At 43.4% G+C, this 115,343-nt stretch carries 113 protein-coding genes (1 of these 113 running past the window's edge); 62 read left to right on the forward strand and 51 right to left on the reverse strand.

Annotated elements, in window-relative coordinates:
• The first annotated feature begins 358 nt into the window (after positions 1 to 358).
• Both VHA01S_RS05450 and rlmM read left to right on the forward strand, forming a co-directional pair.
• A complete protein-coding gene (locus tag VHA01S_RS05450; RefSeq protein ID WP_023403352.1) occupies positions 359 to 1,270 on the forward strand; it encodes a transcriptional regulator GcvA in 912 nt (303 codons plus the stop codon).
• A gap of 62 nt (positions 1,271 to 1,332) precedes the next feature.
• Positions 1,333 to 2,421, forward strand: coding sequence for a 23S rRNA (cytidine(2498)-2'-O)-methyltransferase RlmM (gene rlmM, locus VHA01S_RS05455; RefSeq protein ID WP_023403353.1), 1,089 nt, complete (start codon positions 1,333 to 1,335; stop codon positions 2,419 to 2,421).
• Between the two features lie 52 nt (positions 2,422 to 2,473).
• Here rlmM and xni read toward each other — a convergent pair whose 3' ends face one another.
• The 4 genes from xni to queF all read right to left on the reverse strand — a co-directional run bounded on the left by xni (position 2,474) and on the right by queF (position 8,083).
• Complete coding sequence (gene xni, locus VHA01S_RS05460; RefSeq protein ID WP_023403354.1) at positions 2,474 to 3,244, reverse strand: flap endonuclease Xni; 771 nt, start codon at positions 3,242 to 3,244, stop codon at positions 2,474 to 2,476.
• 82 nt (positions 3,245 to 3,326) lie between these two features.
• Complete coding sequence (gene ppnN, locus VHA01S_RS05465) at positions 3,327 to 4,688, reverse strand: nucleotide 5'-monophosphate nucleosidase PpnN (protein ID WP_023403355.1); 1,362 nt, start codon at positions 4,686 to 4,688, stop codon at positions 3,327 to 3,329.
• 230 nt (positions 4,689 to 4,918) lie between these two features.
• Entirely contained in the window at positions 4,919 to 7,225 is a 2,307-nt protein-coding gene (locus VHA01S_RS05470; RefSeq protein ID WP_023403356.1) for a tetratricopeptide repeat protein, read from the reverse strand.
• Positions 7,226 to 7,228: 3 nt separating this feature from the next.
• The gene (gene queF, locus VHA01S_RS05475) at positions 7,229 to 8,083 is read right to left on the reverse strand and encodes an NADPH-dependent 7-cyano-7-deazaguanine reductase QueF (protein WP_023403357.1); all 855 of its coding nucleotides are present in this window, start codon (positions 8,081 to 8,083) and stop codon (positions 7,229 to 7,231) included.
• 86 nt (positions 8,084 to 8,169) lie between these two features.
• Between queF and syd the strand changes: the two genes are divergently transcribed.
• From syd to VHA01S_RS05490, 3 genes are read left to right on the forward strand one after another with little or no spacing between them, the layout of a single operon-like run.
• Positions 8,170 to 8,718, forward strand: a complete 549-nt coding sequence (gene syd / locus VHA01S_RS05480; RefSeq protein ID WP_039970255.1) for a SecY-interacting protein — start codon at positions 8,170 to 8,172, stop codon at positions 8,716 to 8,718.
• Between the two features lies 1 nt (position 8,719).
• Positions 8,720 to 9,496 carry a Zn-ribbon-containing protein gene (locus VHA01S_RS05485; RefSeq protein WP_023403359.1) on the forward strand — a complete coding sequence of 259 codons (777 nt, stop codon included), beginning with the start codon at positions 8,720 to 8,722 and terminating at the stop codon, positions 9,494 to 9,496.
• Positions 9,497 to 9,554: 58 nt separating this feature from the next.
• Positions 9,555 to 10,292: an RNA methyltransferase gene (locus VHA01S_RS05490; protein WP_023403360.1), complete on the forward strand. Its 738-nt coding sequence runs from the start codon at positions 9,555 to 9,557 to the stop codon at positions 10,290 to 10,292.
• Between the two features lie 67 nt (positions 10,293 to 10,359).
• Here VHA01S_RS05490 and fdxA read toward each other — a convergent pair whose 3' ends face one another.
• The gene (gene fdxA, locus VHA01S_RS05495; RefSeq protein WP_023403361.1) at positions 10,360 to 10,683 is read right to left on the reverse strand and encodes a ferredoxin FdxA; all 324 of its coding nucleotides are present in this window, start codon (positions 10,681 to 10,683) and stop codon (positions 10,360 to 10,362) included.
• Positions 10,684 to 10,984: 301 nt separating this feature from the next.
• On the opposite strand from fdxA, the gene VHA01S_RS05500 reads away from it, so the two are divergent.
• Positions 10,985 to 12,598 carry an NAD(P)/FAD-dependent oxidoreductase gene (locus VHA01S_RS05500; protein ID WP_023403362.1) on the forward strand — a complete coding sequence of 538 codons (1,614 nt, stop codon included), beginning with the start codon at positions 10,985 to 10,987 and terminating at the stop codon, positions 12,596 to 12,598.
• Between the two features lie 77 nt (positions 12,599 to 12,675).
• Here the strand turns inward: VHA01S_RS05500 and VHA01S_RS05505 are convergent, their stop codons facing one another.
• The 4 genes from VHA01S_RS05505 to VHA01S_RS05520 form a co-directional block, all read right to left on the reverse strand.
• Entirely contained in the window at positions 12,676 to 13,125 is a 450-nt protein-coding gene (locus VHA01S_RS05505) for a YaiI/YqxD family protein (RefSeq protein ID WP_023403363.1), read from the reverse strand.
• Positions 13,125 to 13,406 carry a hypothetical protein gene (locus tag VHA01S_RS05510; RefSeq protein WP_023403364.1) on the reverse strand — a complete coding sequence of 94 codons (282 nt, stop codon included), beginning with the start codon at positions 13,404 to 13,406 and terminating at the stop codon, positions 13,125 to 13,127. The genes VHA01S_RS05505 and VHA01S_RS05510 overlap by 1 nt, the downstream gene beginning before the upstream one ends.
• A 167-nt stretch (positions 13,407 to 13,573) precedes the next feature.
• Positions 13,574 to 13,870: a DUF3301 domain-containing protein gene (locus VHA01S_RS05515; RefSeq protein ID WP_023403365.1), complete on the reverse strand. Its 297-nt coding sequence runs from the start codon at positions 13,868 to 13,870 to the stop codon at positions 13,574 to 13,576.
• Positions 13,871 to 14,914, reverse strand: coding sequence for a DUF3549 family protein (locus tag VHA01S_RS05520; protein ID WP_023403366.1), 1,044 nt, complete (start codon positions 14,912 to 14,914; stop codon positions 13,871 to 13,873).
• 101 nt (positions 14,915 to 15,015) lie between these two features.
• Between VHA01S_RS05520 and VHA01S_RS05525 the strand changes: the two genes are divergently transcribed.
• Positions 15,016 to 15,312, forward strand: a complete 297-nt coding sequence (locus tag VHA01S_RS05525; RefSeq protein WP_119006061.1) for a YqcC family protein — start codon at positions 15,016 to 15,018, stop codon at positions 15,310 to 15,312.
• Positions 15,312 to 16,043 carry a tRNA pseudouridine(65) synthase TruC gene (gene truC / locus VHA01S_RS05530; protein WP_023403368.1) on the forward strand — a complete coding sequence of 244 codons (732 nt, stop codon included), beginning with the start codon at positions 15,312 to 15,314 and terminating at the stop codon, positions 16,041 to 16,043. The genes VHA01S_RS05525 and truC overlap by 1 nt, the downstream gene beginning before the upstream one ends.
• Before the next feature lie 93 nt (positions 16,044 to 16,136).
• Here truC and VHA01S_RS05535 read toward each other — a convergent pair whose 3' ends face one another.
• Together VHA01S_RS05535 and glnD are read right to left on the reverse strand one after the other, a co-directional pair.
• Positions 16,137 to 16,520 (reverse strand): DUF3461 family protein, encoded by a 384-nt coding sequence (locus tag VHA01S_RS05535; RefSeq protein ID WP_023403369.1) that lies wholly within the window; start codon positions 16,518 to 16,520, stop codon positions 16,137 to 16,139.
• Between the two features lie 233 nt (positions 16,521 to 16,753).
• A complete protein-coding gene (gene glnD, locus VHA01S_RS05540) occupies positions 16,754 to 19,378 on the reverse strand; it encodes a bifunctional uridylyltransferase/uridylyl-removing protein GlnD (RefSeq protein ID WP_039970258.1) in 2,625 nt (874 codons plus the stop codon).
• 201 nt (positions 19,379 to 19,579) lie between these two features.
• On the opposite strand from glnD, the gene VHA01S_RS05545 reads away from it, so the two are divergent.
• Entirely contained in the window at positions 19,580 to 22,729 is a 3,150-nt protein-coding gene (locus VHA01S_RS05545; protein ID WP_023403371.1) for an HD domain-containing phosphohydrolase, read from the forward strand.
• A gap of 62 nt (positions 22,730 to 22,791) precedes the next feature.
• On the opposite strand, the gene map is transcribed toward VHA01S_RS05545, so the two are convergent.
• The gene (gene map / locus VHA01S_RS05550) at positions 22,792 to 23,667 is read right to left on the reverse strand and encodes a type I methionyl aminopeptidase (protein ID WP_023403372.1); all 876 of its coding nucleotides are present in this window, start codon (positions 23,665 to 23,667) and stop codon (positions 22,792 to 22,794) included.
• 343 nt (positions 23,668 to 24,010) lie between these two features.
• On the opposite strand from map, the gene rpsB reads away from it, so the two are divergent.
• From rpsB to VHA01S_RS05655, 21 genes are all read left to right on the forward strand, one after another.
• Positions 24,011 to 24,742, forward strand: coding sequence for a 30S ribosomal protein S2 (gene rpsB, locus VHA01S_RS05555; RefSeq protein ID WP_021712066.1), 732 nt, complete (start codon positions 24,011 to 24,013; stop codon positions 24,740 to 24,742).
• A gap of 129 nt (positions 24,743 to 24,871) precedes the next feature.
• Entirely contained in the window at positions 24,872 to 25,714 is an 843-nt protein-coding gene (gene tsf / locus VHA01S_RS05560; RefSeq protein WP_023403373.1) for a translation elongation factor Ts, read from the forward strand.
• Between the two features lie 170 nt (positions 25,715 to 25,884).
• The gene (gene pyrH, locus VHA01S_RS05565) at positions 25,885 to 26,616 is read left to right on the forward strand and encodes a UMP kinase (protein WP_023403374.1); all 732 of its coding nucleotides are present in this window, start codon (positions 25,885 to 25,887) and stop codon (positions 26,614 to 26,616) included.
• Positions 26,617 to 26,677: 61 nt separating this feature from the next.
• Positions 26,678 to 27,235: a ribosome recycling factor gene (gene frr, locus VHA01S_RS05570; RefSeq protein ID WP_023403375.1), complete on the forward strand. Its 558-nt coding sequence runs from the start codon at positions 26,678 to 26,680 to the stop codon at positions 27,233 to 27,235.
• A gap of 102 nt (positions 27,236 to 27,337) precedes the next feature.
• On the forward strand, positions 27,338 to 28,093 hold the full coding sequence (uppS, locus tag VHA01S_RS05575; RefSeq protein ID WP_023403376.1) for an undecaprenyl pyrophosphate synthase: 756 nt from the start codon (positions 27,338 to 27,340) through the stop codon (positions 28,091 to 28,093).
• A 10-nt stretch (positions 28,094 to 28,103) separates the two neighbouring features.
• On the forward strand, positions 28,104 to 28,949 hold the full coding sequence (locus tag VHA01S_RS05580; RefSeq protein WP_023403377.1) for a phosphatidate cytidylyltransferase: 846 nt from the start codon (positions 28,104 to 28,106) through the stop codon (positions 28,947 to 28,949).
• Positions 28,950 to 28,973: 24 nt separating this feature from the next.
• Positions 28,974 to 30,170 carry a 1-deoxy-D-xylulose-5-phosphate reductoisomerase gene (gene ispC, locus VHA01S_RS05585; protein ID WP_023403378.1) on the forward strand — a complete coding sequence of 399 codons (1,197 nt, stop codon included), beginning with the start codon at positions 28,974 to 28,976 and terminating at the stop codon, positions 30,168 to 30,170.
• A gap of 11 nt (positions 30,171 to 30,181) precedes the next feature.
• On the forward strand, positions 30,182 to 31,537 hold the full coding sequence (rseP, locus tag VHA01S_RS05590) for a sigma E protease regulator RseP (RefSeq protein ID WP_023403379.1): 1,356 nt from the start codon (positions 30,182 to 30,184) through the stop codon (positions 31,535 to 31,537).
• A 46-nt stretch (positions 31,538 to 31,583) separates the two neighbouring features.
• Positions 31,584 to 34,022: an outer membrane protein assembly factor BamA gene (gene bamA, locus VHA01S_RS05595; RefSeq protein WP_023403380.1), complete on the forward strand. Its 2,439-nt coding sequence runs from the start codon at positions 31,584 to 31,586 to the stop codon at positions 34,020 to 34,022.
• Between the two features lie 18 nt (positions 34,023 to 34,040).
• A complete protein-coding gene (locus tag VHA01S_RS05600) occupies positions 34,041 to 34,553 on the forward strand; it encodes an OmpH/Skp family outer membrane protein (RefSeq protein WP_023403381.1) in 513 nt (170 codons plus the stop codon).
• Between the two features lie 6 nt (positions 34,554 to 34,559).
• Positions 34,560 to 35,579, forward strand: coding sequence for a UDP-3-O-(3-hydroxymyristoyl)glucosamine N-acyltransferase (gene lpxD / locus VHA01S_RS05605; RefSeq protein ID WP_023403382.1), 1,020 nt, complete (start codon positions 34,560 to 34,562; stop codon positions 35,577 to 35,579).
• 107 nt (positions 35,580 to 35,686) lie between these two features.
• The gene (gene fabZ / locus VHA01S_RS05610; protein WP_052029581.1) at positions 35,687 to 36,118 is read left to right on the forward strand and encodes a 3-hydroxyacyl-ACP dehydratase FabZ; all 432 of its coding nucleotides are present in this window, start codon (positions 35,687 to 35,689) and stop codon (positions 36,116 to 36,118) included.
• A 1-nt stretch (position 36,119) separates the two neighbouring features.
• Positions 36,120 to 36,911, forward strand: coding sequence for an acyl-ACP--UDP-N-acetylglucosamine O-acyltransferase (lpxA, locus tag VHA01S_RS05615; protein WP_023403384.1), 792 nt, complete (start codon positions 36,120 to 36,122; stop codon positions 36,909 to 36,911).
• A gap of 99 nt (positions 36,912 to 37,010) precedes the next feature.
• Positions 37,011 to 38,153 (forward strand): lipid-A-disaccharide synthase, encoded by a 1,143-nt coding sequence (gene lpxB / locus VHA01S_RS05620; RefSeq protein ID WP_023403385.1) that lies wholly within the window; start codon positions 37,011 to 37,013, stop codon positions 38,151 to 38,153.
• Positions 38,154 to 38,774, forward strand: coding sequence for a ribonuclease HII (gene rnhB / locus VHA01S_RS05625; RefSeq protein ID WP_023403386.1), 621 nt, complete (start codon positions 38,154 to 38,156; stop codon positions 38,772 to 38,774).
• 18 nt (positions 38,775 to 38,792) lie between these two features.
• The gene (dnaE, locus tag VHA01S_RS05630) at positions 38,793 to 42,272 is read left to right on the forward strand and encodes a DNA polymerase III subunit alpha (RefSeq protein ID WP_023403387.1); all 3,480 of its coding nucleotides are present in this window, start codon (positions 38,793 to 38,795) and stop codon (positions 42,270 to 42,272) included.
• Between the two features lie 46 nt (positions 42,273 to 42,318).
• Entirely contained in the window at positions 42,319 to 43,278 is a 960-nt protein-coding gene (accA, locus tag VHA01S_RS05635; RefSeq protein WP_023403388.1) for an acetyl-CoA carboxylase carboxyl transferase subunit alpha, read from the forward strand.
• 99 nt (positions 43,279 to 43,377) lie between these two features.
• Positions 43,378 to 44,715 (forward strand): tRNA lysidine(34) synthetase TilS, encoded by a 1,338-nt coding sequence (gene tilS, locus VHA01S_RS05640; protein WP_023403389.1) that lies wholly within the window; start codon positions 43,378 to 43,380, stop codon positions 44,713 to 44,715.
• Positions 44,716 to 44,731: 16 nt separating this feature from the next.
• Positions 44,732 to 45,043 carry a c-type cytochrome gene (locus VHA01S_RS05645; RefSeq protein ID WP_023403390.1) on the forward strand — a complete coding sequence of 104 codons (312 nt, stop codon included), beginning with the start codon at positions 44,732 to 44,734 and terminating at the stop codon, positions 45,041 to 45,043.
• A 114-nt stretch (positions 45,044 to 45,157) separates the two neighbouring features.
• Positions 45,158 to 45,496, forward strand: a complete 339-nt coding sequence (glnB, locus tag VHA01S_RS05650; RefSeq protein WP_023403391.1) for a nitrogen regulatory protein P-II — start codon at positions 45,158 to 45,160, stop codon at positions 45,494 to 45,496.
• Between the two features lie 143 nt (positions 45,497 to 45,639).
• Positions 45,640 to 46,527 (forward strand): endonuclease/exonuclease/phosphatase family protein, encoded by an 888-nt coding sequence (locus tag VHA01S_RS05655; protein WP_023403392.1) that lies wholly within the window; start codon positions 45,640 to 45,642, stop codon positions 46,525 to 46,527.
• Here the strand turns inward: VHA01S_RS05655 and VHA01S_RS05660 are convergent.
• Positions 46,511 to 48,100 (reverse strand): LysM peptidoglycan-binding domain-containing protein, encoded by a 1,590-nt coding sequence (locus tag VHA01S_RS05660; RefSeq protein ID WP_023403393.1) that lies wholly within the window; start codon positions 48,098 to 48,100, stop codon positions 46,511 to 46,513. The genes VHA01S_RS05655 and VHA01S_RS05660 overlap by 17 nt on opposite strands.
• A 147-nt stretch (positions 48,101 to 48,247) precedes the next feature.
• Entirely contained in the window at positions 48,248 to 49,006 is a 759-nt protein-coding gene (gene gloB / locus VHA01S_RS05665) for a hydroxyacylglutathione hydrolase (protein ID WP_023403394.1), read from the reverse strand.
• Between the two features lie 38 nt (positions 49,007 to 49,044).
• Here gloB and VHA01S_RS05670 point away from each other — a divergent pair, with 38 nt between their 5' ends.
• The gene (locus VHA01S_RS05670; protein WP_023403395.1) at positions 49,045 to 49,770 is read left to right on the forward strand and encodes a class I SAM-dependent methyltransferase; all 726 of its coding nucleotides are present in this window, start codon (positions 49,045 to 49,047) and stop codon (positions 49,768 to 49,770) included.
• Between the two features lie 18 nt (positions 49,771 to 49,788).
• On the opposite strand, the gene rnhA is transcribed toward VHA01S_RS05670, so the two are convergent.
• Positions 49,789 to 50,253: a ribonuclease HI gene (rnhA, locus tag VHA01S_RS05675; protein WP_023403396.1), complete on the reverse strand. Its 465-nt coding sequence runs from the start codon at positions 50,251 to 50,253 to the stop codon at positions 49,789 to 49,791.
• A 58-nt stretch (positions 50,254 to 50,311) separates the two neighbouring features.
• Between rnhA and dnaQ the strand changes: the two genes are divergently transcribed.
• Positions 50,312 to 51,034 carry a DNA polymerase III subunit epsilon gene (gene dnaQ, locus VHA01S_RS05680; RefSeq protein WP_023403397.1) on the forward strand — a complete coding sequence of 241 codons (723 nt, stop codon included), beginning with the start codon at positions 50,312 to 50,314 and terminating at the stop codon, positions 51,032 to 51,034.
• A 105-nt stretch (positions 51,035 to 51,139) separates the two neighbouring features.
• Here the strand turns inward: dnaQ and fadE are convergent, their stop codons facing one another.
• Positions 51,140 to 53,590 carry an acyl-CoA dehydrogenase FadE gene (gene fadE, locus VHA01S_RS05685; RefSeq protein ID WP_023403398.1) on the reverse strand — a complete coding sequence of 817 codons (2,451 nt, stop codon included), beginning with the start codon at positions 53,588 to 53,590 and terminating at the stop codon, positions 51,140 to 51,142.
• Positions 53,591 to 53,894: 304 nt separating this feature from the next.
• On the opposite strand from fadE, the gene lpcA reads away from it, so the two are divergent.
• Both lpcA and VHA01S_RS05695 read left to right on the forward strand, forming a co-directional pair.
• Entirely contained in the window at positions 53,895 to 54,473 is a 579-nt protein-coding gene (lpcA, locus tag VHA01S_RS05690) for a D-sedoheptulose 7-phosphate isomerase (RefSeq protein WP_023403399.1), read from the forward strand.
• A 35-nt stretch (positions 54,474 to 54,508) separates the two neighbouring features.
• Positions 54,509 to 55,351, forward strand: coding sequence for a class II glutamine amidotransferase (locus VHA01S_RS05695; RefSeq protein WP_023403400.1), 843 nt, complete (start codon positions 54,509 to 54,511; stop codon positions 55,349 to 55,351).
• On the opposite strand, the gene VHA01S_RS05700 is transcribed toward VHA01S_RS05695, so the two are convergent.
• The 3 genes from VHA01S_RS05700 to purM form a co-directional block, all read right to left on the reverse strand.
• Complete coding sequence (locus VHA01S_RS05700; protein ID WP_023403401.1) at positions 55,335 to 56,453, reverse strand: S1 family peptidase; 1,119 nt, start codon at positions 56,451 to 56,453, stop codon at positions 55,335 to 55,337. The genes VHA01S_RS05695 and VHA01S_RS05700 overlap by 17 nt on opposite strands.
• 166 nt (positions 56,454 to 56,619) lie before the next feature.
• A complete protein-coding gene (gene purN / locus VHA01S_RS05705; protein WP_023403402.1) occupies positions 56,620 to 57,204 on the reverse strand; it encodes a phosphoribosylglycinamide formyltransferase in 585 nt (194 codons plus the stop codon).
• Positions 57,205 to 57,206: 2 nt separating this feature from the next.
• Entirely contained in the window at positions 57,207 to 58,247 is a 1,041-nt protein-coding gene (purM, locus tag VHA01S_RS05710) for a phosphoribosylformylglycinamidine cyclo-ligase (protein WP_023403403.1), read from the reverse strand.
• A gap of 291 nt (positions 58,248 to 58,538) precedes the next feature.
• Here purM and upp point away from each other — a divergent pair, with 291 nt between their 5' ends.
• Positions 58,539 to 59,165: a uracil phosphoribosyltransferase gene (gene upp / locus VHA01S_RS05715; protein ID WP_023403404.1), complete on the forward strand. Its 627-nt coding sequence runs from the start codon at positions 58,539 to 58,541 to the stop codon at positions 59,163 to 59,165.
• Between the two features lie 105 nt (positions 59,166 to 59,270).
• Positions 59,271 to 60,494, forward strand: a complete 1,224-nt coding sequence (locus VHA01S_RS05720) for a DUF2066 domain-containing protein (protein ID WP_023403405.1) — start codon at positions 59,271 to 59,273, stop codon at positions 60,492 to 60,494.
• A 112-nt stretch (positions 60,495 to 60,606) separates the two neighbouring features.
• On the opposite strand, the gene VHA01S_RS05725 is transcribed toward VHA01S_RS05720, so the two are convergent.
• From VHA01S_RS05725 to bepA, 3 genes are read right to left on the reverse strand one after another with little or no spacing between them, the layout of a single operon-like run.
• Positions 60,607 to 61,044 (reverse strand): DUF2069 domain-containing protein, encoded by a 438-nt coding sequence (locus VHA01S_RS05725; RefSeq protein ID WP_023403406.1) that lies wholly within the window; start codon positions 61,042 to 61,044, stop codon positions 60,607 to 60,609.
• The gene (arsC, locus tag VHA01S_RS05730; protein ID WP_023403407.1) at positions 61,044 to 61,394 is read right to left on the reverse strand and encodes an arsenate reductase (glutaredoxin); all 351 of its coding nucleotides are present in this window, start codon (positions 61,392 to 61,394) and stop codon (positions 61,044 to 61,046) included. Before arsC ends, VHA01S_RS05725 begins: the two co-directional genes overlap by 1 nt.
• A gap of 12 nt (positions 61,395 to 61,406) precedes the next feature.
• Positions 61,407 to 62,876: a beta-barrel assembly-enhancing protease gene (bepA, locus tag VHA01S_RS05735; protein WP_023403408.1), complete on the reverse strand. Its 1,470-nt coding sequence runs from the start codon at positions 62,874 to 62,876 to the stop codon at positions 61,407 to 61,409.
• 203 nt (positions 62,877 to 63,079) lie between these two features.
• On the opposite strand from bepA, the gene VHA01S_RS05740 reads away from it, so the two are divergent.
• Positions 63,080 to 63,301, forward strand: a complete 222-nt coding sequence (locus tag VHA01S_RS05740; RefSeq protein ID WP_023403409.1) for a sulfurtransferase TusA family protein — start codon at positions 63,080 to 63,082, stop codon at positions 63,299 to 63,301.
• A gap of 8 nt (positions 63,302 to 63,309) precedes the next feature.
• Positions 63,310 to 64,404: an AI-2E family transporter gene (locus VHA01S_RS05745; RefSeq protein WP_023403410.1), complete on the forward strand. Its 1,095-nt coding sequence runs from the start codon at positions 63,310 to 63,312 to the stop codon at positions 64,402 to 64,404.
• A 94-nt stretch (positions 64,405 to 64,498) separates the two neighbouring features.
• Here VHA01S_RS05745 and bcp read toward each other — a convergent pair whose 3' ends face one another.
• Together bcp and VHA01S_RS05755 are read right to left on the reverse strand one after the other, a co-directional pair.
• Entirely contained in the window at positions 64,499 to 64,966 is a 468-nt protein-coding gene (gene bcp / locus VHA01S_RS05750) for a thioredoxin-dependent thiol peroxidase (RefSeq protein WP_023403411.1), read from the reverse strand.
• 16 nt (positions 64,967 to 64,982) lie between these two features.
• Positions 64,983 to 65,510, reverse strand: a complete 528-nt coding sequence (locus VHA01S_RS05755) for a glycine cleavage system transcriptional repressor (RefSeq protein WP_023403412.1) — start codon at positions 65,508 to 65,510, stop codon at positions 64,983 to 64,985.
• Between the two features lie 232 nt (positions 65,511 to 65,742).
• Between VHA01S_RS05755 and dapA the strand changes: the two genes are divergently transcribed.
• The 5 genes from dapA (at position 65,743) to VHA01S_RS05780 (ending at position 70,664) form a co-directional block, all read left to right on the forward strand.
• Entirely contained in the window at positions 65,743 to 66,621 is an 879-nt protein-coding gene (dapA, locus tag VHA01S_RS05760; protein WP_023403413.1) for a 4-hydroxy-tetrahydrodipicolinate synthase, read from the forward strand.
• A 54-nt stretch (positions 66,622 to 66,675) separates the two neighbouring features.
• On the forward strand, positions 66,676 to 67,728 hold the full coding sequence (gene bamC, locus VHA01S_RS05765; RefSeq protein WP_023403414.1) for an outer membrane protein assembly factor BamC: 1,053 nt from the start codon (positions 66,676 to 66,678) through the stop codon (positions 67,726 to 67,728).
• A 151-nt stretch (positions 67,729 to 67,879) separates the two neighbouring features.
• Positions 67,880 to 68,311 carry a GNAT family N-acetyltransferase gene (locus VHA01S_RS05770; RefSeq protein ID WP_023403415.1) on the forward strand — a complete coding sequence of 144 codons (432 nt, stop codon included), beginning with the start codon at positions 67,880 to 67,882 and terminating at the stop codon, positions 68,309 to 68,311.
• A 424-nt stretch (positions 68,312 to 68,735) separates the two neighbouring features.
• Complete coding sequence (locus tag VHA01S_RS17785; protein ID WP_023403416.1) at positions 68,736 to 69,263, forward strand: hypothetical protein; 528 nt, start codon at positions 68,736 to 68,738, stop codon at positions 69,261 to 69,263.
• A gap of 114 nt (positions 69,264 to 69,377) precedes the next feature.
• Positions 69,378 to 70,664 carry a KAP family P-loop NTPase fold protein gene (locus tag VHA01S_RS05780; protein WP_023403417.1) on the forward strand — a complete coding sequence of 429 codons (1,287 nt, stop codon included), beginning with the start codon at positions 69,378 to 69,380 and terminating at the stop codon, positions 70,662 to 70,664.
• Positions 70,665 to 70,819: 155 nt separating this feature from the next.
• On the opposite strand, the gene VHA01S_RS05785 is transcribed toward VHA01S_RS05780, so the two are convergent.
• From VHA01S_RS05785 to VHA01S_RS05800, 4 genes are read right to left on the reverse strand one after another with little or no spacing between them, the layout of a single operon-like run.
• Complete coding sequence (locus VHA01S_RS05785; protein ID WP_023403418.1) at positions 70,820 to 71,059, reverse strand: DUF2897 family protein; 240 nt, start codon at positions 71,057 to 71,059, stop codon at positions 70,820 to 70,822.
• A gap of 11 nt (positions 71,060 to 71,070) precedes the next feature.
• Positions 71,071 to 71,766: a M15 family metallopeptidase gene (locus tag VHA01S_RS05790; RefSeq protein ID WP_023403419.1), complete on the reverse strand. Its 696-nt coding sequence runs from the start codon at positions 71,764 to 71,766 to the stop codon at positions 71,071 to 71,073.
• 1 nt (position 71,767) lies between these two features.
• A complete protein-coding gene (gene dapE / locus VHA01S_RS05795) occupies positions 71,768 to 72,904 on the reverse strand; it encodes a succinyl-diaminopimelate desuccinylase (RefSeq protein WP_023403420.1) in 1,137 nt (378 codons plus the stop codon).
• A 21-nt stretch (positions 72,905 to 72,925) separates the two neighbouring features.
• Positions 72,926 to 73,276 carry an ArsC family reductase gene (locus VHA01S_RS05800; protein ID WP_023403421.1) on the reverse strand — a complete coding sequence of 117 codons (351 nt, stop codon included), beginning with the start codon at positions 73,274 to 73,276 and terminating at the stop codon, positions 72,926 to 72,928.
• A 207-nt stretch (positions 73,277 to 73,483) separates the two neighbouring features.
• Between VHA01S_RS05800 and VHA01S_RS05805 the strand changes: the two genes are divergently transcribed.
• A complete protein-coding gene (locus VHA01S_RS05805) occupies positions 73,484 to 73,762 on the forward strand; it encodes a winged helix-turn-helix domain-containing protein (protein WP_023403422.1) in 279 nt (92 codons plus the stop codon).
• 5 nt (positions 73,763 to 73,767) lie between these two features.
• Here VHA01S_RS05805 and VHA01S_RS05810 read toward each other — a convergent pair whose 3' ends face one another.
• A complete protein-coding gene (locus VHA01S_RS05810) occupies positions 73,768 to 74,115 on the reverse strand; it encodes a DUF2956 domain-containing protein (protein ID WP_039970251.1) in 348 nt (115 codons plus the stop codon).
• Positions 74,116 to 74,192: 77 nt separating this feature from the next.
• On the opposite strand from VHA01S_RS05810, the gene VHA01S_RS05815 reads away from it, so the two are divergent.
• Entirely contained in the window at positions 74,193 to 74,651 is a 459-nt protein-coding gene (locus VHA01S_RS05815) for a DUF2919 domain-containing protein (RefSeq protein ID WP_039970268.1), read from the forward strand.
• Positions 74,652 to 74,667: 16 nt separating this feature from the next.
• Positions 74,668 to 75,573, forward strand: coding sequence for a Dyp-type peroxidase (locus tag VHA01S_RS05820; RefSeq protein ID WP_023403425.1), 906 nt, complete (start codon positions 74,668 to 74,670; stop codon positions 75,571 to 75,573).
• 100 nt (positions 75,574 to 75,673) lie between these two features.
• On the opposite strand, the gene crr is transcribed toward VHA01S_RS05820, so the two are convergent.
• The 5 genes from crr to cysZ form a co-directional block, all read right to left on the reverse strand.
• Entirely contained in the window at positions 75,674 to 76,183 is a 510-nt protein-coding gene (gene crr / locus VHA01S_RS05825) for a PTS glucose transporter subunit IIA (RefSeq protein ID WP_017029253.1), read from the reverse strand.
• A gap of 39 nt (positions 76,184 to 76,222) precedes the next feature.
• Complete coding sequence (ptsI, locus tag VHA01S_RS05830) at positions 76,223 to 77,947, reverse strand: phosphoenolpyruvate-protein phosphotransferase PtsI (RefSeq protein WP_023403426.1); 1,725 nt, start codon at positions 77,945 to 77,947, stop codon at positions 76,223 to 76,225.
• Between the two features lie 125 nt (positions 77,948 to 78,072).
• On the reverse strand, positions 78,073 to 78,330 hold the full coding sequence (locus tag VHA01S_RS05835; protein ID WP_017029255.1) for an HPr family phosphocarrier protein: 258 nt from the start codon (positions 78,328 to 78,330) through the stop codon (positions 78,073 to 78,075).
• Positions 78,331 to 78,579: 249 nt separating this feature from the next.
• A complete protein-coding gene (gene cysK / locus VHA01S_RS05840; protein ID WP_023403427.1) occupies positions 78,580 to 79,548 on the reverse strand; it encodes a cysteine synthase A in 969 nt (322 codons plus the stop codon).
• Positions 79,549 to 79,679: 131 nt separating this feature from the next.
• Positions 79,680 to 80,435 (reverse strand): sulfate transporter CysZ, encoded by a 756-nt coding sequence (gene cysZ, locus VHA01S_RS05845; protein ID WP_023403428.1) that lies wholly within the window; start codon positions 80,433 to 80,435, stop codon positions 79,680 to 79,682.
• A gap of 182 nt (positions 80,436 to 80,617) precedes the next feature.
• On the opposite strand from cysZ, the gene zipA reads away from it, so the two are divergent.
• Positions 80,618 to 81,667 (forward strand): cell division protein ZipA, encoded by a 1,050-nt coding sequence (zipA, locus tag VHA01S_RS05850; RefSeq protein ID WP_023403429.1) that lies wholly within the window; start codon positions 80,618 to 80,620, stop codon positions 81,665 to 81,667.
• Positions 81,668 to 81,745: 78 nt separating this feature from the next.
• Entirely contained in the window at positions 81,746 to 83,773 is a 2,028-nt protein-coding gene (gene ligA / locus VHA01S_RS05855) for an NAD-dependent DNA ligase LigA (protein WP_023403430.1), read from the forward strand.
• Positions 83,774 to 83,842: 69 nt separating this feature from the next.
• Here ligA and VHA01S_RS05860 read toward each other — a convergent pair whose 3' ends face one another.
• The 4 genes from VHA01S_RS05860 to VHA01S_RS05875 form a co-directional block, all read right to left on the reverse strand.
• Positions 83,843 to 84,295, reverse strand: a complete 453-nt coding sequence (locus VHA01S_RS05860) for an NfeD family protein (protein ID WP_023403431.1) — start codon at positions 84,293 to 84,295, stop codon at positions 83,843 to 83,845.
• Positions 84,292 to 85,215, reverse strand: coding sequence for an SPFH domain-containing protein (locus VHA01S_RS05865; protein ID WP_023403432.1), 924 nt, complete (start codon positions 85,213 to 85,215; stop codon positions 84,292 to 84,294). Before VHA01S_RS05865 ends, VHA01S_RS05860 begins: the two co-directional genes overlap by 4 nt.
• A 137-nt stretch (positions 85,216 to 85,352) precedes the next feature.
• Complete coding sequence (locus tag VHA01S_RS05870) at positions 85,353 to 86,207, reverse strand: co-chaperone YbbN (RefSeq protein ID WP_023403433.1); 855 nt, start codon at positions 86,205 to 86,207, stop codon at positions 85,353 to 85,355.
• 550 nt (positions 86,208 to 86,757) lie between these two features.
• Positions 86,758 to 87,666: a TIGR01777 family oxidoreductase gene (locus VHA01S_RS05875; RefSeq protein WP_023403434.1), complete on the reverse strand. Its 909-nt coding sequence runs from the start codon at positions 87,664 to 87,666 to the stop codon at positions 86,758 to 86,760.
• Positions 87,667 to 88,002: 336 nt separating this feature from the next.
• Here VHA01S_RS05875 and VHA01S_RS05880 point away from each other — a divergent pair, with 336 nt between their 5' ends.
• From VHA01S_RS05880 to yfcE, 5 genes are all read left to right on the forward strand, one after another.
• Entirely contained in the window at positions 88,003 to 88,728 is a 726-nt protein-coding gene (locus tag VHA01S_RS05880) for a DUF1538 domain-containing protein (RefSeq protein ID WP_023403435.1), read from the forward strand.
• Positions 88,725 to 89,522 (forward strand): DUF1538 domain-containing protein, encoded by a 798-nt coding sequence (locus tag VHA01S_RS05885; RefSeq protein ID WP_023403436.1) that lies wholly within the window; start codon positions 88,725 to 88,727, stop codon positions 89,520 to 89,522. Before VHA01S_RS05880 ends, VHA01S_RS05885 begins: the two co-directional genes overlap by 4 nt.
• A complete protein-coding gene (locus VHA01S_RS05890) occupies positions 89,512 to 89,862 on the forward strand; it encodes a P-II family nitrogen regulator (RefSeq protein WP_023403437.1) in 351 nt (116 codons plus the stop codon). The genes VHA01S_RS05885 and VHA01S_RS05890 overlap by 11 nt, the downstream gene beginning before the upstream one ends.
• Positions 89,859 to 90,269 carry a CBS domain-containing protein gene (locus VHA01S_RS05895; protein WP_023403438.1) on the forward strand — a complete coding sequence of 137 codons (411 nt, stop codon included), beginning with the start codon at positions 89,859 to 89,861 and terminating at the stop codon, positions 90,267 to 90,269. The genes VHA01S_RS05890 and VHA01S_RS05895 overlap by 4 nt, the downstream gene beginning before the upstream one ends.
• A gap of 82 nt (positions 90,270 to 90,351) precedes the next feature.
• Positions 90,352 to 90,897 (forward strand): phosphodiesterase, encoded by a 546-nt coding sequence (gene yfcE / locus VHA01S_RS05900; protein WP_023403439.1) that lies wholly within the window; start codon positions 90,352 to 90,354, stop codon positions 90,895 to 90,897.
• A 72-nt stretch (positions 90,898 to 90,969) separates the two neighbouring features.
• Here yfcE and VHA01S_RS05905 read toward each other — a convergent pair whose 3' ends face one another.
• Positions 90,970 to 91,497 (reverse strand): regulatory protein ToxS, encoded by a 528-nt coding sequence (locus VHA01S_RS05905; RefSeq protein WP_023403440.1) that lies wholly within the window; start codon positions 91,495 to 91,497, stop codon positions 90,970 to 90,972.
• Positions 91,497 to 92,339, reverse strand: a complete 843-nt coding sequence (locus VHA01S_RS05910; RefSeq protein WP_023403441.1) for a winged helix-turn-helix domain-containing protein — start codon at positions 92,337 to 92,339, stop codon at positions 91,497 to 91,499. Before VHA01S_RS05910 ends, VHA01S_RS05905 begins: the two co-directional genes overlap by 1 nt.
• A 253-nt stretch (positions 92,340 to 92,592) precedes the next feature.
• Here VHA01S_RS05910 and htpG point away from each other — a divergent pair, with 253 nt between their 5' ends.
• From htpG to rfaH, 4 genes are all read left to right on the forward strand, one after another.
• On the forward strand, positions 92,593 to 94,494 hold the full coding sequence (htpG, locus tag VHA01S_RS05915; protein ID WP_023403442.1) for a molecular chaperone HtpG: 1,902 nt from the start codon (positions 92,593 to 92,595) through the stop codon (positions 94,492 to 94,494).
• Between the two features lie 177 nt (positions 94,495 to 94,671).
• The gene (gene adk, locus VHA01S_RS05920; protein WP_023403443.1) at positions 94,672 to 95,316 is read left to right on the forward strand and encodes an adenylate kinase; all 645 of its coding nucleotides are present in this window, start codon (positions 94,672 to 94,674) and stop codon (positions 95,314 to 95,316) included.
• An 82-nt stretch (positions 95,317 to 95,398) separates the two neighbouring features.
• A complete protein-coding gene (gene hemH, locus VHA01S_RS05925; protein ID WP_023403444.1) occupies positions 95,399 to 96,370 on the forward strand; it encodes a ferrochelatase in 972 nt (323 codons plus the stop codon).
• Between the two features lie 117 nt (positions 96,371 to 96,487).
• Positions 96,488 to 96,979, forward strand: a complete 492-nt coding sequence (gene rfaH / locus VHA01S_RS05930; protein WP_023403445.1) for a transcription/translation regulatory transformer protein RfaH — start codon at positions 96,488 to 96,490, stop codon at positions 96,977 to 96,979.
• Between the two features lie 99 nt (positions 96,980 to 97,078).
• Here the strand turns inward: rfaH and asnB are convergent, their stop codons facing one another.
• The 5 genes from asnB to nagA form a co-directional block, all read right to left on the reverse strand.
• Positions 97,079 to 98,743, reverse strand: coding sequence for an asparagine synthase B (gene asnB, locus VHA01S_RS05935; protein WP_023403446.1), 1,665 nt, complete (start codon positions 98,741 to 98,743; stop codon positions 97,079 to 97,081).
• Between the two features lie 171 nt (positions 98,744 to 98,914).
• Complete coding sequence (locus VHA01S_RS05940; protein ID WP_023403447.1) at positions 98,915 to 100,087, reverse strand: GGDEF domain-containing protein; 1,173 nt, start codon at positions 100,085 to 100,087, stop codon at positions 98,915 to 98,917.
• Between the two features lie 247 nt (positions 100,088 to 100,334).
• Positions 100,335 to 101,936 (reverse strand): cation:proton antiporter domain-containing protein, encoded by a 1,602-nt coding sequence (locus VHA01S_RS05945; protein ID WP_023403448.1) that lies wholly within the window; start codon positions 101,934 to 101,936, stop codon positions 100,335 to 100,337.
• Position 101,937: 1 nt separating this feature from the next.
• Positions 101,938 to 103,206 carry a DNA-binding transcriptional regulator NagC gene (nagC, locus tag VHA01S_RS05950; RefSeq protein WP_023403449.1) on the reverse strand — a complete coding sequence of 423 codons (1,269 nt, stop codon included), beginning with the start codon at positions 103,204 to 103,206 and terminating at the stop codon, positions 101,938 to 101,940.
• Between the two features lie 2 nt (positions 103,207 to 103,208).
• Positions 103,209 to 104,345, reverse strand: coding sequence for an N-acetylglucosamine-6-phosphate deacetylase (gene nagA / locus VHA01S_RS05955; RefSeq protein WP_023403450.1), 1,137 nt, complete (start codon positions 104,343 to 104,345; stop codon positions 103,209 to 103,211).
• 464 nt (positions 104,346 to 104,809) lie between these two features.
• Here nagA and nagE point away from each other — a divergent pair, with 464 nt between their 5' ends.
• The 3 genes from nagE to VHA01S_RS05970 all read left to right on the forward strand — a co-directional run bounded on the left by nagE (position 104,810) and on the right by VHA01S_RS05970 (position 109,266).
• On the forward strand, positions 104,810 to 106,303 hold the full coding sequence (gene nagE / locus VHA01S_RS05960) for an N-acetylglucosamine-specific PTS transporter subunit IIBC (RefSeq protein WP_023403451.1): 1,494 nt from the start codon (positions 104,810 to 104,812) through the stop codon (positions 106,301 to 106,303).
• Between the two features lie 150 nt (positions 106,304 to 106,453).
• Positions 106,454 to 108,118, forward strand: a complete 1,665-nt coding sequence (glnS, locus tag VHA01S_RS05965; protein ID WP_023403452.1) for a glutamine--tRNA ligase — start codon at positions 106,454 to 106,456, stop codon at positions 108,116 to 108,118.
• A gap of 86 nt (positions 108,119 to 108,204) precedes the next feature.
• Positions 108,205 to 109,266 carry an AbrB family transcriptional regulator gene (locus VHA01S_RS05970; protein WP_023403453.1) on the forward strand — a complete coding sequence of 354 codons (1,062 nt, stop codon included), beginning with the start codon at positions 108,205 to 108,207 and terminating at the stop codon, positions 109,264 to 109,266.
• 27 nt (positions 109,267 to 109,293) lie between these two features.
• Here VHA01S_RS05970 and VHA01S_RS18745 read toward each other — a convergent pair whose 3' ends face one another.
• The 5 genes from VHA01S_RS18745 to VHA01S_RS05995 form a co-directional block, all read right to left on the reverse strand.
• A complete protein-coding gene (locus VHA01S_RS18745) occupies positions 109,294 to 109,878 on the reverse strand; it encodes a type II secretion system protein (protein WP_023403454.1) in 585 nt (194 codons plus the stop codon).
• Positions 109,879 to 109,899: 21 nt separating this feature from the next.
• On the reverse strand, positions 109,900 to 110,340 hold the full coding sequence (gene fur, locus VHA01S_RS05980; RefSeq protein WP_023403455.1) for a ferric iron uptake transcriptional regulator: 441 nt from the start codon (positions 110,338 to 110,340) through the stop codon (positions 109,900 to 109,902).
• 215 nt (positions 110,341 to 110,555) lie between these two features.
• Entirely contained in the window at positions 110,556 to 111,083 is a 528-nt protein-coding gene (fldA, locus tag VHA01S_RS05985) for a flavodoxin FldA (RefSeq protein WP_023403456.1), read from the reverse strand.
• 54 nt (positions 111,084 to 111,137) lie between these two features.
• Positions 111,138 to 111,356 (reverse strand): DUF2788 domain-containing protein, encoded by a 219-nt coding sequence (locus VHA01S_RS05990; RefSeq protein ID WP_023403457.1) that lies wholly within the window; start codon positions 111,354 to 111,356, stop codon positions 111,138 to 111,140.
• Between the two features lie 70 nt (positions 111,357 to 111,426).
• Positions 111,427 to 112,197: an alpha/beta fold hydrolase gene (locus VHA01S_RS05995; RefSeq protein WP_023403458.1), complete on the reverse strand. Its 771-nt coding sequence runs from the start codon at positions 112,195 to 112,197 to the stop codon at positions 111,427 to 111,429.
• A 92-nt stretch (positions 112,198 to 112,289) separates the two neighbouring features.
• On the opposite strand from VHA01S_RS05995, the gene seqA reads away from it, so the two are divergent.
• Together seqA and pgm are read left to right on the forward strand one after the other, a co-directional pair.
• Positions 112,290 to 112,844 (forward strand): replication initiation negative regulator SeqA, encoded by a 555-nt coding sequence (gene seqA / locus VHA01S_RS06000; protein WP_023403459.1) that lies wholly within the window; start codon positions 112,290 to 112,292, stop codon positions 112,842 to 112,844.
• Between the two features lie 79 nt (positions 112,845 to 112,923).
• Positions 112,924 to 114,570, forward strand: coding sequence for a phosphoglucomutase (alpha-D-glucose-1,6-bisphosphate-dependent) (gene pgm, locus VHA01S_RS06005; protein ID WP_023403460.1), 1,647 nt, complete (start codon positions 112,924 to 112,926; stop codon positions 114,568 to 114,570).
• A 452-nt stretch (positions 114,571 to 115,022) separates the two neighbouring features.
• Here the strand turns inward: pgm and VHA01S_RS06010 are convergent, their stop codons facing one another.
• Positions 115,023 to 115,343 carry the 3' end of a DUF1853 family protein gene (locus VHA01S_RS06010; protein WP_023403461.1) on the reverse strand. 456 nt of this gene lie beyond the right edge of the window, so 321 of the gene's 777 nt are visible here — the last part of the coding sequence; its start codon lies off the right edge, out of view; its stop codon occupies positions 115,023 to 115,025.

Below are 115,343 nucleotides of genomic sequence, written 5' to 3' on the forward strand. Positions count from 1 at the left end.
TGCCTTGTTGTCGAGCATTTTTCTTGCGCTAGTTCTGAACACTTACTTAGTGTGATTGGTATGAGTTGACTCCGGCCTTCTTTTTTATGCACATAAAAAAACACCGCTCAAAAGAGCGGTGTTAAAATGACAGACAAGTTCATTAAATAGGATGTGCTTTGGGGTATATCCAAAGCAGTGGTAGAGACTACCGTGCTCAAAGTGAGCTCACAAACACAACATTGCGAGTCGGATCCATGCCAAAGGCATGCCGTTTAGACCCTATCGCTTGGGACGCAATATAGATTTTCTCTGGCTGTTGAGCAACGGACAATTTATAATGTTTCACATAAGAAAAACTAATGCTAGATAAGAGTGAATGGCAAGACGATTACCCCCATTAAAATCATTGAAGGTTTTTGAAGCAGCCGCAAGGCATTTAAGCTTTACTCGCGCGGCTGAAGAACTGTTTGTTACGCAAGCTGCGGTGAGCCATCAGGTCAAAGCACTGGAAGAGTTTTTAGGCTTAAAACTGTTTAGAAGACGCAATCGCTCCTTGTTACTCACAGAGGAAGGACAGAGCTACTTCTTAGATATTAAAGATATCTTCACTTCATTATCTGAGGCGACCGATAAAGTATTGGAGCGCAGTGAGAAAGGTTCTTTGACTATTAGCTTGCAACCGAGTTTTGCGATTCAATGGTTGGTGCCTAGATTAGCGGATTTTAATGCTCAAGAGCCCGATATTGATGTGCGTATCAAAGCGGTAGATATGGACGAAGGTTCATTAACTGACGATGTTGATGTAGCTATCTATTATGGCCGGGGTAACTGGCCTGGCTTGCGTGCCGATAAGCTTTATCAAGAGTATTTGGTTCCTGTGTGTGCGCCTAGTTTATTGGATGGCAATAAGCCATTGAATTCATTGAGCGATCTTAGCTCGCATATTCTGTTGCATGATACGTCACGTAAAGATTGGAAGCAGTTTGTCAAAGAGCATCAGTTAAATACGATTAACGTTAACTACGGGCCTATTTTTAGTCATTCAACTATGGTGCTGCAAGCCGCTGTACATGGGCAAGGCATTGCTCTAGGAAATAACGTATTAGCGCAACCAGATATTGAAGCAGGACGATTAGTCAGCCCGTTTGATGAGGTCTTAGTCAGTAAAAATGCGTTTTACGTTGTTTGCCACGAGAAGCAAGCTGACGTGGGACGTATTGCGACATTTAGAGATTGGATGCTAAGTATTGCGGCCAGTGAAGGCGATCCTTCTATTGGTCAACACTAATTTATTTTGACGCAATTGCGTCGCGCGCTGAAGAAATTCAGCGCATGAAAACGAGGTTTAACTTGAAACAGGTTATTTTGTATTGTCGCGCTGGCTTTGAAAAAGATTGTGCTGGTGAGATTCAAGATAAGGCAAACAACATCGAAGTGTTTGGCTTTCCACGTGTAAAACGTAACAGTGGTTATGTTTTATTTGAATGTTATACAGAAGGCGATGCCAACCGTCTGGTTCGTGAAATTGATTTTAAAACATTAATTTTTGCTCGCCAAATGTTTGCTGTGGCAGCAAGTCTAGAAGATTTGCCGGTATCTGATCGTATTACGCCAATTTTAGAGGCACTGTCTGAGCAAGAAGCCGTTCCTACTTGTGGTGATTTGCGTATCGAAACACCTGATACCAATGAAGCAAAAGAGCTATTGAAGTTCTGTCGTAAGTTTACTGTGCCATTGCGTCAAGCGATGCGCGGTAAAGGGCTTCTGTATAAAAAAGACAATTTGAATAAGCCTGTCATGCACTTGTGCTTTGTTGAACCGGGTAAGTGTTATGTTGGATACTCTTACCCAAGTAACAACTCTCAGTTCTTCATGGGTATTCCTCGCTTGAAGTTCCCTGCAGATGCGCCAAGTCGCTCTACTTTGAAACTTGAAGAAGCCTTTCATGTCTTTATTCCTCGTAATGAATGGGATGAAAGATTGGCTTCAGGCATGTGGGCTGTCGATTTGGGTGCTTGTCCTGGCGGTTGGACCTATCAGCTTGTGAAGCGCTCTATGTTTGTCCACGCCATTGATAATGGCATGATGGCGCAAAGCTTAATGGATACCGGTCAGGTGAAACACCATCAAGCGGATGGCTTCAAGTTTGAACCACCACGTAAGAATGTCACTTGGCTGGTGTGTGACATGATTGAAAAACCGTCTCGCGTCGCACAATTAATGGGTGAGTGGATCATTCAAGGTTGGTGTAAAGAAGCAATCTTCAACTTAAAACTGCCAATGAAAGGCCGTTATGATGAAGTATTGGGTGATATTGAAAACTTGAAAGTGTTCTTAAAAGAAAATGGCATCAAGTTTACCCTACAAGCTAAGCATCTTTACCATGACCGTGAAGAGATCACGGTACATGTGCAATCGCATACCAATTTAGGTTGGTAATCGATTTAGCGCTATAAACGATAAAATCGTAGACCTGCTGTATGGGCAGTGTCTACGGTTTAGTCCAGCGTAAATCTTGTAAGTTAAAGCCTAGCTCTAGGTCTGTTTTCAACGATGCCAATTCTCGGCATAACAGCGCATGCTGTTCATTTCCTGCTATTTTCTTTTTGTACTTTTCTGGCAGTTCGTCATCCGCAAAGGCTTGCTCTAAGGTCTCGTGATTGGCCAAAATTTCCCGCGCTGCTTTAGGTCCAACGCCAGCAATACCACTTAAACCTGTACCACTTATCCCAGTCAGTCCCCAATAATCACTTAACTGTGCCACCTTAACCGCAAACTCTTTTTCGACAAAAGCTTGATCAAGCCAGCGGTGCTGGAAGTAATCGCGGATGCGTAGTGAAGGGGATAGCAGTTGGCAATAGCCTTTATCGGTAGAAATAATGGTGACTTGATGTTGTTGGTTTTCCACTTTAACCGCTAGGGTTGCGACTAAGTCGTCAGCTTCATCACCATCGGAGAGCAAAGAGTCAATTCCCAACTCCCACCACGCTTGTTGAATAGCATCTAAGCCTAAAGCCAGTGGCTCTGGCATAGGTTTGCGATTTTGTTTATATTCAGGAAAGCGCTCTTCTCGCCAGCCACGCACCTGCTGGTGGTGATCAAATACTGCGATGATATGCGTTGGCTCTGTTTCACTTAGGATGCGTTTGAGCGTGCGAGAGGTGGTGTCTATTGTCCGTTGGATATCCGTTTCATCAGGCTGGGCTGAGTGTACTCTGCGAATGAGGTTCAGTGCATCAATGATAACCAGGTGTATAGACATAAAATCAGTAAAAAAATAGGGCCGTAGCCCTATTGTATCGAAAACTGCCTTAACTGTTTAATGTTAAATAACAGATAAGGGGTTAGTCTGAGGTTTGCACTTTATAACAAGGCGTATACGTTGACCCCGGCAATTTCATGCGCTGCTGTTTGACAAAATCACCAAGCAAAGTATCCATTTTCTTCATGAGCTCTTTATCGCCATCGATAATGAACGGTCCTTTTTTCTCAATCTCTAGGATGCCTTCTGCTTTAACGTTGCCCGCAACAATGCCAGAAAAGGCTTTGCGTAGATTAGCCGCTAGCTTTTCTGGCGCTTGCTCCATATGCAGATCGAGGTTGTGCATGTTTTCATGAGTCGGATCAAAAGGCATTTGAAACTCAGGCTCAATGTATAAAGACCAGTTGTAGCTGTAAGCGTCTTCGTTTTCTTTACGATGCTGTTTTACTTTTGGCATGGCACTTTTCACGATGCGCGCTGCTTTTGCCGGATCATCAATGACAATCTCGTAATATTTTTGCGCTTCTTCACCTAAAGTATCGTGGATAAACTGATCAATAGAGCGGAAGTAGTCTTCACTCTCTTTAGGGCCCGTTAATACGATAGGCAGTGGCTGATCTCTGTTTTTAGGATGCATCATAATCCCTAACGCATACAGCAACTCTTCGGCTGTGCCCGGGCCTCCGGGGAAAATCACTATGCCGTGCGCAATACGCACAAAGGCTTCCAGACGCTTTTCAATATCTGGCATAATGATCAGCTGGTTTACGATTGGGTTTGGCGGCTCTGCGGCAATAATGGATGGCTCGGTTAAGCCAATATAACGAGTTTGTTTGTGTCTTTGCTTCGCATGACCAATGGCGGCGCCTTTCATTGGTCCTTCCATTGCCCCCGGCCCGCAACCGGTACAAATATCCAGCTCTCTTAAACCAAGCTCATGTCCGACAAGGCGAGTGTATTGATACTCAATTTCGTTGATCGAGTGCCCACCCCAGCACACAATTAGGTTGGGTTCGATACCGGGAATCAACACTTTGGCATTACGTAAGATGCCGAATACCAAGTTGGTAACATGTACGGGGTTGGCAAGGTCTAAGCTGGTGTTTTGCGCCATATTCATGTGCACAAATACAATGTCACGTAGTACCGAAAATAAGTGCTCTTGAATCCCTTTGATGATGGTGCCATCGACAAAAGCTTCTTCTGGGGCATTGTTGAGCTCTAATTTAATGCCGCGCTCACGGCGCAATACATTGACGTCAAATGATTGATATTGTTCTAGTAATTTTTTACTGTCGTCGGTGTGACTGCCAGAATTAAGCACCGCTAGAGTACAGTTTCGATACAGGGTATACAGTTCACTCGAGGCAGTTTTTTTGAGACGCTCAACTTCGAGTTGAGAAAGAAGATCCATACTTCCGACAGGGTTAATCGTTGTTATCATAACGGCTCCTTATTCATGGTACTGACCTCTACCACATGACATTGTTTTATGTCGCATGATTCAGCAATGTCGTTTAGGTCAGTGATGAGCTTGCAAAAAAGCTCCCAATTAATACGCAGTAACATGGCCATTGGTTTCAAATGTTGACACGCAACCTAATCTTTATACTAGATACCTTACGCACAATAGCAATGATAAAAACTAATAGAATTAATAATTTAAGTTAATTCTTATTGGTCTTCACTTTGTTCATGCTTGGGTAATTCACTCAATACAGTGGCAAGATTTTCTTCTGAGCCTGACGTGTGCACCTTAATCATGCCCTTTTGAATAGCGTTAAGACTAGAGCGGCGCATGTCATCTTGGGCAAAGCAGGCCGCTGGCGCTAAAGGTATTGCCACAAAAGAGACCCATTGGCTTTGCTGCTCGTATCGCACTAAGGTGTTGCTGATGTCTGAGGCGAGTAGCAACAGATCAATGAGATCTTCATCATTGATAGCGGTATAGGCGCGCGGTAAAAACGGGTAGTCGGCAAGACTAAGACTAAATAGTCGATTGACCGCAAAGTCTGTTTCAAAGCTATCAATAATATTTTTAAATTGCTCAAACAGTCGTTTAGGTTGGTGCAGTTTTTCGGGGTTCGGTTCAATATATAAAAATGAACGATCAGATAGGTGATACAGACGCGCTTCATCTGGAATCAAACTTGCAATGTGCTCACCAAAGGCTTTTTCTTCGCTACGTCCCGCTTTATAACCATGCTTAGTGTAGATATCCGACAGCATAGGAATATCAATTAACGAGAACTTTAACCGATCATTTAATGGTTCATCAATTAATTGTCCAAAACGCCATTGTTCGTAATTAGTGGTAGAGCGGTTTAAAGAATCAGGCAGTTTTCTACTTAACATTCGCATGTTTCTTAAACCCGAACGAGGGTGAGTATATAGCTCTTTGTTGAGTTCAGTGATCAACTTATGTTTACGATTTAATCGACGTGAATTGAATACAAACAAGAAGAACAATACGATACAAGATACGGACAATGCCAGAGTCAGGGTCTTGGTTTGGCTGTAATCTGTGTTTAAGTTATTGAATTTGTTTACTTGATCTTGGTAGTGTAGCGATTGCTCGATAGAGGTAATTTGGTTCAGAAAACTCAGACTTAATTGCTCTTCCTTATCTTGAAGATTAAGCGCAGTAAGTCGATTGTATTCTTCGAGGTAATTTAACGAGTCTTTGGTGTTATTGGTAGACTTGGTGATCAAATGAAGCAGTGACAGCGTTTGCAACTGAATGTCACTGTTGTTGAGTGCTTTTGCTTGTTGCAAGGCATATTTAGCTTGATGTTCCGCTTCTTTGGGATGTTTTTGCAGAAAATCCAGTTTAGCGGTCAATAGTATCGCTTTAACCTTTGGTACTTTGATATCTGTATATTCAAGAAGATCGGTGGCGCGATTGAGATAGCGTTTTGCTAAAGTGAAATTGTATAAATTTAGGTAAGTTTCAGTCAGTTTTAGTCGCAGATCGATGATTTTGCTGATGTCTTTCTCTGCCAGTTCTAGGTCCAATACGTTGAAGTAATGCACGAGCGCAAGGTTATAACGTCCTTGAATAAAATACACATCGGCCAGTTTTTGTAACACGGTGGCGAACATCGGAGATTGTTCATAGTGACCATAATAACTGGCTGCCTGAGAAAGATGCTCTTGGGCTTTATCATAAATTTGGCATTGTAAATACAGATCGGCCAACAGGTGGTTAGCGCGTGCGATATATTGTGCATCATCTTTGCCAATAGCGACCCAGTAGCTTTCTATTAGCTCTTTTAACGCCAAGTTAAAATGGTGTGCTTTCAGATAGTGTTTGCCTAAGCGCAAGCTTGCTTCTAGGCCGTCTTCATAAGTGCCATAGTTTTGCGCATAGTCCTTAGCAAAAAGATAGCTGGCCTCTGCTTGTTCGTTTTTCCCGGAATCTGAGTATATTTTTGCATGAGCAAGGCTTAGCCAATACTCCAGTCGCAGTTTGTCTTCATGCTTAATATGTAAAGTATTTAGCTTTTCCTCAATCTTGTTTAATGGCGCTTCAACTTTGCGAAAATCTCTCGTCATTTTCCATAATAGGCTGACACGCAATATTTTCGACTCAATTTCAGGAACGAATAAATGCTTGGTCATTGCAATAGAGATGCTTTTATCCAAACTGGCCAAAGAAGAGCGGTAATTACCTAGAATATAATCCGCCATACCGATGGTTTGATAGGCATGAATTTGATTACTGGCTTTGGCCAACGGGGTGACTTTTCGTTGCACGCCATTGGTGGAGTAGTTTTCTTCATAGTTAGGACTATTTTGATCACTCAGGAACCTCATTGCTTTATTTTTTGATTGCAAAGGGGTGACTTTCACCAGTCGTCGAGCATCGAGTAGAGTCTTTGGTGTATAAACGCTGGATTCATGTGCTGTGACAGGGATCGAAAACGAAAATAACGCAAAAACAACTAATGCAAACGGAACGAACCTGAGTGAACGAAGCATGTGTTATTGCCTCGCCAAGCGTAAAGTGCTGTCAGGTAAAGAATCTGGATTATGCAAACTGGTACGGAAAGGATTGATATCTAAGCCTCCACGACGGGTATAGCGAGCATAAACAGACAGTTCTTCAGGCTGGCACAACAGCATAATGTCCGTGAAAATACGTTCAACACACTGTTCGTGAAATTCGTTATGTTCTCTGAAAGAAACAATGTAACGCAGCAGCGCTTCGCGGTTGATTTTTTTACCGGTATAGCGAATTTCAACGCTACCCCAATCTGGTTGGTTAGTAATCAGGCAGTTAGATTTAAGAAGGTTGCTGTGTAAAGTTTCAGTGACTAACTCGTCGCTTACGCTGTCTTTTAAATAATCGGCATTAAATTCATAAGCTGTGATAGTAATGTCTTGCTCATCAATACAAGAGCCTTGCATATCGACAATGGGTTGTTGATTAAAATCTTGTACTTTACTCAGCGAGACAGAAACTTCCCCACCGGCACATGCAGACAGGTCTTTGACAAGTAAGGCTTGTACTTTATCCCAATCGGAAAATTGGGTTTGGTTGTAGCTATTGAGATAGAGCTTAAAAGATTTGGATTCAATGAGGTTTGGCGTGTTTGCCGGAATCACCACATGTCCAACAGCTACTTGCGGTAAGCCATTGTTATTTAACCAAGACAGTTCGTAAAGAGTCCAAATATCTTGCCCTTTGAACGGCAGTGTATCGCCAAGCTTCAGGTCATCTCGGTTCAAACTTCTTGGTACGGCTTGCAATAGTTTAGGGTCATAGGACGACGAATATTGCGTTTTTTGTCCAAGCGTTAGGCCGGCGAGTTCTTTTGCGTCTGAATATTTGCTCATTTTACACTGCGTTATAGAGTAGAATGTTGGGAATTTTACTGAATAGATACTTAGATGTCATCAACGGAACGCTTGTAGGGTTACTTATGTCAAATTCAATCGCTAGTGCACTTAGCTCAATTCATCAACAATATCTAAAAACGTTTGAGCAAGAGCACGGTACTTTGCCCGCTAGTGCTGAGTTAGTCGGGGTAGCTTCTCCTTGTATTGAAGAAACAAAATCAGGGGAAGTGGTGTACTGGAAACCCGTACTGCGAGACCCGCAAGCCGACCTTAGTAATGTAGAGCAGGGCATTGAGTTGCTGCTTCATCCAAGTATTGCTGAATTTTATGGCAGTTACTACAGCGCCGATCTTGAAATGAGTTGGCAAGGTAAACCTTTGACGCTGCTGCAAGTGTGGAGTGATGAAGATTATGTGCGTCTGCAAGAAAATATTTTGGGGCATTTAGTCACTCAGCGCCGCTTGAAAATTAAGCCGACGGTCTTTATTGCCGCTATTGATTCCGATCTGGATGTTATCTCTATCTGTAACCTGAGCGGGAATGTGGTTTTGGAAACGTTAGGTACTAGCAAACGAGAAGTGCTGGCTGACAATCTTGTAGAGTTTTTGTCAGCATTGGACGTAGAGGTTTAGTATGTTCGTGTGTGAAATGCAGTTCGAGTGCTTTGAAAACACCACGATCACCGCAGTAGAAAAATCCATAAATGGCTTAATGGAAGCGTTGCGCTTTAATGGACAAGTGCTAGGTCGAGAATTTCCATTAGCTATGGATGACGCCAGTTTTAGCCTGCGTTGTGTCTGCCCTGAAGAGGACAGTTTACACCCTAGAAATCATTCAGATTTTGTGCGTTTTTCATTGGCTAAACTTTCTGAAGCGGGGGTATTAACACCAAAGATCCGCGTGCTAGGGCAAGATCTTAATTCAGAGCAAACTGCGCCAGATGAACAGCCAAGCTGGCAAATATTGTACACCACTTATGTACATACCTGCTCTCCGCTGCGTAGTGGCGATTCTTTTATGCCGATTCCGCTGTATCGTAACCCCCCGACGCTAAATGGCGACCATAAATCCATAGTAAAATGGCAAACAGAATGGCAAGCCTGCGATGAGTTGCAAATGGCGGGTGGCTGTAAGGCCGAATTTGCCGCTTTGCGTGAGCTTACCTCTATCGACAGTGATATTTATCGTCGTGGTTGGGATTTGCGCGGCCGCATTGAATACATTACCAAGATCCCAACCTACTACTATCTATATCGAGTAGGTGGAGAAAACTTACAGCAAGAGCAGCAACGAAAATGCCCTAAATGTGGTGGTGAATGGCGCTTAGATGAGCCTTTGCATGACATGTTTCATTTTAAATGCGACCAATGCCGTTTGCTGTCCAATATTTCATGGGATCACCTAAAGTAGCTAGCTTTATTCAGCAGTACTTTAGGTGGACTTTCTGAACAAATTTTGTGGAAAAATAATGATCTCGAAAAACCAAATTAAACTTCTTCGCGCGTTAGGGCAAAAGAAACAACGTAAAGCTCATGGCTTGTTTTTAGTGCAAGGTGAGAAAAACGTGTTAGAGCTGTGTAATAGCCAGTTAGTCGTTAAAACCGTATTTGCAACCTCAGAGTTTTTACAGGCAAACGGTCAAGCTCTGCAAAACTTTGACTGCGTAGAAGCCTCTCTTGATGATTTAACTAAAGCCAGCACTTTAGTCAGCAACAATGCGGCCATTGCGGTGGTGGAGATCCCAACCGTTGCCACGCCAGTTGCACAAGGTTTGATGATCGCTTTAGATGGTGTTTCCGATCCGGGTAACTTAGGCACGATTATTCGTGTTGCGGATTGGTATGGCATTAAGCACATTATTGCCAGCACCGATTGCGCAGACCCATACAACCCTAAAACCATCAGTGCCACTATGGGCAGTTTTGGGCGCGTATTCGTCAGTCAGTTAGATTTACCAAGCTATTTAGAGCAAGCACAAATTCCTGTGTATGGCGCGTTTTTGGAAGGGGAAAGTACCCATCAAAAAGCGTTCAGCAGTGAAGGGATTTTACTGATGGGCAGTGAGTCGCACGGCGTGCGTGAGGCTGCAGCAAAGTTTGTCACTGATAAAGTGACCATTCCTGCGTTTGGTCAGGCAGAGTCGCTGAATGTTGCCATGGCAACGGGTATTATTTTGGATAATATTCGCCGTCAGCACAGTAACTAGTCGCTATGCAGCAAGCCGCTAACCTAAATAAATAGAGCCGTCAGTGGCTCTATTTTTGCTATAGGCTCTATTTTTCGAGCATATCCAATTTATCGGGTACGCCATTCCATTTTTCAGCTTCAGGCAGTGCCGGCTTTACTTCAGTGATGTTAGGCCAAACTTCGGCAAGTTCTTCGTTTAACGCAATGAACACTTCTTGGTCTGGCGTTAATTCATCTTCTTGAAAGATAGCTTGCGCGTCACACTCAGGTACGCACAATCCACAGTCGATGCATTCAATAGGACTTATCACCATAAAGTTAGGCCCTTCATAAAATGCGTCCGCAGGGCATACCGCCACGCAGTCAGTATATTTACACTGTATACAGTTATCGGTTACGACAAACGCCATGATGAGCTCTCTATGTTCTGTTTTTCTGAGGGGCGATGATACGGATACCGTTACAAAAAACAATATTTGTCGCTGAAAATATCCATATCTCACCTTTGGCTATATTGCTTAGCTGTACTGCTTAGTTTAGCACTGATAAGGGAAGTGAAATTATGGCAAGGGACGGGGAATAAATATGACAGCACCTTCAAGTTGGCGTAAAATTCCTGCCATTGTGAGCTAGGCGTACAATTATTCACCGTTTATTGCAGCAAAAGAATAAATCAAAACCTAGCTAAGACACCGACTACGAGACATCACTATGATACGTTTAACCGAAATTAAACTTCCTTTAGATCATGAGGAAGAGGCGATTCAGGCAGCCATTACTAAAAAGCTTGGCATTACCGCAGCAGAAGTTCTTTCTTTTAATGTATTTAAACGTGGCTACGATGCTCGTAAAAAATCTAAGATTTTATTGATTTACACACTGGATGTAGAAGTGGCAAACGAGGCTGAGCTATTAGAAGCCTTTATTAGCGATCCGCACGTAAAAGTCACTCCTGATATGGAGTACAAGTTTGTTGCGCAAGCGCCGCAGAATCTGACCGAGCGTCCAGTAGTAATTGGCTTTGGTCCTTGTGGTTTGTTTGCTGGACTGGTATTGGCACAAATGGGCTTTAAGCCAATTATTGTTGAGCGTGGTAAAGAAGTGCGTGAACGCACCAAAGATACTTTCGGTTTTTGGCGTAAGCGTAATCTAAACCCTGAATCTAACGTACAGTTTGGTGAAGGCGGCGCAGGTACATTCTCTGACGGTAAGTTATACAGCCAAATCAAAGACCCTAAGTTTTATAGTCGCAAAGTGATTAATGAATTTGTCGATGCAGGCGCTCCTGCCGAAATCAAATTCGTTAGCAAGCCACACATTGGCACCTTTAAGTTGGTGACTATGATTGAAAAAATGCGCGCTAAAATTATCGAACTGGGCGGCGATATCCGCTTTAGTACGCGCGTGGATGATTTGCACATCGAAGATGGCCAACTGACGGGCGTTACCTTGTCTAATGGTGAAGAGATCAAATCTCGTCATGTGGTATTAGCGGTCGGGCACAGTGCGCGTGATACGTTTGAAATGCTGCATGAGCGCGGCGTATACATGGAAGCTAAACCGTTTTCCGTGGGTTTTCGGATCGAACATAAACAATCTATGATTGATGAAGCTCGCTTTGGTAAAAATGCAGGCAACCCAATTTTGGGCGCGGCGGATTATAAACTAGTGCATCACTGCAAAAATGGTCGCACGGTATACAGCTTCTGTATGTGCCCAGGTGGCACTGTGGTTGCAGCAACCTCAGAAGAGGGACGTGTAGTCACCAATGGTATGAGTCAATACTCTCGCGCTGAGCGTAACGCAAACAGCGCCATTGTGGTGGGCATTTCACCTGAGCAAGATTACCCAGGTGATGCATTGGCCGGTATTCGTTTGCAACGTGAGTTGGAGTCAGGCGCCTTTAAACTGGGCGGCGAAACTTACGATGCGCCCGCGCAGAAAATCGGCGACTTCTTAAAAGGCTCAGATCCAACAGCGATTGGCAATGTTGAACCGTCATTCACACCGGGCATCAAGCTAACGGACATTTCCAAAGCACTGCCTGATTACGCTATCGAAGCGATTCGTGAAGCGATCCCAGCTTTTGATAAGAAAATTAAAGGCTTTGCTAGCGCCGATGGTTTATTGACTGGCGTAGAAACGCGCACATCTTCACCGCTTAGCATTAAGCGTGATAAAGACTATCAAAGCGTTAATCTAAAAGGCTTCTATCCTGCGGGTGAAGGGGCTGGTTATGCGGGCGGTATTTTGTCTGCAGGCATCGACGGTATTAAAGTCGCAGAAGCGTTAGCACTGTCTATGGTTGAGAAAGCGCAAGGTTAATCTCGATTTACATCGAATAGCACTAAGGGCTCAACAGAGCCCTTTTCTATATCTGTAACAATGACGGTAACTCAAGTTTACTTCGGAGCACGTGCAAGAATTTTATCTAACGCATTGGCAAAGTCGCGTCTATCTGTTTGTGATAATGCGCTAGGACCACCGGTTTGTACGCCTGATGAGCGCATGGTATCCATAAAGTCACGCACGTTAAGGCGTGCTTTAATATTGTCTTTGGTAAATAGCTCACCGCGACTGCTCAGGGCTTGTCCGCCTTTGCTAATGACTTCATCAGCTAAGGGAATGTCAGAGGTGATTACTAGATCATTAGCTTCAATGCGCAGAGCAATTTCGTCATCGGCGATATCAAAGCCTTGGCTTACCTGAACAAAACGAATAGTGTTTCGTTGCGGAAGCGGGATCGGGTGGTTGGCAACGAAAATACACTCAATACCGGTGCGCTCTGAGGCGCGAATTAAGGTTTCTCGAATCACTTTTGGACAGGCATCGGCATCAACCCAAATCTTCATTACTGCTGTCCTTTTTCTAGGGCTTCTATGCGACGAGTTAGCGCCACTATTTGCTGTTCAAGGGCTTCGATTTTGCAGTCGGCGCTGCGACTGTCATCAGCCACTTCAATTTTAGGTACGCGTTTGCTGCTCTTCCAATTTTTAATCGCGCTAATCAGAGCGGGCATAGGAATTTTGCTTGCTAGGCGCGCTTTAACGAGCGCTAAAGTCGGCTCTTTGCCTTCGGCTTCTAGGGATAGGAACACTTGGTTGAGTTCGTCTGTCACTTCTTTGGTTGGCATAGTCTGTTTTTTCGTTGAAGGTTTAGGTTCATCCTATCGAAATCGGTATCACGAGTACACTGTCTCGATACGTAATATCTCAATGAGCACTATACAGATGAGAAATATAAATCTAAGAGACTGGATGCCAGTCTCTTAGATTTTGTTGTGAGGGTTAAGCTGCAAAATTAAATGCGATAAGGCTGGGTATAGAAGTGCGCCAATCGCATGCCATGCATGGTCAGTTCACCGTGATAGCAGTCGTCGCCCAAAGCTGAAAACTCAAAGCAAAACACAGTATGCCAACCTAGTTTGCCATCGGGATAACGAATTCGATGGCTACCGGAAGAGATACTGACAATTTGCAATTCGAGTTGCTTACAGTGACGTGAAATCGCGACTTTTGCCAGTTCGGCTTGTCGTCTATGTTGCCAGAACAGGGTCAGTAATATGGCGCATCCAAGTATTGCCAGCAGGTGCTCCATTTAGCTTCGCCCTTTTGCACTTTTTTGTAAGTGAATAAGCGCATCGGCTAATTTTTTAGATGGTGCTTGATGTAGCATCGGCAAAATGACCATGCGCAGTTTTGGCTGCATTACCAAATCAGCGAACAACTGGTTGAACAGCTCTTGATTATTGGTTTCTGCCAAGCGTATTAAAAACTGCTCCGCCAGCGCGCTGTCTTGCAGTGGGCTCCAACAGCGACCGGCTATTGCAATCAAGACTTCTTGGTGACTGAACTTACTTTCCGACAGTATTGCTGTCACCAGTGACGACAGCTTGTTGCCTTTGTCTCCGGCAAGTGCACGAACCAAAGCCGATAATAAAAACAAATCCCCTTGCGGGTTATTAAGCTGCTCTAAGGCTAAGTCGTACAATCTAGCGGCTAGTGAGTCGCTAATATCGCAGTGCTCTAATGCGCCTAATAGCGCGTACAATGGTTGAGTGGGTAGGTGAGGTAAGCTTTTCTTCACCATCAGCTCATTGCCAGACTCTTTTAAGCGTGCACAAATATCGGTAATACCTTGCAGTCCAACCGTTTGCCAGTTGCTCCAACCTAAATCGCCTTTAAAGTAAGTCAGTGCGTGGGCGTAGTATTGGCTTGCCGATAGGCCAAGCTCTGCGCTTACTTGGCTGTTAAATACCGCCAACTTATCTTCTTTGGGTTTAAAGGTGTATGGGTTGCTTGCCAGTTGCTCTTGAGCTTCTTCGCTGAGCTCTTTTTGTAATCTAGAGCCCATTGCTTCTAGTACAAATTTAATAAAATTACCGATATCGGTAGCGCTTAATAGACCGCGCTCATCGAGGTCAAATTTAAGGAACCATATCCACGGCTGTTTTTGCTCATTCCAATAGGTGATGGCAAATTGGGCTTGGCGCTGAATTGGATAAGGGTAGGCTTGTCGGCCTAATTCAATGTTTTCAAACTCGTCGTTTGCAATCAATTCAATGCGACGACCTAGGTCATGTACTTTAAATTGACAGTCGCTGTCGTTCAAAATTTGTGTCAGTGTTGAAATAGTTTTCATTTGCCTGCGTCTAAATAGCCCATACTCTCCCTATAACATGGTAATCTTGCGCCGAATTTCAAGAGCAAATGAGAAATACCTTGAATACTATCTCTAAACAAATGCAAAAATTGCTATTATCTGCACAAAGTAGGCTCCAACAAGCCGATTTGTGGGAGGCTGATAGGCCTTCATTAGAGGCGTTGAGCAGTGAACAACCTTTCGCTATTGATACTTTGCGCCCAGAGCAATGGCTGCAATGGATTTTCATTCCTAGAATGAATCAACTGCTTAATGCAAATTTAGCCTTGCCGCGCGGGTTTGAGATTACGCCCTATTTTGAGCAAGTGTGTAGTGATGATGTTCGCTGGCATCCAGTGTTAGAAGTACTAAGACAGATTGATGAGGTTTGTGCGTAATGTTAGATGTTATTTATCAAGACGAGTACATAGTGGCAGTCAATAAGCCTGCCGGTATGTTGGTGCATCGTTCTTGGTTAGATAAAAAAGAGACCCAGTTTGTGATGCAAACATTGCGCGACCAAATTGGTCAACATGTGTTCCCTTTGCATCGCTTAGATCGTCCAACTTCTGGGGTATTGGTTTTTGCCTTGTCTAGCGAAGTGGCTTCACAAATGATGCCGATGTTTGCCGAACACCAAATGCAGAAAACCTACCATGCGATTGTGCGTGGTTGGATTGAAGAGGGCGATAGACTCGATTATGCCCTGAAAGTAGAATACGACAAAATTGCCGATAAGTTTGCCAACAAAGATAAAGAAGCGCAGGAGGCAATCACAGATTATAAGCCTCTAGCAAAGGTAGAAGTGCCCTTCTCAACGGGGCGTTTTCCAACCTCTCGCTATTGTTTAATGGAGCTGCAACCTCTGACTGGTCGCAAGCATCAACTTCGTCGCCATATGAAGCATCTACGTCATCCCATTGTCGGTGATACTACGCACGGTGACGGTAAGCACAATCGTTTGTTTAAAGATAATCTGCAAAGTGACCGCTTACTATTGCACGCCTCAAGGCTAGAGTTTGAACACCCGTTTACTGGCGTTCAGTTAGTGCTGGAAGCTCGCTTTGATGAAACTTGGTGTCAGTTGATAGAGCGCTTTGCTTGGCAAGAGGTATTTGCTGAGGAGTAATCGTCCGGAGAGTAATTTGCTTTCTAAACGAAAAAGCTCATAGGGTGATCCTTATGAGCTTTTTATGCGCTTTTAGTGGTAAGCCAGTATGCACTATTTCAGCTTTTCTAAATCCGCTTCTATCTCGGCAATTTTGCTTGAAACCACTTTTTCTAAATGGCGTAAATCGGACAATATTTTTTGTTTAGTGGTGAGCTTGGTTGGCACAGTAGGCTTGGTCAGCATATTTAGCTCATCAATCACTAAGGTTAGATTACGGTTGATCTCAGTTTTGTTGCGGTATTGACCGCTACCGTCATCAAGTAACACGCTTTTTACCTGTCTTGGGTATTTGAACTTCACGCTCTTTGCAAACAATTCACCTTTCTGCTTTTTAAAGTAGATCTTCAGTACATCTTTTTGAGCTTCTTGGCGCAAAGAATAGCGTTCAATCTGCGTTGGCTCATTAATTCCCAACCCGGTTAGGTGTGGATACATAGGCACCTCTGTGGACAAATATGATGGAGATGTTTACAAAAGGTCGTGTTATCCATCGAAGTTAATCATTGATAACTCAGCCGGCTAAAAGGCCGCAGATGAGTGTTGATTGACTGTGATTGATATTCAAGAGAACACCTTTTATATAGAGCTCTCAATTTAGCAGGGAAGCAAGCACTTAGGTAGTTACTTACCTCCCAACTCTGCTCTTATTCACACTAATATTTATGGGATTAGTGGGGAGCCAGTTTACTGATGTTTTCAATCAGTTTAGTGCGCAGTAGTTGTTGCAGTTGTTCGTCTAATTTATTCCCCTCAGGAGAGGTAATAATAAACAAATCTTCCGCTCGCTCACCAATGGTGGTGATCTTGGCAGCATGCAGATGCAAATCGAGCTTGGCAAAGGTGGCACCAACCGCGGCCAGCAGTCCCGGAGTATCGAGTGCCACTAATTCCATTAAGGTTTGGCTGTTATTTTTTGTGGCAATGAACTCGGTGCGAGTTTTTACCTTAAAGTGCACTAAATTACGCGGTGTGCGTCTTGGTTTTATTTTGGTTAGGCGGCCGTCTTTGATCACATCTTGCAGATGCTTAATAATCCCCGCATGTCGGCTCTCTTCTAGCGGCTGATTATTTTGATCTAAGATGATAAAGGTATCTAAAATGTATTTATCACGACTGATCATCACCTGCGCATCGTGCACATTGAAATTTCTACGATCAAGCTCTGCCACTACGCTGGCAAATAATACCGGTTGATCTTTGGTATACACAAATAACTCAGAGCCGCCACGAGTTGGCTGTGGGTTGATCAGTATCAACGGCGAGTCTGGATCTTCTTGTTGTAAAATAGCCTGAGCGTGCCACGCCAACTGTTGTGGAGTATGGCGTAAGAAGTAATCGGCTTTAAAGCGTTGCCATAGCAGTTCAATTTCTCGCGGGGTGAAGCCTTGGCTTCTTAATACCGCAGATGCTTGTTGTTGGTTATGTCTTATTCTTTCTCTGACATCGACAGGGTTCTCAAGCCCTCGTCGCAAAGCTCTTTGCGTTGAATAGAATAACTCAGTCAAAAGTGAGCGTTTCCAACTGTTCCATAGCTCAGGGTTAGTAGCACAAATATCGGCCACCGTCAGGCAGACCAGAAATTCCAGATACTCTTCGGTTTTTACTTTTTTCGCAAAATCGGCAATCACTTCTGGGTCTTGAATATCTCGTTTTTGTGCCGTAACCGACATCAATAAGTGATGTCTGACTAACCAAGCAACCAGTTTAGCTTCTGGTTTCGATAAATTATGTTCAATACAGAAATCATACGCTTCACCTTCTCCGATCACCGAGTGATCGCCGCCGCGTCCTTTGCCGATATCGTGAAAAATAGCGGCAATGATCAACAACTCAGGTTTTTGAATTCTAGGCAGTACTTCACAGCAAATAGGGTGCTTTTCTCTGTTTTGAATATCACTAAAGGTATTGATGTGTTTGAGCAGACGCATGCTGTGTTCATCAACGGTATACACGTGGAACAGATCAAACTGCATTTGCCCTACAATCTGGCTCCATTGTGGCAGGTAGGCGGACAATACCCCGAGTTGATGCATCAGACTAAAGGCTTTGTTTAAACAGTTAGGGTGCTTGACCAACAACATGAATTTTTCGCGTGCTTCAGGAATATCATGCAGAAAACGGTTTAATCGTCTTCTGGCGGTGCGCAGTTGACGAAGGGTAGGCGGCGCTACTCCGGTAATGCTTGAGTCATTGGCGATATGGATAAACATATCCAATATGGTGTCGGGGCGAGCTTGAAAGAGTGCGGGTTTTCTGGCTTCGATTAAGTGCCCACGACGCTGAAAATCGTCATTGATGATGTCTGCTGGAACTAACTTACCTTGATTTAAAATCGCTTGGTCAAAAAGTTTAAGCAGCATTTTGTTCAGTTCTATGATGCGACGTAAAGTGCGGTAGAACTCTTTCATCATGCGCTCAACGGGTTGATTTCTCTCTCCGGTAAAGCCTAAGTTTTCAGCCACTTTTGCTTGATAGGCAAAAGAGAGACGGTTGTCATAGCGTTTTAATTCAATATGCAGGGCAAAGCGAATTTGCCAAAGGAAGTTTTGGCACTCTTGCAGTTCGCGGTATTCAGCGTCGGTTAAGAAACCGTGATGGCTCATTTCTAGTAACGAGGATGCGCCAAAGTGACGTCTTGCCACCCAACTTAATGTATGGATATCACGCAGACCACCGGGGCTGGATTTAATATCGGGTTCTAAGTTGTAGCCAGTGTCGTGATAGCGCGCGTGACGCTGTTTTTGCTCTTCTAACTTAGCGCGATAAAACACCGCACTTGGCCAAAAAGTCTCAGCATGAATTTCGTTTCTCAATAGCTGAAAGCAATTTTGGCTGCCACAAATTAAACGTGATTCTTGCAGGTTAGTGGCAACGGTTAAATCGTCTTTTGCCACTTCAATACACTCACTGATGCTACGTACACTGTGCCCAACTTCAAGTCTGAGATCCCATAGCAAAGTGACAAATTCACTAATTTTTGGTGTGACTTCTTCTTTTAACGGTCGTTTAGACAAGATCAAGATATCAATATCTGATAGCGGGTGCAGTTCGCTACGACCGTAACCGCCAACGGCAACCAGAGAGATACCTTCCATATTCTGAAAGCCGAAGTAATTCCAGATTCGCTCTAATAGCGAGTCCATAAAATCACTGCGTTGTTGAACCAACCCAGAGACAGGTTGACGTTCTAGAAAAGCGCTTTTTTGCTGTTCACTAAAAAGGTGCAGTAAATGGCGTAGGTTTTGAATATCCAGTTGTTGATCAGACAGTTGAGCTGGGGATAGAGCATCGATGTTTGGCACGCACGAAGTCCTTTTATGCAGTAGAGTCACTACAATTGATATTTCCTGAAATTGTGAGTGATAGCAAGATAAAGTTAGCAAACAAAAGCGTTTTCATACGGTAAATTAGGCAAAAAAACCAATATATTCATACACTTTCATAATTATTGTTCTAATCTAATTTAGTGAGGGAGTTTCATTAATGAGGGTTGGATGAAAAGGCGATTTACGATAAAGGTGACAGTGATCAGTCTCTTTATCCTGACAACTTGTATAACCGCTAGTGTTGCAATCAGTTTGCAATACTATTTTAGTCGTCAACAAGCTCTTCATACTGCGTTAGAAAAGTATCAAGGTATCTCTCACAGCATTGGCAATGAAGTTCGTGAATTTGATGAGTTTGTGACCAATCTAACCAAAGTCCTTGCCAGCCTTGAACAAGAGCTGGAGCAATTTGAGCATAACCATATCGCGCGCAATGCATTTGCTCAGTTGATGGAAAACAGCCCGATGTTTTATAGCGTTTATATTGCTAGAAAAAACGGGCATTTTTACCAGCTCATTAATTTAGATTCTGTAGAAGGATTGCGGCCGCGAATTGGCGCGCAGACTCAAGACCGTTGGGCGCTGGTGGAAATAAAAAAAGATCAGCAGACCAATACGAAAGTAACCTCTTACTACAGTGATGCCTTTGAACTCAGGGACAGTGTTATCGAGAGGAGCAAATTTAATGCGGTTGAACGCCCTTGGTTTGTAGGTGCTAACCATGCGCAAGTGTATAAAACCGATCCCTATTTATTCCACAATGTGCAATTAAACGGCCAAACTTACGCGTCGCGTATTAAAAATTCAAAATATGGCAGTGTGGTCGGGATTGATGTGGTGGTCGCTTCTTTAGCTCACGAAGTAAAAGCTGGATTAGGACCGGTGCAAACTCATTTGCCTGCTCAGTTTTTTATTTATGATCAAACTGGCACGTTAAAGGCTTCATCGCACGAGGATAAATATTCATTATTGCCGGGAGTGAGCCCTCTTGAACTTACTCCTGAGCAACACGCACTGATTAATGCCTCCGATACGCTTGAAGTATCAAACCAAACCGATTGGCCACCTTTAGATTTTGCCGTTTCGGGTAAACCTACGGGGTATTTTATTGATGTTATGCGCATCATATCGCTAAAAACGGGAATCCAGTTCAAGTTCATTAATGGACTGAGTTGGCTAGAGATGGTGCAAGCGTATAAAGACGGTGATATTGAGGTTTTATTCCCTGTGGCGTATAACGCGACCAGTCGAGGCTTGGGAGAACTGAGTACGCCATTAGCGCATTTTGATTTCGCAGTGGCGGTTTCTAATACACGAATTAAAACGCTGAGTGAATTAAAAGGAAAAAAAGTTGGCATCTTAAAAGGATGGTCAATTGTCGAAGAAATTAGACGTGAACAACCTTCGATTGAGTTGGTGGAATTGGATGATATATACACAGGTCTGATACAAATAGAAGATGGTCAGCTGGATGGCGTGATTGATCTGGCGGTGATTTTACAAAGTAAAATTGATCGACACTTTATAGAGGGACTTAAGGTTCATCGTATCGACTCGGCAAGTCTATTGCAGGTGCAAAACTCGTTTCATTTTGTGGCGAAAAGCATCGACCCTAAGCTTGCTGAGATCATGAATTTAGCGGTCAAAAGTTTAACGCCGAGTGAAATTCATTTTCTGGAAAATAAATGGTTTGGTTCAGGAAGCCCTAACAGCGTAGTCCCATACAAGTTCCTCATCGATGCGACCAAAGATCCTAGTCTGCGCAATCAACTGTCTAAATTTAATGTGGATGGCGTGCCTTATTTTGGCTTTGTGCAACAACTGAACTTATATGAAGACGGTACCGAATATCTGAGTATTACCATTCCTGCCGAATCGTTGTTAAAGGTGGCGCTGAGTAACGTCATGACGGTGACATTAGGTTCAGCCGCTATTTTGTTGTTACTGATCCCGTTATCGCATGTTTTTTCCAACCCTATTGTAAAGCCTATTCATGCTCTGATTGCACAAACGGTGAAAGTCCGCGAGCGTAAATACAGCAGTGTTGAGCTAGTGCCAACCGTGATTAAGGAGTTGGATGAACTGTCGGTTTCGATTCAAACAACGGCCGACGAGTTGAGCCGTTACGAACAGCAACAGCAAGAATTTGTGGATTCATTTATCAAGCTAATTGCGCAAGCCATCGATGATAAATCGCCCTATACAGCAGGTCACTGTAATCGAGTTCCAGAGTTGGCAATTATGTTAGCCAATGAAGCGGAAAAGTCGGCTAGGGGCTCATTGGCTCAATTTGAATTTGTCAATGATGCGCAGCGAAGGGAGTTCAAAATAGCCGCTTGGTTGCATGATTGTGGCAAGATCACCACCCCTGAGCATATTGTTGATAAAGGCTCAAAATTAGAGGTGAATTATAACCGCATTCACGAAATTCGAACTCGTTTTGAGGTGATGATTCGCGATCAGATTATTGCCTTTTATCAACAGCAATCCCCACAGTTAAATCCGGATATGGATAGCCAACTGCAAGCCAACATTGAGGCGTTAAAACATGAGTTTTCATTGGTTGCTAAAGCCAATGTCGGTGGAGAAATGATGGATGATGAGGCCATTGAGCGCATCCAGCAAATTGCGCAGAAAACGTGGGTTCGTTATTTAGATAATCGGATAGGGTTATCTCCTGAAGAAGAGCGCCATTATAGCGAAACTGATTTAGCCTATGCGCAATCAAAGCCGGCAAATACACCGGCCATTGAACCTTTGCTTGCGGATAAACCTGAGCATTGCATCGCCCATCCGCAGAAGGTGGAATTTGACCCAAATTTTGCCATTAAAATGGAAGTGCCCGAGTATCTTGCTAACCGAGGTGAGATCTATAACTTGTGCATTCGTAAAGGTACTTTGACGGAAGAGGACAGGTTTAAGATTAATGAGCACATTATCAGTACGATTAAAATGCTCGAAGCAATGCCTTTCCCTGAAGAGTTATCAAAAGTGCCACGCTACGCTTCTACGCATCATGAAACAATGAAAGGCACTGGTTATCCAAGAAAACTCAAAGGTGAAGAGCTGAGCATTCCTGAACGCATTATGGCACTGTCGGATGTATTTGAAGCTCTTACCGCAGCAGATAGACCGTATAAAAAAGCCAAAACGCTCAGCGAATCTTTGAAGATCATGAAGTTTATGGTGCTCGATGAGCATTTGGATAAAGAAGTGTATCGTTTGTTCTTACACAGCAAGATTTATCTGGACTATGCTCAGCAGTATCTAACGCCTGAACAAATAGATGATGTAGATATTGAAGATTATTGGGTGTGATTCGCGACCTGTATAAACAAAAAGCCAGCATCTGCTGGCTTTTATTCATTTAATCGCGTTGATTAGTTGTTCATTAAACGAGGAATGGACTCATCACTGCGCAGAGTTAGTACTTCACAACCTTGTTTAGTCACCACAATGGTGTGTTCCCACTGCGCTGAGTTTTTACCATCACCGGTGTACACCGTCCAATCATCATTGGCATCGATAGAACAACCGAACTTGCCGGCGTTGATCATAGGTTCAATGGTGAAACACATGCCTTCTTTTAGCACGCGACGGTCAAAGTTTTTGTAGTGCACGACTTGTGGCTCCTCGTGGAACTCGTTACCAATGCCGTGACCGCAGAAATCTTTAACAATTGAGAACTTATTACGTGGGTTCTTTTTGTTGTTTTCTTTGATGTATTTTTCAATGGCGGTGCCAATAGCGCCAACGGTTGCACCAGGTTTTACTTGTTTCATACCCAAGTAAAGTGCCTCTTGGGCCACCATGCACAGACGTTTGTCACTTGGCGTTACATCGCCAATCAAAAACATTTTAGACGTATCGCCGTGGTAGCCTTCTGGACGAGTGCTAAGATCGGCATTTTCATCGTCTGGGATAATCACAGTGATGTCGATATTAACAATGTCACCGTTTTTAAGCACAGCCGGTTTTTTCTGACCATTACTGCCCACTTCATCTTCTAGTGCAGGGATACCATGGCAGACAATATGGTTAATAGAAGTACAGATTGATTTTGGGAATCCGTGGTAATCCAGAGGAGCCGAGTAGGCACCGTTCTGTAAAGTAAATTCATGACAGAGCTTATTCAACTCTTCGGTGGTTACCCCTTCTTTTACGTGCGGGGTAATCATCTCTAAAACATCCGCTGCTAATTTACCTGCAACGCGCATTTTTTCGATTTCAGCTTCAGTTTTAATTTTTATCGACATGCTGTACTCAGTTAACTCTTTCTACAATTACCTTTATTCTAACAATACTGTGCTTACTCGCAAATGAAAATAAAACTCAGCTAGCGACACCTTTAGTCTCAAACGTAAAATAAATAGGATATTTCTGGTAATCAGGCCGATAAATATGGTATAAAGCGCGCCGAGATAGATTCCATTGTCTTCCTATTTTTGGGCGATATGGACACCTACCTCACATACTTACTTAATTTAAATCACACACATTTCGACACATGATTCGGGGTGCTCCACGGTTTGCTAGGCAAATTGAGGGAGTCGAGTTCATGGGGAATGTGGAGGCCTAACCCCAATAGAGGATTATAAAATGGCAACTGTATCAATGCGCGATATGCTAAAAGCTGGTGTTCACTTCGGTCACCAAACTCGTTACTGGAACCCAAAAATGAAGCCATTCATCTTTGGTGCTCGTAACAAGGTTCATATCATCAACCTAGAAAAAACTGTTCCTATGTTCAACGACGCTCTAGCTGAAATTGCTAAAGTTGGCGAGAAAAAAGGTAAAGTTCTTTTCGTTGGTACTAAACGCGCTGCATCTGAAGCTGTTAAAGAAGCTGCTATCGCAAGCAACCAATTCTACGTTAACAACCGCTGGTTAGGTGGTATGTTGACTAACTACAAAACTGTTCGTCAATCAATCAAGCGTCTAAAAGAACTTGAAGCTCAAGCTCAAGACGGTACTTTTGAGAAACTAACTAAGAAAGAAGCTCTAATGCGTACTCGTGAAATGGAGAAGCTAGAGAAATCTCTTGGTGGTATCAAAGACATGGGCGGTCTACCTGACGCTCTATTCGTTATCGATGCTGATCACGAACATATCGCTGTTAAAGAAGCGAACAACCTAGGTATCCCTGTATACGCTGTTGTAGATACTAACTCTGACCCAGACGGTGTTGATTACATCATCCCTGGTAACGACGATGCAATCCGCGCGGTACAACTATACCTTAACGCGGCTGCACTAGCTGTGACTGAAGGTCGTAACAAAGACGTTGCAACTGCTGCTGATAAAGACGGTTTCGTAGAAGAAGCTGAATAATATCTGCTCCGCGTCACACTTAGTCGTTTGTCGGAATACCGATTAATAAAGACTAAGTGCTAGTATACATCAGGGGCCCCAATTTAGGCCCCTGAATTTTACCTTTTGAATCAACTTGAGGATTAGAGAATGGCTGTAACTGCTGCTCTAGTAAAAGAACTGCGCGACCGTACTGGCGCAGGTATGATGGACTGTAAAAAGGCTCTTAACGAGACTGACGGTGATATCGAACTAGCAATTGAAAACATGCGCAAATCAGGCGCTGCTAAAGCTGCTAAAAAAGCAGGCAACGTAGCTGCTGAAGGCAAAATCATTGTTAAAGATGCAAACGGCGTTGCTGTTCTTCTTGAAGTTAACTGTCAAACTGACTTCGTTGCTAAAGATGCAAGCTTCACTGCATTCGCAAACGAAGTAGCTGACGCTGCTCTAGCTTCTAAAGCTACTGCTGAAGAACTTCAAGCACAATTCGAAGAAGTTCGTATTGCTCTAGTTGCTAAAATCGGCGAAAACATCAACATCCGTCGCGTACAGTACGTTGAAGGTACTGCTATCGCTTCTTACCGTCACGGTGAGAAAATCGGTGTAGTTGTTGCTGGTGAAGGCGACGCTGAAACACTTAAGCACGTAGCAATGCACGTTGCTGCTTCTCGTCCTGAGTTCCTAAACCCAGAAGACGTACCAGCTGAAGTTGTTGCAAAAGAAAAAGCGGTTCAAGTTGAAATCGCAATGAACGAAGGCAAACCAGAAGCTATCGCTGAAAAAATGGTTGTCGGCCGCATGAAGAAATTCACTGGCGAAATCTCTCTAACAGGTCAAGCGTTCGTAATGGAACCTAAGAAATCTGTTGGTGAAATCCTAAAAGAGCGTGGCGCATCAGTATCTGATTTCGTTCGCTTGGAAGTAGGTGAAGGCATCGAGAAAGCTGCTGAAATGAGCTTTGCTGACGAAGTTGCAGCGGTTCAAAAAGGTTAATTTATAGCCTTGTTAATATTTTAAAAGACCGTGGCCTTTGCTGCGGTCTTTTTACGAATAAACACTAAATAGTTAGTGGTTGAGAATTGGGATTTAGCCTATCTTCTTTCAAGATCAGCAAGTCTCTATCCTCAACTGTTAATCGATAACTCTTTTAGAAGGTATACTTCATGACTACAAATCCTAAACCAGCATATCAGCGTATCCTATTAAAACTGAGTGGTGAGGCTCTACAAGGCTCAGAAGGTTTTGGCATTGATCCGACTATTCTTGAGCGTATGGCTCAGGAAGTAAAAGAGTTAGTTGAACTAGGTGTAGAAGTGGGCGTTGTTATCGGCGGTGGTAACCTTTTCCGTGGCGCAGGTCTTGCAGAAGCAGGTATGAATCGCGTCGTTGGCGATCACATGGGTATGCTAGCAACGGTAATGAACGGCCTTGCAATGCGTGATGCTCTGCACCGTGCTTATGTTAACGCTCGCGTAATGTCTGCTATTCAACTGAAAGGCGTGTGTGACGACTACAATTGGGCGGATGCCATTCGTGAGTTACGTCAAGGCCGCGTGGTTATTTTCTCTGCAGGTACAGGTAACCCGTTCTTCACAACAGACTCTGCTGCATGTCTACGTGGTATCGAAATTGAAACTGATCTAGTACTTAAAGCGACAAAAGTTGACGGCGTATACAATGCTGACCCTGCGAAGAACCCAGACGCTGAACTTTACAGCCAGTTAACGTACAATGAAGTTCTAGATAAAGAGCTTAAAGTTATGGATCTAGCGGCGTTTACATTGGCACGCGATCACAACATGCCAATTCGTGTATTTAATATGAACAAGCCAGGCGCACTACGTCGCGTGGTAATGGGTGAAGCTGAAGGTACTCTTATCAGCAGCGCTGAATAATCGCCCTAGCACAACTTAGAATGGCCATTCATTTGGCCTAGACAATTTCAAAGGTGAAATCGTGATTAACGAAATCAAGCAAGATGCGCAACAGCGTATGGACAAAAGCGTTGAAGCGCTAAAGAACACTCTTTCAAAAGTACGTACTGGTCGTGCTCACCCAAGTCTTCTATCTGGTCTTTCAGTAGAATACTACGGCGCACCAACCCCTCTTAATCAAGTAGCAAACGTTGTTGCTGAAGATGCTCGTACTCTTGCTATTACAGTATTTGATAGAGAACTAGCGCCTAAAGTAGAAAAAGCAATTCTACAATCAGATCTAGGTCTAAACCCTATGTCTGCGGGTACGGTTATCCGTGTACCACTTCCACCGCTAACAGAAGAGCGTCGTAAGGATCTTGTTAAGATCGTTCGTGGCGAAGCTGAAGGTGCACGTGTTGCAATCCGTAATATCCGTCGTGACGCAAACAGTGATTTTAAAGCGCTTCTAAAAGACAAAGAAATCTCTGAAGATGAAGATCGTAAAGCACAAGACGAAATTCAAAAACTGACTGACGTTGCTGTTAAGAATGTTGATGAAGTTCTTGCAGCAAAAGAAAAAGAGTTGATGGAAGTTTAATCAAAACTGACTGTCGATTGATTCTTAAAACGCTGCACATCTACAGTGCAGCGTTTTTTTCTGCTATTATCTCCCACCTGTTAATTATTCACTATCTTCTCTATGTCTGACACTTCAATAACACCTAGCTCTATTCCTCAACACATTGCCATCATCATGGATGGAAATGGACGTTGGGCGAAATCTCATGGTAAACCTCGAGTTTATGGCCATAAGAAAGGGGTGAACGCAGTCAGAAAAACCATTACCGCAGCCGCTAAGCTGGGTATTAAGTCAGTGACTCTGTTTGCGTTTAGCAGTGAAAATTGGCGTAGACCACAAGAAGAAGTTAGCCTTTTAATGGAATTGTTTATCACTTTGCTATCAACGGAAGTGAAGCGTTTGCATAAAAATGATCTTAAACTGAGAATAATTGGCGATAAAAGTGGTTTCAATTCTCGTTTACAAAAAAAAATAGCAGAAGCCGAAGCGCTTACACAAGATAATAATGGATTGGTTATCAATGTGGCGGCCAACTATGGTGGTAAATGGGATATTACACAGGCAACAAGACGTATTGCTGAACAAGCGATGCGCGGTGAAATTCAACCTTCTGATATTACCGAAGATCTGATTTCACAAGAAGTATGCCTCGCAGATTTACCAGATGTGGATCTTTTGATTCGCACCAGTGGCGAATCTCGTCTCAGTAACTTTTTATTATGGCAAGTTGCTTACGCAGAATTTTACTTTTGCGACAAACACTGGCCTGACTTTGATGAAGACGGCTTAGCCGAAGCAATCTCTTGGTATATCAATCGCGAACGTCGCTTTGGTTGTACTGGAGAGCAGATCAAAGCACTTATGGATAACAAATAAGGAAGTAGCCTTGAAGCAACGTATTATAACGGCTTTAATCCTCGGCCCTCTGGTCATTTTAGGCGTATTTCAGCTGCCATTTATTGGTTTTATGCTGATGTTAGGCGCAATCACTTTGATCGGCTTGTGGGAGTGGACTCAGTTTATTGAATCCGGCAACCGCGCAACAAAAATGATTTTGTTGTTAACGGGCTTTCTCACCTCATTTTCTTGTATCCCTTCGCAATCCGTACTTGCTCCCGACTTGATGGGCAGTTTGGCGGTGGTGATTGCCATAGGTGCTATCTGGTGGATTATCGCCAGCGGTTTGGCGATTACTTATCCCAAAAGCGCCAAGCTATGGAAAGACTCAGATATTCTTCGATTTGCCTTCGGTCTACTGACGTTATTGCCTTTCTTTTGGAGCATCGTAGCGCTGAGAGCGGTTAATTTAGATGTGGATTTCTACTATGGCGCTAAACTTGTTATGTACGTCTGCGCATTAGTATGGGCGGCAGACAGCGGTGCATACTTTGCGGGTAGACGCTTTGGTAAACATAAAATGGCCCCTCATGTTAGCCCAAATAAAACCATCGAAGGTTTAGTGGGCGGCTTAGTGGTTGCTTTACTAGTCGGATGGGGCATGGCGACATGGTTTGAGCTTAAATTCTCTACCCCTTGGTTGATGATACTACTGACTTTCGTGACTGTGGTGATTTCAGTGCTAGGCGATCTAGTAGAAAGTATGTTTAAACGTGTTGCTGGTATTAAAGACAGTAGCAACATCATTCCAGGACATGGCGGTGTATTAGACCGCGTAGATAGCTTAACAGCTGCATTCCCTGTCTTTGCCATTCTTTATTTCATGTTGCAGTAACCCGCACTTGATTGGTCAATTAGCATGAAAAATATCACTATTCTAGGCGCTACCGGTTCTATCGGTAGCAGCACCTTAAAGGTTGTGGCTGAAAACCCTGAGCATTATCAGGTGTACGCGCTAGGCGCGGGCACGAACCACGCGCAAATGTTCACCTTGTGTCAGCAGTGGCGACCTAAATACGTTGCGATGGCTGATAAGTCGGCGGCGCTTACATTACAAAAAGAGCTGCGTGCCGTTGGCAATACCGCTCAAGTATTGGCTGGAGACGAAGGCCTTTGTCACATAGCGCAACTGCCTGAAGTGGATATGGTGATGGCGGCGATTGTTGGCGCAGCAGGTCTATTGTCAACCATGGCAGCCGTTAAAGCGGGTAAGCGAGTGCTGCTGGCTAACAAAGAAGCGCTAGTGATGTCTGGGCAGTTATTTGTGGATGCGGTGAAAAAACACAACGCTGAGCTTATGCCAGTAGATAGTGAACACAACGCCATTTTTCAATGCTTGCCTGAACGTATTCAAACCAATCTGGGACATTGCAACCTAGACAATGCTGGCGTGCATAAAATTCTGTTAACGGGTTCTGGCGGTCCATTTCGATATAGCGATATCCAATCACTTAAATCGGTGACACCTGCGCAAGCTATTGCTCATCCCAACTGGTCTATGGGGCCTAAGATTTCTGTTGATTCCGCTAGCATGATGAACAAAGGGCTTGAGTATATTGAAGCTCGTTGGTTATTTAATGCCAATAAAGAACAGCTGAAAGTGGTTATCCATCCGCAATCCGTTATCCACTCTATGGTGCAATACAAAGACGGTTCTACTCTGGCGCAAATGGGTGAGCCAGATATGTGTACCCCGATTGCATTGACTATGGCGTATCCAAATCGTGTCAAAGCGGGCGTTAAACCATTAGATTTCACTGAAATGGGTGAACTATCCTTTATCAAACCAGACTTTGCTCGTTATCCGTGCTTGGAACTGGCGATTGAAGCTTGTTATAGTGGACAGCACGCCACTACCGCGTTGAATGCGGCTAACGAAGTGGCGGTACATGCGTTTTTACAACAAAAAATCGCTTTCACTGATATCGTGCAAGTGAACCGAAGTGTAATGAACAAGGTGTGTGCAACTGAACACGCTCATCAATTGGATAGCTTGGAAAGCTTGATTGAGCTCGATAAAATGGCACGTATTTTTGCTAGTGAGCAACTAAATTAGGGATAGATGTAATGGCCTCCGCTTTATGGAATTTTGCTTCATTTATTGTGGCACTTGGCATCTTAGTTGCCGTGCACGAATACGGACATTTTTGGGTCGCCCGTCGTTGTGGCGTAAAAGTTCATAAATTTTCGATTGGCTTTGGTAAGTCTATTTGGAAAAAAATAGGCAAAACGGGCACTGAATACTCTATCTCTGTGATACCACTAGGTGGCTACGTCAAGATGCTTGATAGTCGCGTGGAAGAAGTTGCCGAGCACGAAAAACCTCTCGCATTTGATCAAAAGAAACTATGGCAACGTAGCGCGATTGTGGCTGCTGGCCCTATGGCCAACTTCCTGTTCGCTATTCTGGCCTATTGGTTGGTCTTTTTGATTGGCGTTCCCGCCGTAAAACCCGTAATTGGTGAAGTAACCCCCAATTCCATTGTTGCACAAGCCGGAATTCAACAAGGAATGGAACTTAAATCCATTGATGGCGTCAAAACCGCAGATTGGGAATCTGTTAATATGGGGCTGATTGCCCGTATTGGCGATAAGCAGATGACAATGACCGTGGCATCAGCGGATGAAATTGGCCAACAGAAAACCGTCACTCTTAATATCGAAGATTGGCATTTTGATCTGGAAACTGAGTCGGCGATGACCACTTTAGGATTCAGACCTTACTCTCCTGAACTGTATCTCACGTTTGCAAATGTTCAAGAGGGAGGCGCCGCGGCTAAGGCTGGATTAGAAGTAGGGGACACTGTTTTATCAGTGAATGGCAACTCTGTGAGCGAGTGGCAAGATTTTGCTTCCATTATCCGCCATAATCCGGACCGGTCATTACAACTTGAAATACAGCGCAATGGCACGACGTTACCTATTACTCTTATTCCTGGCGTTCGAGAAACGGCAGATGGCAAGATAGGATTCGCTGGAGTGTCACCTAAAGTGGGCACATGGCCAGAGGAATATCGATTCGATCTGAGGTTTGGTCCTCTAGATTCTATCGGTCGAGCGATTGAAAAAACTAAGCAAGTCACATCTTTGACCTTCAATATGCTGAAAAAGTTGGTGGTAGGCGATGTTGGATTGAATAATCTCAGTGGGCCTATCTCTATAGCTAAAGGAGCAGGTGCTACGGCCGATTATGGCTTGGTGTATTTCTTAGGCTTTTTGGCTTTAATAAGTATTAATTTAGGAATTATCAACTTGATGCCACTACCCATCTTAGATGGTGGTCATCTGTTGTTTTTTGCGGTCGAGGCGGTTACCCGTCGCCCGGTACCAGAAAAAATTCAAGAAATGGGGTACCGCGTCGGTGGCGCAATAGTGTTTGCACTGATGTCTATCGCAATTTTAAACGATTTTATGCGTCTGTAATTCTTTTGAGCTCACAGCGTATTTTTATAGGAAATTAGAAGTCGATATGTCGCTAAAACGTATCCTGCTTACCGCGTTACTACTTGGAAGTAGTGCAGTTTACGGTGCAGAAAATTTTGTGGTCCAAGATATTAAAATTGAAGGTCTTCAACGTGTAGCTCTCGGTGCTGCTCTATTGGAGATGCCTGTTCGTGTTGGTGATACTGTTGGCAGTAAAGATGTATCTGACATCATCAAATCTTTGTACCGCTCTGGTAACTACGAAGATGTAAAAGTGATGCGTGACGGCAACGATTTAGTTGTCCGTGTTACGGAACGTCCTACCATTGCGAGTGTTTCTTTTTCGGGCAACAAAGCCATCGAAGAAGAACAACTTCAACAAAACCTTAATTCCTCTGGCGTTCGAGTGGGTGAAGCGTTAGATCGCACCGCTTTAAGCACCATTGAAAAGGGACTTGAAGACTTTTACTACAGCGTAGGTAAATACAACGCTTCAGTACAAGCGGTGGTAACACCACTTCCTCGTAACCGTGCCGATCTTAAATTTGTTTTCTCGGAAGGCGTTTCAGCTAAGATCCAGCAAATCAACTTTATTGGCAACACCGTATTCACTGACAGCGAATTATTATCTCGTTTCAACTTGAATGTAGACGTGCCTTGGTGGAACTTCATGGCCGATGAGAAATATCAAAAGCAAGTACTTGCTGGCGATCTCGAAGCAATGAAGTCGTATTACCTGAATCAGGGCTACCTCAAGTTTAAAGTAGATTCTAGCCAAGTGGCGATTTCCCCGGATAAGAAAGGCGTGTATATCTCGCTATTCTTAGATGAAGGTGAACAGTACACAGTCGAAGACGTAAAAGTTCGTGGTGAGCTCATTGGTAAGCGCGATGAATTTGAACAGATGAACCCGTTCAAAAAAGGCGATGTTTACAGCGGTGGCGCCGTTACTGGCATGGAAGAGTCCATCAAGCGCGTATTGGGCGAGTCAGGATATGCTTATCCTAACGTTCGAACTATCCCTGAATTTGATGATGAGAACCATACGGTTTCACTAGTGGTTAACGTAGAAGCGGGCAACCGTATCTATGTGCGTGATATTCGTTTTGTGGGTAATAACTCTACAAAAGATGAAGTGTTGCGTCGTGAAATGCGTCAAATGGAAGGCAGCTGGTTAAATTCTAAAAACCTAGAAACAGGTAAAACACGTTTGAATCGTCTTGGTTTCTTTGAAACTGTTGATGTACAAACCGTGCGTGTACCGGGCACAGATGACCAAGTAGACGTGGTTTACTCGGTAAAAGAAGCCAACTCAGGCAGTGTTAACTTTGGTGTCGGCTATGGTACTGAATCAGGTATTAGCTTCCAAGTTGGTCTGCAACAAGACAACTTCTTAGGTACAGGTAATCGCGTTGGTATTAATGCCATGATGAACGATTATCAGAAGAATGTGAGTTTAGAATACCGTGACCCATATTGGAACTTAGACGGTGTCAGTTTGGGTGGTAAGGTTTTCTACAACAAGTTTGAAGCATCGGAAGCGGGTATTGTTGACTATACCAATGAAAGCTACGGTGGCTCTTTAACTTGGGGTTTCCCATTTGATGAATTGAACTTTGTGGAAGTGGGTATTGGCTACACACATAACAGTTTATCTAACCTTGACCCTTATGTTCAGATAGAAAACTTCCTTCAATCTCAAGGTAGTAACTACAATGCGATTGAAAATACGTTAGAAACTGACGATTTTGACGTTTCTCTGACTTGGACGCGTAATAATCTAAACAGAAGTATCTTCCCTACGTCGGGTAACCACCAACGTTTGACCGGTAAAATTACCGTTCCGGGCTCTGATGCGCAGTACTATAAAATTCAGTACGATGCGAGACAGTACTTCCCGCTTAACCACAAACAAACCTTTGCTTTATTGCTTCGCGGTCGTTTAGGTTATGGCAACGGTTACGCTAAAACAGGCGGCAATGATAACTTGTTCCCATTCTATGAGAACTTCTATGCGGGTGGTTTCACTACCTTGCGTGGCTTTGGTTCAAACAGTGCGGGTCCAAAAGCGGTATACGATGATCCATCAGGCTGTTCTGGTAACGCCGGTGGTAACAACCCATGTTATTCCGCAACCGATGAATCTGCGGGTGGTAACGCCACCATGTTGGGTAGTATTGAGTTAATCGTACCTACACCATTTGCAGGGGATAGCTTCCGTAATCAACTGCGTACTAGTTTGTTCTTAGATGTCGCCAGTGTATGGGACACAGAGTTTAACGACGTTGACGTAGATGATAACTTACCGGGTTCTGAATATTATTACGACTATTCAGACCCATTTGCATACCGCGCATCAGTAGGTGCCGCAGTACAGTGGATGTCACCTATGGGACCATTAGTGTTCTCATTAGCGACTCCGATTGAAATTTATGAGGGTGATGACAAAGAGGTCTTCACTTTCACAATTGGTAGAACCTTCTAAACATTTGAGGATAATAAATTGAAAAAACTAATTAAAGCAGCAGGCCTGAGTCTTGTAGTCTTGTCTACATCTTTGGTTGCGCACGCCGCGGAAGCTGCTCAAAAAGTTGCTTATGTAAATACCGCTCAAATTTTCCAAGAGCTACCACAACGAGAAGCTGTTCTGAAAACTCTGCAAGAAGAGTTCAAAGACAAAACAGCAGATTTAAAAGCAATTGAAGCTAAGATTAAATCTAAAGCGGATAAAGCACGTCGCGATGCGGCACTCCTAGGTGATGATGGCGTTCGTAAACTACAAATCGAAATCGCTGGTCTAGAAGCTGAATACAAATTGAAAGGTCAATCTTTAGAGCGTGATGGCAAACGTCGTGAAGCTCAAGAGAAGCAAAAACTATTTAAAGTGATTCAAGACGCGGTAAATGTTGTTGCTAAACGTGAAGGTGTAGACATGGTTGTTGACGCGCAAGCTCTTCAATACGCTAAGCCTGAACTAGACCTATCACAAAAAGTGATTGACGAACTAAATAAGTAATAAATTATGACAGAACTGACGCTACAACAACTTGAACAAATTACCGGTGGCACACTTTACGGTGATCCTGCAACTAAGGTTACTTCGGTAGCTGCAATGGATAAGGCAGAAGAAGGGCACATTACTTTCTTGTCTAATCCGCGCTATAAAAAGCAATTGCCTGAGTGTAAGGCGTCAGTAGTCATGGTAAAGGAAAGCGAACGAGAATTATGTAAAGGTAATACTCTGGTCGTCGCTGACCCTTATGTTGCTTACGCTAAGGTAGCTCAAGCGTTAAATACGCCTCAGTTACCTGCAACTGGAATTGCAGCATCGGCAAGTATTGCTGATGATGCAGTTTTAGGCAGTAATGTTTCTATTGGTCCAAACGCCACTATCGATTCAGGCGCTGTGCTAGGAGACAATGTCTCTATTGGTGCCGGTGCTTATGTGGGCAAAAATGCGGTCATTGGCGCAGGCACTCAATTGTGGGCCAATGCGACGATTTATCATCATGTGCAAGTCGGTGAACGTTGTGTTTTCCATTCTAGCTCAGTGATTGGTGCAGACGGTTTTGGTTATGCTAACGAGCGTGGCGAATGGATCAAAATTCCTCAAGTAGGCACAGTCAGAATTGGCGATCGTGTTGAAATTGGGGCAAGCACAACCGTTGATAGAGGTGCGTTAGACGACACCGTTATTGGCAGCAATGTGATTTTAGATAACCAAATTCAAATTGGTCATAATGTACGTATCGATTACGGCTCTTGTATTGCAGGTGGTACTGTAGTCGGTGGTAGTACACACATTGGTAAATATTGTATTATTGGTGGTGGCGCAGCCATTTCAGGACACTTAGAAATTGCCGACGGCAGTATGATCTCTGGTCGTGCAATGGTGCTTCGCAGCATCACGGAAAAAGGTGTTTACTCATCAGGTATGCCAGCGCAACCGAATCGAGAATGGCGTAAATCTGTTGCTCGCCTTAACAGGCTTGAGGACATGCTCAATCGCCTCAACGAACTCGAGAAAAAGCTCGGCTCTTAAATTCTCTATTAAGGCCTGCAATAAGCAGGTCTTTTTAGTCTATAATTCGTAAATAAATTAAAGCGTTACATTAAAGGAAATGCACTTTGACTTCTGAAAAAAAGACCATGGATATTATGGAGATTCAATCTCTTCTTCCACACCGTTATCCGTTTTTACTTCTTGATCGTGTCACCGATTACGAAGAAGGAAAATATCTAGTTGGTTTGAAAAACGTGAGCTTTAATGAACCTCAGTTCACTGGTCACTTCCCGCAACTGCCTGTATTTCCTGGGGTACTTATCCTAGAAGCTATGGCTCAGGCAACGGGCTTGCTTGCATTTAAAACCTTTGGTGCACCAAAAGAAAATGAATTGTATTATTTTGCTAGCGTAGACCAAGCAAAATTCCGTAAACCCGTAACTCCAGGCGATCAAATGATCATCGAAGTAGAACTGTTAAAAAACCGTCGCGGCATTGCGATGTTTAACGGTGTTGCTAAAGTTGATGGTGAGGTTGTTTGTTCTGCAGAATTAAAATGTGCTCGTCGAGAATTCTAATATGATTGATCCTACTGCAAAAATTCACCCAACTGCAGTTATTGAAGGCAATGTAAAAATTGGCGCTAACACTAGCGTAGGGCCATTTACATACATCAGTGGCGATGTTGAAATTGGTGAAGACAATGAGATTATGTCTCATGTCGTGATTAAAGGCTTAACCAAAATTGGTAATGGAAACCGCGTGTTTTCTTTTGCCATTTTAGGTGAAGAAAACCAAGATAAGAAATATCACGGTGAAGCTACCCAACTTGTGGTAGGCGATCGTAACGTGATTCGCGAAAGCGTGCAGATGCACCGCGGCACAGTTCAAGATAAGGGCATTACTCAAGTAGGTAGTGATAACCTATTTTGTGTGAATGCACATATTGCACATGATTGTGTGATTGGTGACAACGTTATTCTTGGTAACAACGCCACTCTTGCAGGACACGTTAAAGTACAAGACTACGTAATTCTTACTGCGCTCGTTCCTGTGCACCAGTTCTGTACTTTGGGCGCGCACGCGTTCATCGGCGGCGGTTCTACTGTGGCGCAAGACATCCCTCCATTTGTGATGGCGCAAGGTAACCACTGTAGTCCTATCGGTATTAACTCTGAAGGCATGAAACGCCGCGGCTTTGAGAAGCAAGATATTCTCGCTGTGCGTCGTGCATTTAAAACCCTATATCGCTCAGGTCTAACTTTAGATGAAGCTAAAGTTGAAATTGCCAAATCAGCAGACGAATACCCTGCGGTTAAGCAATTCATTGATTACCTAAATAATGATGTTAATCGTGGCATCATTCGCTAATAACAGCGTTTAGTTTTCCTTTTTAAAAGATCGCTGTAATGGGCGATCTTTTTATTTGTGTGCTTTTTTGTTTCCTTTTTCTGTCTGGGAGTGCAATGTATGAGTCGACCATTACGTATCGGTGTTGTTGTTGGAGAGTTGTCTGGGGACACACTAGGTGAAGGTCTTATCAAGGGAATTCAGCAAAAATATCCTGATGCTGAATTTGTTGGAATTGCCGGACCAAAAATGCAGGCATTAGGTTGTCGCTCTCTGTTTGACATGGAAGAGTTATCGGTCATGGGATTGGTTGAAGTCCTAGGGCGATTGCGTCGAATTTTGCACATCAAAAAAGAAACCGCTAAGTTTTTCAAACAGTGGCAACCGGATGTTTTTATCGGTATTGATGCCCCTGATTTTAATTTGCGACTTGAGCTAGAATTGAAAAATGCCGGCTTAAAAACCGTGCATTACGTGAGCCCTTCAGTATGGGCATGGCGTCCGAAGCGCATCTTTAAAATCGATGCCGCAACCGATCTTGTGTTAGCTTTTCTTCCTTTCGAAAAAGCCTTTTACGATAAGTATCAAGTGGCGTGTGAGTTTGTTGGGCACACTTTAGCCGACGCAATCCCTATGCATTCAAGTAAAAGTGAAGCGCGCGAACGTTTTGGCCTACAGCAAGACAGACGCTGGCTTGCGGTACTGCCGGGCAGTCGTCGCGGTGAAATAAAGTTAATGGCGCAAGACTTTATTGAAGGCTGTAAACTGCTGCATGAAAAATACCCAGATATTGGTTTTATCGTATCGGCGGTCAATCCAGCACGAAAAGCTCAGTTTGAAGAAATTTGGCAACAAACCGCTCCTGAACTCGATTTTCAAATCATTGAAGAAAACTCAGCACGTAATATTATGGCCGCAGCCGATTTTATTTTACTGGCCTGTGGCACTGCGGTTTTAGAAGGCATGCTGGTTAATCGCCCAATGGTGACCGCATACAAAGTTAATAAAATTTCCGGATTTATTGCTAAGCGTATGATGCTGAATAAGTATTACAGCTTGCCTAACTTGCTAGCGGATGAAGAGCTACTTACTGAGTTGATTATGGAAGAATGTAATCCACAGCAAATATTCACAGCAATGCAGAATATTATCGATGGTGATACCACCTATATGACGGATAAGTTTAGCGAAATGCATGCGTGGATAAAGCGTGATGCTGATACTCAAGCGGCCAACGCGGTACTGAATTTAATAGGCAAATAAATGGCAAAAGTAAAAGTAGAATACCCTCCCTTTGAGTACCCACAAGGTTACTCTTTGTTTGCCGGAGTGGATGAAGTCGGGCGAGGCCCACTGGTGGGTGATGTCGTCACTGCAGCGGTTATTTTAGATCCGAATAACCCTATCGAAGGGCTGACTGATTCAAAGGCGCTGTCTGAGAAGAAACGTTTGGCGTTATTTCCAGAAATTAAACAAAAAGCGCTAGCATGGTCAGTCGGTCGCTGTTCACCTGAAGAAATCGACGAGTTGAATATTTTGCATGCTACTATGCTGGCGATGACGCGCGCCATTGAAGGCCTTTCAATTAAGCCAGACTTTGCCTTAATTGATGGTAATCGAGTGCCGACCATCGTGATGCCGGGGCTTGCGGTCGTGAAAGGCGATTTAAGAGTGGCTGAAATCAGCGCCGCTTCTATCATCGCTAAAGTGGTGCGCGACCAAGAAATGGTTGAGCTTGATGAAAAGTACCCACAATTTGGTTTTGCGAAACATAAAGGGTATCCGACTAAGGCACATTTTGCCGCCATCGAAGAGCACGGCGTGATTGCTGAGCACAGAAAAAGTTTTAAGCCAGTTAAACGAGCGTTAGGTCTACTTGACTAACGGAACAACAGAGTAATTATGACAGAGCCGAAGTTTATACATTTACGCGTCCACAGTGACTATTCCATGGTGGATGGCTTGTCGAAAGTACCGCCTTTAGTCAAGAAAGTGGCAGAGCTTGGTATGCCTGCGGTAGCATTGACCGACTTTACTAACCTATGTGGTCTGGTGAAGTTTTATAACAAGGCTCACGGCGAGGGCGTTAAGCCCATTATTGGCGCTGACTTTATGATGCAGTCACCTGAATTTGGTGATGAATTAACCCGTATCACAGTCTTGTCTGCTAATAACCAAGGTTATAAAAACCTGACTCTATTGATTTCTAAAGCCTACCTGCGCGGTCATGTTCAACACCAACCTGTTATCGATAAAGAATGGTTAGCCGAGCTTAACGAAGGTTTAATTGTTCTCTCTGGCGGTAAAAGTGGCGAGTTAGGCAAAGCTTTATTAAAAGGCAACGACGACCTGACTCAGCAGTGCATCGATTTTTATCAGCAACATTTTGCCGATCGTTTTTATTTGGAACTGACCCGTACAGGCCGCGTTGACGAAGAGAGCTATCTGCATTTTGCGCTAGAATGCGCACAGCAGAGTAACTTGCCTGTCGTGGCAACCAACGAAGTGGTCTTTTTAAACCCAGAACAATTCGACGCCCATGAAATACGTGTGGCGATCCACGATGGTTTTACTCTAGAAGATCCGCGTCGTCCAAAAAATTACAGTGCTCAGCAGTATTTGCGCACTGAAGAAGAAATGTGTGAGCTGTTCTCAGACATTCCTGAAGCCTTACAAAACAGTGTTGAAATTGCTAAACGTTGTAACGTTACCGTACGTCTAGGGGAGTATTTCTTACCTAACTTCCCAACCGGTGATATGAGCATTGAAGAATTCTTAGTGCATAAGTCTGAAGAAGGCTTAGAAGAGCGCTTAGAGTTTTTATTCCCCGATCCTAAAGTGCGCGCCGAGCGTCGCACTGAATATGATGAGCGACTGCAAATCGAGCTAGGCGTTGTTAACCAGATGGGCTTCCCCGGTTACTTCCTGATCGTAATGGAGTTCATCCAGTGGTCGAAAGACAACGACATTCCAGTAGGCCCAGGCCGTGGTTCAGGTGCGGGTTCATTGGTGGCTTATGCGCTGAAGATCACTGACCTTGATCCATTAGAATACGATCTGCTATTCGAACGATTCTTAAACCCTGAACGTGTATCCATGCCCGATTTCGATATCGACTTTTGTATGGATAAGCGCGATCAGGTTATCGATCACGTGGCTGAGTTGTATGGTCGAGATGCGGTATCGCAGATCATCACCTTCGGTACTATGGCAGCCAAAGCGGTTATTCGTGATGTAGGCCGAGTGTTAGGTCACCCATACGGTTTTGTTGATCGTATTTCCAAATTAGTGCCACCCGATCCGGGCATGACGCTAAGCAAAGCATTTGATGCTGAGCCACAACTTGGCGAGCTCTATGATGCCGATGATGAGGTCAAAGATCTTATCGATATGTGTCGCATCCTAGAAGGGTGTACACGTAACGCAGGTAAACACGCCGGTGGCGTGGTGATCTCACCCACCACAATTACCGACTTTTCACCGATCTATGCGGATGCTGAAGGGCACTTCCCAGTTACTCAGTTTGATAAAAATGACGTAGAAACCGCAGGTCTGGTTAAGTTTGACTTCTTGGGGTTACGTACTCTAACGATCATTGATTGGGCGCTAGGGCTAATTAACCCAAGGCTTGAAAAAATGGGTGAAGAGCCGGTTCGCATCGAATCGATTCCTTTGCAAGATGAAGCCTCGTTCAGAGTGCTACAAAACTCCGAAACGACTGCGGTATTCCAGCTTGAATCTCGCGGCATGAAGGATTTGATCAAGCGTCTTAAACCGGACTGTTTTGAAGACATCATCGCACTGGTGGCGCTATTTCGTCCCGGCCCATTACAATCGGGCATGGTAGATAACTTTATCGACCGTAAGCACGGTCGAGAAGCCATCTCTTACCCAGATGAAACATGGCAACATGAGTCATTAAAAGAAACCCTAGAACCGACCTACGGCATCATTCTGTATCAAGAACAGGTTATGCAAATTGCCCAGATTTTGGCGGGCTATACGCTCGGCGGCGCAGATATGTTGCGCCGTGCTATGGGTAAGAAAAAACCGGAAGAGATGGAGAAACAGCGCTCGGTCTTTAAAGAAGGGGCGGAAAACAACGGCGTAGATGGCGAGTTGTCGATGAAAATCTTCGACTTGGTAGAAAAATTTGCCGGCTATGGTTTTAACAAATCGCACTCGGCGGCGTATGCATTGGTTTCATACCAAACGCTATGGCTAAAAACCCACTATCCTGCCGAATTTATGGCGGCGGTAATGACCGCGGATATGGATAATACGGAAAAAGTGGTCGGCCTAGTCGATGAATGTATCCGTATGGGGCTGAAAATCTTACCGCCAGATGTGAACTCTGGCCTATATCGCTTTAACGTCGATGAAACTGGCGCGATTGTGTACGGCATTGGCGCAATTAAAGGGGTCGGTGAAGGCCCAATTGATAGCATGATCGAGGCGAGAGCCAAAGACGGACACTTTAAAGATCTGTTTGATTTTTGTGCGCGTGTTGATCTTAAAAAATGCAACAAGCGTGTGATTGAAAAGCTCATTCAAGCAGGCGCACTAGATCGTCTAGGCCCACACCGAGCGGCTATGATGGCCTCTGTAGATGCAGCGGTAAAAGCGGCGGGTCAATACCACCAAGCGGAAGCCTTTGGACAGTCGGATATGTTTGGCGTATTAACCGATACCCATTCCGATGTTGAGCAAGCCTATGCGCAAGTGCCTAAATGGCCTGAAAAAGTGTGGCTAGAAGGGGAGCGAGAAACGCTCGGCTTATATTTAACTGGCCACCCTATTAACTTGTATCTACGCGAGTTGGCAAAATACACTAGCTGTCGATTAAATAACGCCACACCAACCAGACGTGACCAATCTGTTACGTTAGCAGGTTTAGTGATTGCGGCTAAAGTGATGACCACCAAGCGCGGAACTCGCATTGGTATTCTGACTTTAGACGACCGTTCGGGGCGAATGGAAGTGATGTTATTTTCTGATATGCTAGAAAAGTATGCAGAACTTGTAGAAAAAGATAGAATTGTAGTGGTTTCTGGACAGGTCAGCTTTGATGATTTCAATGGTGGCCTTAAAATGACGGCTCGTGAAGTCATGGATCTTGGCCATGCTCGTGAGAAATACGCTTCTGGACTCAGTATCTCGATATCAGAGTCTCAAATTGATGCACAGTTCTTTGAACGCTTCAGTCGAGTGTTAGAGCCGCATCGCGCTGGTACTATTCCAGTCCATATTTATTATCAACGTAGCGACGCAAGAGCCAAGTTATCCTTGGGTGTTGAATGGCGAGTTACGCCAAGCGATACGTTGATTGACGATTTAAAGCAGCTACTTGGGAATGACCAGGTAGAACTCGAATTTAACTGATTACAGAACACCCTGTATTCAGAGCAAAAAAATGAAGGAATGCTAGATGAGTTTGAACTTTCTAGAGTTTGAAAAGCCAATTGCAGAGCTTGAAGCTAAAATTGAAGCCCTACGCGATGTAAGTCGCCACGGCGGAGGAGATGGAGTAGACCTAGACAAGGAAATCACTTCTCTTGAAAAGAAAAGCTTAGAACTGAAAAAGAAAATTTTTGGTGATCTAGGTGCGTGGCAAGTGGCTCAACTTGCTCGTCACCCACAGCGTCCTTACACTTATGATTACATTGAAAATGCCTTCACTGAATTTGATGAATTATGCGGTGATCGTGCGTTTGGCGATGACAAAGCTATCGTTGGTGGCATGGCTCGTCTAGATGGACGTCCGGTAATGGTTATTGGTCATCAAAAAGGCCGTGAAACCAAAGAGAAAGTCATCCGTAACTTCGGTATGCCAAAACCTGAAGGTTACCGTAAAGCCCTGCGTCTAATGAAGATGGCTGAGCGCTTTAACATGCCTATTATTACCTTTATTGATACTGCGGGTGCTTACCCAGGTGTCGGTGCGGAAGAGCGCGGTCAATCTGAAGCAATTGCCACGAATCTAAAAGCGATGGCAGGTCTTACTGTTCCTGTTATTTGTAATGTTGTAGGTGAAGGCGGTTCTGGTGGTGCATTGGCGATTGGTGTCGGTGACTACGTGAACATGCTTGAGTACTCAACATACTCGGTTATCTCTCCAGAAGGTTGTGCTTCTATCTTGTGGCGTGACTCTGAAAAAGCGCCACAAGCTGCAGATGCAATGGGCTTAGTTGCACCGCGCTTGAAAGAGTACGGCTTGATTGATGAAATCATTACTGAACCGCTAGGCGGCGCGCACAGAGATCCAGTGCATACGGCTGAGAATATTAAAGCGGTATTGGTTCAGCAGTTAAAAGAGCTAGACAGCAAAAGTGAAGAAGAGCTACAGGAGCGTCGTTACGAGCGCTTGATGAGCTACGGTTACTGCTAAGCTAAATTTGCTCAACCGCAAATGATGAGATAATGAGAAAGGTGAGCACTAGCTCGCCTTTTTTGTTTTATGAATACCATGAATATAGTGAGAAATGCTGTGGACATTATTTTCGATACTTTTTGCAAAGTCATTGAAGCTTATCGAAGTTCTGATTCAAAAATCGTGCTGGCATTAAGTGGAGGGCTAGACTCTCGAGTGATGCTTCATTGCTTATCCCGTTATCAGGGTTTGGCTCGTTATCAAACTCAAAATCCAACAGCTAAAGTGATGGCGGTGCATGTTAATCATGGTTTAAGCCAAAATGCGGCGCTCTGGACAACGCAATGTCAGCAGTGGTGTGAAGCCTCCTCAATCGTTTTTTGCGTAGAGCATGCCCATTTAGATATCAACAGTAAACAGAGCCTAGAAGCGCAAGCTAGAGACGCACGTTATGAGTTATTGGCTAAGCACCTGCAGAACGGTGATTTGTTATTAACGGCGCAACATGCCGATGATCAACTCGAAACTCTATTATTGGCATTAAAGCGTGGTAGTGGCCCAAGGGGGTTGGCTGGAATGGGGGCGTCATCTGCTTTTCAGGACAGCTTACTAGTAAGGCCTTTTCTGTCCTTACGCCGAGAACAACTGCATGATTATGCCGTTGAGCATCAATTGCAGTGGGTAGAAGACGAAAGCAATCAAGACACTAAGTTTGATCGCAACTTTTTAAGGCATGCAGTGGTTCCGCAACTATCGAAGCGCTGGCCAGAAATACAAAAAAATGCCCTGCGCAGTGCTGAGCTATGCTTTGAACAAGAGCAGCTGCTTGATGAATTACTGCAACATCAATATCAGCAAGCCCTGAACCCTGATAATAGCCTGAGTATGCAACGTTTAAGTGCGGTGTCTGAAGCGATTCGTCATCGCTTAATTCGTCAATGGTTTAAGCAGCACAATCATCCAATGCCCAGTCGCAAGCAGCTTATTTTATTGTTCAATGAAGTGATAGGGGCGGGCGCAGATGCTAATCCTAAGTTGGTCATTGGAGATAGGACAGTGCGCCGATTCCAAAACTCGATTCACTTGGTTAAAGAGATTGAGCCGCCACAAGAGTGGCAGTCCGTGTTAAAGAGCAATCAAATCTTAGATCTGCCGCATCAATTAGGCAGTGTTGTATTAGGTAATCACAGCGATCTTGGCCTTGGCGTACGTGCGGCTAATGCCGATGAAAAAGCTTGGGTTCAGTTCAATCCTAGTGGTTTGAGTGCCCATCCTGCAGGGCGCGTCGGTAGTCGAAAACTAAAAAAACTGTTTCAGGAGTATCAAATTCCGCCATGGAAACGATCACTTATACCCATTTTGATGTATAACGATAAAGTGGTAGCGGTTGGCGATTTGTTTGTATGTCGCGACTTTACTGGGTCAAGTCACCGTTTTTATTGGAAGAAAAAATAATCAACAAGGTAATATTATGAAAAAGTCTCTGGTTGTTGCGGCTCTTTTGGCATCGGTTATCGGTGCAACGGCGAACGCTGCTGATATTGAAGCAGGTAAAGCAAAGGCTCAAATCTGCGCAGCTTGTCATGGTGCTGATGGAAAAGCTGTGATCGATGGTTACCCAAATCTCAATGGGCAAAATGCGAAATACATTGTTAGCTCACTCAAGGCTTATAAAGCCAAAGAAAGAAGCGGCGGGCTAGCGGTGGTAATGCAAGCACAAGCATCGCTGCTTAATGATCAAGATATGGAAAATCTAGCCGCTTATTATGCAGCAATGAAATAATAAGGCTATTTTGTCTTAGCTTGGCCAATATAGATGAATTCCTATTTGGTAATTTAGGAAAAAACATTGATAATACTTGAACTTGCCATAGGCTGAGCAAATTAGGGAGTAGAAATGAAAAAGATTGAAGCTATCATAAAACCTTTTAAACTCGACGATGTACGAGAAGCATTAGCAGAAGTCGGTATTACAGGAATGACCGTATCTGAAGTAAAAGGCTTTGGACGTCAAAAAGGCCATACTGAACTGTACCGTGGTGCTGAATACATGGTTGATTTTCTACCAAAAGTTAAGTTAGAAATCGTAGTCTCTGACGATGTTGCGGCACAATGTATCGATAAGATCGTTGAAACAGCGCAAACGGGCAAAATTGGTGACGGTAAGATTTTTGTTTCTGATGTTGAGCGAGTTGTACGTATTCGTACTGGAGAAGAAGACGAAGACGCAATCTAATCTTAGGTAGTATTGCACCTTAAATAGTAGATTAATCTTTTAAGCCCCTGCCTTAGTGCGGGGGCTTGTTGTTTTCTATACTTAGCCAAATTGCTACTATGACATCACACTTCGTTAGTTCAGATCTTCTCAACAGGTAATCTATGTCCGCACATAAAAAAACACGTTGGTTTTTGTTCATTATTATAGGGCTCGCCATAGCCACAGTAATAGTGTTTAAAGTTTTATTCTCTGTGCCTGATGCCGAACATTTAGTGGTCACGGATGGAGTGAAAGATACTCAGGTTGAGAGCCGCTTTGAGTGCCAGAGCTTTGAGCGAAATGGCCGCACGTTAGATGATAATGGACAGATTGATGTTCTGGTGTGGAACTTATACAAACAAAATAGAGAAAATTGGAAACCAGTACTGAGTGAATTACTTAAAGGTAAGCAGTTAGCTCTATTGCAAGAGGTGAGCTTAACCGATGAGTTCAAAAGTTGGTTGTATCAAATTGAGTGGATAGGGCAACAAGCCAAAGCTTTTGAAGCTTTTGATGTCAGTGCTGGGGTACTCAATTTAGCGCCGGTTTATCCGCTTCGTATTTGTGCTCAGTTAGATTCAGAGCCGTGGCTACAACTGCCAAAGTCGGCGTTATTCGCCACTTATCCCTTGTCTGATGGCAGTGAATTGGCGGTAGGTAATTTGCACGCAATTAACTTTACGCTGGGTACTGACGAGTATCGACAACAGGTAATTACTTTGGTGAACAAACTAAAAAGGCACCCAGGTCCGGTGATTTTTGGTGGGGATTTTAATACTTGGAGTGATGAACGAATGCAAAAGCTTGGCCAAATCATGGCTACCGCACATTTTAAAGAAGCAGTGTTCCCTAGTGGTCAGCGCTCAGAGTTTATGAATGGGCATGTATTGGATCATATTTACTATCGTGATCTGCAGTTAATAACAGCAAAGGCGCCAACAAGTGACGCCTCTGATCATAATCCATTACTGGCAAGTTTTGCGTTAATAGCTGCTAAACCGTCACTTTAGTTACATCGACATACAGCTTCAGTTTTTGTCCTAGCTTAAGGTATTTCGACGTGTTCAAGTTGTTCCATTTGACCACGTCACTAGAGCGTACTTTAAAGCGATGCGCGATACTGCTGATGCTGTCACCACTGCGCACATTGTAGTAAACGGTGCGCATCACAGCGCCAGGAGAGCCTTTTTTCCAAACCACTAACTTCTGGCCAACGCGCAAAGTATCTTTTGGCGCCATACCATTCCATTTAGCTAAAGATTGTACTGAGACGTTGTGTTGTTTGGCAATATTCCAAAAACTCTCACCCGATTTTACGGTATGTGAAACTTTATAATCACCTCGACTGCGAGACTGAGTCTGTTTGAGTCGATTCTCGGCGCTCAGTATATAAGCACTGTTTGATTGAGTTGATGTTGGGATCAGCAAATAGTGTCCAGCTCGAATATTTGAGTTAGACATACCGTTAGCCGTTTGAATCACTTTAATCGTGGTTTTATGCTTTTGTGCAATCAAACCTAGGCTGTCACCCGCTTTTACCTTGTAGCGAATCAGCTTAACGCCTTTGCCACGGTTCTTTTCTACTTTGGCTAAAAACTGTTCTTTTTTCTCAATAGGAATCAGAAGTTTATGAGGCCCATCAGGCGCGGTTGCCCACTGGTTATAAGCAGGGTTATAGCTTTGCAGTTCTTTAACGCTTATATCGGCGTACTGAGCGGCAATGCCAAGGTCTAACTGCTCTTTAGGGTCGACTTGCACCAGCACTGGTTTATTTTCAATGGCTGGGATTTCAACGCCGTATTTTTCTTGGTGAGCCACAATATCAGCAATTGCCATTAGCTTAGGCACATAGGCGCTGGTTTCTTGCGGCAGTTCTAGGGAGAAAAAGTCCGTTGGCTTATTTAGACGACGGTTTTTGCGAATAGCACTGCTCACGCGACCACCACCACTGTTGTAGGCCGCAATAGCGTGATTCCAGTTACCATCAAAACGATTATTTAAGTCGCCAAGGTATTTTAAAGCGGCATCTGTAGAGGCAGAAACATCACGACGACCGTCATACCAATAGTTTTGTTCAAGCCCATACCATTTACCGGTTCCGGGAATGAACTGCCATAAGCCTGCAGCACTGCCATGAGAATAGGCAAAGGCATCATAAGAACTTTCTACAACAGGAAGCAGTGCCAACTCCATTGGTAAGTTCTTTTGCTCGATCTTTTCTACAATAAGGTGTAGGTACGGCTCGGCTCTTTTAGAGACGGTTCTAAGGTGGCTTGGGTGTTTGATATACCAGTTACGGTAATATTCTACTTTTTCATCATTGGCGACAGGCAACTTAAGTTGCATGCCAATACGTTTCCACAAGTCTTGCTGTTGCTGAGGGGTTAGCTCAGGCGCCTTTTCCACTTCTTCAACGGGCTCTACAGCCACTTCTTGAGGTTTTTCTTGGGCTGGTGGCGCAATCTCAACTTGGCTTTGTTGTGTTGTTGGAGGAAGCTCTGTGACCTCTTTTTCTGTGGGCTGCTGTGGTGTCTGACAGCCTGTAAGTACCAGAGCTAATATCCAGCTGTATTTCAATTTCATGCAAAAGCCTTCGTGCTATGTCTTTCCCATTATTTGTAATCACTGTTCAGTATTATTGGTTTTATGAACAAAAGTGTTGTACCCGTTGTCGTTAGAAACGGGTTATTAAATGGGTGTAAATAAAATATTGTGCCAGAGTGTACTTAATTAGAAGCTATCTTTCCATTTACGCAGTGCGGTAAAAACACCTTCAGGGGAAAGATCTTCAGTTTTATGTGCTACTGAGTTAATGACTTCAGGCATATCAACCCTTAAAAAAGGATTAATCCATTTTTCTTGTTCAATTGTGGTCGGTAGAGTGGGCTTTTGATGGGCTCTCAGCTGATTTACTTTTTCGCGGTAAATTTGTAACTGCGGGTTACTAGGCTCGATTGCCATGGCAAACGATAGGTTGTTCGAGGTGTATTCGTGTGCGCTGTACACTTCGGTTTCCACGGGTAGTGATGCCAGTTTTTGCAGTGATTGCCACATTTGTGCCGGTGTTCCTTCAAATACTCGGCCACAACCTGCCGAAAATAGCACATCGCCACAAAACAGTTTGCCATCACCTAGAAAACCAATGTGGCCTAAGGTGTGTCCCGGTAAATCAAGTACGATAAAGTGTTCACCAAATAACTCTAACTGTTGCCCTGCGCCTACAGAGTGAGTAAGGCCAGCTACGGCATCTTTTTGCGGACCCACAATAGTGACGTCAGAAAATTCACGTTTAAGCTCTGAGACACCGCCAATATGATCCGAATGGTGATGAGTGATCAGTATTGTGTTCAGTTGCAAATCGTGTTCTTTGAGGTAAGCCAAAACTGGAGTTGCGTCGCCCGGATCGACAACGGCACATTGACCTTGGTTATTGTGAATAAGCCAGATGTAATTATCATTAAATGCAGGTATGCTTTTTACGACTAACATTAAGATATTCCTATTGTTTCTTTACGGATGACTGCTGAATGCGACCAGCTCGGATATCACGGAAAATAACCCAACCCCATTCTTGGGATGACCTACCTAAGCATAAGTGGGTTCGTGACGCTATACAGATGCGTTTGGATGAGTGGTGCCCGAAATTATTTGGCTACCATATGCTTAAATTAGGTGGCTTGAGCTGTGAGATTACCAGTTGTAACTGTAATATTCAGCATCAAATCAACTTGGACATCAAAAATCCAGTGCACAATGTGATTGCTGATGCTTATGATTTACCGTTTCTAGAAAAAAGCATCGATGTGGTTTTAATGGCACATCAATTGGATTATTGCTTGGACCCGCACCGTTTATTGCGTGAAGTGGATAGGGTGATGATTGATGATGGTTATCTTATCTTAACTGGATTTAATCCAATTAGCTTATCTGGACTTAATAGCTTGATGCCATGGCGCCGGCGCACTATGCCTTGGTGTGGACGAATGTTTACCCCACACAGGGTTAAAGATTGGCTCAGTGTGCTTAATTACCAAGTGGTGCACATGGATAGCTATGGTTTAGTGCCAGTGAAAAAGCAAAGGGCAATTTGGACATGGTTAGAAAATGGCATTGGCAATTGGAGCGCTCCTTTTTGTAGCCAATACTTTATTGTGGCGCGCAAAAGAACCTATCCATTAAAACCGATTAAACCCCACTGGAAACTGAAACGTCGTCTTGCGCCAGTGAGGCTTAATTGTCGAGTTAAGTCTTAACTCTTAATTTTTGTCGCTTCAAGATGGCTGATAGCCGGTGTCTTCATCGGTCGGGGACTCAGCCGCTTGGCGAGCAATTTCGTCACAGATTTCGTTTTCTCTGTGACCTGCATGACCTTTTACCCATTTCCAATCCACATCATGGCGCTGGCTTTCTGCATCGAGAGCCTGCCAAAGGTCGGCATTTTTAACCGGTTTTTTATTGGATGTTTTCCAATCGCGCTTTTTCCAGCCATGGATCCATTGGGTGATACCTTGACGCACGTATTGGCTATCGGTGGTCAATACCACTTTGCATGGCTCTTTAAGAAGTTTTAGCCCTTCTACTGCCGCCATCATCTCCATACGGTTGTTGGTGGTCAGAATGAAGCCTTTAGAAATCAGCTTCTCGTGTTCTTTGTAACGCATGACGATGCCATAGCCACCGGGGCCTGGATTGCCTAAGCACGAACCATCGGTGAAAATCTCAACTTGTTTATTCATGATTTGATATGATTGCCTAATAACAGCCTTACCTTTAGTCTGACACAGTTTTAATTTTATGAATACTAGTAACAATTCGCGCCGCATAGTGGTGCTCGATACAGAAACAACCGGTATGAACCGTGAAGGCGGTCCCACTTACCTTGGGCACAGAATCATTGAGATTGGTGCCGTTGAGATAGTGAACCGCAAGCTAACGGGTAATCACTTTCATGTTTATATTAAGCCTGATCGAGAAATACAACCGGATGCGATTGCGGTACACGGTATTACCGATGAGTTTTTGCTTGATAAGCCAGAATACAAAGACGTTCATCAAGAGTTTCTTGAATTTATCGACGGTGCTGAGCTAGTCGCGCACAACGCGCCCTTCGATGTCGGCTTCATGGACTATGAATTTAGCAAAATTGGCGCTTCGGTAGGTAAAACCCAAGACTACTGTAAAATTACCGATACCTTGGCGATGGCAAAACGCTTGCCAAATATGCCAGCGCGTAAAAACTTAGACTCATTAGCAAAACATTTTACTATCGATATTTCCGCTCGTGTATTGCACGGCGCATTACTCGATGCCGAGATCTTAGCCGACGTTTATCTGTTTATGACGGGTGGTCAAACGGCTATTCAATTTGGTGGTGGTAATTCTGAAGGGGCGGCAGGTTCAACCATTCAACGTGTGGAAGCAGGACGTGCGCCACTGCGCGTAATTAAAGCCAGCGATGAAGAACTTGCCGCTCACGCTGAGCGTTTAACTTTGCTCTCTGGCGAGCCCAATTGGTAAGTTAACAGCTAAGACTTGCCTTGATTCATCAGGCAATAGTTAAAATGCGATAGACAGTAAATAGCCCTGAATATTCAGGGCTATTTTGTTTTTTGATGTTAAGACTTAATGGGCGGTATCGGCTTGTTGCTGCTGTTGCTTATTTTTTGCCGCGAGGTGAGCAGGATCAAAATCATCGACATTGATGGTTTTCAGCCTATGTAACTCGGCTTCTTGTAATATTTCGGCCTCTTCTTGGCTAATCATGTTCGCTTCTAGCGCTTGTTTTGCTACCAAGTCTAAATGAGTAAAAGGTTTACGCTTACCCAATTGTTGGCAGATTTTGTCAAAAATAGGTTCAGCTTGCAGAACAACGGTTAGCGCTAATTCTAGTTGCCCATGTACACAGTGCTTTGAGGGTTCAAAGTATTGGTTGCGTCCAAGTCTACTGCGGGTTGCACTTGGCGTTTGTAAAATTTTAGCCAATGCACTATCCAGTTTATCGGAAGGGGCCTTGCGCACACGTCCCATTGGCATGAGCAATACACGCAGTTTTAAACCCACAAACTTCACTGGGAAATTCACTAAGAAGTCATACATAGCCGATTCTATTTTAAATAGACTGTCTTGAGCACACCAATGCACAAGGGCAAGATCTTCTTTAGGGCTACCATCTAGCTCAAAGCGTTTTAACATGGCTGAGCATAGATAGAGCTGACCTAACATATCGGCTAGGCGCGCCGATAAACGCTCTTTACGTTTGAGTGACCCCCCTAAAAAGGCCATCGAAATATCCGATAGAAAGGCAAGGTTGGCACTGTAACGGTTGAGCTGTTGATAGTAACGTTTAGTCGCATCTGTAGCCGGTGAATCTGAGCCGATGCCATCGGTAATCCCAAAGACTAGACTGCGAGATAAGTTACTCATGGCAAAACCAACGTGCGAGAAGAGTGCCTTATCAAATTTGCTCAGTGCATCTGGCGCATCTGAATGGGCGATTTCCATCTCTTTTAAAACGTATGGATGACAACGAATTGCACCTTGCCCGTAAATCATTAATGAACGGGTTAATATATTGGCACCTTCTACGGTGATAGAGATAGGTGCACCTTGATAAGCACGACCTAAAAAGTTGGATGGACCTAACATCACCCCTTTACCGCCAGCCACATCCATAGCATCAATGGCTGCTCTTTGTCCTAGGTGAGTACAATGGTATTTTACAATGGCAGAGATAACCGAAGGTTTAGCACCGTTATCAATCGCGCCCATGGTGAGCAGGTTGGCGCCTTCCAGCAAATAAGCACTGCCGGCGATACGGGCTAACGGCTCTTCAATACCTTCCATTCTGCCAATGGGTTGTTTAAATTGACGACGAATACGCGCATAGGCACCAATGGCCAATGCATTGGTCTTGATACCTCCGGTATTGGTCGATGGCAGGGTGATCGCGCGTCCTACTGACAGACATTCAACCAGCATCTTCCAGCCTTGGCCCGCCATTTTGTGTCCACCTATAATGAAATCTATCGGTACGAACAAATCTTTAGCTTGCGTAGGGCCATTTTGAAAGGGAATATTAAGAGGGAAGTGTCGGCGCCCAATTTTAACTCCGTCCAATTGAGTCGGAATAAGCGCACAAGTTATGCCTAGATCTTCTTTATCGCCGAGCAGTCCATCAGGGTCTCTCAGTTTAAAGGCTAAACCCAATACAGTGGCAACAGGGGCAAGGGTAATATAGCGCTTATTCCAGGTTAAACGCATCCCTAGTACATCTTTGCCTTGCCATTTGCCTTTACAGACCACACCAAAATCAGGAATAGCGCCTGCGTCAGAGCCCGCTTCTGGGCTGGTTAATGCAAAGCAGGGGATCTCTTGACCATTGGCTAATCGAGGAAGGTAATGATTGCGTTGTTCCTCTGTACCGTACATTTGCAAAAGCTCACCCGGCCCAAGGGAGTTAGGTACTCCTACTGTAGAGGCAACCACTATTGATGAGCCAGCCAATCTTTGCAGAACAAGGGCTTGCGCGTAAGCGGAAAACTGCAAGCCACCATATTGTTTTTTAATGATCATGGCAAAGAACTTGTTGTCTTTTAAGTACTGCCAAATCTCCGGTGGCATATCCGCTTGTTGGTGAGTGATTTCATAATCATTGATCATGGCGCACAGTTCATTTACTGGGCCATCGAGAAACGCTTTTTCTTCGTCGCTGAGTTCAGATTTAGGTATGTCTTTTAGAAACTGCCAGTTGGGCTTGCCTTGGAATAATTCGGCTTCCCACCAAGTTGTGCCCGCATCTAAGGCTTCTTTTTCAGTTTGAGACATAGGAGGAAGTACGCTCTTAAATGCTTTGAGCAGTTTTTTAGTGACGGTTTTTTGACGCCATTCATCAAATAGCATAAATGCGGTAACTGCCAGTAAGACAAACCAAGCAATGAACGAGACTCCAACGATAAATGAGCACAGCAGCAGTGCCACAGCGTTACTGACAAACCCAATAAACAAAGACTTGCGGTTATAAAGGCAAATGCCTGACACCACAAACAGTGTGAGTAGAGCAAAAAGTATATCCATGTAAAAGGTCTCTCCATTAACCATGTTTATCACAACCTAAAACCCAATAACTCAATACGCGCAAATAAAGGTAAGAGGTCGAACCAGTTTCTTTAGTATCGCAAATGTTAAGATTTTGTAAAGAGTAAGTGTTGTAGTTTTGTGAATTGGACCGTTTGCATGCAACAGGAGGAAAAGCTGGCGCAATAGTAGACAATGAAACAATTGAGTTAGAAATCTAACGACATGCCCCTCGACACTGCTAAACTTTTCTTGTTACATTCGAGGCTACAGCAATAGCATATAATTTTAGGAGAGATCGGCTATGTACCAAGACCTTATCAAGAGTGAGCTATCGGAAGCGGCTACTGTCTTGCAGGCATTTTTATCCGATGACAACAACATTGCACAGATAGAATTGGCCGCCAAAACGATTGCCGACTCATTCAAGCAAGGTGGTAAAGTTTTATCTTGTGGTAACGGTGGCTCTCACTGTGATGCTATGCACTTTGCCGAAGAGCTTACCGGTCGCTATCGTGAAAACCGCCCGGGTTATCCTGGCATCGCTATTTCAGACCCAAGCCACCTATCATGCGTGAGCAACGATTTTGGCTATGACTTTGTTTTTTCTCGTTATGTAGAAGCAGTGGGTCAAAAAGGTGACGTACTGTTTGGTCTATCTACTTCCGGTAATTCTGGCAACATTTTAAAAGCTATTGAAGCGGCCAAAGAAAAAGGCATGAAAACTATCGCCTTAACCGGTAAAGATGGTGGTAAAATGGCAGGTGTTGCGGATGTAGAAGTACGCGTACCACACTTTGGGTATGCGGATCGTATTCAAGAAATCCACATCAAGATTATCCATATTATTATTCAGTTAATCGAAAAAGAGATGGAAGCTTAATAAGAATACAACGAAAACCTTAGTAGGAGATTTATATGTGTGAACTGCTTGGCATGAGCGCCAATGTGCCAACAGATATCTGTTTTAGCTTTACTGGCCTGATTCAACGCGGTGGCAATACTGGCCCGCATAGAGACGGCTGGGGGATTACCTTTTATGAAGGGAAAGGGTTTCGCACCTTTAAAGATCCTAACCCAAGCTGCGATTCAAAAATTGCAGAATTGGTGCAAAGCTATCCTATCAAGAGTCGTGCTGTTATTAGTCATATTAGGCAAGCAAACCGTGGCGGGGTCAATCTAGAAAATACCCATCCTTTCACTCGTGAATTGTGGGGACGTTATTGGACCTTTGCACACAATGGTCAACTGACAGGTTATCAAGATCTACCGATATCTCGCCATCGCTCTGTAGGGGAAACCGACAGTGAAAAAGCGTTTTGTTGGATCTTGGATAACTTAGAAGCTCGTTACCCTCATCCGCCTAAAGATATGAAAGAAGTATTCTTATTTTTAGTTGAGAAATGTGATGAATTAAGAAAGATGGGCGTATTTAATATGCTGCTTTCAGATGGTGAGTACGTCCTTGCTTACTGTACCAACCACCTTTATTACATTACTCGCCGAGCCCCGTTTGGCAAGGCAAGGTTGATTGATGAAGATGTGACGATTAACTTCCAAGAAGAAACCACACCCAACGACGTTGTTTCCGTTATCGCCACCCAACCATTGACGCAAGATGAGGTATGGCACCGACTTAAGCCGGGTGAATTTACCTTATTTCAGTTCGGTGAAGTGATTGACAGCAACGTGCACGCTTTATCTGATGTTGCTCATGCAGAAGCAAAACCGCGCAGTCAAGCACCTACTGAAGCGCTTTAGAGCTGATATTATTGGTTGCTCTTCGTTGAGCAACCAACAACCCCATTAGCAACAAGCACCACATTCCCATCGTACCGCCACTTCTTTTTGAATTACTGCTTGAATCCACCGTTACTGGTTCACTAATATGCGTTGGTTCTTTCTCCTCAACAGTCACCGTCTCAACCTTATGATTTACCGTTTCAACAATGCCAGATTGTCGATTTTCCTCGCTAATGCGTAGGTGAGTGGTGATCTCTGGATCAATTTGGTTATTGAGTACATCGGTAATCCAGAAGTCGTAATCGGCGACTTCAGTAAATACCGAGGTAAGGCTACGCAAAGGTGTGCCACAGATTTTAGGACCAAAACTAGTGATGCCTACTAAGATATTTCGTCCATTGTGCGTCCAGTAAAGCGGGCCACCTGAGTCACCGCTACAGGTTGAATTTTTTAACTGAGTCATGGGATTATAATCGCCGTCAAAGCATAAGTGCGATTGGGTAATTCCATCGCCGAATTCTTGTCGACATTTTTCGTTATCCACTAACGATAATTCTACCTTTTGTAGCGTAAGGGTCTCTTTCTTTTGGTATGTGTTGCGACCATGTCCAACGGCAATGAAGTGTGCCATGGCATCATATCGATATGATTCATCAATTGCCCAGTCGACGGGGTCACCAATTTGTCTTGGAGCTTCGAGCTTCAATATTGCAATGTCATTGGGCAGTCTGGTCGCTATATCGTCATTATAATCATTTCTATAGTAAATATTGCTGATGCGGCGACTGAAGCCTGAAATGGTAGGGTGATTGACTCGTTGATTTTGCGGCATAAATACAACTGAGGTATACAGTTGATTTTCTCGATCATTATAAATGCAATGCGCAGCGGTTAGCACATACTGTGGGGCAATTAATACGCCACCACAATAGGGGTAATAGCGGTCATTGGAGCCATATCCCGACGGGTCATAATATAAGCTAACAAAAGAGCGATAGTCTTTTACGGTAGCATTAATACCGTTGACTATATAAGCGCTATTTTGATTTTCTGGAGTTGGTGCGCTGTGAGCACTCACCGTGAATAAACTAAGAAGAACAGTGAGCCATGGAATGCGCATATTAACCTCGTTATATGAAAACTAAGATTCTATAATGCTGATCAAATACTCGCCATATGCAACAAATTTTCAGAGAAAGGGTTTTTTATTATTTGTGACATGAAAACAGAGAATAGTATTGAAAAAAATCAATCTATTTGCGGTAAAAAGAAGCGTTATGGGGTAGTTATTGCTGCCAAACTACGCGACCTGCAATGATATCTTGCACCACCTTAGGGTAAAGAATATGCTCCGCTTTTTGCACCTTAGCCAATAGTGATTGCGGACAATCGTGCGCTTCAATCGCAACTTTTGCTTGTTCTATGATAGGGCCACTATCTAGCTTTGGCGTGACAAAGTGCACGCTACTGCCGTGTTCACTATCTCCAGCCTCAATCGCACGCTGGTGGGTGTGTAAACCTGGATATTTAGGTAACAAAGAAGGGTGGATGTTGATCATTTTACCTAGGTAATGATTCACAAAACCGTCGGTAAGAATACGCATGTAACCTGCTAGCACAATGATATCGGGCTGATAGTCATCAATAATGCTCATCACCGCTTGATCAAAGGATTCTCGGTCTGAGAAGTCGGTATGCGATTTTACATGGGTAGGGATATTGGCTTGCTGTGCTCGCTGTAAACCAAATGCATCAGCGCGGTTACTGATAACCGCACTGACTTGACCGTCAATGTCGCCTTTAATACAAGCATCAATAATAGCCTGTAAATTACTTCCATTCCCTGAAATTAAGACGACAATTTTAGTCATTATTATTTGATCTCTACTTGCTCTTCTTCGCCATTTGCTTGTGCAATTTGACCAATAACCCAAGCGTTTTCACCTTCTTCTTTAAGAAGTTTAACAGCTTGCTCAGCTTGATCTTGAGGCAAAGCAACGATTAGGCCAACACCACAGTTAAATGTACGATACATTTCGCGAGTGTCAACGTTACCGTTTTCTTGTAGCCAGTTGAAGATAGTAGGCCAGTTCCAGCTGTTACCATCGATAACCGCTTTAGTGCCTTCAGGTAGAACGCGTGGGATGTTTTCCCAGAAACCGCCACCAGTAATATGAGAGATAGCATGGATATCGTGCTTCTCAATCATTTTAAGTGCTGATTTGATGTAGATTTTTGTTGGTTCTAATAGGTGTTCGCCTAGAGGTTTGCCTTCTAGATCTTGGTTTAGATCCGCTTTAGACACTTCAAGGATTTTACGAACTAGTGAGTAGCCGTTTGAGTGTGGGCCACTTGAACCTACTGCGATAAGTGCATCACCAGCGGCAACTTTAGTGCCATCAATGATGTCTTCTTTTTCAACAACACCTACACAGAAGCCAGCAACATCGTAATCGTCACCTTCATACATGCCTGGCATTTCTGCTGTTTCGCCACCGATTAGTGAACAACCAGATTGCACACAACCTTCAGCAATACCCGCAACAACGTCAGCGGCAGTATCTATGTCAAGCTTCCCTGTTGCATAGTAATCTAAGAAAAATAGAGGTTCAGCACCTTGAACGATAAGGTCATTTACACACATAGCCACTAAATCAACACCTATGGTGTCGTGTTTTTTCATGTCTAGTGCAAGACGCAGTTTAGTACCAACGCCGTCTGTACCCGAAACCAGTACCGGTTGCTTATATTTGGTTGGCAATTCGCATAATGCGCCAAAGCCACCAATGCCACCCATGACCTCTGGACGACGTGTGCGCTTTACAGCACCTTTAATTTTGTCAACCAGTGCGTTGCCAGCGTCAATGTCTACACCAGCATCTTTGTAGCTAAGAGAAGCCTTGTTACTACTCACGGGAAATTCCTCGTTTAGATAAAGTTAGGGAAGAAAAATCGGCGCTATTCTAACAAGGGATAATCGACAATAGCAAACGTTTGCGTGGTTATTTACGTTTGTTATTGATTTATCCCCCTTATGTGAGAGAAAAATAACCACAAAAACCGAATTAGATAGGTAAATTGAAGCAATAAGCAGATTGTACTCGCAATCAATAATTAATTGCTCACTAATACCTATGTAGCTCGTAAGTTAGCATAGTTTGGGTATATAATTCGGAGGTTTATTGAATTCAGATTGGAGAAAGATATGAGAGTTGTTGAGGTAAAACATCCACTTGTAAAGCATAAACTTGGTTTAATGCGCGAAGGTAACATTAGCACTAAGCGTTTTAGAGAGTTAGCAACTGAAGTGGGTAGCCTACTAACTTATGAAGCAACCGCTGATTTTGAAACAGAACGTGTCACTATCGAAGGATGGGATGGTTCGGTTGAAGTTGATCAAATTAAAGGCAAAAAAGTAACCGTAGTGCCAATCTTACGTGCCGGTCTTGGCATGATGGACGGCGTATTGGAACACATGCCGAGTGCGAAAATCAGTGTTGTGGGTATCTACCGTGACGAAGAAACATTAGAACCTGTACCGTATTTTAATAAGTTGGCATCATGCATTGATCAACGTATTGCTCTAGTTGTTGACCCAATGCTAGCAACTGGCGGGTCTATGATTGCAACTATTGATCTATTGAAAGAGAAAGGCTGTAAAGTTATTAAAGCACTGGTTTTGGTTGCCGCTCCTGAAGGTATTGAAGCGCTAGAAAAAGCGCACCCAGATATCGAGCTATTCACTGCAGCTATCGACGAATGCCTAAACGACAAAGGCTACATTGTTCCGGGTCTTGGCGATGCGGGCGACAAGATTTTTGGTACTAAGTAACGCTAAATAAAACCATACGGTAGGGTACTTTTAAACAGGCTCTACTTGTTGGTTTTAGTATCTTCGCTTATCCTTTTCTAACTAATTAATATTACTGAGTTATTTATGCGATTATTAGCTTGTTTGCTAGCAACATTAACCTCTTTTTCTGCACTTGCGGTTACCAAAGTGAATGTGTTTGATACTGATGCTGTCGTTTTTGAACAGCAAGAAGGAGCCAAACACAGTGGTGAAGAGTTAGCGCGCCGCGAAGGCATGCGAGAAGTTATTGTACGAGCAACGGGTGATTCAGCCTCTTTAGATAATCCAGTTGTGCAAAAAGCCATTACCCAAAGTAGCCGTTTTTTGTCGACGATCATGCCATCTCAAAGAAATGGTCAACCTATCTTAAAAATGTCTTTTAACTCCAAGCAGATCCAATCTTTACTAGCTCAGGCAAATTTACCTTATTGGCCGGAAGAGCGCGCCCGTTTGTTGGTTTGGGTTGTAGAAGACAATGGCTATGATAGAACCATTAGCTGGGAGCAATCAGAGCGAACCTCTGTAGCGAACCTAAGATATGTAGCAGGCCAAAAAGGGCTTCCTATTATTGTTCCTGTTGGTGATATTGATGATGTCACTAGCATCAAGCCGACAGAGCTGTGGGGTGGTTTTACCAAGCAAATCTCGAGTAGCAGTCGTCGCTACAATGTTGATGCCGTCGTAGTGGCTCGAATTGCCCGCAATGGTCATCAGCAGCGTCTGCGTTGGACACTCTACGATGATAAACCTCAGTTTATCGACGACAGTGCATTGTCTCCTGTTTCTGGTGAGGCTTCAGGTACAAATAAACAAGTGACAGAAGCTTTGGTGGCAGAGCTAGGTCGTTACTACGCGAACAAAAGCGCAACCAAAAGCAGCGGTGAAGTGGCTTCATCAATTGATGTTAAATTCTCTGGCGTAAATGACGCGTTCTCGTTTTTCAGCATTGAACGTATGTTAGAAAGTTTACCAAGCGTTGCATCGGTAGAGCTGAGTCATGTAGTGGGTGATGACGTTGATTTTCAAGTTAACTTAATTACCGATAAAGCCGACTTTGAACGTCAATTACTTAGAAGTAATAAAGTGAACAAAGCGGCTAAGCCTGTTCCTGCTCCAACTGCACCCGCGACAGAAAAAGTGCAAGCCGTTGCACCAGTGCAAGCTGACAGCAGCAATACAGATACCACAACACAGCCGTCGACTGCAGTTTCAGTGCCTGTGGCAACGCCAGCGACAACGGAGAGCGCACCTGCCACTCCAGTGGCAGAGGAAGAAGCGCAAACTCTTGACTATGAGTGGCAATCTTAGTTTCTTCATTACTGGCGAATTAGCGTAATCTAAAAAAGCCCCTGTATTACTACTAAAAATAGATAATACAGGGGCTTTTTGTTATTTATTAGCTTATTAGCCATTAAAAATATTAGCGACCAAAGCGTTGCTGTTCTTCTTGCTTATATTCAGACAGCTTTTTTAGCTTCAAACCTAACTCGCGTCCTCTTAATCGGCTATATAGCGTGTTGCCAATAAAAGCGATACTGCTAATAACCAACTCGATGATAGCCAGAGTTCGCTCTCCTTCATCCACATACACCAATGTCAGTGAGTGCAAGAAGTAGAGTAGCAATACAAAGTTTGCCCAAGCAAAGGTGTATGGCTTTTGCGCCAATATACCCTTGATAGGGAACAGCAAAGGTACACACCAAGCAATGGTTAAAAACCAAGGGTTAATTTCAGCCGGAGGTGAAATGACACTGTGCCAAAGCAGTACCCAAACTAATAAGCAAAAGTGACCTATTTGCGCGGTTCGTAGCCATAGCTTGGTCTTAGGGGCCATTTCTATGGCGTTAGAATTAGGCATTATAGGATCTCTAAAACCTGCTCTGGTGGACGGCCGTGCTTGGCTTTGCCGTTTGCCACAACAATCGGGCGCTCAATCAGTTTGCGGTTGGCTAACATAGCTTCAAACAAAGCATCATCGCTTAATGCGCTATCGCCAAGGTTTAGCGCTTTATAGATGGCTTCTTTGGTACGCATCATTTGACGCACTTCAGTTAGCCCTAATTGGCTGTAGATAGTGCGCAGTGAATCTAGGGTCAGCTCAGCATCTAAATACAGAACCACTTCTGGTGCTATTCCTTTTTCTTCTAGTAAAGCTAATGTCTCTCGGCTTTTTGAACAGCGAGGGTTATGAAAAATAACAACAGACATGAAATTTCCTTTTTAGTTTTGGAGCGCCATAAACTGGTCGCGTTGTTGTAAAAGCTGATCGATACGCGCATCAAAGCGAGCTTGCTGATTACTGCCTAGCTGTGACAATTGAGCCGCTTGAGTAAAGCTTTGAATCGCTCGATTCCAGTTAGCGCTAAGGGCATACAATTCACCGCGAGCGGCAACTTCATTTGCCGAATCCCCTAAGTTAGCGTGCGCTTTACTTAATAGATGCCAACCGTTGCTGTCATCAGAATTAGCGTGCGTGTATCGCTGTAATAATCGTATTGCTTCTTTGTTTTTATCTTGTTCAATCAGAACATTGGCCAGATTGATCTCTAATGTTGGGTTACCCGGTTTGGTTTTCAATGCGTTTTCTAACAACACTTGCGCTTTCTGTGGTGTTTTCTTGGCAATGTTTAAATCGGCAAGCGCATCCAGTACAAAGTTGCTATTGGGCAACTGTTTTTGCAATTGCACGAGCAAAGCTTCGGCTTTGTCTAGCTGTTTAGTGTCTAAATAAACCAGTGCCTTACCATATTGATAGGCAGGCTTTATCTCGGCTGATGCAGATTTTTCTTTGCGCTTAAGCCAATCTAACGCGCCATCGCTATTGATGCCTACATAGCGGGCAACGATTCGCGCTTTTGCCATGTGAAAATCCAGTACTGGAGCATGCGGCTTAGAAGGGTATGCGTCAGCACGAGCACGAGTATCAGTAATACGGTCTTCGGGTAATGGGTGAGTCAGCAGCATTGGCGGCGGCTTGCTCGCATAACGATATTGATCGGCTAAGCGTCCAAAGAAATGCGGCATCGCATGCGGATCATAGCCTGTTTTGATCAAGGTGCTCATGCCCACTCGATCCGCTTCTTTCTCATTACTGCGGGTATAGTTGATGGCACTTTGCATTGCGCCTGCTTGCGTGGCAGTTATAGCCGCGATTCCCGCTTCTGGGGCGGCAATCGCCAATAAAATAGAACCGGCTAATGCGGCGATCGTTACTGGCGTTTTACGCGCTTGATCTTCCATGCGCCTTGCCAAGTGGCGCTGAGTAACGTGGGCAATTTCGTGGGCAACCACAGAGGCAAGTTCGCCTTCAGTGTTAGCGTGTAAAAATAGACCAGTATGCAAAGCAACGTGTCCGCCAAAAAAGGCAAAGGCGTTAATGTTTCGGTCACGAATCAAAAAAAACTTAAAAGGCGTTTTTACATCAGAGGCATTGGCGACGAGTCGATAGCCTAAACTTGAAACATATTCACTTAAAACGGGATCACTGACGATGGGCTGACTGGCTCTAAGGATACGCATATAAGCGTCGCCATAATTGCGTTCTTGATCTATGGTCAGGGTCGCACCAGCGGTTGTGCCGATATCGGGCAAGTCTGTTGAGTTGGCAAGACTAGGGGCGCTAAAGCATAAAGATGCACTTAATAGCGTGGCTAATATCGATACTTTGCGTTTTAAATTAGTGGCAGTCATTGTTTAATTAACGTGAGATCCGATTTCCATTTTAAAGAGGGCTGTCTAATGGTAAGACCCTATTGAGTCCATTTGGTTTCTTGATAAGAGCAAAATGACACTTGTTAACAACTTAGTCACTAGGTTAACACGGGATAATAGTGGTTTTGAACTAAAAAAGATTTACAATAGGCGTATTTAGAATAAATAGAACTCGTTCAACTATGTCAGTCGAAATCATTGATCTTACTGAAGAACGATGTCCTATGACTTTGTTGCTGGCTAAGCGTGCAAGTAGGGCATTATCAACGTCTCAAAGCCTCACTTTTTTAGTGCTAGATTTAGTCTCCATCAAAGATATGAAAGCTTACTTTTTACATCACGGTATGTTGGTGGATGTAAAGCAAGGTGCTGATTTTTATTCCTTAACCATAACCAAAGGGTAACTCTTACTATGCTTGATATGATGAAGCAATGGTATAAACGCAGATTCTCTGATCCTCACGCCGTTAGCTTAGTGACCATCATTCTATTTGGATTTATCACCATCTATTTTTTTGGGCATCTTATTGCCCCGCTGCTGGTTGCTATCGTATTAGCCTACCTTTTAGAGTGGCCTGTGGTGCAGTTAGTTCGCATTGGCGTTCCTAGAACTATTGCCGTTATTTTGGTGTTATTTCTCTTTGTTGGCTTAGTGCTTGTTGCATTTATTGGCATAGTGCCAACCATCTGGCAACAAATTGGTAATTTCTTCAATGATGTGCCAAACATGTATCGTCAGTTGCAAGATTTTATTAACTCAATTCCCGAACGTTTTCCTGAATTTGCTACCGTCACTAACGCTGAGTTTATGTTTGCCGACATGAAAAATAAATTCGTTGGGCTGGGTGAAAGCGCAGTAAAAGGCTCATTAGCATCTTTGGTGAGTTTGGCTACGGTTGGGGTTTACCTTATTTTGGTACCGCTGCTTATCTTTTTCTTGCTTAAAGACAAAGAGCAAATGTTAAGTATGCTCAGCGGTATATTGCCAAAAAACCGTAATCTTGCTTATCAGGTATGGCATGAAATGAACGGTCAAATCTCTAATTATATCCGCGGTAAAGTGGTGGAGATTGTCATCGTCGGCAGTGCCAGTTACATTACCTTTGCCATATTAGATTTGCGCTATTCGGTGTTGCTCGCGGTTGCCGTTGGCTTATCGGTGTTAATTCCCTACATTGGCGCCGCTGCTGTCACTATCCCTGTGGCAATTGTAGGGCTGTTCCAATGGGGACTTGCTCCGCAGTTCTATTATCTTTTAATCGCTTACGGCATTATTCAGGCGCTTGATGGCAATGTACTCGTACCTGTACTTTTCTCTGAGGCGGTCAACCTGCATCCGGTTGCCATTATTATTGCGGTATTGGTCTTTGGTGGATTATGGGGCTTTTGGGGGATATTCTTCGCCATCCCACTTGCCACGTTAGTGAAAGCGGTAGTCAATGCCTTTACTCACCCTGACTTAGACGCTTTGCAAGACCAGCAAAAAGTACAAGAGTCACAGCAATAGTATTTAGCACATATAGCAAAAACGAAAAAGCCAGTCGCTTAAATGAGACTGGCTTTTGATTTTTATGTCTGTCGTTATTATTCGCAGGCAGTCATTAAGCTTGGTTTAAATAATCCAACACCACTTCATGGTGCGTTTTAGTCTTAAACTTGTTGAATACGTGTTCAATCACGCCTTCTTCATTGATCAAAAAGCTGATGCGGTGCAGGCCGTCATACACTTTGCCCATGAATTTCTTTTCTCCCCAAACGCCAAAGGCTTCGGCTGCAGAGTGATCTTCATCGGATAACAGCGTGAAGTTTAAGCTATCGCGTTCAATGAATTTACCTAAGCGTTTTACTGGATCAATACTGACACCGAGCACCACGACATTGTGTGCTTCAAGCTCGGCTTTCACATCACGTAAACCTTGCGCTTGCACGGTGCAACCTGGAGTCATTGCTTTTGGGTAAAAGTAAAACAGAACTTTTTGCCCTTTTAGGTCTTTTAGAGAGACTGAATTGCCATCCTGATCGAGTAGAGTGACATCAGGTGCGGGTGTGCCTGCCGTTAATGTTTGCATTGAAAGTCCTTGAACATTATCCATTATTGATGAAATTAAGAGTCCCTTGCACATTGAGCGATTCACAAAATGTGGCAAAGTCTTCTTGTAACTGCATTAAATTATACTCATCTGACAACGATGCGCTCAATGCAATTTGAAACTTATCTTTGTTTTCTCCGCTGAGCATTTTGGCACTTAACGAGTTAATCCCAATCTCTTTACTGGCAAAGAAAAAGGTCACTTGTTCTGTCAGGCCAATTCTATCTTGTGCTTGAATATGCGCTTCAATGGTAAATTTGGGTGCCAATTCGGTATGTGGCGAAGTACGTTTTACCATGGTCAGTAAATCATGTTGCGCCCCAAGTTGGGGAAGAGAATGCTCAACGCGAGTGGCTTGAGAAAGTGTGCTTGAAGTTAGCATGATTAACGTAAAATCGTTACCCAATATTGCAATACGGGTATCAATGATATTACAGCCAAGTTCAGAAATAAGATGGATGATTTTGTTGCCAATACCCGGGCGATCTGTACCAACGGCAGTGATAATTAAATGCTGCGCCATAATAGTATCCTTTGACTGACGAATTTTAATAGTCTACACGCAATCATTTGTTTTGGTGCCGGTAAATGTTGGAAACTTTAACTGAATTAACATATCGGCTTTGATGAACGTCGATCCTGTCAACTTGAATGCAAATAATTGGTAAAAACTTGACGCCAGTGCCTATATCCGCTTGTGTTTTCTAATCTCAATCAAGTACCATGCGATATTAATGAAATTTAGGGAGTGAGTCATGTTTTCGGGAAGTATTGTTGCTTTGATAACGCCTTTCAATACAGATGATGAAGTAGATTACCAAAGTCTTAAGAACTTAGTTGAGTTCCATGTTGATGCGGGTACATCTGCAATTGTCGCAGTAGGCACTACAGGTGAGTCGGCAACGCTTACCGTTGAAGAACATGTGAAGGTCGTCGGCAAGATAGTCGAATTTGCTAACGGTCGCATTCCTGTTATTGCGGGCACAGGTGCAAATGCAACTCATGAAGCCATCACATTTAGCCGTTTGCTAAATGATTCTGGCATTGCAGGATGCTTGAGCGTGACACCGTACTACAATAAGCCAACCCAAGAAGGCATTTATCAACACTTTGTTGAAATTTCAAAGGTGAGCGCTGTACCTATCATCCTTTACAATGTGCCAAGCCGTACCGGTGTAGATATGCTTCCAGAAACGGTAGCTCGTCTGTCTAAAATAGATAATATCGTAGCGTTAAAAGACGCAACGGGCGATTTATCACGAGTGGCAAAACACAAAGAACTTTGTGGCGATGATTTTGTCTTACTGAGTGGTGATGACGCTACAGGTCTCGAATTTGTGAAGCTGGGTGGTAAAGGTGTGATTTCTGTGACCAACAATCTTGCGCCAAAAGATATGGCTGATATGTTTAGCCTAGCAGCGGAAGGCAAGTACGCTGAAGCCGAAATTATCAATGAACGATTAATGGGCTTACATCATGGGTTATTTGTTGAATCTAGCCCAACGCCTGTTAAATGGGCAGCGCAACAATTGCATCTTGTTGGAAACAGCGCATTGCGTTTACCTATGATGCCATTGTCAGAAGCAGGCCAAGAAGTAGTAAACGCTGCACTTGACCAAGCTGGCATTCGTTAAACCTAATTATCTACGATTCGAACCTCAATCAGGTGCTAAGGATCAGGAGTCTCAATGAAGTTTGTTAATCAGCTAGTGCTTAGTACACTGGCTGTCGCTATTTTAAGTGGTTGTGCTGGTAGCGCAGCGGAGCGTCGTCAAGCAAAAGACGACTTTAAATACCTTGAAGCTGAACCTCGCCCTGATCTTGTATCAGCGCAAGATCAGCAGCTTGAGTTTTATCCTGACTATAATATCCCGAGTGGGGATTATGTCGGTGGTATTGGCAAACAGGTAGATATTCGCCCGCCACAACAGGTTCTAGAACTGATTCCTGGTGCTCGTACTGAGCAAGTTGATGGGGTAGTGACCTTATGGTTACTGACCAAAGACGAGCGCGATAAAGTATGGCAAACAGCGCAAGATATGATGGATTCTCGTGATATCAAACGCCTAGTCTCTACTGACGACAGCATTGAAACAGATTGGATCGTTTGGGAAGAAGAAGACGAAGAGGAAACGCTAAGCAGCCGTTACCTTATCGAACGCTTTGAAGAAAACTCTCGCTTTGGATTTCGCATTAGCTTAATTGCGTGGAGAGAAGGTGGTGAAGAGCAAGAAGTTAGCTTGACCAACAAAGAACGTTATAACACCTTTATGACTAATTTAGTGATGTCTCGTTACGACCAAGTGGTTCGTGATGAAGCCGCTAAGAAAGCGTTGGAACTGGTGAAGATCATTCCTTTGAGCATGGGACAAGATCGTAGCGGTCTGCCTATTATTATTGCGCGCGCACCTTACAATGTCTTCTGGCAACGTATCCCAGAGCTATTGCCAACCATGGGCTTTAGCATGGATGAGCGTAATCAATCTCAAGGCACAATCAAAACATCTTTTGCTCAGCCAAATGACGATTTCTGGCAAAGCATCGGCATGAAGCCACTAAGCTACGACTCACAAACATACACCTTCTTGTTAGGTGATTTAGGTAACCGAACTTCGATTAACATTACCAATGAAGCTGGAAAACCAGTGACAGAAGAGATGCTAAAAGAAATGCTACCTGTATTAGCTAAGATGATGGAACAAACTAGCGCAGCTAAAGACGGCGAAGCTGACGAAGAGTAGTGAATACTTTTTAATGAATAGCAAAAGGAGCACTCAATGGGTGCTCCTTTTTTGTTATTTATGTTAATGCAAAATAGACGGACATAGATATTGTCGATAAAATACGCACTCGCGGCTGCACATTCATTTCAGTCAACTATAGAGACCCCCAATGATTGTAGAAAATGTGCTTCCTGAAAATTATGCAGAAATGCTTAATGTTTGGGAAAATTCAGTCCGAGCAACTCATGACTTCATAACAGAAGACGATATTGAGTTTTTTAAACCCATTATCATTGAGCAGGCGTTTCCTGCTGTCACGTTACAATGTGTGAAAAATGCAAGTGGCTCAATTCAAGGCTTCGTAGGTACCTACGAGTCTAAGATTGAAATGCTTTTCATCCTAAACGAGGCAAGAGGGCAAGGCATAGGTAAGGTACTACTGCAACACGCAATAGAGCAGTTAGGCGCAACCAAAGTCGATGTAAACGAACAAAACCCACAGGCAGTAGGCTTCTACCAGCATATGGGTTTTAACGTCGTTTCACGCTCACCCCTTGATGGCATGGGAAAACCTTTTCCAATTCTGCATATGACTCTTTAAAGCTCGGTTTGTCGTAACCAAGTTTGTTAGAAGAAACGCCCAAAGCTAATAACTTTGGGCGTTTCCGTATGTGCGGGTGTTGTATTGTGGCTTTTTTGAGTCCAAGTAGTTTTGCCGACCTTTCTTCATATCCAGTGGTCCAGTTATATGGTCGAACTTGTTAATTTACTCACAGATGAAGTGAATGAAGTATTTAGTCCAATATGAGTAGGTTTTTTCTTTGTGTTTATTCCGTTTATTAGGTTTGAGTTTGGAGAATGGCTTATTTTGTTGAGGGGGAAAGTTTGTTTTTATATAAAGGCTGAATGTAAGATGTGATGCATGTTCTTTATATATCAGCGGTTTATGGTAGATTTAATGCCGGTTAGGCAAGCAGAAAACGAGCGAACCTGTTATTTAGAATGCTATGTGATTCGGAGGATATGTGGAAATACCTAAAAGAAATGATCCATCAGATTTTAAAGATGAAGACTTCGAGGATTACTATGCTCGTTTTCCCACAGAATTAGATCACATACCTCAAGATGTTGTTAAAAATTGGATGTGGTATCACAACGAACAGGTTGTAGAATTTTCAAAGCTTTATAATTTTAAAAAGTGGAATTTTGAACTACGAGACTTTGACAATAATGAAGTTATGACAATTAAGCACTTTGATTATGATTTAAAGTTGTTGGATGGCAAAGGTCAAGAGTTCTTGAAGGGGCTCTTAAATGAGCATGAGGCTGCAAAGTTCATGTTTGAAAATGGTACCTCTCCTTGCCCAATCATCGTTGCTAAAGATGCAAGTAAGCATATTCATCACATTCGTAACGAGGGTAACTTTATGCTCGAGCCATATCAATTAATTGAAGGTAACCGAAGATTGGCATACCTTCGAGCTATGATAAGAAAGTCTTACCCAAAACTTAAGGCGTCTCACAATGTATGGGTTGTCACGATCGGAGAATAAATCACTTCAAGTGGGATTTATAAACGCGCGTCGAACTCGCTTCACTCAGCCATCGCGCACGTTCATTCATCTCTTAAGTGGGTGTTATATTTTTAAATCAAGATTGAGGATGCGATGAAACTAGCTATTGAACATCAAGCTAAAAGAGTAAGTGACGAAAGCGAGTACCTCTTCGGACGAGGAGAAGTTGCACAAAACCTAACAAATATTTTTCTTAACACGAGTGGAGGTTTTGTTTTAGCTATAGATGCCAGCTGGGGCGAGGGTAAGACATCATTTATTCATCAGCTCATTTGTGAGCTTGAATGCACAAATAATTTGATTCCTATCTACTATGACGCTTTCGCTAACGATTTTGCCAACGATACTTTTTTATCGATTGGAGCTACGATAGCTTTTGAAGTTGAGAAGAGTTTTAAGTCTCGAGGAAAAAGCTCAAGAACAGATAAGCAAATTGAACATTTAAAATCAGTTACTAAGAATACAGCTGTAGAGCTTGTGAAATTAGGGACTAATCTTGGTCTTAGAGCATTAACTGCCGGTGTTATTCAAAACTCAGATCTAGAACAATTAACTGACAAAGCCTTTAGAACAGCGACTTTCGGTACTTTGGAGCTTGATTTAAATGAAAAATTTAAATCTTACCAGAATGCAAAATCAAACATTGAACTATATATTTCAGCTTTAGAGAGTGTCTGTGAAAGTGGTGAAAAAGTAGTGTTTTTCATTGATGAACTAGATCGTTGCCGACCTAGTTTTGCAGTTGAAGTTTTAGAAAAGGTGAAGCACCTTTTTCCTGCCAAAAATGTTATTTTTGTCGTCTCATATAATAAAGCACAGTTATCAAAAATAATATCTAGTGTTTATGGTGTTGAGCCTGAGGATTCACTAAAGTACCTAGAAAAATTTATTCATATTGAGGCAAAATTACCCTCGATGAATAGTACTTCTCAGTCTTATGGAATTTTATTTGATAGCTTTATGTCTGAGTTTGAAATTGCAGTAAGTTTTGGTGAACATGAACTCTCTCGGTTAAAAGAAATGTTTGTTGCGCTGTGTCATGCTAATCGTTTAGCCATGAACAGTCGTGAAATAGAGCGAGCGTTTAGCTATATCAGCTTTTGTTCTGCGGCATTACCAGAAAGTAAAAGGGCGGAATTGTTTGAGTACTTCTTGCCTGCTGCAATGATCAAAGTAAAGAACAATAAACTCTTTAATCACGTTGCCAGTGGCAGGTTCAACTCTTTTGGTGGTGACACTAATAAATGGATGTATGCATTTTTTAAGGACTACTATAACGACTCGTTAGAGAATCAGGCATCAAATATCTATTTTGTACAAGGATTTCAAGATGCTTGTGAAATTGTGTCTATGTTTAAGTTTCCGGCAGATGAAGAGTAAAAACACAACAAACGACTACGGCACCAACAGCTAATCTTTAGTAGTGTTTTTATCCCATTGTAGACCTATTAACCGAAGATATCCGAACTAGGTCAAATTACACAATCAGGTCATAATTAAGTGAAGAAGGCTTTAACAGCCTATTTTTAACAAAATCACTCCTCACCACTTTCCGAGTCACCATCGGCTGGGCTTTTATCTTTCAAGTTCTTATTGGTCTGTTTTTGACGTTCTGCATCGAGCTGTTTTAGTTTTTCTATGTCGTCTCTTTGCTGCTTAGACATAGTGCCTACTTTCATATTTGCCGTGTATTTGAGCGCGGCTATGTTACCCGCTACAACGCTAACGGCGATGAAAATAATGACCCAAGGGTTAAATAACAGGTCTACGAGCATGAGTGACCTTCCTACGAAGTGGTGATGTTGCTGACATATTGAGTGTAGATCTTATCGAGGTGCATTAATACCTCGTTGTTACCTTCTATGGGATTAAGGCGCAAAATATCAGCAAGCATTTGGCTGTTGAAGGTGGCTAATGCTTTGTCAGAAGTGGCTTGATGGCTTAGGTGCCATGGTTCTACTGCAACGCCGCCTTTGTCTTTGGCATAGGGGAAAAAGAAGCCGTGCTGTGGAGCGTGAGTGAGTAGCCACTCATAGAAGGGCGCTTGATGTCCTTGTAAGTATTCCCAAGGCTCTAGTTGTAGCTGTACGCCTTCTGGAAGCAGGTTCTTAGCATAAAGGTCAAAGTCACAGCCCCAATGATGACGGCTTGCCCCAGGCAGTGCTGACCACCTTAAAATGGCATGAATGCGCTGCAACGGGGCAAGAGAATGAGCATCGAGTGGATTACCATCAATGTCTAGAATAGGTCGCACGCCTAGGTACTTGTTATTCCAAATCATTTTTTGTCGCTCAAAATCGCGAAAACCACTGGCGATGCTCAGTTCAAAACCGTGTTGCGCCGCATGATGAACTAGCGATAAAAGAGCTTCACTAACGGCTTGATGAACCTTTACCTCACGCTTATCAATAGTGATAGCGGTAAGGTGTGACTCATCAATACCGGTTAATTGCTGCTGGGTCCAATCGCTAGTCTCATTCATGTTACTTTCCTAGTAGGTTAACCAATACGTTTTGGTACATATCCGCTAACAGGTCTAAATCTTCGGCTTTTACGCACTCGTTCACTTTATGAATGGTGGCGTTGACTGGCCCTAATTCAATCACTTGCGCGCCCATTTTAGCGATGAAGCGACCGTCAGAGGTGCCGCCAGTGGTCAATAGTTGTGGCGCTTTACCATTTACGGTAGTGACCGCATCAACTACAGCAGTAAGCAGATCGCCCGTATCGGTTAGGAAAGGTTCGCCGTTTAAGGTCCACTTAATATCGTAATCAAAGTCGTATTTATTTAAGACTTCATAGATGCGTTCTTTGATTTGTTCGTGGTGGATTTCGGTGCTATAGCGCAAGTTAAACATGGCATGTACTTCACCCGGAATCACATTGCTCGCGCCAGTGCCGCCGTTTAGGTTTGGCAGTTGGAAACTTGTTGGCGGGAAAAACTCATTGCCGTTGTCCCATTCAATTTGCGTCAGTTCCGTTAGCGCTGGCAGTGCGTGGTGAATCGGGTTTTTGGCAATGTGCGGGTAAGCAACGTGGCCTTGAATGCCTTTTACGGTTAGCTCGCCAGTGAAAGAGCCGCGACGGCCGTTTTTCACTACATCACCCACATAATCTGTGCTTGAAGGTTCGCCGACAATACACATATCAATGATTTCGTTGCGCTCAGTCAGTGTGTCAATAACGCGCGTTGTGCCGTTGATGAACGGGCCTTCTTCATCTGAGGTGATAAGAAAGGCAATAGAACCTTTGTGGTCAGGATGCTCAGCAATAAAACGCTCTACCGCGACGACCATAGAGGCCAGTGAGCCTTTCATATCGGCAGCGCCACGACCATACAGGTAGCCATCAACGACAGTAGGTTCAAACGGTGGTGTGTTCCAGTCGTTTAAGTTACCCGCAGGCACAACGTCTGTGTGTCCAGCAAAGGTAAATAATGGTGCTTGTGTGCCTCGACGAGCCCAAAGGTTAAGGGTGTCGTCAAAGTGCATAATTTCAATGTCAAAGCCCAGTGCTTTGAGGCGTTCAATCATTAATGGTTGGCATCCTGCATCTTCAGGAGTGACAGACTGACGGCTGATAAGATCGATAGCTAAATCTAAAACGGGACTGGAGTTCATCCTATTTCCTTAATATGGGGATTAAACGTTAAAAATACGGTCATATTGATCGGCTTTGAAGCCAATATGCAGTTGTTCACCAACACGAATGATAGGACGTTTAATCATCGCAGGATGTTCTACTAGAAGAGTGATGGCAGTGTCATGATTGAGGGATTGTTTTTGCTCATCATCCAGTTGACGATAGGTGGTACCGCGTTTATTTAATACTAACTCCCAGCCTAAATGGTCACAAAACTCGTGAGCCATGTCACTGGTGATGCCTTGTTTGCGGTAGTCATGAAATGTGAATTCGATTTGATGTTCTTGCAGCCATTTCTTGGCTTTTTTTATGGTATCGCAGTTGGGGATACCATACATAATTACGCTCATCGTCTGTCCTTAGTGCGTTTATCGAAAGTAGAATCCTATCAAACAATTCCGGTGCGGTGTATCACTAAGTCAAGTTGAGTTTGTGCAGAACGAGAAACAAGAATAGAAAAACAGATGAATATAGACATAAGTTGCGGTTATTTGATCAGACGCAAGTTCCTATCTTAGATATTCGCAATAATTGTTAAATTATTTTTGGAGGTAGCAATGGAACTCAATCCTGTTTTTGCTCGTCGTTTATATCTTGCGCATTTGGTCGCAAGTATGGAGCGTCCAAATGTCCCTAAATTGGTGGAATATACTGGTTGGCCTCGCCGTACAATCCAAGACGTGTTAAAAGCATTGCCTGGGATCGGGGTATCATTGTGTTTTATCCAAGATGGTCGCCGCCATAATGACGGCTATTATCAGGTTTCAGATTGGGGACCATTGGATGAAGAGTGGGTTGCTGGCAATACAACCACAATTGTTTCACACCTTTCTTAGCGTTATTAGTGCGAGGTGAGTAGGGTATAGGCAATAAATCCTACCCAACTAATGACCAACAAAACCCAAGGCAGTCGGTTCGACTTAGCTGTTGATACGTTATCTTGAGCAGATGGCGTATTGTCTGGCGTTGATAGTTGCTGTTGTTTTTTCTTAAGGTTTTGTTTTTTAAGTTTATCGGCGTCTCGTGATTTCTGTTTTTGACGTTTTTTATATTCAGCGATACCCTTCTCAATTCCTTGAGCAATCAGCTTGGTTTGCTCTTTAGTTTGCCCTGGTTTTTGGGTCGCTTTAGCCACTTGCATAGCTTGTTGCTGGGTTTGGGATGATACAGTTGTATTGTTGTTCTTCATAAGCGTTTAGTAAGTAAAGATTTGAGGTTAATTATGCCTTTAAATACAAATAAATGCCTCAATATAAAGTGAGTAGTGTGCGGTACCTGATTGAAGAGTATGATAAAAATGGCTATCTAAAAGCACCGTTTTGGTTGTGGCTATGTTGGCTGTTTTTGGCTCGTGGATGGATAGTGTTTGCTTTGGCTGGAGTAACCAAAGATCGCGGCAGTGATATACTGGCGATGATCTATCCAAATTCATCCAGTTTATACATGATGATGTGTATGGGGGTTCCTAGTTTATTACTCATGTGGGTGATAGGGCTCAGAAACCCAGACAGACATTGGTTAAATAAGTTGATTGGATTAGGACGAGCTGTTTCCATTCTGCTTAGCGTTTCGCAACTCGCGTTAGAGTTGCATTATATATCACTACAAGATGGTCAGTTTAGTTGGGGGAGTGCCCTCTCTGTTGTTGGCTTAAGTTGGATAATCATTTATCTATTTAATAGCCGACGAGTAAAAGACTGTTTCCAAAGTATTTCCGATAACTAGTTTGAACGGAGTAATTATGATTCAACCTCAAGCGGCTATAGTTCCAGAGCCAAGCCCATTTGCTTTATATGTCCTTATGAAGGTCACGGGCGACAAAAACAAAGTATTAACAGCGCTACAAAAAGTAGATGGTTGGGTTGAGGAAATCAACGCAAACCAACCGGGTGCATCTCTAGCAACCAGCATTGCGTTTTCTCATCAGTTTTGGAGCAGCAGCATTTCTGAAGAAGTTCCAAGTGAACTTGTGCCATTCCCAGTGCTTGAATGTGATGATCAAATTGCGCCAAGTACCGAAGTAGACGTGCTTTTGCATTGTCACTCTCATCGTCATGACTTGCATTTCTACTTGCTACGCAAACTGATGTCAGAAGTGTCTGAAGAAGTGGCAATTGTTGATGAAACTTATTCTTATCGTTACCTTGATTCTCGTGATATGACCGATTTTATCGACGGCACTGAGAACCCAGAGGGCGAAGAAAGAGCAGAAGTGGCTTTGATTCCTGAAGGTCCATTTGCTGGTGGCAGTTACATTATGGTGCAGCGCTTTGAGCACAACTTACCGGCATGGAATAAATTGTCAGTTGGACAGCAAGAAAAAATCGTGGGTCGCACCAAAGAAGATTCTGTTGAGCTAGACGATGTAGCGGCGCAATCACACGTAGGCCGAGTAGACATCAAAGAAGAAGGCAAAGGCCTTAAAATCGTTCGTCACAGCCTGCCATACGGCACAGTTTCTGGCCCGCACGGTTTGCTGTTCATCGCTTACTGTAAAACCGTACATAACTTTACTGCAATGCTAGAAAGCATGTATGGCCAAGTCGACGGCAAGACCGATCAACTGCTTGATTACACTAAAGCGGTAACAGGCGCATACTTCTTTGCTCCTAGCCAAACTATGCTAAAAAACTTAGTAGTTGCTTAATTTAATAAGCGCTCCTTACTCGTTGAGGAGTTGCTGATTTACAAGCATAAAAAAACGCAGCCATTGGCTGCGTTTTTAATCACTTGAATCTAAGTAGAAATTACTTAGTTACACGTAGTACTGGAGTTTCACCTACAGTTACTGCGCCAGAAAGTTTGTTCAGTTCTTTGATTTCATCCATGTTAGAAATAACAACTGGAGTCAAAGTAGATTTCGCTTTCTCTTCTAGGAATGCAAGATCAAACTCGATGATAGTATCACCAGCTTTAACTTCTTGACCTTCAGAACCGATGCGAGTGAAACCTTCACCTTTAAGTTCAACAGTGTCGATACCAAAGTGAACGAATAGTTCAATACCGTCAGTTGATTCGATAGAGAACGCATGGTTGGTCTCAAAAATTTTACCAATAGTACCATTCACTGGAGCAACAATTTTGTTGCCAGTTGGTTTGATAGCGATGCCGTCACCAACAATTTTCTCAGCGAAAACTACATCAGGCACATCTTCAATGTTAACGATTTCGCCAGATAGTGGTGAAATGATTTCGATTGAACCTGCAGCGTTGCCTTCGTCCGATACCAGCTTCTTAAGTTTGTCAAACAGACCCATTACATGCTCCTAAGCAGTTTATTCTATTAAATTATATTATTAGTTTGATTTATCCGCGATAAATTTCGCTACGTGCGCTTCGATTTCTGCGGCAGTAGGCATTTGCAGAGCTTCTTCTGCCATTGCTTTTACTTCCGAGAAGTGTGCGTTACGAATCACTTTCTTAACTGCAGGGATAGAGATGCCGCTCATAGAGAACTCATCTAAGCCCATACCTAGTAGAAGGAGTGTTGCGCGTTCGTCGCCCGCTAATTCACCACACATCCCAGTCCACTTACCTTCCTTGTGAGAAGCGTCAATCACCTGTTTAATCACAGTTAACACTGCTGGTGATAGTGGATTGTATAGATGAGAAATAAGCTCATTACCACGGTCTACTGCTAGAGTATACTGAGTTAAGTCATTTGTACCAATACTAAAGAAAGAAACTTCTTTAGCTAAGTGGTGAGCGATTGCGGCAGCTGCTGGTGTTTCTACCATTACGCCGATTTCAATATTTTCGTCAAATGCTAAGCCTTCAGCACGAAGTTCAGCTTTATATTCTTCAATAGCAGCTTTTAGTTCACGGATTTCCTCAACAGAGATAATCATAGGGAACATGATGCTTAGTTTGCCGTGCGCTGATGCACGTAGAATACCACGAAGTTGATCACGTAGAATTTCACGACGATCTAAGCTGATACGAACTGCGCGCCAGCCAAGGAACGGGTTCATTTCTTCTGGAAGATCCATGTATGGAAGGTCTTTATCGCCACCGATATCCATAGTACGGATAATCACTGGTTGGCCTGCCATTGCTTCAGCCACTTCTTTATAGGCTTGGTATTGTTCTTCTTCTGTTGGAAGAGAAGTACGGTCCATAAATAGGAATTCTGTACGGTACAAACCAACGCCTTCACCACCGTTACGGATAATACCGTCACAGTCTTTAACAGTACCGATGTTGCCACATACTTCTACGTGACGGTTATCAAGAGTCACTGCTGGAAGGTCTTTTAATTTAGCAAGTTCTGCTTTGTCAGCGAGGAACGTATCACGAATTTGTTTCGCTTCGTCTAGTTCTGCTTCCGTTGGGTTTACGATGATTCGGTTGTTCATCGCATCCATGATTAGAGTGTCGCCGTTTTTCACTTGTTTAGTGATGTCGTTAGTACCCACAATCGCAGGAAGCTCAAGAGAGCGCGCCATGATAGAGGTGTGAGACGTACGGCCGCCGATGTCACAAGCAAAGCCTAGAACGTAATCTAGGTTGATTTGTGCTGTTTCAGATGGCGTTAGGTCGTAAGCAACAAGAATAACTTCTTCATCAATGTCACTTAGAGAAACAATGTTGATACCTAGTGCGTTTTTAACAAAACGAGTACCGATATCACGGATATCCGTTGCACGCTCTTTTAGGTATTCATCATCTAGAGATTCAAGCGCAGTCGCTTGTTCTTCGATGATTGAGTAAATTGCAAAATCAGCAGAAAGTTTGTCGCTCTTGATAAGAGTAAGGATCTCGTCTTCCAGTTCCTCATCTTCAAGAAGCATGATGTGACCTTCAAAGATCGCTTCTTTTTCTTCGCCAAAAGTTTCAAGTGCTTTTTGCTTGATGATTTCAAGTTGCGCAGCTGATTTGTTTCGAGCGTCATAGAAACGCTGTACTTCAGAGTCAACTTGGTCGGCTGAAATTTTGTTTTTGTTTAGAACGATTTCATCTTCTTGAAGTAGTAGTGCTTTACCAAAAGCAATACCTGGAGATGCTAGAATGCCTGAGATCATAGCTTTACCTTAACTTGGTCTATTGTGGGCGGGTAACTAATTTTTTTAGCTTTTGTAGAGTCTATTTCAATAAAGCCACTTAGCTGGGAACAACAAAGTGGCTTTTATAATATGAACGTAGGCTCTTAGTGCAGCTCATCCATTAGAGCTACTAGATGGTCAACAGCTTCAGTAGCTTGTGGACCTTCAGCAGAAATAGTAACCATAGTGCCTTTTACTAGACCTAGAGTTTGAAGCTTAAATAGGCTCTTAGCGCTAGCGCTTTTACCGTTAGAAGTCACAGTGATATCTGCATCAAATGATTTAGCTTCTTTAACAAACTGCGCCGCTGGGCGAGTGTGAAGACCGTTTTCTGCAGTGATTTCTACTTGCTTCTCGTACATGTGATATACCCCGTTGATATTTAGATTATGTTTTGAAGTCCAAGTCTCAATTATAAATGAATTGGCTCGTGACCTTGGCTGAGTAAGTTCTTATGACTTTTAATTACAGCCTAAATTTTCGCTTCTTTTATTTTGAAGTAAAAAATAAAGCCTAGAAATACTACCAAATGCTGAACACTAATCAATAAAAAAGCCCCAGAAAGGGGCTTTTTTGGCTGAAAATTTGATTTGAGCACAGTTTTCTTGTGGCTATTGCTGATTTTCTTTCTCAGTAAATATGCCAGCAAACAAAGCGGTACTTAGGTAACGTTCACCAGAGCTAGGAAGTACAGTTACAATTGTTTTTCCTTTAAATTCAGGAAGTTCTGCAACTTTATTTGCTGCAACAACGGCTGCACCTGAAGAAATACCCGCTAGAATACCTTCTTCTTCCATTAGACGACGAGCCATTTCAATTGCTTCATCAGAGGTCACAGTGATCACTTTGTCGATAAGTTCAAGATCTAAGTTTCCAGGAATAAAGCCTGCGCCGATGCCTTGAATTTTATGTGGACCTGGTTTCACTTCTTCACCAGCGAGAACTTGGCTGATGACTGGAGACTCTGCTGGTTCAACGGCTACGGCAGTAATTGCTTTGCCTTTTGTTTTCTTAAGGTAACGAGTTGTACCTGTGATAGTACCGCCAGTACCCACACCAGAAACAAGCACGTCAATTTCGCCATCAGTGGCATCCCAAAGCTCAGGGCCCGTGGTTTTTTCGTGAATCTCAGGGTTTGCTGGGTTGTTAAATTGTTGTAGAAGCAAGGTAGATTCAGGATTTGCTGCAACGATTTCTTCCGCTTTCGCGATAGCGCCGTTCATGCCTTTTGCCGCTTCTGTTAACACTAGGTTAGCGCCCAATGCTTTAAGAAGTTTACGACGCTCAAGACTCATAGACTCAGGCATAGTTAGAGTCAGTTTATAACCACGAGCTGCTGCTACATAAGCAAGCGCGATACCCGTGTTACCACTGGTTGGCTCAACAAGTTCAATGCCTTCTTTTAGTGCACCTGATTTCTCTGCTTCCCAAACCATGTTGGCACCGATACGACATTTCACGCTGAAGCTAGGGTTACGAGCTTCAATTTTAGCAAGAACATTACCCTTGCTGACGCGGTTTAAACGAACGAGAGGCGTATTGCCAATAGTTTGAGAATTATCATCGTAAATCTTGCTCATGCTTGCTTCCTTGTGGGTTAACACGCTAATTGTATTAGGGTTTCTATATTATTCGGTAATTTGATTGGTTAAATCATACGCCTTTAGAATAGAGCCGTTCTTGACTCTAACAAAGGAATAAAACGTTATATCTAATAGCTAACTTTCTGATCTTGTTTGAATTCTGTGACCCACATCAAGGTTGCACCGCAAACGGCAACAGGCATGATTATCAGGTTTAAGAGTGGAATAGAGGTAAATAGTGCCACCATCGCACCATAGCCATAAGCCTTGCCTTGTTTGGCTTTGAGCGCGAAGCGCATCGAATTGAAGTCGACTTTATGGTTATCAAACGGGTAGTCGCAATATTGAATAGACAGCATCCAACTGGTAAAAATAAACCATACGAAAGGCGCTACCGTTTGACCAAAGGCTGGAATCAGTAATAGAAGGAAAAGACCGATAGCTTTTGGCAGTAAATAGACCAGTTTTCGCCATTCTCTACCTAATATTCTTGGTACATCTTTGATTAAGTCGGTGACGCTTTGCTCTAGCATGCCCTCTGGGCTTAGTTGCTGTTCCACTTTTTCCGCTAATAACCCATTAAAAGGGGCAGCCACAAAGTTGGCTAAAGTGCTGAAGAAGTAGGAAAAGGTGGCTAAAATAGTTAAGGTTAGCAATGGCCACAATATGTAGCTCAACCAACTTAAAAATTCAGGTAACACCCCAATCCATTGTTCTATCCATTGATTGAGATGGCTAAATAGATAAAATAACGCACTGCCCACTAATATAATATTGATGAGTAGTGGCATAAAAACATAGCGACGTAAACCTGGTTGCATAGCCAGTTTAAATCCAGAAAAGAAATAACCGAAACCGGACATTGTGTGTAATTTTTGATGCATCTTATTCGTCCCAAATACTGAGTTTTCAGCGGATTAGCTCTAATATAAGAAAAGCGTGCTCAAAATCACAGCATAAAGTACATAGATATTGTTAAAAGGTTCAACTCTACATCAGAGTTTTGTTAAAGTAGTTTAAGTCACCCAATCTCGGTGTCTCACCAGAGTAAAGCAGAGAGCAAAAAATGCAGGAATTGCGAATCGTATTGATAGTCGTAGGTGTCTTAGCCATCGCGGGCCTACTTATCCATGGTTTATGGACGAATAAACGAGAACAAAGTGGTCGATTTTCAGATAAGCCACTGAGCAAACTTGATGATGAGCCGTTATCGGGATCAAGTGCATCTCAAACTAATTCAGTTAAACCAACACCCGCTGCAGAAGATGATTTTGAAGTGGTGAAGGTAACGTCAAAGAATGACAAGAAAGAGCCAAGTTTCTCAGGTTTTGATGATGATATTGGCGACCCTCTGTTAGAAACAGCGCAGGGTGATAAATTTAGTAAAGCGCATCAGCCAGCAGAAGTGGTTAAACCTACGGTAACGGTGAAGCCTGATGAGCTACCTACTATTACTATTAGCTCTGATGCATACTCTAAGCACGATGATAAACCATCGTCTGCTTTTATTACCAAAGAGCCGGTATCTGAAGCGCCTATCACGACGCCGTTTAGTGCGACGGATGAAGCCAATGCAGGCTTTAATAGCAATAGTGCATTTACGGTAACAGAGCCAGAAGTTGAACCAGAAGTGGAAGTGGTTCCTGAAGCTCCTGCTAAGGTTGAAGAACCTGAGATGGAAGTGCTGGTATTGCACGTTGAAGCACGTGGCAGTGAAGACTTTGTTGGTAGTGACTTATTTATTAGCATGGAACAACACGGCCTGCACTACGGTCCTATGGATATTTACCACCGCCATGTGGATAGCGCAGGCACAGGTAAGGTTTTATTTAGCGTGGCGAACATGCTTAAGCCGGGTACATTGTCGCATGACGATCCGGCGGAATTTACCACTAAAGGGATTTCGTTTTTCATGACCTTGCCATGCTATGGCGACCCTGAGCAGAACTTTAAGATCATGCTGCATACTGCGCAGATGATAGCGGATAATTTAAGTGGCAACGTATTAGATGACAAACGCACTTTAATGACTCGTAATCGTATCGATGCGTACAAACGTCAGATCCAAGAGTTTGTTCATCGCCAAGAGCCAAAAGAAACCAGCAACATTATCTAGTTCACTGGTTAACAGTTAAATAGTAAAAAAGGGCTCTGCATAAGAGCCTTTTCTTTTCCCAATTTTTGAGAAACCCTTATGTCCGATTCTATTCAACAACAACACGCTAAGCTCTCTGAATCATTGCATTATCATGCAGTGCGTTATTACGTTGAGGATAGCCCAGAGATCCCCGATGTTGAGTATGATCGCTTAATGCGTCAACTGCTTGAACTAGAAGAAAGTAATCCAGAGTTAGTTACTCTAGATTCACCCTCGCAACGTGTTGGCGGCACGCCACTGTCAGGCTTTACGCAAGTAAGCCATCAAGTGCCTATGTTATCGCTTGATAATGCATTTGATGATGATGAACTAAAGGCTTTTTATAAGCGCATGCAAGACCGTTTAAACAGTGATGATCTTGGTGCGTTCAGCTGTGAGCCTAAGCTAGATGGTCTAGCGGTGAGCTTAATGTATGAAAACGGGGTTTTGGTACAAGCAGCAACCCGTGGTGACGGTGCCACCGGCGAAAATATTACGCAAAATGTACGCACCATCAGCGCTATTCCATTGAAACTGCAAGGCGAAGGCTTTCCAACCCGCTTAGAAGTGCGCGGTGAAGTCTTTATGCCTAAAGCGGGTTTTGAACGTATTAATGAGCAAGCATTGGCCAAAGGTGAAAAGCCGTTTGCTAACCCAAGAAATGCCGCCGCAGGCAGTTTGCGTCAGCTGGATTCTCGCATTACCGCAAAACGTCCTTTAGGGTTTTATGCGTATAGCGTAGGGGTGATAGAAGGGGGCGAACTGGTTGAGAGTCACTACCAACGCTTTATTCAACTAAAAGGTTGGGGCTTACCTATGTGTCCTGCGGTACGCAAGGTGGATACTTTAGACGAAGTGATCGCTTACTACCGACATATTTTAGAAACCCGCGATCAACTTGATTATGAAATTGATGGTGTGGTGATTAAGTTAGATGATATCGAGCGCCAAGAACAGCTAGGCTTTGTGGCTAGAGCGCCTCGCTGGGCGATTGCCTATAAATTCCCTGCTCAAGAAGAGCTGACCTTACTTAACGACGTTGAGTTTCAAGTAGGGCGTACCGGCGCGATTACTCCTGTTGCTAAACTGCAACCTGTGTTTGTTGGCGGGGTAACCGTCAGTAATGCCACTTTGCATAATGCGGATGAAATTCAGCGTTTAGGGGTGCGCATTGGGGATACAGTGATCATTCGTCGTGCTGGCGATGTCATTCCGCAAATAACGGGAGTGGTTCTTGATAGACGCCCTGAAGATGCGGTAGAGATCATTTACCCTGTAGTGTGTCCAGTGTGTGGCTCAGATGCAGAACGCACGGAAGGTGAGGCGGTGACTCGCTGTACTGGCGGTTTGGTGTGCTCAGCGCAACGTAAGCAAGCGTTAAAGCACTTTGTGTCTCGTAAAGCGATGGACGTTGATGGCTTAGGCGATAAAGTGGTTGAGCAATTGGTCGATAAAGAAATGGTGAAAACGCCAGCCGATCTTTTCAAACTCAGCGCAGGTCGCATTACTGTTTTAGAAAGAATGGGACCAAAATCGGCCCAGAACGTTATTGATGCGCTGCAAAAATCTAAACAAACAACTTTAGCGCGCTTTTTGTATTCGCTAGGCATTCGTGAAGTGGGCGAGGCAACAGCGGCTAACTTAGCGCAGCACTTTAAGAGCTTACCTAACATCGAAAGCGCCACTATTGAGCAGCTACTCGAAGTGCCTGATGTCGGCGCGATTGTGGCAGAGCACATCAAAGCCTTTTTCGCCCAACAGCGAAATCAAGAGGTGATTGCTGAGCTGATTGAAAGTGGTATTCATTGGCCAGAAATAGAAGAAGTGGCGGATGCCGGCGAATTACCGCTTGCAGGTAAAGTGGTGGTATTGACGGGTTCTTTGTCGCAATTAACTCGCTCTGATGCCAAAGCGGCGTTGCAAACGCTGGGTGCCAAAGTGACTGGCAGCGTATCAAAGAAAACCGACATTTTGTTTGCTGGCGAAGCGGCAGGTTCTAAATTAGCCAAAGCACAAGATTTAGGGGTTGAAGTGCAAGACGAACAAGCCTTGGTAGCCTTGATGCAGCAGCACGGTATCGCGTAATAAAAAAAATAGGGTCTTAGATTTTTCGTCTAAGACCCTATTTCGTTATGTTTGCTTTATATTATCAAGTTACGCTTTTTGTCGAATATAGAGCACAATCCCTTCCACTTTATACACTTCCACAGTAGTGCCAGAGCTGAAGCTCTCGGTGGCTACCGCAGTCCAAGACGTATCGCCTAAGCTAAGACGGCCTTTGCCAACCGGAAAATCTTGTTCAAGGGTGGTGAATTGACCAATCAAGCTTTGCGAGCGCTTGTTGAGAGTGGTGGTTTTCTCATCTTGTTTATCTTTGTTTTTCTGGTATCGCCACCATAGCCAAGTAGTGACTAAGCCAAAACTGGCAAAGCTCATCCATTGCATTTGCCAGCCTAGCGGTAAAATACTCAGTAGAATACCCACCAGTAGCGCAGAGATGCCTAACCACAAGAAGTATCCAGCAGTACCTAGCACTTCAAAACAAAGCAACGCAAGGCCAAACGCTAGCCAATGCCAGTGATTAACATGTTGCAGTAGCTCTATCACGCTTTGTCCTTGTCGCTGGTGGTTTTAAACATTTCAGCCACCCCAGCAATAGAGCCCATAAGCCCAGTTGCTTCAAGCGGTAGCATGATCACTTTGCCGTTTTCGGCTTGGCCGATAGATTTCAGTGCGTCAGTATAGCCTTGCGCGATAAAGTAGTTCACCGCTTGCATGTCACCGGCGGCAATTGCATCCGATACCATTTGCGTTGCTTTTGCTTCCGCTTCTGCTGAACGTTCGCGCGCTTCGGCTTGTAAGATGGCCGCTTGTTTTTGGCCTTCTGCTTTTAGAATTTCCGCTTGTTTGTGACCTTCTGCTTTTAAGATCTCAGCTTGTCGTACGCCTTCTGCTTCTAATACGTCGGCACGTTTATTACGTTCCGCTTTCATTTGCGCGTTCATCGCTGCCGTTAGATCAGCTGGTGGTTGCACGTCTTTGATTTCTATACGCGTTACTTTAACGCCCCAAGGGTTAGTCGCTTCATCAACAATCGTCAGTAGGCGGGTATTGATCATATCGCGCTGGCTTAACATTTCATCTAGCTCCATAGAGCCTAAAACCGTACGGATATTGGTTAATGTTAGGTTGCGAATAGCATGGTCAAGTGCGCTTACTTCATAAGCGGCTTTTGAAGCATTGAACACTTGCACGAAACAGACAGCATCTATGCTGACGTTAGCGTTGTCTTTAGAGATGACTTCTTGGGCAGGAATGTCGAGTACTTGCTCCATCATATTGATTTTATTGCCAATACTATCAACAAATGGAACGATTAGGTTAAGACCCGGATGAAGTGTTTTGGTATAGCGACCAAAACGTTCTACGGTCCAGTTGCTTCCTTGGGGAACCGTTTTAATACCGGCCACGAGAACAATAATAACTAAGGCGATAAAAATAACGATAGTAATGAGGGTTGAATCCATGCTGACTTTCCTCTAAATGGAGTAGTTGAAGAATTTACTATACCTTATTTTTTACGAGTTCTATGCGCTTAAAGATTAAAAAAAGCGCGAAATATTCGCGCTTTAGATAACTATCATCAACTGGCTATGCAAACATTCTAGTAAAGAATGGAATACAGCTGGCGGCGATATTGCTTAGCCGTGGCGTTTTCTTGTCCTAGTGCTGATAGGACATCCATAAAGGTTTTTTTCATCTCACCATCAAGTGCGCCAAGATCTTTAGCTATGAACGACCATAACAGCGCAAGTGCTTCGTCACTGCGGTTGACTTCATGGTATTGCAGTGCCAATTCATTAGCAATTTTGGCGTTACTTTCGTCACTGGCCAGTTGCGACTCTAACGCTTGGATCTCTGGGCTGTTTGCCGCTTGAGCATGCAGTTCTAGTTTGGCGAGTAATCCTTTGTAGTAGTTGTCTTGATACTCTAATGGAATATGTGCCAGCAGGGCTTCAGCCTCAGTAAACTGCGCGGTTGCTAATAAACAATCGGCTTTGGCTAATTTGATTTCGCCTTTGTTTTGTAGCGCTTCAGGAAGAGTGCTCAACAAGGCTAAGGCTTCGCTGTGTTTTTGCTCTGAGATTAAGGTTAGCGCTTGTTGCAGGTTTAATTCATCTTGGCTTGGAAGGTGTTTTTGTAACATGGCTTCAATAGCTTGAATCGGTTGCGGGCCACCTAAGCCATCAACGGCTTGTCCTTGATTAAATAACGCAATAGTCGGCAGGGCTTGAATGCCAAATTGACCTGCGATTTGCTGTTCTTGCTCGCAGTTAAGGGTTGCGAGTGTAAACGCTCCGGCATATTTTTGCGCCAATTGCTGCATTTGAGGAACAAGATCCGCACTTTCTTGGCTCATTGGTGCCCAGAAGTAGACAACAACGGGAGTGCTCATAGAGCCTTCCAAGATTTGTTGGAAGTTTTGCTGGTTCATTTCTACGATGAATTCTGAATGCATGTACGTGTCCCTAGACTAATGATAAGTATGCTAATTACGTTATAGATTGGGTTAGTTTATACAATCTCAAGGTATGTATGCCAATCATAGTCAGTAAATGTCCAGAAATTGCGTTGGCAAAAAACATCAGCAGCAGTTTGTGATTTGGAATACAGTCATACTCTGCACAAAAAGAAAAACTCAGGCCAATCACGTTAATCTTGAAAGTTAACGGAGTGAGCCTGAGTTTCTGTAAGTTTGGTTTATGTGAGGGTTACAATAGCACTAAAACCAGTACCACAATCCCTACGCTTAACCAATTAAGCTTGTTTAAAGACATACTCTTCTCTTCAATCTTTAATAGGATTAATTGCAATAGATGATATTTTGCACACTGTTTATTACAAAATTATGGCTAAATGAAAATTCTATGAAATTAATTTGATAAAATTTGAAGTTAAACGCATTATTCTGAGTGTAAATGTTGCCAAGTTGTTGTTTTTGATTGAGAAACTGACCTTTAGCGATTTATTGATTATTTTGGTTTTTAATTTTCCCAAAACAGACAAGATCAACGTGAAAGCAAATGCTGTAATGCTGGCTGCACTCTAGAGTAGGTAAAAGTGAAGCCTAGCTCGGTTAAATGCTTAGGTTTGGCTTTTACACTGTCAAATAATAAACAGCTTGATTCACCTAACGCCAATTTAAGAACAAACTTAGGGGTAAATAAAAAGTGTGGTCGTGACAGAGTCTTAGCTAAGACTTGGCTGAACTCTTTATTGGTTGTTGGGTGAGGGGCAACCATATTAAATACGCCTCGCGCAGTTTGTGTATCAAGCAAAAATTGAATGGCGCGCACCATATCTTCAATATGAATCCATGGCATGTATTGTTGTCCAGTGCCGATTGGTCCACCGACACCTAATTTGTAAGGTAAAAGCATTTTATTGAGTGCTCCACCTTGCGTGCCCAATACGATGCCGGTTCGGATAGTGATAACACGAGTTAATGGCGATTGTGCTTGGTTGGCGATCTCTTCCCATTTTTGACAGACGTAGTTTGGAAACCCGGTTGCTTGATAGGGACTATTTTCATCGACGATGAGTTGTTTCTGATCGCCGTATATTCCAACAGCAGAGCCACTGATGAACACTTTAGGGGGAGCGCTACTTTGATTAATGAGCTCAACCAACTGCTGAGTTAAGCCCCAACGACTGTCACAAATGCGTTGCTTTTGCTGTTGGGACCAACGTTTATCAACAATGGGTTCACCGGCGAGGTTTATTACGGCGTCAAACTCAGATAGGCAGTTAAATGAGTGTAATGAATCGATAAATCGTAAGCAGTTGGGATTAACATGTTTTAACTGCTCGGCGGCTTTATCGCAATCTCGAGTTAAAATAGTCATTTGGTGAGGGATCAGTTGCTTGATCAAAGAGCGACCAATAAACCCCGTACCGCCAGTAATCAATATATGCATACCCTCTCCACTTTCCACTTCATATTCCACTTCACATCTCAGCCCACATCTTAAAATCACAATTAGACTTTTGTATCACATCTAAACATTTCGTTCGCAACGTTATGGTTAGAGTCATGAACTTATAATTATAGACCTATCATTTCGCGGCTCACGTCACACCTAAGTGGCGAATAATTAACCATAGTTAAAGTCTAACAAGATTACCGCTTATATCCGCCAATATTGATTGGTTTTGTGAGCAAATTTGAAAGAAGGAGAATTCAGCCACTTTATTTACAACAGTAGCTGACTTTGGCTACTTAGGGTTTTATTCACTAGGAGTCACCATTACCAATGAATGCCTTTATCCGATCTTTTATTGATAGCGCCAAAGATCTGACGCCAATTGTATTGGTGGTGGCATTTTTTCAGTTAGCGATCCTACAACAACCTTTGCCGTATTTTTTGACGATTTTATTTGGCATGTTGTTGGTCGTTTTAGGGCTAACCTTGTTTGTACTTGGTCTCAATATGGGGCTGTTTCCGCTTGGCGAATCTATGGCGCAAGCCTTTGCTCGAAAAGGGAGTGTGTTCTGGTTATTGTGCTTCTCATTTTGTTTAGGTTTTGGAACCACCATTGCTGAGCCTGCTTTGACCGCAGTGGCGACAGAAGCGGCCGAAGTGGCGGCAAAAGAGGGCGTAATAACAGCGAACAATAACAGCATGCAGCAATATGCCGATCATTTACGATTGACGGTGGCGCTATCGGTAGGCTGTGCCTTGTTATTGGGCGTGTACCGAATTATTAAGGGGTGGCCCATCCATATCATGATCATCAGTGGGTATGCGCTGGTGGTCTTTCTCACCTTTCTTGCACCACCAAGCATTATTGGCATTGCTTATGATTCTGGAGGTGTGACTACCTCGACCATTACAGTGCCATTGGTGACGGCGTTAGGCGTAGGGCTTGCTTCGGCCATTAAAGGTCGCAACCCTATGTTGGATGGCTTTGGTTTGATTGCTTTTGCTTCTTTGTTACCGATGATTTTTGTTTTGTTGTATGGCATGTGGTTAGCATGATTAGCTTAGCCAACACCATAGATGTATTCGCTTCGACGGTAACGGACGTGTTTCCGATTGCCGTTATTTTACTGGCTTTTCAAACGGCCGTGTTGCGCCGACCAATCCGTAATTTATGGTCTGTTATTTTAGGTTTTGTATTGGTCATTATTGGATTGGCACTTTTTTTGGTGGGGTTAGAAGCTGCGCTATTTCCATTGGGTGAAACCATGGCAATGCAGTTAACCACGCCACAGTTTTTACAGCAGATGCGTCTCTCTGAAATAGGCGTTTTACAGTGGTTTGATTATTACTGGGTCTATTTATTTGCTTTTTGTATTGGGTTTAGTACCACCATTGCTGAGCCTTCGCTGATTGCGGTAGCGATTAAAGCTAATCAAGTCTCTGGTGGCAGTATCCAAGTGAATGGCTTACGTTTAGCCGTGGCGCTTGGCGTGGCAATCGGCATTACTTTAGGCTGTTACCGCATCGTGGCCGGAGACCCAATTCATTACTACATCATCGCAGGCTATGTGGTGGTCATTATCCAAACTTACTTTTCCCCGGCCATGATTATTCCCCTTGCCTATGACAGTGGAGGTGTTACTACCTCTACAGTGACTGTCCCTCTGGTGACAGCGTTAGGATTAGGACTGGCTTCTACTGTGCCCGATAGAAGTCCTTTAATTGATGGCTTTGGCCTTATCGCATTTGCCAGTCTATTTCCTATCATCTCCGTCATGGCTTACGCGCAAATCACTCGCTGGCTTAATCAGCGCCGTCCGATAAAACAGGAGGACTCCAATGAGGTTTAAATTGATATTAGCTTTTGTTGAAGATATTCGAACAGACGCCGTGCTCGATGCCGCCAGAGAGGCGGGCGCAACAGGTGCGACGGTTATCAGTAATGCCAGAGGAGAGGGGCTAAATAAAAAGCGCACCTTTTTAGGTTTGACTTTGGAAGTACAAAAAGACGTGCTGCTGTTTGTGGTTGAAGAGCATCTTAGCCGTCGAATACTGGAAAAAATAAGTGATATTGGCGAGTTTGATCAGGAATCAGGGCAGGGTATTGCGGTGCAAATTGACGTTGAAGATGCGGTTGGGGTTGCGCATCAGGTGGAAACGCTGACCAAAATAGTTGAGGAGGAAATATGAAAAGCCGAACCAATCGAAGAGTTAAGGATGTGATGTCGGCCACCTACGCTATTGTCGATGGTTTAATGACGGTAGAGGAAGCGATAGGCATTGCACGGGCAAATGAAGCAAAGGCATTAATTGTGAATAAACGTCATGACGATGATGAGTATGGATTAGTGCTGATGAATGATATCGCCAAAAAAGTGCTGGCGCAGAACCGCTCGCCAGCGCGCACTAATGTGTACGAAATCATGAGTAAACCGGCTTTGTGCGTATCACCAGAGATGAACGTCAAATATTGTGCACGTTTGTTTGAACGTTTTGGCATAAGCCGAGCACCGGTGGTGCAAGAAGACAAAGTGATGGGCATGGTCAGTTACAATAATATTGTTATTAAAGGCATGGTGTTAGACCAAGGTGAATAAGTGATAGCGCATTTTGTCTCTGGTGCACAAGCACCGGCATTGTTACACTCTGAGAAAATATAGAATAATAGAGTGATTCACCATGAAACTGTTTTTTGCTTCTGATTTACACGGCTGTCTTACGTCAACAAAAAAGGTTGTGGAAGCCTATCTCGCCTCTGGCGCTGAACATTTTATTCTACTGGGTGATGTGCTTAATCACGGTCCAAGAAACCCGGTTCCAGAAGCGTATGCTCCTGCACAAGTAGCAGAGCTATTGAATAATTATAAAGATAATATTATTGCGGTTCGTGGCAACTGCGACAGTGAAGTTGACCAAATGCTGTTAGAGTTTCCGTTAATGAGCGATTTTGCCATGGTGTTACTAGAAAGCGGTCAGCGCTTATTTTTAACTCACGGGCATTTGTACAACCAAAACAAACTCCCACCTTTGAAGTCAGGTGATGTGTTGGCGCACGGTCACACGCACTTACCTGTAGCGGAGTCGATGGGTGAATACACCCTGTTTAATCCAGGCTCTTCGACCATACCGAAAGGCGGCAATGTGGCAAGCTATGGATTATTAGATGGCACTGAACTTAGCGTGCTGAGTTTTACGGGCGACGTGTTGGCTAACACACAGATCTAAACGACATCATGCCGATAAAGAGCCAATAAAAAAGGAGACCAGAGTCTCCTTTTTTCATGCGTTTCATTTATTTTAAAGACTTGGCGCAGAGACCAATACTCGAGAACCATGCCCTAAACTGGTCAGTAGGATCGAATTATCGTTGATAATATCGACACGACGACTTTGCTGAGCATCGGTGCGCAGTATTTGTTTAATGATGGTGAGTTGTGACTCTTTAAAGTCTTGGCTACTGATCCCAGTAGATTGCTTAAACTCTTTTAAATCGATCAGTAAGTAGTTGTCGCTAAGTTGCCAAATACCCGACTCATCAATGTTTAGGATATGAACTTCTTGGTCATTGTCACTTAATAGCTGAATACGCGATGAACGAATGTACTCACCGTTAGGCAGATATTTTACGTTCGACGTAATATGAACTTTTCTGAGTGGGCCGACAAGATTTTCATCAATCAGGTCAGTGTGTACAAACGCATCTAAGTTGGTTTGCCACTCGCGAGCCGTTAATACCTGCTCAACTTTTACATCACTTCCCCAGAATAACCAACCACTGATTATTGTAGAAATCGCTAATAGAATTAATGCTACACGCTGGTTCATTATTTGCGGTCTCCTGTTGCACAGATCTTGGAGAGTTCTTGTTGGTTTGCGACTAGGCGCACAGTGCTATTTTCTGAAGAAAACTCAGCACTGTGTATGTAATTGAGAAATAGTTGCTGAGATTGGCTTGCTGTGGCAATCACTTCAACTGGGGCTGATTCATCAGGATAAGCTTCCATATAATAGTTCACGCAACTTTTGATGCTATCCAACCAATTGGTGAGTGGTGGATGACCTTCAGTGGTTTTTACCGGAACGCCATTGACGACGGTTACCGAGCGAAATTTCGCCGGAGATGAGTGAGGCAACAACAATGCTAGAACAGGTAAAAGCAGCGCCACAATCAGTATTACACGCGTATTGAAATCCCAATTAGACCAAAATGCTTGCTTCTTAGCAGCAACTTCAATTTTTGGCTCTTTTAGCTGCGCGGTGGTGATTGAAGCCAGTGCCGGTTCTGCTGTTGGAACAACAGTTTCTTCGGCTTGCAGAGTTGGAGAAGTCGCTTCTACAGTAGAAATTAGCTGATAACCACGCTTTGGCACAGTTTTTACAAACTGAGGGGATTTTGTAGAATCTTTTAGCATTTTTCTCAGCGTAGAAATCGCTTGAGTTAAGCTAGAATCATCGACTTGGAAACCTTGGTCACGCCACACGTATTCGTGTAATTGATCACGAGTGACCACTTCATTAGGATGCTCGCAAAGCAACATAAGAATTCGGCTTTCATTGCTACCAAGGCGCACTAAACTATCGTTATCTGATTGATCAATAAGTGAATTGCTCTTTGGATCAAAAATATACTTTTGGGCTAGTAAGTATTTAATACCGATTTTGCTCATTTAGATCTTCTTTGAATTTTTGTTTGCATGATTGATGAATCGTCACACTCATTCTCGATGCAGTGTGAGATGAATCGCTGTTTTGTAGCGAATGACAGGCATAGCATAATAAAATTTTATCTAAAAAGCAGTTTTTTTGTCGCAATCGACCTTGAAATTGCACTTATGACCCTTATTTATTCTTCATAGGTATCACATAAAGGCATGTGCGCCTTGGTGCGCATATGAGTAACATAAAACCCATGGAGTTAAAATGAGCGAAACTGTGTCAGCGAATAAAGAAACACGAGGTTTTCAATCTGAAGTTAAACAACTTCTGCACCTTATGATTCACTCACTTTATTCAAACAAAGAAATTTTCCTGCGTGAGCTTATTTCAAATGCATCCGATGCATCCGATAAGCTTCGTTTTCAGGCTTTATCTCAGCCTGATTTGTATCAAGGTGAAGCCGACCTAGGCGTTAAACTCTCTTTTGATGAGAAGACCAACACCATCACAGTATCGGACAACGGTATTGGTATGAGCCGTGACGACGTAATCGAACACTTAGGTACCATTGCTAAATCCGGCACTGCAGAGTTTTTCTCTAAGCTATCAGAAGACCAATCAAAAGATTCTCAACTCATCGGTCAATTCGGTGTTGGTTTTTATTCGGCATTTATCGTGGCAGATGCGGTAACCGTGCGCACTCGCGCTGCAGGTCTTGCAGCAGATCAAGGTGTGCAGTGGCATTCTGCGGGTGAGGGTGATTACACCATCGAAGACATCACTAAAGAGTCTCGTGGTACAGAAATCATTTTGCACATGCGTGAAGAAGGCAAAGAGTTCTTATCTGAGTGGCGTTTACGTGATGTTATCAGCAAGTACTCTGACCATATTGGTATTCCTGTTTCTATCCTGACTAAAGTGACTGACGACGAAGGCAAAGAAACTGGCGAAACTAAGTGGGAGCAGATCAACAAAGCGCAAGCACTATGGACGCGTGCTAAGTCTGAAATAAAAGATGAAGAGTACACAGAGTTTTACAAACATATCTCTAACGATTTTGCTGATCCTCTATTGTGGGGACACAATAAAGTAGAAGGTAAGAACGACTACACTAGTTTGCTATACGTCCCAGCGAAAGCCCCTTGGGATATGATGAATCGTGATCATAAGAGCGGTTTAAAACTGTATGTTCAGCGCGTATTCATCATGGATGACGCCGAGCAGTTTATGCCGTCTTACCTGCGCTTTGTAAAAGGCTTGATTGATTCAAACGATCTGCCATTGAACGTGTCACGTGAAATTCTACAAGACAATAAAGTGACCCAGTCGCTACGCAGTGCGTGTACAAAACGCGTGCTCACTATGCTAGAAAAACTGGCTAAGAAAGACGATGAAAAATACCTGTCTTTCTGGAAAGAGTTTGGCTTAGTGCTAAAAGAAGGTCCTGCTGAAGATTTCGCTAATAAAGAAAAAGTAGCCGGTCTATTGCGCTTTGCTTCAACGGAAGTGGCAAGCAGTGAGCAGTCAGTGAGCCTTGCAAGCTACGTTGAACGTATGAAAGAAGGCCAAGATAAGATTTATTATCTAACGGCTGATAGCTATGCGGCAGCGAAAAACAGCCCACACCTTGAGCAATTTAAAGCAAAAGGCATTGAGGTTGTATTGATGTACGATCGCATCGATGAATGGCTAATGAACTACCTCACTGAGTTTGATGGCAAACAGTTCCAATCCATCACTAAAGCCGGTCTAGATTTAAGCCAGTTTGAAGATGAGCAAGAAAAAGAAAAACACAAAGAAACAGAAGAAGAGTTTAAATCTGTTGTTGAGCGTACTAAAGAGTACCTTGGCGATCGTGTGAAAGAAGTTCGCACTACCTTTAAACTGGCCAATACTCCAGCCGTTGTGGTCACTGACGATATGGAAATGGGTACACAGATGGCGAAACTTCTAGAAGCTGCGGGTCAAGCCGCTCCTGAAGTGAAGTACATTCTGGAACTTAACCCAGAGCATGATTTAGTAACACAAATGGCAGACACTGCTGATGACATCGAATTTGGTCGTTGGGTTGAGCTGTTATTAGGTCAAGCAATGCTTGCTGAACGCGGTTCTTTAGAGGATCCAAGCCAGTTCTTGAGTGCCGTGAACAAACTATTGGTTAAATAAGCAATAGGGTCAATAAACTCAAAGCTAAACATTGAGCTCAGAATTGTGATAATATTCTGGGCTCAATCGTTATTAAAAACAGAGTTATACCGAAACTTTCATTAAAATCAGTTAGTTACTGGTTGCTTTAAGTTTGTGAGCTTCGGTATAAAAGAAGAACATTAAAGAGGAAAAACAATGCGCATCATTCTTTTGGGTGCTCCTGGTGCTGGTAAAGGTACTCAGGCTCAGTTCATCATGGAAAAATACGGTATCCCACAAATTTCTACTGGTGACATGCTACGTGCTGCTATCAAAGCGGGCACTGAGCTAGGCAAAAAAGCTAAAGATGTTATTGATGCTGGTCAATTGGTGTCTGATGACATCATTCTTGGTCTTATCAATGAGCGTATTGCACAAGATGATTGTGAAAAAGGCTTCCTACTTGATGGCTTCCCACGCACTATTCCACAGGCTGACGGCCTAAAAGAAATGGGTGTTGCTGTTGATTACGTTATCGAATTTGATGTTGCTGACGATGTGATCGTTGAGCGTATGGCGGGCCGTCGTGCTCACCTTCCATCAGGTCGTACTTACCACGTTACTTTTAATCCGCCTAAAGAAGAAGGCAAAGATGACGTAACAGGTGAAGCGCTAGTTGTTCGTGATGACGACAAAGAAGAAACCGTTCGTGCTCGTTTAGGTGTATACCATTCTCAAACTGCACCACTTGTTCAATACTACGGTAAAGAAGCAGAAGCTGGCAAAACTCAGTACCTTAAATTTGATGGTACTAAGCAAGTTGCAGAAGTGAGCGCTGACATCGAAAAAGCACTATCTTAATTATTGCTTATTGATACGCAAATTTAGATACTATAAGGACGACCTCTGGTCGTCCTTTTTATTGCTTAAATATCAGGATCTTATGGAATATCAACGTAAAACAGGTGTGTTATTAGTTAATCTAGGAACACCAGACCAAGCAACGCCCAAAGCGGTAAAGCGCTTCTTAAGTCAATTTTTACATGATAAGCGAGTGGTCGATATGACCCGCTGGTTGTGGTGTCCTTTACTGCATGGTGTGATACTGCCAATACGGGCGCCTAAAGTCGCTAAACTCTATCAGAGTGTATGGATGGATGAGGGTTCACCTTTGATGGTGTACTCCACTAGACAAGCCGATAAACTCAAGCAAAAGCTGAATATTCCGGTTGAGTTGGGTATGACCTATGGCAATCCAAGTCTACTTGACGGCATGCAGTCTTTAATAAAACAAGGCGTCGAAAAAGTTATCGTACTTCCTTTATATCCTCAATATTCTGCGACAACAACAGCGGCAGTGGTAGATGGTCTGGGCAAAGCTTTTAAGCAGATGACCGTAGTGCCTTCTTTTACTGTCATCGGCGACTATCACGATCATCCTTTATACATAAAAGCGTTAGCCGATTCGGTTCGCAGTGCTTGGCAACAGCAAGGGCAAAGTGAGTACCTGCTTTGTTCGTATCACGGCATTCCTAAGCGTTACGCTGACAATGGCGATATCTATCCGCTGCATTGCCAAGCGACAACGGATTTGCTCGCCAAAGAACTGCAGTTAGATTCCAGTAAGATTGGCATGACCTATCAATCGCGTTTTGGCCGTGAAGAGTGGTTACAACCTTATACGGATAAAACACTGCAAGCTTTGCCTAACAAAGGGATTAAAAATTTAACCATCATGGCTCCAGCATTTTCGGTTGATTGCTTAGAGACATTAGAAGAAATCTCAGAAGAGTGTTGCCAGATATTTAAGGATGCAGGGGGTGAACAATTTAACTACGTTGCTTGTTTAAATGACGATGATGCCCACATAGATTTAATGGCGAGCTTAGTTAACGCACAAATATTGCGTGGTTAGTGAACACTTACGCTTGGTTTATTTTTAACTTTCTGAACGAACTGATAATATAAATACAGTAATCTGCGACCACCAAGTATCGGTGCAGAACAGTATTTAGGTTTTGAGGTAACGATCATGAAACGTTGGTATTTGTTGTATTGTAAACGTGGTGATCAACAGCGGGCCCAAGCGCACTTGGAAAACCAAGGTGTAGAGGTTTATTACCCGAAGCTGGTAACAGAAAAATTAGTGCGCGGTAAACGTCAACAAAAGGTTGAGCCTTTGTTCCCAAGCTACATGTTTGTGCGCTTTGATTATGAGCAAGGCCCTTCATTTACCACAGTGCGTTCAACTCGTGGTGTGGCTGATTTTATCCGTACTGGGGCATACCCAACTGAGCTGCAAGGCGATCTTGTCTATACTTTAAAACAGCAAGAAGAAGTCTCAGATGTGGTGCAATATAATGCGCCAAATGTTGGAGACAAGATTGAAATTACCTCAGGTCAATTTTCAGGAATTGATGCGATTTATCATGAGGCAGACGGTGAAACTCGCTCGATACTATTGATTACTATGATCAATAAGCAAGTTGCGGTAAAAGTTGATAATACCGATCTTAATCTGTAATCCGACTTCCATACAAGACAACAGCCGAGACAGGCATTAAAAAGGGGCGCTAATGTTAGCGCCCCTTTTACATTTAATTGTGTCTGTGTTCAGCCAGAATTAATAGGCTTCGTTATGGATTGATTTCACAGCGCGACCTGAAGGATCGGCATTGTTTTTGAATGATTCATCCCACTCAATCGCTTTTGCTGATGAACAAGCCACCGATGGACCACCAGGAACACATTCAGCCGCCGATGGAAGAGGGAATAGTTCTTCAAAAATTTCACGATACACATAGCCTTCTTTGGTCGTCGGCGTGTTGTACGGGAAACGGAAGCTTGCGGTTTCCATTTGCTTATCGGTAATTTTAGCTTCAGCCACTTCACGTAGTGTATCAATCCAGCTGTAGCCAACGCCGTCAGAGAATTGCTCTTTTTGACGCCAAGCAATAGCTTCTGGCAGGTAATGTTCGAAACACTCACGCAAGATGTGTTTTTCCATCTTACCGTTGCCACACATTTTATCTTTAGGGTTTAAGCGCATTGCTACGTCAATAAACTCTTTGTCTAGGAAAGGTACGCGACCTTCTACGCCCCATGCTGCCAAAGATTTGTTGGCACGAGCACAGTCAAACATGTTCAATGCAAGTAGTTTACGAACGGTTTCTTCATGGAATTCTTGAGCATTTGGCGCTTTATGGAAGTACAAGTAGCCACCAAATATTTCATCAGCACCTTCACCAGACAGTACCATTTTAATACCCATCGCTTTGATTTTACGGCCCATTAAGAACATAGGCGTAGAAGCACGGATAGTAGTGACATCGTAGGTTTCAATGTGATAAATCACGTCACGAATAGCGTCTAGACCTTCTTGAATGGTGTAGGTCATTTCATGGTGAACAGTGCCAATTTGGTCGGCAACTTCACGAGCGGCTTTCAGATCAGGTGCGCCTTCTAGGCCCACTGCAAATGAGTGTAGCTGTGGCCACCATGCTTCTGATTGGCTGTCATCTTCCACACGCATGGCTGCAAAACGTTTTGCCACTGCTGATGTGATAGATGAGTCTAAACCGCCAGAAAGCAATACACCGTAAGGTACGTCTGTCATTAATTGACGTTTAACCGCTGCTTCTAAAGCCTCTGTCAGCTCTTCTTTGCTGGTGGAGTTACCTTGTACTGCAGCATATTCATTCCAGTCACGGATGTAGTAGCGAGTGGCTTCTGCTGCGCCTGATTCAAGGTAGCTACCAGGAGGGAATTCACTCACGGTTTTACATACTGGGACTAGCGCTTTCATTTCTGAAGCCACATAGAAGTTACCGTGCTCATCATGACCTTGGTATAGCGGAATAATACCGATATGATCACGGCCGATAAGGTAAGTGTCTTTTTCTTCATCATAAAGAACAAAAGCAAAGATGCCGTTCAGTTCTTCTAGCAGGTCAGCACCCATGTCTTGGTATAGGGCTAGGATGACTTCACAATCTGAATCAGTTTGAAACTCGTACTTTCCTTCATAACGAGCTCGGATTTCTTTATGGTTGTAAATCTCACCATTTACTGCCAGCACTAATTTTTTATCTGGGCTATAGAGAGGCTGTGCACCGCTGTTAAGACCAACGATAGCTAAACGCTCGTGTGCCAAAATGGCTTTTTCTGATGAGTAAATACCAGACCAGTCTGGTCCGCGGTGACGAAGTTTCTTCGACATTTCTAACGCCACTGGACGTAGCTTGTCCGCATCACTTTTTATGTCGAGGATACCAAATACCGAGCACATAATTCTTCCTTAAAAAAATTCACTTTATATAAGTTCAATTTGCCATTGTTTGTAAAAAAATCAACCCACAAATCGACATTTAGATAGTAAAAGCCACTCTTGATTAGATGGCGTTTAATTAATGTGATTATTTGGCAAATGGTTTCTAATCAATGGTGCAAAAAAGACCAGTTAACTAGTATGGATCATAAAGTTGTTACGTCCAGAAGTTTTCACTTGATATAACGCTTGGTCGGCATTTTCAAAAAATTGGGCACTATTCATTGTGGTTTCATCAAATTGGCAACCACCAATGCTGATACTCAATTTAGGTTGGCTAGGGTGGGGGATATTGAGTTCAGCCACCGCTTGCAGCAACCTGTTGCAAAGAAGGGTCAAGCCCTTGGTGTCAGTGTTAGGTAACAGAATAACAAACTCTTCTCCGCCAAATCGAGCTACGGTATCTATTTCTCGGCGGCAGGTTTGGTTTAGGGCAATAGCGATTTTCTTTAAGTATTTATCACCGATTTGATGGCCTAGTGTGTCATTGACCATTTTAAAATGATCGATGTCTATGACCAGTAACCCTAGTGGTGATTGAGCGCGAGTAGCACGCTGAATTTCTTCGATAAGCTGTTGATCAAAGTAACGACGATTATACAAACCGGTTAGAGTATCTCGTCCAAGTAACACTTTAAGTTGTACTTTTTGTGCTTCTAGCTCCATTAATTGCAAGGTGATTTGTTTTTTTGCCTTACTTTGCTGTTGATTGTGTATAAAGGTAAGAGTTTGAGATGAATAGTGGTCTTTGCCTAAGTAGAGCAACCAAGTAATGATGATTAAGTTTGAAATCAGTAAATGTACACTTAGGATATCAGTGCGCTCTTGATGCCACATGACAAAGGCACAGCCGCAGACAATACTACTGCCGTAAATAATGGCGATCTCGCGACTTTTGAGTATGGTGACTTTCACTAAAGCGGTGATCATAATGACGGAAATAGGCGCAAGGGTGTACGAATGGCTAATTAATGCAGCATGGAAAATGGTTAGAATACAAGTGGTTAAAAACAGATACAGGATGTTGAAACTGTTGTTAACGGGCAGTCGAGGTATATAAAACCAAATTAATAAACATGTCAGCGGGCCAAAAAACAGCAAGTAATCACGAAAGTGCTGTACATCGGTAGCAGAATTAAGCAAAGCACTGCTTGGGCTCCACAATGGCATAACTAACCCAAATGAAAATAAACACAGGGCGATAATAGGTAGCCATATTCTTAACTGTTTACGATTATAGGTCGTGATAAAGTTTTGAAACTGAATTAGCTGTAAGTTTGAGAGAGTGCTGGTGACTTTGTCCATTTTTTCTCGATAATGGTATTGCGACTAAGAGCTTATCCCATATTTAAAGTGTAGGAAATTAAGCTCTAAGCCAATAAGGAAAGCTAGGTATTTGAAGTATCCAATACCAATAGCTTATCATCCTAACAGTTACTATGTTCGATGGTTGTATTGTAATTTTTTATTATATAATAATGACTTATTAAACATATTACTTTGCTATCGAGCATAATTTCCGTGTTATGTTGCATACTTTTCGTAGTCGGTATCACTGTTTCAAATTATTTTTAGATGCAAATTGAGGCGATAAAGTGTCACATACATGACGAGCAAAACCACTGCCTGCTTCTCGATAGATATTAAACGCAGCATCTGCCCCTAACTCTATGAATTGATCCACCTGATCTTGATATTCCGCAATCGCCGCTATTTTGCCCGTATAACCCCTTAGCCTTAATTGTTCTAACGCGTAGCGGTTACCTTTATTGTTTGGAATAGCGAGTAATATCAACTTAATTTGTTCTAAATTCTGCACTTTTTCCCAAAAATCGGAATCTGTCACGTCACCACAGAGAATGTTTCGTTGATGCTTTGCGTGATGCTCGGATGTGTCATTGCGTATTTCTATGCCAAGACAGATATCACCATGGCGTTCGCTGAGTTCATCATAGGCGCCAGTTCCTATACGCCCCATCCCGAGCACTAAGATTTGTGATTGTCCGATGTTGATAGCCTGATCTCGAATATGAATCTTGCTATCACTGTGTTCTTTAAGCCAAGTCGCGCTGCGGCGATAAATACTATTACTAAAGCGGTTTAACGGTGCGGCTAAAACAAAGGAGATAGAAACTGCAAGTGCGATAGAAACCATGATGTCTCCAGAAATCCAACCTTCTTTATAAGCCAGTCCGCCAACAATCAAGCCAAATTCACTGTAGTTAAATAGAGTTAAAGAGGTGAGTAGTGAGGTGCGAATGCGAAATTTGAATCTGTCTAAGATGACGTAGTATAAAAGCCCTTTCGCCGGTAGCAGTAGCATGAATACTAGGGCGAGGATTAACCCAGCCATGGTCGGTTGTTCAGAAAGACCTATGTTTAAGAAGAAACAAACTAAAAACATTTCTTTTAAATTAAACAAAGACTTAGATAGCTCTGATGCCTTTGAGTGACCGGCTAGCAACATACCAAGTATCAATGCACCTAAATCGCCTTTAACACCGACGAGCTCGAATAACCCTGCGCCAACCACTAGCGCAAAAAAGATGCCACATAGAACCAGTAGCTCACCGTGTCCGACTTTATCTAATACTTTGTAAAATAGCGGGCGAACCAAAGGCAGAGCAAATAAGAAAATGGCATACCATTCAGGGATCTTCCCCGTTGATACAGTAAGAAAGGCCACCGCAAAAATATCTTGCATGACTAAGATACCAATCGCCATAGTTCCGTAGGTGGAGTTGATTTCGCCGTTATCTTGTAGTGCTTTTATGGCAAATACGGTACTAGAGAATGACAGTGCAAAGCCTAAAATGACCAGTTGAGAAAAGGGCATGTCGGCAAACAGGCTTACACCAATCGCTTGCAGTCCAAATAGACATAAGCTAAAGAAAGCGGTTGAGGCAACATTGTGTAGCGTAGCACCTCCCCAAATCTCTTTAGAGAGCAGAACTTTGACGTCCAGTTTCAAACCGATAGTAAATAGCAGTAGGGTGACGCCGAGATCAGCGATTTCGCTGATAGCGTTGTTGCTTTCAAAACCAAAGGCATTGAGGGTAAAACCGGCCAGTAAAAAGCCGACTAAAGGGGGAAGGTTACATCTTTGGGCGATAAATCCAGCTAAAAAAGCGCCACAGATGAGCATTATGTCCATTTTATGCAGTCTCGAAGTGGTTGAGGGTCAGCAACCGCCCAACCGCAAACGAGTCTGCTGAATCCATTAATTTTTGTAGCAACATACCGTTTAACATCGCACGTTTTACCATTGCAAAAGCACCCATAGTTGGGAACTGATCGAGTTCAGATGAAACAATAGGTAGGTCTTTATGAAACGCTGTTAACGATTGGCTGTTCACATTCCTTTGAATTGCAGGGAATAATAACTCTTTTGCTGCCGTAATATCACCTGCTAAAACGATTTTTTGCGGATTAAATAGGTTTATTACAATTGCAATGGCTTTACCCAGTTGAACACCAACACGAACAATGCTCTGTGTAGCCAGTGCATCGCCAAGAAGTGCATGATCACAAATGGTTTTTATCGTAATGTTCGGTTCATCAGAGAGGGTAGAATTATAGCCTCTTGCTAGGCGAGTTTTAACACCTTTGATGATGGCTGGGTTGGCAGCAACAGTTTCTAAACAACCAAAGTTGCCACACTGACATTGCTCGCCGAGCGGATCAATTTGAATATGCCCAATTTCTCCGACATTTCGATTTGAACCTAGGAAGACTTGTCCGCCTGCCATAATACCGGAGCCAGTACCTCGGTGCACACTGATCAGTACTGAGTCCATACAATCGCGCGTAGCGCCAAAGTAATGTTCTGCTAGTGCCATGGCGCGAATGTCATTACCGACAAAGCATTCGAGTTGGAACTGCTCTTGTAGAATTTTACCTAAAGGTAGGTGGTCGATTTTGGTGTTCGGCATGTACTGCACTTCACCTTCATCAGGGTTTACTAGGCCGGGCAAAGTGACACCGATAGCAATTAGGTTGTAGTCGGAACCTTCAAGGCTTGCCTTGAATAGTTTGATCTTATCAATAAGTTGACCAACTAATTGCTCTTGGTTGCTGTATTGAATGGAAGATTCTGCTTTGGTCAGAACCTCACCACTCAAATCATGCAAGGACAATTGAATGTAATCCCTACCAACTCGAACCGCGATAGAATGAAATTGAGTCACCTGAGTGGTTAATGAGATCGCCCGCCTGCCACCTGTAGAGGCTTGCTGGGCAACTTCTTGTACGAAGTTATACTCTAATAATTGTCGAGTGATCTTAGTAACACTTGCTGGTGCTAAATGGCTCAATTCGGCGATCTGAATTCGAGAAATAGGCCCTTGTTGGTCGATTAGACGATAAACAGCTGCACTATTCAGCTGTTTTACAAGGTCAACGTTGCCAATTTGTCCGCCTGTCATAACTATCCTTTTGTAAATTGACCGTTTACTACGGTCCCTTCAACGTCAAAGTTGCGATTAAAAATTGTAAGGTTTGCTATCATACCAGTTTTTATACGTCCTAGCTTATGATCTAGGCCAATTGCTCTAGCAGGATATAGCGTTGCCATACGTAAAGTTTCATCTAAAGCGAATCCAGCGTGCTTCACACAGTTCTCAACCGCTTCAATCATAGTTAGAGCCGAGCCACCTAAAGTGCCATCTGCGCCAACACACATGCCGTCACGAACATACACTGTGTTGCCTACAAAATTAAATTGGTCCATCTCCGCGCCAGCAGGTGCAGTGGCATCAGTCACCAAAACTAATTTGTCACCTTTCAGTTTTTTCGCCATGCGAATATTAGCGTAGTTGACGTGGTGTCCATCAACAATAATGCCCGCGTATACATCTGGAGTATCAAAAATAGCGCCGACAACGCCCGGTTCACGAACCGTAACTGGTGTCATTGCATTAAATAGGTGAGTGGCAAAGGTAATACCGTGCTCAAAGCTATCTCTTGCTTGTTGATAGGTTGCTGCTGTGTGTCCGATAGAGACTACAATGCCAGCTTCAGTTAGGCGCGTGATGTGCTCTGGGTTATTTTGCTCAGGTGCTAAGGTTACTTTGACCACCATATCAGCATGCTGGCAGATAAAATCAATCATCTCATCGTCAGATTGGCGAATGAAAGATTCGGTATGAATGCCTTTTCGAGCAACGTTTAGGTATGGGCCTTCTAGGTGCAAACCTAAAGATTGATGGGCATTTTGCTCTTGAAATTGTTTTTGAGCTTCAATAGCAGAGCGCATATTTTCATCTGAAGAGGTAATCAGGGTCGGCAAAAAGCTTGTGCATCCAGATTTTAGGTTTGCGTTGTGCATGGTTTGTAGCGTTTCAGGAGAGATTGCGTCATTGAGCATCACACCACCACAACCGTTTAACTGCACATCAATAAAGCCAGGGCTTAAGTTGGCACCGTTAAGATCAATTCGTTCGATGCCTTGATCGACATCTTGCTCTAAGCAAACGGTTTTAATGCGGTCGTTTTCTATGACGACAGCGTGGTTGTATAAGATGTCACTACCGGTATATACGGTACAGTTCGTTAATGCATACATGATTGCATCTCCTGATAAAAATGTTTGATGTTATGTGCTTCTAATTCGTAAAACAGTTCATAGGCCTTCTGTGTGCTTGCAACAGCACTTGTCTAGTGAAAACTTATCAATAACTTTATACATAGTGTAGGACTAAACTCTTTGATTGCATTGACAATATGTTTTTTGTCGCTCGCTTTTAGTCTGACACTCAATTTGTCTCGGATAAGCCTCGAAAGAACACCTAATTGAGATTCAATTTTATTTAATTGAAATGAGTATACTGAAAAAAACAGTTATTTTATATAGTGAAATAAGTTTTATGATCTAGGTAACAAAATCCGTTTAGGTCTCCGCTTTCATATGACACTGGTCACACTTTATAGGGTTTTAATTTGCGACGCAAAATTATCTCTTTAAGATGAAGAGGACTAAATTAATTTACTAAAAAAAGTTTTAATAGGTTCCTCAGGAGGAGAAGTAACGTGAACATTCTTGGATATTTACAAAAGGTAGGTAAGGCACTGATGGTGCCAGTTGCTACCCTACCAGCAGCAGCAATCTTAATGGGTATTGGTTATTGGATTGATCCAACCGGTTGGGGTGGTAACAGCCCACTGGCTGGCTTCCTTATCAAAGCCGGTGCAGCAATCATTGATAACATGTCGTGGCTATTCGCCGTTGGTGTTGCTTACGGTATGTCAAAAGACAAAGACGGTGCCGCGGCACTTTCTGGCTTAGTTATGATGTATGTTGTAACTACACTACTATCACCTGGAGCAGTGGCTCAGATTCAAGGGATCAGCGGCGACGCAGTTCCTGCAGCATTTGGTAAAATCCAAAACCAGTTTGTCGGTATCCTTGTGGGTATTATCTCTGCTGAAATCTATAACCGCTTCTCTACCGTTGAACTCCACAAAGCGTTGGCGTTCTTCTCTGGTAAGCGTTTAGTTCCTATCTTGACTTCATTTGCTGGTATTGTAATGGCATTCGTACTTATGTACGTATGGCCTGCAATCTACGGTGGCCTTGTACACTTCGGTGAGTCTATTCAAGACATGGGTTCTGTAGGTGCTGGTATCTACGCATTCTTTAACCGTCTACTTATTCCAATCGGTCTACACCACGCATTGAACTCAGTATTCTGGTTTGACGTTGCAGGTATTAACGATATCCCTAACTTCCTAGGCGGCGCGAAATCTATTGCTGAAGGTACTGCAACACTAGGTGTTACAGGTATGTACCAAGCAGGTTTCTTCCCAATCATGATGTTTGGTCTACCGGGCGCAGCACTGGCTATCTACCACACTTCTAAGTCTAAGCATAAAGAGAAAGTTGCATCTATCATGATTGCAGCGGGCTTTGCATCTTTCTTCACCGGTGTGACTGAGCCACTAGAATTCTCATTCATGTTCTTAGCACCAGGCCTATACGTTCTGCACGCAGCACTAACAGGTATCTCTGTATTCATCGCAGCACAAATGCAGTGGATTGCAGGCTTTGGTTTCTCGGCAGGTCTTGTGGATATGGTTCTTTCTAGCCGTAACCCTCTGGCGAAAGATTGGTACATGCTTATCCTACAAGGTGTCGCGTTCTTCGGTATTTACTACGCAGTGTTCCGCACCGTTATCGTTAAGTTTGGTCTTAAAACTCCAGGCCGCGAAGATGACGAAGGTGAAGCATCAACAGTAACTGGTTCTTCAAACTCTTCTGAGCTTGCAAAACAGTACCTAAAAGCACTAGGTGGTCACAGCAACATTTCATCTATCGATGCTTGTATTACTCGTCTACGTCTAACATTGAACGATACCAATGTTGTAAACGAGAAAACGTTGAAAGATTTAGGTGCGATGGGCGTGGTGAAACTAGGTTCAAATAACGTTCAAGTTATCCTAGGTCCTCTAGCTGAAATCGTTGCAGGCGAAATGAAACAAATCCCTGTAGATGCTGACTTAACAGCAGTAGAGCTTCCATCTTAATTCAATAACAGTTAATTATTGTCCTTATGCCTCCTTCGGGAGGCATTTTTTTTACTTTTTAGAACATAAACATCTAGATTTCATCAATGAGGCGAATACAATGTAAGGTCATAGAATACTTTTGCAAAATTGAACCATGAGGTGCTATAGATGAGTGAAGCTGAGGCTCGACCATCGAATTTTATCCGTCAGATTATCGATAAAGATATCGCGGATGGTAAACACAGCAGCGTGCATACTCGTTTCCCGCCAGAGCCAAACGGCTACCTGCATATCGGGCACGCTAAATCGATCTGTCTAAACTTTGGTATTGCTCAAGATTATCAAGGTCAGTGTAACTTGCGCTTTGATGATACTAACCCTGAAAAAGAAGACATTGAATACGTTGACTCAATCAAAAGCGACGTGCAGTGGTTAGGCTTTGATTGGTCTGGTGAGATTTGTTATTCATCTAACTACTTTGATCAGTTGCATGCGTATGCCATTGAACTGATTAATAAAGGCTTAGCGTACGTAGAAGAGCTAAGTGCTGACGAAATTCGTGAATACCGTGGCACTTTGACCGCTCCAGGCAAAGAAAGCCCATACCGTACTCGCTCAGTAGAAGAAAACTTAGCATTGTTTGAAAAAATGCGTGCCGGTGGCTTTGCTGAAGGTGCGGCTTGTCTGCGTGCTAAGATCGACATGAGCTCATCATTTATGGTGATGCGCGATCCTGTTTTGTATCGTGTGCGTTTTGCTCACCATCATCAAACCGGTGACAAATGGTGTATTTACCCAATGTACGACTTCACGCATTGTATTTCGGATGCGCTAGAAGGCATTACTCACTCATTGTGTACACTTGAGTTCCAAGACAACCGTCGTCTATACGATTGGGTGTTGGAAAACATCACTATCGAAACTCAACCACATCAGTATGAGTTCAGCCGCCTTAACCTTGAATACACAGTTATGTCTAAGCGTAAGCTAAGCCAACTTGTGTCTGAAAACTTGGTTAACGGCTGGGATGATCCACGTATGCCGACTATTTCTGGTTTGCGTCGTCGTGGCTTTACTCCGGCTTCTATTCGTGAATTTTGTAAACGTATCGGCGTAACAAAACAAGAGAACATGATTGAATTTGGTTCTTTAGAGTCTTGTGTTCGTGACGACCTTAACGAAAACGCACCTCGTGCAATGGCTGTTCTTGAGCCAGTTAAAGTAGTGATTGAAAACTTCCCTGAAGATCAGGTCGAAACACTGACCGTGGCAAATCATCCAAATAAACCTGAAATGGGTAATCGTGAAGTACCATTTACTCGCGAAGTATGGATTGAAGCCGATGATTTCCGCGAAGAAGCCAACAAAAAGTACAAGCGCTTAGTGCTTGGTAAAGAAGTTCGTCTACGCGGCGCGTACGTGATTAAAGCTGAGCGCATCGAAAAAGATGAGCAAGGTAACATCACCACTATCTTCTGTACTTACGATGATGAGACATTAGGTAAAAACCCAGCCGATGGCCGTAAAGTTAAAGGCGTTATCCATTGGGTATCAGCAAGTAAAGGTGTACCTGCTGAGATTCGTTTATACGACCGTTTATTTACTGTGCCAAACCCTGCGGCAGCAGAAGACTTTAAAGCAGTGATTAACCCTGAGTCTTTAACTACTAAACAAGGCTTTGTTGAGCCAAGCTTAGTGAGCGCAGCTGCAGATGCAGGTTATCAGTTTGAACGTACGGGTTACTTCTGTATCGATAGCAAAGACAGCACAGCTGAGGCATTGGTATTTAACCGCACCGTTGGTTTACGTGATACTTGGGCTAAAGTGAGTTAGTTACAAAATTACATTGCGTTAATATTTAACCATTCGCGATAAGCAATAGGTAAAATGCCAGTCAGTTTCTCTGACTGGCATTTTTTATGTTTTCATTTCGAGCTTTATTTGTGTATAGCGCATGCTTATTAGCTGGCGTTCTGTTTGATAGCGTGCATATCCCGGCGGCTACCTTACTGGGCCCAATGTTAGCCGCTATTGTATTTAGCTTTTATAAATGCTCAGTGAAGACGCCAAAATCGGCCATTTACCTGATTCAATCTGTGATTGGGTTGATGGCAGGTCGAGTGTTGGATTTAAGTATCTTAAAGCCGTTTTTGTCTATTTGGTGGATCTTTGTTGGGGTGGCGCTGGTGGTGCTATTAGCCTGTCAGTTGATGGGGTATAGCCTAGCTAAGTTACGCATTTTACCGGGCAGTACAGCTATATGGGGGTGCGCCCCGGGCGGTGCATCCGCTATGGTAGTGATGGCGGAGTCTTATGGTAATGACCCCAGCTTAGTCGCGTTCATGCAGTATTTGCGCGTGGTTATGGTGAGCTTACTGGCGGCTACCGTTGCGCATTTTTTAGCGATTGGCGCGGCTCAATCCACTCAATTACATATACAGCACTGGCTAGATCCACATCCATTGTTGGCGGTGCTGGAAACGCTGTTTATTATTGTGGCGACCTCTTATCTTGGCGTGAAATCACGTTTGCCCGCCGGCTGTTTTCTGGTGTCGATATTTGTCAGTGCCTTTTGTGTTAACTCCGGCGTTGCGGTACTTGAAGTGCCTGAATGGATATTGGATATCGCATATTTAGTGCTTGGCGTGAGTATCGGTATGAGATTTAGCCCTGAGATAGTCAAACAAGCCTTGTTTGCGCTACCTAAAATTCTATTGTCTATCCTGGGATTAATCTCATTATGCGGTTTGGTGGCAGTGCTGTTGGTGCAGGTGTTCCATGTGAGCCCTTTAACCGCTTATCTGGCAACGACTCCTGGAGGGTTAGATGCAGTTACTGCGATAGCGCTGTCAAGCCATACCCAAGTCAACCTAGGCTTTGTGATGAGTATGCAGATTGTACGTTTGTTGATGGTGGTGTTATTAGCTCCGCACATGGCGCAATTTGCTTCTAAGCGATTTATGCGTGTTAGCCAAGCTTGAGTGTAAAAGTAGGGTAGGGAGTGTGTTTTATCCGTTGTTAACGTAATAGACGCTACCGGTGCGCGAGTTATACCAAATCACATGCGTGGCAACCTCAGGATCTCTATCAAAGCCATCTTTAGTATAAATGTAATGACATTTGGTCTGATAGGGACCGGCATTTTCACCGGTGAGATCGCTACTGGTTCGGCGGGCAACAAAGTCAAAGTTATCGGCCTGATTATAGCTTCGGGTAGCGGTGAGAGAGGTGACGAGAATGGCATCAAACAATAGTGAACATGCTACTTCACCACTGCCTATGTTATAAGGTGCTCTAAACACAGCCTGTTTGGTAGTGCCAATAGGAAAGCCCACTTCATTGAAATCCACCTCGCCATTGGCGTAGTTTGGAAGATCAATTTGTGGCTGATTAGCTCTACCTTCAATCGCCCACTTTTGGTGTCCGAAATTGATGGCCTGTTGCATCTCAGCGGCAACACCACGTAACATTGATTCTCTAGCATCAGCATTGAGATTGAGAAATCGCGGCGCTGCTATAACAGTCAGCACCGCAAGAATAACAATAACGACGGCTAGCTCAATCAGCGTAAATCCATTTTTGCTGAATGACATAAAACCCTTTTTTGTATCAGATTAACTGTGTGCGTTAGGATTTGTCTTACAATCACCTGAAGCACAGCGACCGTATAAGTATAAGCTATGGTTGGTTAGGTTGATGTTGTATTTTTTAGCAATTTCATGCTGACGTTGTTCAATCACTTCGTCGTTAAACTCGATAACCGCACCACAGTCAAGACAAACAAGATGGTCATGGTGGTGTTGAGTTGCAAGTTCAAATACAGATTTTCCGCCTTCAAAATGATGGCGAGTGACAATGCCTGCATCATCAAATTGGTTTAATACTCGGTAAACGGTTGCTAGCCCAATTTCCTCACCTATATCGATAAGTTTCTTATACAGCTCTTCCGCACTGATGTGCTGACAACCCGGTTGTTGCAGGAGCTCTAAAATTTTTAAGCGGGGTAAAGTGACTTTTAATCCAGCTTCTTTTAGGGCTTTGTTGTTATCTGGCATGTATATTCCTTTAAAAATTTGAGCTGCTTGTTAATTGTTCATTATATGGAAAGAATAGACAACAATAAACAATGTGTTAATTGTGGGTATTCTTTTTCTCTATAAAATGGAAGGCCATCACGAACAGTATGTGCCATTGATGGGTTTATTGTAAGTGATTGTCGCGCAAAACTAAAAAAGGGAGCACAAGGCCCCCTTTTAAAAATGGAGACGATTTAGTCTTCTAGTTCGGCAAGACACATTTCAGAATGAATCTGCTCAACCCAAGTTTTAACACGCTCTTCGGTTAATTCAGGTTGACGATCTTCGTCAATACACAAGCCGATGAAGTGATCATCATCAACCAATGCTTTAGAGGCTTCAAATTCGTAGCCTTCGGTAGGCCAGTAACCGACAATAGTACCGCCTTTCGCTTCTACGATATCACGAATCGTGCCCATAGCATCACAGAAGTACTCAGCGTAATCTTCTTGGTCACCACAACCGAAAATAGCCACAAGTTTAGTGCTGAAATCAATTGCTTCTAGTTCAGGGAAAAAGTCATCCCAATCACATTGAGATTCACCGTAATACCAAGTAGGGATACCAAGTAGTAGCAGATCGAAGTTATCAATGTCTTCTTTGCTACTTTTTGCTATATCTTGAACATGAACCAGTTGTTTACCTAGTTGTTTTTGAATCATCTTTGCAACAGCTTCTGTATTACCAGTATCACTGCCGAAGAAGAGACCTACACTTGCCATAGAATCAGTACCTATATTGGATGTAATGGGATGCGTTTATATTGGCGTTATAGATTATAAACCCGAGCCTTCCCAAGAGAGTTGTATAACACCCTTAGTGACAAAGCCGGCACAACCTAGAAACAGCACTAACCATACGATACGACGCCCAAATGGAGGAACATTGCCCTGCTTTAGAACATCCTTGATTGCTAACCCGATAAGTATAAATACGGAAGCAAACAGCAAATCGAGCCCTATGGATTCAATTTGATTAATGTAATCGTATAGCATGGCATCCCTTTATGCTTAATCAATCGCGGAACTATAACATAACCTAACGGCTTCTGTTTACCCTTGAATCTCAATTTTGTGCAATAAACTTGCGAATTACTCTCAATACCATGTCCGGTTTTTCTGCGTGCAACCAATGCCCAGTATTAGCAATGATGTGCGCTTTAGCATTGGGAAATTGCTGCATGATGCTACTTTGATGTTCGGCTTGAATATAGTCGGAATTAGCGCCTTTCATAAACAAGGTAGCGACTGGATTTGGCGCTAAAGTCTCCCATGTCATGATCTGTTGATATTGATTTTGTAAGGCGATGTAATTGAAGCGCCAGCTTAACGTCTCTCCCTCTTTATATAGGGACTTACTCAAAAACTGACTCACGCCTTCCATCTCAATATGCTGCGCCAGCAGTGACATGGCTTGAGAACGAAGTTTAGGTTTTTGTTTTGCTACTTCTTGAATGCCAGCAAATACATTGCTGTGGCGATCAACATGGTAAGCCACTGGGGCCATATCTAACACAATCAATTGCTCAAAGAGCTTCGGCCTTAGTGAGGCTAACTTCATCGCGACTTTGCCACCCATCGAGTGCCCAACTAGAGTGACTCCTGTAAGCTCAAGATCGTCGATAAGAGAGAGGATATCGGCCGCTTGCGCAGCATAAGTATGCTCAGGGTAATGAGGGGAGCGTCCATGGTTTCGCAGGTCGACACTGATCACTTGATGATCTTGACTGAGATCGCGCGCAAGTAACCCAAGGTTATCTAAACTGCCAAATAAACCATGAATCAGAAGCATAGGTTTACCGTTACCTTGGATTTTATAGTGCAACTGGCTCGACATTTTATCCATTTCCTTTTTTCTTTCCGTAGAGACTTGCTCAATAACTGGGTATAATCTGAAGCAGTTTAAACTAATAAGATTGTGAAAAGCGAATGAAAACCATCGAAGTTGACGAAGAACTGTATAGATTTATCGCGAGCCGAACCCAACGTATTGGAGAGAGTGCATCCGATATTCTACGACGTTTACTCGATGTGAATGGTGCTGTAGAACAAGAAGTCGAAGCGGCTCAAGAAGTAACTGAAGCTGAGCCTACTGGACCTGCAACACCGATCACCGTTGGTAAACCGACACAGTCCATTGACCCTATCAAGCAAATCCGCAGCGAATTGATTTCAGATGAATTTGCCTCTCTTGATAAGGCGATTGATAGATTTATGTTTATGCTGTCTGCGCTGCATAGAATCGATAAAGACGGATTTGCCGAAGCGACTCAAGTAAAAGGGCGCAAGCGTGTTTATTTTGCAGACAACGAAGCGGTACTCTTGGCAAGTGGCACTACGACCAAACCAAGAGCCATTCCTGGATCACCGTTTTGGGTGATCACCAATAACAATACCAGCCGTAAACGTCAGATGGTTGAACAGTTAATGGTACGAATGTCCTTTCCCGCCGAATTAATAGAACGTGTCACACGTTCGATATAATCCCAAGGAATAATACCCACAGAATCCCCCCAGGTTCGTGGGTATTTTTGATTTTAAGAACTATAAAAGGAACAACTCAATGGCTATGCATCCTCGTGCCGGGCAAAAGGCTCAGCAAGAAGATCTACACAACATCCCTCAGTTGGTGGCTAACTACTATTTGTTGCAACCTGAAGCTGGCAATGCGGCACAAAAAGTTGCATTTGGTACTTCGGGCCATCGTGGTAGTGCTGACAAGGTAACTTTTAACGAAAATCATATTTTAGCCATCGCGCAAGCGGTTGTTGAAGTTCGCGCGAGTCACGGAGTGACCGGGCCGTTATTCGTGGGTAAAGACACACACGCACTTTCTGAACCTGCATTTTCTACTGTGGTAGACGTGTTGGTGGCAAATGGTGTGCAGGTTATTTGTCAAGAGCATGAAGGCTATACCCCAACTCCGGGTATCTCTCATGCAATCCTGACTCATAACTTAGTCAACGATGCTAAAGCTGACGGCATCGTAATCACTCCTTCGCATAACCCACCGCAAGATGGCGGCATTAAGTACAACCCAGTACATGGTGGCCCTGCGGAAGGTGAATTGACTAAAGCAATTGAAGATCGCGCTAATGCAATCATTGCTGCAGGTCTTGTGGATGTAAAACGTGTAGGTATTGCGGATGCTAAAGCGAGCGAGTTGTTCGTTGAAAAAGATCTCGTGGCTCCTTATGTGGCTGATCTGGTCAACGTGGTTGACATGCAAGCAATTCAAAAAGCCAACTTAAAAATCGGTGTTGATCCACTAGGTGGTTCAGGCATTGATTACTGGCGTCAAATTCAAAAAGCATACGACCTAGATTTAACTCTAGTGAGTGAAGCCATTGACCCTAGCTTCCAGTTCATGTCTTTGGATAAAGACGGTGTGGTACGTATGGATTGTTCTTCGCCTTACGCGATGGCAGGTCTACTGGCGCTGAAAGACGATTACGACCTAGCATTTGGTAACGACCCTGACTATGACCGTCACGGCATTGTAACGCCAGCAGGTTTGATGAATCCAAACCATTTCCTAGCCGTGTGTATCGATTACTTATATCGTCACCGTGAAGGTTGGGGCGCAGAAGTTGCCGTGGGTAAAACACTGGTTTCTAGTGCTATTATCGATCGCGTTGTGGCTGATCTTGGTCGCGAACTATGCGAAGTGCCTGTTGGCTTTAAATGGTTTGTAGACGGTCTGTACGAAGGCAAGTTTGGCTTCGGCGGTGAAGAGAGCGCAGGTGCGTCTTTCTTACGTAAAGACGGTACGCCTTGGGCAACAGATAAAGATGGCATCATCTTGTGTTTGCTAGCGGCTGAAATTACCGCAGTAACGGGTAAAAACCCTCAGCAATACTACAACGAGTTAGCGGCGAAACACGGTGAGTCTAGCTACAACCGTATTCAAGCGGTAGCAAACGGCCCACAAAAAGACGTGCTCACTAAACTGTCTGCTGAGATGGTATCTGCGGATACGTTAGCGGGTGACGCGATTACCGCTCGTCTAACGCATGCTCCAGGCAATGGCGCTGCAATTGGTGGTCTGAAAGTAACTACTGCAAATGGTTGGTTTGCGGCTCGTCCATCTGGCACAGAAGAAATCTACAAGATTTACTGTGAGAGCTTCAAAGGTGCAGAGCATCTAAAACTGATTGAAACTGAAGCGCAAGAGATTGTGAATCAAGTATTCAAGGCAGCAGGTTTATAACCGTAATCGCCTTAAATAACGATTAAGCCATTCGCTCAAATCATAAAAACCCATTGCCTAACGGTAAATGGGTTTTTTTATGTTTGAATCTATCGCGCTATAGAGTTTTGCACAGAAGTTGCTCAGCGTGATAAGCGTCGCGCGGCTTTTTTATCGTTTTTTCGCTGAAACAGAATAACGATTGAGATAGGAATACAGACCATCAGCATAAAAACGAACAATGCTTCTACTAATTGTGCCATGTGAATTTCTAGATAAACTAGCCAGTGCTTTGAATGTAGCCCGACTTTATTCCTATGCTTGGTCAGGTTCAATATGCGCCCTGAGACATGCGTGAATGCCTGTGCCGAAAGCGTATTGAGTTTATTCACCTAACACTTTGTTTTTATTGGTTTTAACTTTATTTTTAATCGCTGTTTGCTAGAAAGTGCAATCACTGTTTGAATAATTAACTAGCGATTATTAGGCCAATCATTTGGTACTACAAACCAAAATCGACCTGATTCACTTTGACAATGTAAAATGCCTTGCGAGGCTTCTGTTATCCGAGGCGACGATGAGGTTTTGCCGATAGCCCAATACGCTTTGTCCAGTTGATAGAGCGGTTCATCAATTTGTGCAAACTGCTTTTGATAGCACCAAAAACCATTGATTTGACTTGGGTTTATCTCTTTGTCGTCACAATGGCTAGGAATGGTCTGTTGTTGGAAAGGGTTAATATACAAACGGCCTTGCATTAACAGGTGTTGCGACAGATATTGCCACTGCGGGTA

Source organism: Vibrio halioticoli NBRC 102217 (assembly GCF_000496695.1).
Lineage (GTDB): Bacteria > Pseudomonadota > Gammaproteobacteria > Enterobacterales > Vibrionaceae > Vibrio > Vibrio halioticoli.

Excerpts from the sequence above, each read along its gene's own strand:
- VHA01S_RS05450 (WP_023403352.1), top strand. The coding sequence starts at position 359 with ATGGCAAGACGATTACCCCCATTAAAATCATTGAAGGTTTTTGAAGCA.
- xni (WP_023403354.1), bottom strand. The coding sequence starts at position 3,244 with ATGTCTATACACCTGGTTATCATTGATGCACTGAACCTCATTCGCAGA.
- ppnN (WP_023403355.1), bottom strand. The coding sequence starts at position 4,688 with ATGATAACAACGATTAACCCTGTCGGAAGTATGGATCTTCTTTCTCAA.
- VHA01S_RS05470 (WP_023403356.1), bottom strand. The coding sequence starts at position 7,225 with ATGCTTCGTTCACTCAGGTTCGTTCCGTTTGCATTAGTTGTTTTTGCG.
- queF (WP_023403357.1), bottom strand. The coding sequence starts at position 8,083 with ATGAGCAAATATTCAGACGCAAAAGAACTCGCCGGCCTAACGCTTGGA.
- syd (WP_039970255.1), top strand. The coding sequence starts at position 8,170 with ATGTCAAATTCAATCGCTAGTGCACTTAGCTCAATTCATCAACAATAT.
- VHA01S_RS05485 (WP_023403359.1), top strand. The coding sequence starts at position 8,720 with ATGTTCGTGTGTGAAATGCAGTTCGAGTGCTTTGAAAACACCACGATC.
- VHA01S_RS05490 (WP_023403360.1), top strand. The coding sequence starts at position 9,555 with ATGATCTCGAAAAACCAAATTAAACTTCTTCGCGCGTTAGGGCAAAAG.
- fdxA (WP_023403361.1), bottom strand. The coding sequence starts at position 10,683 with ATGGCGTTTGTCGTAACCGATAACTGTATACAGTGTAAATATACTGAC.
- VHA01S_RS05500 (WP_023403362.1), top strand. The coding sequence starts at position 10,985 with ATGATACGTTTAACCGAAATTAAACTTCCTTTAGATCATGAGGAAGAG.
- VHA01S_RS05505 (WP_023403363.1), bottom strand. The coding sequence starts at position 13,125 with ATGAAGATTTGGGTTGATGCCGATGCCTGTCCAAAAGTGATTCGAGAA.
- VHA01S_RS05510 (WP_023403364.1), bottom strand. The coding sequence starts at position 13,406 with ATGCCAACCAAAGAAGTGACAGACGAACTCAACCAAGTGTTCCTATCC.
- VHA01S_RS05515 (WP_023403365.1), bottom strand. The coding sequence starts at position 13,870 with ATGGAGCACCTGCTGGCAATACTTGGATGCGCCATATTACTGACCCTG.
- VHA01S_RS05520 (WP_023403366.1), bottom strand. The coding sequence starts at position 14,914 with ATGAAAACTATTTCAACACTGACACAAATTTTGAACGACAGCGACTGT.
- VHA01S_RS05525 (WP_119006061.1), top strand. The coding sequence starts at position 15,016 with ATGCAAAAATTGCTATTATCTGCACAAAGTAGGCTCCAACAAGCCGAT.
- truC (WP_023403368.1), top strand. The coding sequence starts at position 15,312 with ATGTTAGATGTTATTTATCAAGACGAGTACATAGTGGCAGTCAATAAG.
- VHA01S_RS05535 (WP_023403369.1), bottom strand. The coding sequence starts at position 16,520 with ATGTATCCACACCTAACCGGGTTGGGAATTAATGAGCCAACGCAGATT.
- VHA01S_RS05545 (WP_023403371.1), top strand. The coding sequence starts at position 19,580 with ATGAAAAGGCGATTTACGATAAAGGTGACAGTGATCAGTCTCTTTATC.
- map (WP_023403372.1), bottom strand. The coding sequence starts at position 23,667 with ATGTCGATAAAAATTAAAACTGAAGCTGAAATCGAAAAAATGCGCGTT.
- rpsB (WP_021712066.1), top strand. The coding sequence starts at position 24,011 with ATGGCAACTGTATCAATGCGCGATATGCTAAAAGCTGGTGTTCACTTC.
- tsf (WP_023403373.1), top strand. The coding sequence starts at position 24,872 with ATGGCTGTAACTGCTGCTCTAGTAAAAGAACTGCGCGACCGTACTGGC.
- pyrH (WP_023403374.1), top strand. The coding sequence starts at position 25,885 with ATGACTACAAATCCTAAACCAGCATATCAGCGTATCCTATTAAAACTG.
- uppS (WP_023403376.1), top strand. The coding sequence starts at position 27,338 with ATGTCTGACACTTCAATAACACCTAGCTCTATTCCTCAACACATTGCC.
- ispC (WP_023403378.1), top strand. The coding sequence starts at position 28,974 with ATGAAAAATATCACTATTCTAGGCGCTACCGGTTCTATCGGTAGCAGC.
- rseP (WP_023403379.1), top strand. The coding sequence starts at position 30,182 with ATGGCCTCCGCTTTATGGAATTTTGCTTCATTTATTGTGGCACTTGGC.
- bamA (WP_023403380.1), top strand. The coding sequence starts at position 31,584 with ATGTCGCTAAAACGTATCCTGCTTACCGCGTTACTACTTGGAAGTAGT.
- lpxD (WP_023403382.1), top strand. The coding sequence starts at position 34,560 with ATGACAGAACTGACGCTACAACAACTTGAACAAATTACCGGTGGCACA.
- fabZ (WP_052029581.1), top strand. The coding sequence starts at position 35,687 with ATGGATATTATGGAGATTCAATCTCTTCTTCCACACCGTTATCCGTTT.
- lpxA (WP_023403384.1), top strand. The coding sequence starts at position 36,120 with ATGATTGATCCTACTGCAAAAATTCACCCAACTGCAGTTATTGAAGGC.
- lpxB (WP_023403385.1), top strand. The coding sequence starts at position 37,011 with ATGAGTCGACCATTACGTATCGGTGTTGTTGTTGGAGAGTTGTCTGGG.
- rnhB (WP_023403386.1), top strand. The coding sequence starts at position 38,154 with ATGGCAAAAGTAAAAGTAGAATACCCTCCCTTTGAGTACCCACAAGGT.
- dnaE (WP_023403387.1), top strand. The coding sequence starts at position 38,793 with ATGACAGAGCCGAAGTTTATACATTTACGCGTCCACAGTGACTATTCC.
- accA (WP_023403388.1), top strand. The coding sequence starts at position 42,319 with ATGAGTTTGAACTTTCTAGAGTTTGAAAAGCCAATTGCAGAGCTTGAA.
- VHA01S_RS05645 (WP_023403390.1), top strand. The coding sequence starts at position 44,732 with ATGAAAAAGTCTCTGGTTGTTGCGGCTCTTTTGGCATCGGTTATCGGT.
- glnB (WP_023403391.1), top strand. The coding sequence starts at position 45,158 with ATGAAAAAGATTGAAGCTATCATAAAACCTTTTAAACTCGACGATGTA.
- VHA01S_RS05655 (WP_023403392.1), top strand. The coding sequence starts at position 45,640 with ATGTCCGCACATAAAAAAACACGTTGGTTTTTGTTCATTATTATAGGG.
- VHA01S_RS05660 (WP_023403393.1), bottom strand. The coding sequence starts at position 48,100 with ATGAAATTGAAATACAGCTGGATATTAGCTCTGGTACTTACAGGCTGT.
- gloB (WP_023403394.1), bottom strand. The coding sequence starts at position 49,006 with ATGTTAGTCGTAAAAAGCATACCTGCATTTAATGATAATTACATCTGG.
- VHA01S_RS05670 (WP_023403395.1), top strand. The coding sequence starts at position 49,045 with ATGCGACCAGCTCGGATATCACGGAAAATAACCCAACCCCATTCTTGG.
- rnhA (WP_023403396.1), bottom strand. The coding sequence starts at position 50,253 with ATGAATAAACAAGTTGAGATTTTCACCGATGGTTCGTGCTTAGGCAAT.
- dnaQ (WP_023403397.1), top strand. The coding sequence starts at position 50,312 with ATGAATACTAGTAACAATTCGCGCCGCATAGTGGTGCTCGATACAGAA.
- fadE (WP_023403398.1), bottom strand. The coding sequence starts at position 53,590 with ATGGATATACTTTTTGCTCTACTCACACTGTTTGTGGTGTCAGGCATT.
- lpcA (WP_023403399.1), top strand. The coding sequence starts at position 53,895 with ATGTACCAAGACCTTATCAAGAGTGAGCTATCGGAAGCGGCTACTGTC.
- VHA01S_RS05695 (WP_023403400.1), top strand. The coding sequence starts at position 54,509 with ATGTGTGAACTGCTTGGCATGAGCGCCAATGTGCCAACAGATATCTGT.
- VHA01S_RS05700 (WP_023403401.1), bottom strand. The coding sequence starts at position 56,453 with ATGCGCATTCCATGGCTCACTGTTCTTCTTAGTTTATTCACGGTGAGT.
- purN (WP_023403402.1), bottom strand. The coding sequence starts at position 57,204 with ATGACTAAAATTGTCGTCTTAATTTCAGGGAATGGAAGTAATTTACAG.
- upp (WP_023403404.1), top strand. The coding sequence starts at position 58,539 with ATGAGAGTTGTTGAGGTAAAACATCCACTTGTAAAGCATAAACTTGGT.
- VHA01S_RS05720 (WP_023403405.1), top strand. The coding sequence starts at position 59,271 with ATGCGATTATTAGCTTGTTTGCTAGCAACATTAACCTCTTTTTCTGCA.
- VHA01S_RS05725 (WP_023403406.1), bottom strand. The coding sequence starts at position 61,044 with ATGCCTAATTCTAACGCCATAGAAATGGCCCCTAAGACCAAGCTATGG.
- arsC (WP_023403407.1), bottom strand. The coding sequence starts at position 61,394 with ATGTCTGTTGTTATTTTTCATAACCCTCGCTGTTCAAAAAGCCGAGAG.
- bepA (WP_023403408.1), bottom strand. The coding sequence starts at position 62,876 with ATGACTGCCACTAATTTAAAACGCAAAGTATCGATATTAGCCACGCTA.
- VHA01S_RS05740 (WP_023403409.1), top strand. The coding sequence starts at position 63,080 with ATGTCAGTCGAAATCATTGATCTTACTGAAGAACGATGTCCTATGACT.
- VHA01S_RS05745 (WP_023403410.1), top strand. The coding sequence starts at position 63,310 with ATGCTTGATATGATGAAGCAATGGTATAAACGCAGATTCTCTGATCCT.
- bcp (WP_023403411.1), bottom strand. The coding sequence starts at position 64,966 with ATGCAAACATTAACGGCAGGCACACCCGCACCTGATGTCACTCTACTC.
- VHA01S_RS05755 (WP_023403412.1), bottom strand. The coding sequence starts at position 65,510 with ATGGCGCAGCATTTAATTATCACTGCCGTTGGTACAGATCGCCCGGGT.
- dapA (WP_023403413.1), top strand. The coding sequence starts at position 65,743 with ATGTTTTCGGGAAGTATTGTTGCTTTGATAACGCCTTTCAATACAGAT.
- bamC (WP_023403414.1), top strand. The coding sequence starts at position 66,676 with ATGAAGTTTGTTAATCAGCTAGTGCTTAGTACACTGGCTGTCGCTATT.
- VHA01S_RS05770 (WP_023403415.1), top strand. The coding sequence starts at position 67,880 with ATGATTGTAGAAAATGTGCTTCCTGAAAATTATGCAGAAATGCTTAAT.
- VHA01S_RS05780 (WP_023403417.1), top strand. The coding sequence starts at position 69,378 with ATGAAACTAGCTATTGAACATCAAGCTAAAAGAGTAAGTGACGAAAGC.
- VHA01S_RS05785 (WP_023403418.1), bottom strand. The coding sequence starts at position 71,059 with ATGCTCGTAGACCTGTTATTTAACCCTTGGGTCATTATTTTCATCGCC.
- VHA01S_RS05790 (WP_023403419.1), bottom strand. The coding sequence starts at position 71,766 with ATGAATGAGACTAGCGATTGGACCCAGCAGCAATTAACCGGTATTGAT.
- dapE (WP_023403420.1), bottom strand. The coding sequence starts at position 72,904 with ATGAACTCCAGTCCCGTTTTAGATTTAGCTATCGATCTTATCAGCCGT.
- VHA01S_RS05800 (WP_023403421.1), bottom strand. The coding sequence starts at position 73,276 with ATGAGCGTAATTATGTATGGTATCCCCAACTGCGATACCATAAAAAAA.
- VHA01S_RS05805 (WP_023403422.1), top strand. The coding sequence starts at position 73,484 with ATGGAACTCAATCCTGTTTTTGCTCGTCGTTTATATCTTGCGCATTTG.
- VHA01S_RS05810 (WP_039970251.1), bottom strand. The coding sequence starts at position 74,115 with ATGAAGAACAACAATACAACTGTATCATCCCAAACCCAGCAACAAGCT.
- VHA01S_RS05820 (WP_023403425.1), top strand. The coding sequence starts at position 74,668 with ATGATTCAACCTCAAGCGGCTATAGTTCCAGAGCCAAGCCCATTTGCT.
- crr (WP_017029253.1), bottom strand. The coding sequence starts at position 76,183 with ATGGGTCTGTTTGACAAACTTAAGAAGCTGGTATCGGACGAAGGCAAC.
- ptsI (WP_023403426.1), bottom strand. The coding sequence starts at position 77,947 with ATGATCTCAGGCATTCTAGCATCTCCAGGTATTGCTTTTGGTAAAGCA.
- VHA01S_RS05835 (WP_017029255.1), bottom strand. The coding sequence starts at position 78,330 with ATGTACGAGAAGCAAGTAGAAATCACTGCAGAAAACGGTCTTCACACT.
- cysK (WP_023403427.1), bottom strand. The coding sequence starts at position 79,548 with ATGAGCAAGATTTACGATGATAATTCTCAAACTATTGGCAATACGCCT.
- cysZ (WP_023403428.1), bottom strand. The coding sequence starts at position 80,435 with ATGCATCAAAAATTACACACAATGTCCGGTTTCGGTTATTTCTTTTCT.
- zipA (WP_023403429.1), top strand. The coding sequence starts at position 80,618 with ATGCAGGAATTGCGAATCGTATTGATAGTCGTAGGTGTCTTAGCCATC.
- ligA (WP_023403430.1), top strand. The coding sequence starts at position 81,746 with ATGTCCGATTCTATTCAACAACAACACGCTAAGCTCTCTGAATCATTG.
- VHA01S_RS05865 (WP_023403432.1), bottom strand. The coding sequence starts at position 85,215 with ATGGATTCAACCCTCATTACTATCGTTATTTTTATCGCCTTAGTTATT.
- VHA01S_RS05870 (WP_023403433.1), bottom strand. The coding sequence starts at position 86,207 with ATGCATTCAGAATTCATCGTAGAAATGAACCAGCAAAACTTCCAACAA.
- VHA01S_RS05875 (WP_023403434.1), bottom strand. The coding sequence starts at position 87,666 with ATGCATATATTGATTACTGGCGGTACGGGGTTTATTGGTCGCTCTTTG.
- VHA01S_RS05880 (WP_023403435.1), top strand. The coding sequence starts at position 88,003 with ATGAATGCCTTTATCCGATCTTTTATTGATAGCGCCAAAGATCTGACG.
- VHA01S_RS05885 (WP_023403436.1), top strand. The coding sequence starts at position 88,725 with ATGATTAGCTTAGCCAACACCATAGATGTATTCGCTTCGACGGTAACG.
- VHA01S_RS05890 (WP_023403437.1), top strand. The coding sequence starts at position 89,512 with ATGAGGTTTAAATTGATATTAGCTTTTGTTGAAGATATTCGAACAGAC.
- VHA01S_RS05895 (WP_023403438.1), top strand. The coding sequence starts at position 89,859 with ATGAAAAGCCGAACCAATCGAAGAGTTAAGGATGTGATGTCGGCCACC.
- yfcE (WP_023403439.1), top strand. The coding sequence starts at position 90,352 with ATGAAACTGTTTTTTGCTTCTGATTTACACGGCTGTCTTACGTCAACA.
- VHA01S_RS05905 (WP_023403440.1), bottom strand. The coding sequence starts at position 91,497 with ATGAACCAGCGTGTAGCATTAATTCTATTAGCGATTTCTACAATAATC.
- VHA01S_RS05910 (WP_023403441.1), bottom strand. The coding sequence starts at position 92,339 with ATGAGCAAAATCGGTATTAAATACTTACTAGCCCAAAAGTATATTTTT.
- htpG (WP_023403442.1), top strand. The coding sequence starts at position 92,593 with ATGAGCGAAACTGTGTCAGCGAATAAAGAAACACGAGGTTTTCAATCT.
- adk (WP_023403443.1), top strand. The coding sequence starts at position 94,672 with ATGCGCATCATTCTTTTGGGTGCTCCTGGTGCTGGTAAAGGTACTCAG.
- hemH (WP_023403444.1), top strand. The coding sequence starts at position 95,399 with ATGGAATATCAACGTAAAACAGGTGTGTTATTAGTTAATCTAGGAACA.
- rfaH (WP_023403445.1), top strand. The coding sequence starts at position 96,488 with ATGAAACGTTGGTATTTGTTGTATTGTAAACGTGGTGATCAACAGCGG.
- asnB (WP_023403446.1), bottom strand. The coding sequence starts at position 98,743 with ATGTGCTCGGTATTTGGTATCCTCGACATAAAAAGTGATGCGGACAAG.
- VHA01S_RS05940 (WP_023403447.1), bottom strand. The coding sequence starts at position 100,087 with ATGGACAAAGTCACCAGCACTCTCTCAAACTTACAGCTAATTCAGTTT.
- VHA01S_RS05945 (WP_023403448.1), bottom strand. The coding sequence starts at position 101,936 with ATGGACATAATGCTCATCTGTGGCGCTTTTTTAGCTGGATTTATCGCC.
- nagC (WP_023403449.1), bottom strand. The coding sequence starts at position 103,206 with ATGACAGGCGGACAAATTGGCAACGTTGACCTTGTAAAACAGCTGAAT.
- nagA (WP_023403450.1), bottom strand. The coding sequence starts at position 104,345 with ATGTATGCATTAACGAACTGTACCGTATATACCGGTAGTGACATCTTA.
- glnS (WP_023403452.1), top strand. The coding sequence starts at position 106,454 with ATGAGTGAAGCTGAGGCTCGACCATCGAATTTTATCCGTCAGATTATC.
- VHA01S_RS05970 (WP_023403453.1), top strand. The coding sequence starts at position 108,205 with ATGTTTTCATTTCGAGCTTTATTTGTGTATAGCGCATGCTTATTAGCT.
- VHA01S_RS18745 (WP_023403454.1), bottom strand. The coding sequence starts at position 109,878 with ATGTCATTCAGCAAAAATGGATTTACGCTGATTGAGCTAGCCGTCGTT.
- fur (WP_023403455.1), bottom strand. The coding sequence starts at position 110,340 with ATGCCAGATAACAACAAAGCCCTAAAAGAAGCTGGATTAAAAGTCACT.
- fldA (WP_023403456.1), bottom strand. The coding sequence starts at position 111,083 with ATGGCAAGTGTAGGTCTCTTCTTCGGCAGTGATACTGGTAATACAGAA.
- VHA01S_RS05990 (WP_023403457.1), bottom strand. The coding sequence starts at position 111,356 with ATGCTATACGATTACATTAATCAAATTGAATCCATAGGGCTCGATTTG.
- VHA01S_RS05995 (WP_023403458.1), bottom strand. The coding sequence starts at position 112,197 with ATGTCGAGCCAGTTGCACTATAAAATCCAAGGTAACGGTAAACCTATG.
- seqA (WP_023403459.1), top strand. The coding sequence starts at position 112,290 with ATGAAAACCATCGAAGTTGACGAAGAACTGTATAGATTTATCGCGAGC.
- pgm (WP_023403460.1), top strand. The coding sequence starts at position 112,924 with ATGGCTATGCATCCTCGTGCCGGGCAAAAGGCTCAGCAAGAAGATCTA.